The following is a 112,258-nucleotide window of genomic DNA, read 5'->3' on the forward strand; positions in this document are numbered from 1 at the left end:
CCCACCCGGCGACACGGGACCACCAAGCACGCCCACAACCCTCCCAGCCCAGTCCCAGCTCAGTTCCCACGCCCGAGTTCGCCCGCATCACCCTGGGCGAAAAATCGAGGCTAGCGCCAGGTCAAAGCGTCTGTACAGCTGTTCAGCCGTCAGTCGGACCGGGATCCGCTGTTAACGCACCGTCGCGCCGACCCGACATACACGTCGGGGGGTCAAGGTGTTGCTTGCCCATTGAACCGAGGGAGTCGTCCAAACCGAGGGCGTCGATCACCTATGACAGGTGATTTAAGCAATTTCCTAAACCGAACATCACACGATGCCATCGAGGAATCGGTGCGTGTCGCGATGACGCAAGGCGAAGGAGTTTTCGATGGACTTCAAGAAATTGGCAGTGACCACCACGATGACCGGTGCACTCGGACTCGGCGCGCTCGGTTTGAGCGCAGGTATCGCACAGGCCCAGCCGGACCTGCCGCAGCCGCCTCCGATCCCGGTGCCCGAGGTCCACATCCCCGATGTGAACGTTCCGGGTGTGAACGTGCCGGATGTGAACGTTCCGGGTGTGAATGTGCCGGATGTGAACGTTCCGGGCGTGAACGTTCCCGATGTGAACGTTCCGAACGTCGACGTCCCCGACGTCGACGTGCCGCGGGTGAACGTGCCCGATGTGGACCTGCCGCGGGTGAACGCGCCCGATGTGGACCTGCCCGAGGTGCAGTTCCCCGAGGTGGACAACTACTTCAAGCTGCCGAACGGGCACATCCCGCCGGGTCAGCTGAAGAACTCGCCGTTCATCAACGGGGTTCCGAACCCCTTCTACGGAATCCCTCCCGGCCAGCTGAAGAAGCTGCCGGAGGTGAACGGGATCGTCAACCCGTTCTTCGATGAGAAGCCGGGTCACTGGGTGATCCCGGATGACCTGATCGAGCCGGCGTCCTGAGCCACGCAGTAAGGGACACGATGGCCGTCCTGCCGCCAGGCAGGGCGGCCATCGCCGGTCCGGGTGCCGAGAGAGGCGGCCAGGGTTCACCGGCTACGGCGTCCACCGAGGTGTTGGTATAACCGAGGTCAGCGGTTCCGACAAAGCGCGTGAGGGGGTGTAGCCCGATGACCGTTGTCTTGGTCGACCCCCGGCGCCCGTCCTTGATCCCGATCGACGCGATCGATCTGTTGTCCGGCGACGTCCAGTACACCGAGGAGATGCCGATCAAGGTGCCCTGGTCGTTGCCCGCCGCGCGGCCCGCCTACGACGGTGAGGATGCGCCGGTGCTGCTGTCCTCGGATCCGCAACATCCCGCGGTCAAAGCCCGGTTGGCCGCCGGTGACAGGCTGATCTCGGCGCCCGAGGCCGCCCCCGGAGAACGTCTGGTCGACGCCGTGGCGATGATGGACAAGCTGCGCACCTCCGGGCCGTGGGAGAGCGAACAGACGCACGACTCGCTGCGCCGCTACCTGCTCGAGGAAACCTACGAGGTGTTCGACGCCGTGCACAGCGGTGACGCCGACGCGCTGCGCGATGAACTCGGAGACGTGTTGCTGCAGGTGCTTTTTCACGCCCGCATCGCCGAAGACGCACCGCAGAATTCGTTCGGTATCGATGACGTCGCCGACGCACTGGTACGTAAGTTGGGCAACCGCGTACCCGCGGTGCTCGCCGGGGAGCCGATCTCGCTGGACGATCAACTCGCCCAGTGGGAGGAGCGCAAGGCGCTGGAGAAGAAGGCGAAGCGGGCGCATTCCACGATGGACGACGTGCCCACCGCTCAGCCCGCTTTGGCCCTGGCGCAGAAGGTGATTGAGCGCGTCAGCGCGGCGGGGATGCCCGCCGACCTGATCCCCGGCGCCGTCACGTCGGTGACGGTGGCCGTGGGCAGCGATGCCGAGAACGCTTTGCGTTCGGCGGTTTTGGAGTTCATGGATACGGTGCGACGGGTGGAACGGGCGATCGCCGTCGATCGTCGCGGGGACGAAGTGCCCGAGGAACTCGACGACACGCCGCTGGGCACCGTGACCGAAGACGAGTGGCGCGCGCACTGGCCGTCCGCCGGCGCAGACGAAACGGACGGCGAGGACGATGCGATGGAACTTGACGAGACCGATGACGACGCCGACGAAACCAACGAGGCAGCGGTGGCCGATGAGGCTGCTGAGGCCGAAGTTGCCGATTCCGCGTCGTGATCCGGTGAAAATTTTGTGCATCCGAATCGCTCCCCACGCTGAGCCGCGACGTCCCGAACACGTGGGACCATGGGCAGCGACCGAAGTTGGTTGAGGGAGTTTGGTGTCGCCGGTGCGTTGGCTGCGTGCTGTCGCCGTTCTAGGAGCGACGGCGCTGCTCTTGGCTTCTAGCTGCTCGTGGCAGCTCGGGACGCCCATCCCTGAGGGCGTTCCGCCGCCACCGGGCGATCCGGTGCCCGCAATCGACACCTACGCCAAGGGCCGCCCGGCCGATCAACTTCACGAATGGGCCGCCGAACGCGCGCCCAAGCTGGGGATCCCGGTCGCCGCGCTGGAGGCGTACGCCTATGCCGCCCGGGTGGCCGAGGTGGAGAACCCCGACTGCAAGCTGGCCTGGACGACCCTGGCCGGGATCGGGCAGGTGGAAAGCCATCACGGGACCTACCGCGGCGCGGCGATCGGAGCGAACGGGGACGTCGAACCACCCATCCGGGGTGTCTGGCTCGACGGCACCAACGGCAACCTCGAGATCTTCGACGACTCCGCAATCAGCCATGACGGTGACTCCAAACACGCCCGCGCGATGGGCCCGATGCAGTTCATCCCCGAGACGTGGGGGCACTACGGCGTCGATGCCAACAACGACGGCGAGGTCAGCGCCGACAACATGGACGACGCCGCACTCTCCGCGGCGGGCTATCTGTGCTGGACCGGCAAGGATCTGGCCACGCCGCGCGGATGGATGAACGCGCTGCGCGCCTACAACCATTCCGACCAGTACGCCAGAACGGTCCGCGACTGGGCGACCGCCTACGCCAACGGGCACCCCCTCTAGACACGCCTGCCGAACTGGGAGGCTCTAGGCTCGTCGGTTGACGCGGAAACATCGCCCCCACCACCGAGGACACCAAGGAGACGCCAGTGCCCACTATCGATCAGGTCGGAGCCCGAGAGATCCTCGACTCCCGGGGAAACCCGACGGTCGAGGTCGAGGTTCTGCTGGGCGACGGGTCGTTCGCCCGCGCCGCCGTACCGTCGGGCGCCTCGACGGGCGAACACGAAGCGGTGGAACTCCGCGACGGCGGCTCACGCTACGGCGGTAAGGGCGTGGAGAAGGCGGTCGAGGCGGTGCTCGACGAGATCGCCCCGGCCATCATCGGCCTGCAGGCCGACGACCAGCGCCTCGTCGACCAGGCGCTGCTCGATCTCGACGGCACGCCCGACAAGTCGCGGCTCGGCGCCAACGCGATCCTGGGCGCCTCGTTGGCTGTGGCCAGGGCCGCGGCCCAGGCGGCCGATCTCGATCTGTTCCGGTACCTCGGTGGCCCGAACGCCCACATCCTCCCGGTGCCGATGATGAACATCCTCAACGGCGGCGCACACGCCGACACCGGTGTCGACGTGCAGGAGTTCATGGTCGCCCCGATCGGCGCGGCGTCGTTCAAGGAGGCGCTGCGCTGGGGCGCGGAGGTCTACCACTCGCTGAAGGCGGTGCTCAAGGCGCAGGGCCTGGCGACCGGGCTCGGCGACGAAGGCGGATTCGCCCCCGACGTCGCGGGCACCACGGCCGCACTCGACCTGATCCTGTCGGCCGTCGAGTCCGCCGGGTTCAAGGCCGGCTCGGATATCGCGCTCGCACTCGACGTCGCGGCGACCGAGTTCCACTCCGACGGGCAGGGCTACAAGTTCGAGAACGAGTTGCGCACCGCCGAACAAATGGGCACCTTCTACGCGGGTCTGCTCGACACGTATCCGTTGGTGTCGATCGAGGATCCGCTGTCGGAGGACGACTGGGACGGCTGGGTCGCGCTGACGTCGGCCATCGGGGACCGCGTGCAGCTCGTCGGCGACGACCTGTTCGTCACCAACCCGGAGCGACTCGAAGACGGCATCCAAAGGGGCGCCGCCAACGCGCTCTTGGTGAAGGTGAACCAGATCGGCACGCTGACCGAGACGCTCGACGCTGTGGCGCTCGCCCACAACAGCGGCTACCGCACGATGATGAGCCATCGCAGCGGCGAGACCGAGGACACCACGATCGCCGATCTCTCCGTTGCGGTGGGCAGCGGCCAGATCAAGACCGGTGCACCCGCCCGCAGTGAGCGCGTCGCCAAGTACAACCAGCTGCTGCGCATCGAAGAGAACCTCGGCGACGCCGCCCGCTACGCCGGCGACCTCGCTTTCCCGCGGTTCGCCATGGAAACGAGATAGTCCGGTAACGGCCCGTGCCCGAAGCGAAACGGCCCGACCCCAAGCGCCGGTCACCGACCTCCCGACCCGCAAAGTCGGGCAAGGCCGGTGGCGCCGGGAAGGGCCGTGCGCGAATCGCGGCACGCCGCGAGGCCCGCGCCACCGAATCGCGGCCGGCGACGGACGCGCCGACAGAGGCTCAGACCAAATCTGCAGAAACCGGCGTCATCATCCGCCGTGCCACAGAATCGGCCGAGCAACAATCCGAGCAGCGGTTCGGATCCGCAGCGCGGCGCGCGGCGATCCTCGCGGCGGTGGTGTGCGTGCTGACGCTGACGATCGCAGGGCCGGTCCGCACCTATTTCGCACAGCGCACCGAGATGAAGCAACTCAAAGCCACCGAACAGCAGTTGCGGGCACAGATCGCCGATCTCGAACAGCAGAAGGTGAAGCTGGCCGATCCGGTGTTCATCGCCGCGCAGGCCCGTGAGCGGCTCGGTTTCGTGATGCCGGGCGAGATCCCGTACCAGGTGCAGCTGCCTCCCGGCGCGGTGGTGCCGGGCACACCCGATCAGGAACCGGAGGCCGTCAACCGCGGCCAGCCGTGGTACACGGCGTTGTGGCACACGATCGCCGATGAGCCACATGGGATCACCCCCGGTCCCGTGCCCGGGGTGCCTCCGCCCGCACCCGATGTGCCGCCGGCCCCACCCGCTCCCGGTGGTTGACCCCGCGGATCTCGACGCCGTCGCGCGCCAGCTCGGGCGCACGCCGCGCGGTGTCCTGGAGATCGCTTACCGATGCCCCAACGGCGAACCCGGTGTCGTCAAGACCGCGCCGAAACTCCCTGACGGAACGCCGTTTCCGACGTTGTACTACCTCACCCATCCCGCGCTGACCGCCGCCGCCAGCAGGCTGGAATCCTCAGGCATGATGCGGGAGATGACCGAGCGGCTGCGCAGCGACCCCGACTTGGCTCGGGCGTACCGGGAGGCCCACGAGTCGTATCTCGCCGAGCGCGACGCCATCGAACCTCTCGGGACGACGTTCTCCGGCGGCGGCATGCCGGATCGGGTCAAGTGCCTGCACGTGCTGATCGCCCACTCGTTGGCGAAGGGGCCGGGCACCAATCCGTTCGGCGACGAGGCGCTGGCGGCACTGGCCGACGATCCCGCGATGGAAGGCATTCTCGATCCCGAAAGGTGGGCCCATGAGTAGGGTCGGCGCCATTGACTGCGGTACCAACTCGATCCGCCTGCTGATCGCCGACCGGGTCGCCGGCCCCGCCGGCCGAAAGCTGGCCGATGTGCACCGCGAGATGCGCATCGTCCGGCTGGGCCAAGGTGTCGACGCCACAGGGCAATTCACGCCGGAGGCGCTCTCGCGTACGGAGTCGGCCCTGGCCGACTATGCCGACCTGATGCGTCACCACGGCGTCGACAAGGTCCGGATGGTGGCGACGTCGGCGACCAGGGATGCCGCGAACCGTGACGTGTTCTTCGCGATGACGGCCGAGGTGCTGGGGACCGTGGTGCCCGGTGCCGTCGCCGAGGTGATCACCGGCGCCGAGGAGGCCGCGTTGTCGTTCAACGGCGCGGTCGGCGAACTGGACGCGGCCGCAGCGCCTTTCGTGGTTGTCGACTTGGGCGGCGGGTCGACCGAAGTGGTGCTCGGCAGCGACGAGATGACCGCCGGCTATTCGGCCGACATCGGGTGCGTCCGGCTCACCGAACGCTGCCTGCACTCCGATCCGCCTACCGCAGAGGAGATCGCCGCGGCGCGTGATGCGGTGCGGGAAGGGCTGCTCGAGGCGTTCCGGGCGGTGCCCGTCGAACAGGCCCGCACCTGGGTCGGCGTGGCGGGCACCATGACCACGCTGTCGGCGCTGGCGCACAAGATGCCGGTCTACGACTCGGATGCCATTCACCTGTCCCGTGTTCCGTTCGCCGAACTGCTGAGCGTGTGCGAGGGGCTGATCGCGATGCCGCGAGCCCAACGCGCACAGCTCGGGCCGATGCACGAGGGCCGCGTCGACGTCATCGGCGGCGGGGCGATCATCGTCGAGGAACTGGCCGACGCGTTGCGGCAGCGCGCGGGTATCGAAGAGTTGGTCGTCAGCGAGCACGACATCCTCGACGGCATCGCGCTGTCGATCGCCGGCTGAGCGTCGACCGCCCGGAAAACGCGCCGTTCGGCGGGCCAGGAGTACCTCGAGAAGGGGACTTCTTGCCCTGTTTCCTTCTCGGCTGTCGGCGCATCCTTTGTCATGTGACTGCTTTCTTCGAGACCACCGGGCCGCCGACAGCCGAATTTCCCGATGCCGAGACGCTACGGACGGTGTTGTCGTTGGCGACCCGAGCTCCTTCCGTGCACAACTCGCAGCCCTGGTACTGGAAAGTGGGCGACGAGAGTCTGCATCTCTACGCTGACCGGTCGCGCCATCTGGCCAAGACGGACGCCGACGAGCGTGACTTGATGGTCAGCTGCGGGATGGCGCTGCACCACGCCATCGTGGCGCTGGCGGCTGTGGGTTGGCGAGCCCGGGTCCACCGGTTTCCCAACCCCGCCGATCCCGATCACCTCGCCTCGTTCGAAGTGAGCCCCGCCGATCCCATCACCGCCGACATCGCCTTGGCGGCCGCCATTCCGCAACGCCGGACCGACCGCCGCCACTTCGGCCCTTGGCCGGTGTCGATGGTCGACATCGCGAAGATCGGAGCCAGGCTCGCCAGGACGGGAATCCTGATGCGACGCGTCGAGATGTCCATGGACATCAGGGCAATCGTTGCGCAGGCGGTGTGGCAACACACCCACGACGATGCGTATCTGGCCGAACTCGCCGCCTGGAGCGGAAGGCACGCCGCGACGTCGGGCATTCCGGCGCGCAGCATCCCCGAATCCGACCCCACGGCCTCCCTCCCGGGCCGACTCTTTCCCGGTGGGTCATTGGCGCAACCGCAGGGCGCCTCCGCGCACGAAGACCACGCGATCCTGTTGGCGCTGGGATCTGTGGCCGACGACGATCTATCCCGGTTGCGGGCGGGTGAGGCGTCGAGCCTGCTGCTGTTGACCGCCACCTCCATGGGCTTGGCCAGCTGCCCGGTATCCGAGCCGCTCGAGATTGCAGAAACGCGGCGAGCGCTCAGGGACGAGGTGTTCGACGGCCGGGAGTACCCGCAGATGATGTTCCGGATCGGTTGGGCGCCCGTCGGCGCCGATCCGCTGCTGTCGACACCGCGGCGCCCTCTCAGCGAGGTCGTCGGCCCCCTCGACAGTGTCCCCGCGAACCTGTGATCCTGTGCGCCCGGTAGAAGTTGGAGGACGTGATGAGCATCTCGATCGTCGCTACTCACCAGCGCGGCCCCGCTGCGATCATCGAATCACCTTGGGGCGCATAGCATGAACGCACACCACCCGAACGCCGAAACCATCCGCTCCGCACTGATGCTGGCGGTGAAGGCGCCGTCGGTGCACAACACCCAGCCGTGGCGTTGGCGGGCCGGCGAGCACAGCGTCCACCTCTACGTCGACCGCCGACTGCATCTGCCACACACCGACCCCGATTCCCGGGATCTCATGCTCAGCTGCGGTGCCTCACTGAACCACTGCCAGATCGGCTTCGCCGCGCTGGGCTGGCGCGCCGAGGTGCACCGTTTTCCCAACCCGGACGACCCGAATCACCTCGCGGCCCTCGAACTTCATCGGCACGACCCCACTGAAGCCGACATCGCGCTCGCCGCGGCCATTCCGCGACGGCGAACCGACCGCCGCCGGTACGGCTCATCGAAGGTTGCACCCGCAGACCTCGCCTTGATCGCGACCCGGGCAGCCGCGGCCGGTGCGACCGTGCGTCAGGTGGACGATCTTTCCTCACTGAGGAGTCTCGTGAGCGAGGCGGCTCGACGCCATGCTGCCGACCACGGCTATGCCGCCGAACTCGCCACGTGGAGCGGTAAATACGCGGCAACCGCGGGAGTACCGGCGCGCAGCGCGCCCAAAGCCGACGGCAGCATCTCGGCGCGGACGTTCGCGGGCGCGAGTCTTGCCCAACCGGTGGGCTCCGAAGCCGAGACCGACAACGCCGTGGTCCTCGCTCTCGGCACGGACGATGACAGCGACCTGTCACGATTGCGCGCCGGCGAGGCGGCCAGCCTGGTCCTCCTCACGGCCACCGCGCTGGGATTGTCGAGTTGTCCTATGACGGAGCCATTGGAGGTACCCGAGACCCGCGCTGTTGTCCGGGCGGAGGTCTTCGACGGTGGTCTGTACCCGCAGATGCTGTTGCGGATCGGTTGGGGACTTCTCGGTGCCGATCCGTTGCCGCCCACCCCGCGACGCGCCGTATCCGAAGTCGCCGCGCGACTCGACGGGTCGCCACTGGCGTAATCGTTCGAAGTCGAATGGATTCCGGACCTGGGCCCGGTCCAGGGACTTTCGACCACTTCACCGGTGACGAACGCCTCCGGAACCAGCGGCGCCGCGGCGATACCGTCATGGAGTGGGTTGACGTCCGGCGGTGAGAGGGGCGCGAAATGGCAGCGACGACATCCGATCACGGCATTCTGGTCGCGGTTGACGGATCGCCGGCCGCAAGGGTTGCCACCGACTGGGCTGCGCGAGAAGCCGTGTTACACCGGCTGCCGCTCAAGGTCGTGCACGTCGTCGAATCGCCCGCCGTGCGGATGTGGCCGGAGATGGCCATGCCGGCCGCAGTCACCGAAAGTCTGCGGCGAAGAGGTCACGAATACCTCTCGGCAGCAGTGGAAACCGCCCAACGGGCCACCGGCGTCGAGGATCTGGCGATCACTACCGAGCTGTTGACGGCCGCAGTCCAGCCCACACTCATCGACCTGTCTGGAGAGGCCCGCATGATCGTGGTGGGCTGTCGCGGTCTGGGCTCGATCGGCCGCCGTCTTCTCGGGTCGGTCAGCTGGACCCTCCTACACCACGCCAAGTGCCCTGTCGCAGTCATCCACGACGAGGATCCGCTGATGTCCGAACCGGTTTCGAAGGCACCGGTGGTCGTCGGGATCGACGGCTCACCGGCCTCGGAAGCCGCCACGGCGATCGCATTCGATGAGGCATCCCGCCGCGGAGTGGATCTCGTCGCCGTCCACGCATGGAGCGACATGAGCTACTACGAGTTGCCGGGGTGCGAAGCCGCGGCCCTGCTCCGGGAAGCCGAGGAAACGCTCGGCGAGCGCCTCGCCGGCTGGCAGGAGCAGTATCCCGATGTTCGGATCGAGCGCGTCCTGGTGATGGATCGGCCCGCACACCAGCTGCTCGAGCAATCGGATCGCGCGCAGCTGACGGTCCTGGGCAGCCATGGGCGTGGTGGTTTCGCCGGGATGCTGCTCGGATCCGTCAGCTCGACGGTCGCCGAGTCGGCGCGCATGCCGGTCCTGGTGGTACGACCGTCGTGAGGGGTCATCACATGTCGGGGTCGCGGTGGGACCGCTCCAATTTGGAGATGTAAACGGCAGCCTGGGTGCGTCGTTCCATACCGAGCTTGGCCAACAGCCGCGAAACGTAGTTCTTGACCGTCTTCTCCGCCAGGAACATCCTGGCGGCGATCTGCTTGTTGGTCAGGCCTTCCCCGAGCAGATCCAGCAGGACCCGCTCCTGGTCGCTGAGTTTCGCCAAGGGATCGGAATGTTCAGCTGCTCCACGCAATTTAGCCATCAACGCGGCCGCCGCGCGATTGTCCAGCAACGACCGCCCAGCGCCCACATCCTTGATCGCCTGGGCGAGTTCCATGCCCTTGATGTCTTTGACCACATAGCCGCTGGCGCCGGCCAGAATCGCGTCCAGCATCGCCTCGTCCGAGGTGAACGACGTCAACATCAGGCACCGCAGATCCGGCATGCGGGAGAGAAGGTCCCGACACAGTTCGATGCCGTTGCCGTCCGGGAGTCGTACGTCGAGGACCGCGACATCGGGTTGCAGGGCGGGAATGCGCGCCATTGCCTGCGACACGGAGCCCGCCTCACCGATCACGTCCAAATCCGGATCGGCGCTGAGGAGGTCGATGAGACCGCGCCGGACCACTTCGTGGTCGTCGACCAGAAAGACTTTCACCATGGGTGTCTCACTCCTGAGTTTGCGCCACGGTGTCTCACACTACGGTCTGCGCTTGGCAGATCAAGGCCGAACAGCACCCTTCGGTGGCGGCTGGCGCACTTCGAGCACCTCAGCGGTCGGGCGCCGGGGAGTCGCCGGGGGCCGGTCTTCGATCTCCGGTGCCGTACCGATGCGGATCAACACCTGCGGCGTCGTCTCAGCACCGATCAGCGACGCGACGATGTCCCGGCTCGCCCGCAGCTCGGTGATGTGGGTCAGCGTGCATGAAGCGAGACCGGCCATGGTGGCATCGAGCAGGACCGCCGACAGCATCTCCCCGCATCGAAGCACGCTTTCGCGCTCGTTGTCATAGGTGGACAAAACGACGATCTTCGCCCTGTCCTGCCCGTAGGCCCGGCGCCTGTCTCGTTCGTCGTGAGAAACGGGGAAACTGCGTCCCACGCCGACGTGATCGCTCTCGGCCGCCGTGGGAAGGGAACTCGGTGGGATGCCCTCGCTGACCGGGAAAGGAGCTGTCCACCACTGCAATTCCTCGTGGTAGTAGGGGTCGTAGAAGCGCAGGGACTCGGTCAGTCTGGAGGCCTGAACCAGTTCGGCGCGCAGCTCGTCGGCGATCACATCCAGTCTGACGGCATCTGCGGTGACGCTTCTGCGCAATTGCGCCTCGACGGCCACCCACTCCGGCGGGGCCGCGAAGGGAAGCCGGTCGGTGCGCCGCATCAAGATCGCATCGGCGCGACGACGGTGTCCTTCAGTGACGGATTCCATCGGGGAGAAGTCGACATTCGCCAGGTGCACCGGGCTGTTCGGATTCGGATAGCGTTCGATGCCGGCGTCCCAGCCGGCCGCGGCCATCGCCACCGTGAGGTGGTCGAGCACCGCGCCACAACTCAGCACCGCTTCCCGCCCGGAACGGTCTGTCGAGTACAGGACACGCGTCTTATCGAGGAACAGCTCCGCCGACGTACCGTCGGTCGTCCAATGCCACGGCTGGCTGTTGTGCAACGACGGGGCCCGACACGCCAAGCGTACGGCGTTGGTGATGACATCGGTGCCGACAAGGGTGTCTCGCATAGCTTGATCGTGGGCTCGATTCCCGGCCGAAACCAGGGCCAATGGTCCCATTCATCAGGGCTTCATACCCTGTTCGCCGGTGCCGGCGGGAGTGGACGATCGAGTCATGAGTGCATCGACAGTGGAGGCCGACAACGGCGGTATCGCGCTCCGCAGCCTGGAGTTCGACGACAGTCCCGCCTTCGTCGATGCAACCCCCGCCGTCGCGGCGGCCATCACGACGTGGCCCGGTGACCATCACGGAGGTCATCTGATCGACACCACACGTCCGCTGGCGGACTCGGTCGCCGAAGCGCAGCAGATATGTTGCACCGCAATATGATCGGCGATGGCTGCCACCGGTCAGCTGACCCCATGGCGCACTAAGGAGGGCAATTGTGCAACGCTTGACGACCCTTGACGCGGGCTTCTTGGAGGCAGAGGATTCCGATCGACACGTCAGCCTGGCGGTCGGAGGGCTGTCGATCCTCGAGGGCCCGATGCCGCAGTACGACACGATTGCAGCGGGTTTGTCCGCCAGATTGGCTGACCTGCCGAGGTTTCGGCAGGTGTTGCATACACACCTGCTCGACCTGCAGCCTCCTGAATGGGTCGACGACGATGATCTCGACATCACCCATCACCTGCACCGGGCGGCGCTGCCTGGACCGGGAGACGATCATGCACTGCACAGGTTCGTTGCCGACGTCATGGAGCGGCGCCTGGACCGCGATCGGCCGTTATGGGAGTGCTGGGTAGTCGAAGGTCTCGCCGACGGCAGGTGGGCGATCCTCATGAAGATCCACCACTGCATCGCCGACGGCATCGCCACGATGCACATGTTCTCGTCTCTCGCGGACGGGGGAGAGGGGGAGACATTCGCCACGGAGATTCGCGCGGCGAAAGCAGTCCCGCACCAACGAGTCGCATCGCGGAAATCGGTTCTCAATCCGATGACGTGGCCCGGGGGACTGATGCGGATGGCCACGACGGCGACCAATGCCGCGGTACTGGCCGCCGTGGGCGCTGCCGAAATCGTCAGCGGAATAGTCCGACCCGCCGCCGAGTCTTCACTGAACGGTCCCGTCACGGCGATGCGCAGGTACAGCGCTGCCCGGGTCAGTCGCACCGACGTCACCAAAGTGACCGAAGCCTATGGCGTCACCGTCAACGACGTCGCACTGGCCGCATTGACCGACAGCTACCGCGCCGCGCTCACCCGCCGTGGCGAGAAGCCGTTGCGCACCTCGCTGCGCACACTGGTACCGGTGTCGGTTCGGGCGAACGACGCGGTCGGTATCACCGACAACCGGGTCTCGGTCATGTTGCCGTTCCTGCCCGTGGAGAAGGAGGATCCGGTTGAGCAACTGCGGGCGGTGCACCGTCGTCTGACGAAGGCGAAAGCGAGCGGTCAGCGCGAAGCGGGAAGTATCGCGATGTCAGCGATGAACGCCGTCCCCTTCCCGTTGACCGCATGGTTCGTCCGGACGGTGACTCGCCTGCCCCAGCGCGGCGTCGTCGCCCTGGCGACCAACGTGCCCGGACCGCGCAAGCGGATGACGATACTGGGCCGGGAAGTCCTCCATGTGCTGCCGATTCCGCCGATCGCCCTTCAGTTGCGCACCGGGGTGGCCATCCTCAGTTACGCGGACGAATTGACCTTCGGTGTGACCGCCGACTACGACGCCACCCCCGACGTGGATGAGATCGCCCGCGGTGTGACGGTTGCCATGGCAAAACTCGTGGAGCGGTGTTGACATGGGTGACGTCGTCGTCGGAGTAGACGGGTCGGCGACGGCGGATGCGGCCGTCCGCTGGGCGGCCCACGATGCCGTTCTACGTAGGGTTCCGCTCACGATCGCGCACGCCGCAGAACCGGTGATGGGGACCTGGCTCGGCGTGCCGATTCCGCCGACGGTGTTGGAATCACTAAAGAGAAGCAGCCGTGAGATCCTGCAGCGAGCCGAGCAGCTGGCCATCGACACCGCCGGCCGGGACTTGAAGGTCGTCACGCGAGAGTTTCCGACGGCACCGGTCGCGACGCTCGTAGAAATTTCACGTGACGCCGAGTTGCTGGTGGTCGGTAGTCAGGGAGCCGGCAAGATAGAACGCGCATTGTTGGGCTCGGTCTCCATGGGCGTGCTCCATCGCTGCGAATGCCCTGTCGCGGTCATCCATGCGGTGAGCATGACCGGCGTGTCAGGCGATGACCCACAAGAGGATCCGACCGCGCCCGTGCTGCTCGGGATGGACGGATCCCAAGCCTCGGAGGAGGCCGCCGAAGTGGCTTTTGGCGAGGCGGTACGCCGCGGGGTCGGTCTCGTCGCGCTGCACGCCTGGTGGAGCCCGGGTTCGTTCGAGTTCATGGGTTCGGACTGGGAAACACTACGTGCAGAGGTCGAAGAAGAGTTCGGCACGCAGTTCGGCCGGTGGTGCGAACGTCATCCGGAAGTCGAAACGCACCGCGTTGTCGTGCGTGACCAGCCGGCGCGGGAAATCGTGGAACGATCACGCAGCGCGCAGCTCGTCGTGGTGGGCAGTCACGGTTACGGGGCGATCGCCGGCGCCTTGCTGGGCTCGGTGAGCACGGCGGTCGTGCAGGCGGTTCGGACGCCGGTGATCGTGGCCCGCTGATGAATGGCGATGGGGGTGATGGGATGCCGTACTCGATCCGCCGCGTGTCATTCGGCTCGGGCAGCACAATGGTCGCAGGCCGGCTGTATCTGCCGAGAACGGCTTTGGACGCATCCCCGGGTGTTGTACTGGCACATGGGTTCTCGGCGACGATGGATTGGATCGTGCCGGCATTCGCAGCAACCTTCGCCGAGGGAGGTCTGGCTGCGCTCATCTTCGACTATCGCCATCTGGGCCTCAGCGGAGGAGAGCCGCGGCAACTCATAGACTCGGGCAGGCAACGCGAAGACCTGCGCAACGCCGTGGCGTTCCTGCGTTCGCGGCCGGAAGTCGACGGTGGCCGGGTCGCACTGTGGGGAACGTCGCTCGGCGGAGCCCATGTCATCGAGGTCGCAGCCGCAGATCCCTCTGTCGCCGCTGTAGTCGCGAATGTCCCGGCCATCGATATGTTCCGCGGGATTCGGGGCCGTCATGTCCCTGCGCAAATGCGGGTCGGTGCTGCTCGCGTGTGCAAAGCCACGGCGAGCCTGATGTGGGCCGCCTCGGTCGACACGGTGAGAGGCGCGCTCCGGTTAGAACCGTCCTACATTCCGGTGTACGGCCGCATGGGCCACGCCGTGTTCTGGGATCCCTCGCTTGCCTCGCTGTTCAGCGACCTTGAATCGCATTCGCTCTCATGGCGTAACGAGATCACTCCGAGATTTCTCTTCAAGGCTCCGCGCTATCGTCGAAAGACGTTGCGGCGGCTCACCGCACCGCTGCTTGTCACCGTCGCCCGAGACGACGAGGTGATCTCCACGCGGTTCATCGAGAAGGCGGTCACGGACGCACCCCGATATGAGGTCCACCAATATCCCGTCCGCCATTTCGATATGTACCACGGGGCAATCCGGGACCAACTCGCGGCGGACCACCTCCGATTCATGCAGTGCCATCTGGCGGAATCGAACCCGGTTCGCCAGCATGGTGACCTTCGACCCTCGAATGTGGGCGGTGCCTCGGCTTCAATGAAATCATGACCAGCAGAGCCGAAATCGACACGATCAACCATGTCACGGTGTCGGCAGACCTTGAGTACCCAACCCGCTCCGTGCATCACCGTCGAGCAGGCAATCGAACGGATGGAACTGCGCGGCTTACCTTTTCTGATTTTCATCGATGCCGCACAGGGGCGCGCCGTGGTGCTCTATCACCGTTACGACGGACACTACGGACTCATCAGCCTGGCCGAGTGAGCGACGTGTCGAATAGTCGCCGAACCATGACTGCGAGAGGGGCCTTTCCATGGCTGACGATGAGATGAAGCGCCGCGGTGTCGTGGTCGGCGCCGACGGCTCCGCTTCGGCGAACGCGGCCATCAGATGGGCTGCCCGTGACGCGGCCATGCGCAAGCTTCCGCTCACCGTCGTTCACGCCAACTCGGTGTCCACGGTGGCCGCGGCCATGGTGGCGTGGCCTGCCGGTGAGATCCCCCAGCAAGTCCTCGAGCAAGAGGAAGCCGACGCGCGGGCGATACTCGCGGACGCCGTCGCGTTGGCAAGGGGAAGCCTCGACGACGCGACGGGATTGACCGTAATCGACGAGATGTTCTTCGGCTGGCCCGTCCCGACGCTGATCGACGTCTCCAAGGAGGCTCAGATGGTGGTCGTTGGGTGCCGAGGCCGGACCGGTCTGCGCCGCGCACTGTTGGGGTCCGTGAGCTCTGGACTGATTCATCACGCTCGGTGTCCAGTTGCGATAGTTCACGATGAGGATGCCCCGTCTCCTCGCCTGCCCGTGTTGGTCGGCATCGACGGGTCGCGAGCGTCTGAAGTCGCAACCGCCATAGCCTTCGACGAAGCTTCCCGGCGCGGCGTCGATCTCGTTGCACTGCATGTCTGGAGCGATACCGATATGCCGGCGTTCAGCATGGATTGGGCCGACGTTCTGGCGGCCGCGCGCAGGACGCTGGCGGAGCGCCTCGCAGGTTGGCAGGAACGTTACCCGGACGTGGAGGTCACCACGCTGGTGGAGTTCGAGGGGCCGGCCCGCCAACTGTTGAAGCAGTCGGATCATGCGCAGCTGGTCGTCGTCGGGAGTCACGGCCGCGGTGGTTTCGCGGGGATGCTACTTGGATCGGTGAGCACCGCTCTGGCCGCGGCGGCCCACGTTCCGGTCATCGTGGCCCGCGGGAAATGAGTTCGGGGGCACGTTGTGACACACCATCACGGGAATGGGACTGTGGTGCAGCATGTTCAAGCTTGTTGAGCCCAGCAGCGTGCCGGCCAGCGCGTTGCGGCGGCGGGTTCGAGGAACTAGGTTACTTCGAGTCGTCCGAACCGCCCCCGGTCATCGGGGTCGAACGACGATCACGGGTGCCGCGGCCGCGTGCGCCACCTTGCCCGCAACGGAGCCGAGTAGCAGGCCCGCGAATCCGCCGCGGCCGTGACTGCCGACAACTACGAGTTGCGCCTCCTGTGACGTGTCGACGAGCCAGCGCGCGGGCTGGTCGCAGACGATTCGGCGGTGAACGGGAACGTCTGGGTACTGCTCCTGCCATCCGGCTAAGCGTTCGGCCAGGATTTCGTGGCCTTGGTCCTCGTATCGGTGCCAGTCCATTCCGAGAGCCGGAAAGACCCCGACATCACTCCAGGCGTGCAGGGCCACGAGGTCGACACCGCGCCGTGAAGCCTCCTCGAAGGCCAGCGCCGTGGCGCCCTCCGATGCGGGTGATCCGTCGACACCCAACAGCACCGGCAGGCTCCGGTCGGCCGCCCTGCCGTACTCGGCGTGCACCACCGCCACCGGACCGTGCCCGTGGTGCAGCAGGCCGCTGCTGACCGAACCAACGACGGCCCGTCCGATCGCTCCGAGGCCCCGAGTGCCCACCACGGTCATAACGGCGTCGCGCGAGGCCTCCGCGAGCGCCCACGGCGGACTCGAATTGACAACGCGAGCCTCGATTTTCGGGGCAGGCGAGTCGCCTGCACCGGTGTGGACAGTCTTCTGGGCCTTCTCGAGCACGTCCCGGGCGTTCACCTCTTGCGCCTCGAGGTAACTGGCGTCGAGGAGTCCCCCCGGCCACGTCGTGATCACCGGGGGGATCGCGTGCACCAAGGTGATCGGCTGCTCACGCATTACCGCCTCCTTCGTCGCCCAACCGATGGCGGCGTCCGACTCCGCCGATCCGTCGACGCCGACAACGATTCCACTCTTCTCGGTCATGCCCCTTGGCTCCTCACTTCTTCGGAAAGCGGGCACTGATATAGGTGGTCGCGATCGCCATCACCGCGACGATGACGGCGATCAGCACTAGCCTCGATTTTTCGCCCAGGGTGATGCGGGCGAACTCGGGCGTGGGAACTGAGCTGGGACTGGGCTGGGAGGGTTGTGGGCGTGCTTGGTGGTCCCGTGTCGCCGGGTGGGCGGGCTTTCCCAGGGCCAGTGGGTCTTTCGTGGTTGGTCGGATGGGCTTTCGGTCAGTCGAAGGCAGTGCGGATGGTCTGCCAGGCGGTCGCGATGATCGCCGCCCAGCGCCAGGTGGCGTCGATGCGTAGTCGCAGTTGGCGGGCGCCGCGGGTGACGCGGGCGGCCACGTGCAGGACCCGGTAGCGGAAGGTGGCGATCTCGGCGCGGCCGAGTTCGGGATGGTTGATGAATCCGATCAGTCGGGCCCAGGTGACCAGGTCGACGGCGGCGAGGGTGATTTCGAGCCAGGCGGCGTTGGCGTCGAACGCGTGGCACGGCAGGTTGCGCAGGCCGGTGTTCTTGAGTTCGCGGATGCGGTCTTCGACGCGGGCGTGTTGGCGATGCCGTAGTTCCAGGCCGGCGACTTGTCCGGGCACCACCCCTGTGGGGGTGTCGGTGATGAACGCGGTCACTCGTAGACCGTCGGCATCGGTGAACCGTAACTGGGCTCCGGGGTGGGGTCTTTCTTTGCGCAGAATCAACCGGGTGCCCGGCGGCCAGGTGGACAGGTTGACCAGGTCGGTGGCTTCGGCCACCCAGGCGCCGTCACGGATACCGCCGTCGGTGTCGATCGCCGGATACCAGGCGTTACCGATGTTGAGGGTGTCCACGGCGTCTTGGACCCGCCAATCCACGGGGAACCCGAAGGAGAACCCGACCCCGGCGGTGCGGCAGGTCTGGGCGAAGTCGTGGGTGGCCCCGGCGGTGTCGCAGCGCACCAATACCTTCGGCGCATCCGAATCATCACCATCTCGCTTCGGGTCGGGGCGCCATGCCGCCGGCAGTGCTGCCAGCGCCTGGTCCAAGACGGTGATGTGGTCAGCAGCGGTGTTGGAGCCGGCACGCCCGGTGCGCAGGAGCCCGGCCAACGCTTCACCACCGGCGATCTCAGGGCGGTCCAGGAACGCCAGCAGCGGGTGCAGGCCGAACGACCTCTTCCACGTCGGCGTCGCCAGTTCCTTGGCATCGGAGTGATCGATTACCAGGGTCGCGTCGATGTCGATGTGCAACCACTGCCCGACAGTGGGCGCGGCTCCGGCGGCCCACGCCGCGGCTCTGGCGACACTGCGGGCGGCGCGGATCCCCGGCAGGTGGGCAGCATCGATGCGTTCATCGACCAGCCGCCACATCGTGGTCGTGGAAGCCTTCGCGCCGAACACGTGCTCACGGTCACCGCACAGCTGTCCGACCCCGTCGATGCAGTCCGCGCCGTCAGCGACCGCAGCCGCCAGATCAGCGAACACCTCACCGGGGGCATACACCCACGGGCCGCGGTAGGTGTCGGCCAACGTCGCGGTGACCTGCGCTGATAACCCGGTCCGGTCGGCGAGCTCGCGCAGCATGCCCATCCCGGCATGCGACACGACACCATGACCGTCGGCCGACACTTTCACCCGCGACCCGACCGCGATATTCTTCACCTGCGAGGTGCCTTCCCCTGGAACGATTGAACCGTAGACAAGTCCAATTATTCCTTGCAGGACAGGCACTTTCGCGTATCTACACCCCGAAACTCACAACATTGCGCGAAAAATCTGGGCTAGGGCGGTCGGCCAGTCCATGGGGATCTCCTTTGCATCAGAGGAAGGCTCACCTGACGGTAGGGCCGACGCTGTCCGGCTCACGAGGGCCGTTGGTCCTCAGCGGCGGGTGCCAGTGGTCCCCGCGCCGACGGGCTCGGTGACAGGCGTAGGGCTCTGGGTGCGTTCTCTGCGCGACCATCGGTGCCAGGAGTGTGCGTGTCGACGCGCCGTCAACTGGTCTGCGTTGCACGAGCCTCGACGTACTGCACCACATCATCGAGCGTCCGCAGGGACTGATAGTCCTTCTCCGGGATGTCGACGTTGAATCGTTTGTGGATGCGCTGCAGGAAGTTCAGCCAATCCATGGAATCGAGGTCGACCTGATCACGTAGCAGGACGGTGTCTTCGATCTCGTCGGCGTCCACTTCCGGTGCGATCGTGGTCAATTCGGACAACACCGTGGTACGGACATCGTCGGTAACAGGCATGGTGATCACTTCTCCAGGAGGTCGGGTTGTTGAAGCACTTCGTCGACAGCGGCGAGGAACAACGCGCCGCGGTGTCCGTCGCTGGCGCGGTGGTCGGCAGCCAGCGAAGCCTGCACGGTGGTGGCGATACGGATGGCGCCGTCCGCGGCGCATACGCGTTGCGCGGGTTTACCGAAGCCCACCATGGCGACCTGCTGCGGATAGATCACCCCGAACACCGAATCGACGCCTTGGTCGCCGAGGTTGGTGACCGTGATGGTCGGATCCGACATCTCCGAACTGCGCAATGAGAACGCCCTGGCGCGAGCGACCAGATCGGTGAGGTTGGCCATCAGCTCGTCGAGTTTCTTGTCGGGGACGTCGTGAATCGCCGGCGCCACCAGACCGCCGCCCCGCAGCGATATCGCCACGCCGACGTGCACCGCCGCTGCGGGTTCGAAACTGTCGTTGCGCCAGAACCCGTTGAACTCACCGAACCGCTGGGCGGCCAACGCGACCGCCTTGATTTGAAGGACCGCGGGAAGCACACGTTCGGTGATGGAGCGCTCGGCGTTACGCTCGGCCAGCCAGCCCAGGGCCTTGTCGAGGACGATCTCGTGAGCCAGGTAGTAGTGCGGTATCTCGCGTTTCGACCGGCTCATCGCCGCGGCGATCGAGCGGCGCATCTCCGCTCCCCGCTTGGCCGCCAGCTCCTTCGGCGACAACGCTTGCGCGGCAGGGGCCGTGGTCGCCGCGGGCGCCGGGGCTTGCGTCGTCCTCGTATGCGCCGCGGCGTGTTCGACGTCGTTGAGCGTTACGGCGCCCTGCGGTCCCGTGCCGGTCACCGCCTCGACGTCGACCCCCATCGACTGCGCGAGGCGGCGGGCAGCGGGGGAGACCCAGCGCCGGTGGTGCTCGGGCGCCGTGACGACGGGTGGGACCGGCGGGGATGCCACCGGCGCGGGCGCCACGACAGGCCGAACCTGCGCGACGGGTGGAACTTCCACGACGGGCGGAACTTCCGCGACGGCTGCCACCGGCTCGGCTACCGGTACCGGTTCGGCGGCTTCGCCCGGTTCGGCCAAGCGCGCCAACGGCGCTCCCACCTGAACCGTCGTACCGACCGGCACCAGGAGTTCGACGACGGTGCCCTCCTGCCAGCACTCCACCTCGACGGCGGCCTTGGTGGTCTCCACCACGGCCACGATCTGCCCGCGGGTCACCGCGTCGCCGGGCTTGACCAACCACTCGTCGAGCTTGCCCTCATCCATGTCGGCGCCCAGCGCGGGCATCGTGAACTCGATCATCGGCGGTCACCGAACATACTGCGAACCGCTTCGGCGATCTTCTCCGGTTGCGGCAGCGCCGCTTGCTCAAGGTGCTTGGCGTAGGGAATGGGTACTTCTTCTGTGCAGACGCGGGCGATCGGTGCGTCGAGGTCGTAGAACGCGTTCTCCACGATGCGCGCGCTGATCTCGCCGGCCAGGCTGCCGGTACGCCAGCCTTCGTCGACCACCACCGCCCGGTGTGTCTTGAGCACCGACTCGAGAAGCGTCGCGTCGTCGAGGGGCCGCAGCACCCGTAGATCGACGACCTCGCAGTCGATTCCGGACAGCGACAGCTCGTTGGCGGCGTCGAGAGCTTTGGGCAGGCTGCCACCGTAGGTGATCACCGTGACGTCCTTGCCTACGCGCCGCACCGCTGCCCGCTCGATGTCCGTCGGTACCAGCGCGTCGACGTCGGTCGAGGTGTTGTACAACTGCACGTGCTCGAAGATGACGACCGGATCCGGATCGGCCAGCGCGGTGGGCAGCATCCCGTAGGCGTCGGCCACCGTGGCCGGCGCCACCACCTTGATTCCGGGGATATGGGCATACCACCCCTCGAGGCTGTGCGAATGTTGGGCTGCCAGTTGGCGTCCGGCGCCGGTGGCCATGCGGACCACCAGCGGCACCGAGAACTGACCGCCGGACATGTGGCGCAGCGCCGCGGCGGTGTTGACGATCTGGTCGAGCGCCAGCAGGCTGAAGTTGACCGTCATCACCTCGACTATCGGTCGCAAACCGCCTAGCGCAGCGCCGATTCCCACACCGACGAAACCGAGTTCGGAGAGTGGAGTGTCGCGGATGCGGTCCGGCCCGAACTCCTCGAGCAATCCCTTGGACGCGGCGTAGGTGCCGCCGTAAGCGCCGACGTCCTCGCCCATCAGCAAGACGCGTGAGTCGGCGAGCATCGCGTCGCGGATCGAATCGTGCACCGCGGTGCGGTAGGCCGTCTTCATGGCCGACTCCCCGCAGGAGTGAGCACATCGCGGGTCAGGTCGGAGACGTCCTCCCACGTGCCGGCCTCGGCGTAGTCGACCGCTTCGGCCAGTTCGGTTTCGGCGGCGGCACGCATGGATGCGACGTCGTCATCGGTCAAGAGTCCCTCTGCCAGGCATCTTTCGGTGAAGGTGCGGACGGGGTCGCGTTCCTTCCAGTGTTCGACCTCGCTCTTCTCCCGGTACAGTTCGGGGTCGAACATCGAGTGCGGGCGGAACCGGTACGTGAGGAACTCTAGGAAGAACGGCCCCGCGCCACTGCGCACGTGGTAGGCCCCTTCCTGAGCGGCGGCGTGACAGGCCAGCACGTCCATCCCGTCCACCGCGAGTGCCGGTATCCGGTACGACGCCGCCTTCGCGGTCATGTCGGTCTGCGACTGCTCCACCGCGATTGACGTCCCCATCGCGTAGAGGTTGTTCTCGCAACAGAACAGCACCGGTAGCTGCCACAGCTCGGCGAGGTTCAGCGATTCGTGGAAGGCCCCCTCGGCGACGGCGCCCTCGCCGAAATAGCATGCGGTGACCCGATTTCGCCCCAGCTGCTTGTCTGCCAGCGCCAGACCCACGGCCAGCGGCAGACCACCGGCGACGATCGCATTCCCGCCGTAGAACCTCACGTCCGCATCGAACAGATGCATGGAGCCGCCTCGTCCGCGAGAGCAACCTTCCTGCTTGCCGAACATCTCGGCCATGATCTTCGGCATCGGCACGCCGCGCAGCAGTGCGTGAGCGTGGTCGCGATAGGTGGCCACCACGGCGTCCTCGGGTTCGAGCACCCGAAGCGAGCCCGCGGCCACCGCCTCCTCACCGACGTACAAGTGCAAGAAGCCACGAATCTTGGCCGCGCTGTACAGCTCTGCGCACTTCTCCTCCATCAGCCGCACCCGCACCATGTCGCTGAGCAGGGCGCGTGCCAATTCCTGGTCCGTCATGGTGAGACCTCCTGATGCTGGGGTGTTTCGACAGTGGAGGTGTCGCCCTCGGGTAATCCGAGTTCGCGCGCCTTGAGCAGTCGGCGCATGATCTTGCCGCTGCGTGTGTGCGGCAGGCTCTCGACGAATTCGATTTCCTTCGGTGCGACCGCGGCACCGAGGCGTCTGCGGGCCTGACCGGTCAGCTGTGCACGCAGCTCGTCGGTCGGCTCGAAGCCATCCTTGAGCGTGACGAAGGCTTTCACCAGTTCCCCGACCGTGGGGTCTGGCTTGCCGATCACTGCGGCCTCGGCGACGGCCGGGTGATCGGTCAGCGCGTTCTCCACCTCGAACGGGCCGATCAGGTGGCCCGCGGACTTGATCACGTCGTCGGCGCGGCCGACGAACCAGAAGTATCCGTCGCGGTCACGCTTGACCAGATCGCCCGACATGTACAGGCCGTTGGCAAAGCTCTTGTGATACCGCTCTTCTTGATGGAGGTACTCACGAAACATCGACGGCCAGCCGGGTTTGAGGGCGAGTTCCCCCTCGATGTCGGGTTGGTCGATAACCGACACCGAGCCGTCGTCGTTGCGACGCACCACAAAGGCGTCCACACCGGGCAGGGGGCGACCCATCGATCCAGGCTTGATGTCGAAGGCCGGCGTGTTGGCGATCATGATCCCACCGGTCTCCGTCTGCCACCAGTTGTCGTGGATGGGCAGACCCAACACGCGCTTGCCCCACCAGACCGCCTCGGCGTTCAGCGGTTCACCGACGCTGGCGATGAATCGCAGCCGGGGAAAGTGGTATTGCGCAGCGACTTCCGGGCCCGCCTTGATCAGCATGCGGATGGCCGTCGGCGCGGTGTACCAGACGGTGACGCCCTCATCTTGGAGGATGCGATACCAGCGCTGGGCGTCGAACTCGGCTTCGTCGATGATCGAGGTGATCCCGTGTAGCAGCGGTGCGATGATGCCGTAGGAGGTGCCGGTGACCCATCCCGGATCGGCTGTGCACCAATAGATGTCGTCGGGATGAAGGTCAAGGGCGTACAACCCGGTGACATAGTGCATTGTCACCGCGCCGTGCACGTGGCGCGCGCCCTTCGGGGTGCCGGTGGTGCCGCTGGTGAAGTGCAGCAGCGAGGTATCCTCCGCGGTGGTGGGTTCGATCGGGGCGTATTCGGAGGCTTCGTCCATAAGCGGCGCCAGACTGAGCGTGCCGGGTATGGGTTCGGTCTCGGACCCATCGACCAGCAGAATGTGGCGGACCGACGGCAGCTGGTCGCGGATCTTGGCGATCTTGCGCTTGTAGAGCGCCGTCGTCGTCACCAGGACGGCCGCCTCGCCGATGGTGACGCGGGTGGCGATGGGCTCCGGACCGAAGGCCGAGAACAGCGGCGAAACCACACTGCCGTTGCGCAGCGCGCCGAGCATCGTGACATACAGCTCCGGAATGCGGCCCATGATCAGAAATACGCGGTCGCCCTTGCCGACGCCCAGCCCCCGCAACACATTGGTGAACCTGCGGGTGCGACGGCCGAGTTCGGCGTAACTGAGGTCCTCGATGACAAGGTTCTCGCTGGGGCCGCTGTCACTGACGAACCGAAGGGCCGTGCGCGAAGCCAGCGGTCCGTCGGCGTGGCGGTCGACCGCTGCATAGGCGATATTGCAGCCGCCGCGCGCCATCCCCTCGCAGGGGTCGGGGACCGCCGACCAGCGGAACGCCGCCCGAGTCTGCTCGTAGTCGGCGTAGTTGGGGCGGACCTTCCAGTCCTCGATGGTCTTTTCGATGACGGTCATGGCAGGACTCACATATCCGGTAGGGAAAGAACACCACTGCGCCTGGCGGGCCCGATGTTCACCATCACCCGCTCCAGCAGTGCGGCGTAGGCCGATCCGTCGACGAGGAAGTCGGCCCCGCCGTGATGCAGAAGGTAGGCGTCGAGGCGGCGGTCGAGCGACCAATCGGAGTAGATCCGACCGGCGAACTCGGATCGAAGGAACCGCCAGGCGATGGTGTCGAGCTCCGCAGTGGTCATATCGGCGCGGTCAGTCGGCACCATCGGCATCCCCAATCCTCGCTGTCGGTTGTCGCATTCATGATCGGCGCGACTGACCGACGGAGATAGAGACGAAAGTCACAAGATCAGCCCCATCGGCCTCCGTCTATGGTTCGTGCCATTTGGCCCTCGGACGTCGGCCGGACGGCCCTATGCGACCAACGAGCCGGTCGTCGAGGATCGCGATATGCCTCCAAACCCAGTCGATCGGGTCAAGGACAAGGTGCGTACGTTCAACAAATACCTGCTGAATCCACTGATGATGCGGTTGGCAGGCCGCAAGCACTGGTATGCCTCCGTCATCCGGCATACCGGCCGCCGATCCGGGCGGCATTACGCCACTCCAGTCGTGGCCGATCAGGTGGACAACGCATTCATTCTTCCGCTGCGGTACGGCACCGACGTCGACTGGTTGCGCAACGTGCAGGCTTGCGGCGAAGCGATCGTGACAAGCGGCGGTCGCAATTACAACGTCGTCGCACCCCGAGTCATCGACGCGCAGACCGCGGGCCGGCTGCTCCCGACCCGGCGTGCACGGGCGTTCGAGCGGTTCGGGATTCACCAGTTCTTGATGTTGGACCGGGTCGGATGATCTCTATGGGCCGCCCACAAGGCGGAATGTCCGAGGAGGCTTGAGAAATGGTGACATGTCCGAACGGCCATCACAATCCGCCGGATTTCGATCTCTGTGGCGAGTGTGGGGCGCCTATAGAAGAGCGGTGGCCGGAGGCGACCGCGTGGTACCGGACGAAATGGGCCCTCTTCGGCGCGGGCGCTGTTGTCGCGCTGATGGTTCTGGCGGCAGTGGTGGCGATAGGTCGCGGAAGTGACCGAGCTCAGCCTGCAGCGACGACACCCACTGAGCGACAGTCGATCTCACAGTGGTGGGAACGTGCGCATACTCCTGTCATGAAGCTACAGGATTCCATCGCCGATGCCCGGCACTCCATGGAGAGCCTGACTCCGATAGGTCTGGAGCAGGCATGCCAACGAATGCACGATCTCGCCGGCGTCAATGTGCACACCTACCTGCCAGCGCCTACCCCCGAACTCACCAGCGAGTTGGCGGCAGCGGCGGAGGACGCTCACGCCGCCGCACACATGTGCCTGTCAGCGGCAGCAGGGTCGCGGAACGCTTATGACGGCGAGTTCAAATCGAGCATCGAACAAGCCGAACGTCAGCTGGTCCACGCACAGGAACTCGTCAATGTGGCATTGCTCCACGATCAGTGATCGACTTCCGGTCCCTGACCTCCGGTCCTGGCGTCCTGGCTCTCAGTCCCAGCCGGCGGTCACCGCCAGCGCAACCACACACATCAGCACGACGGCCGCGGTGACGCCGTAGGTCACCGTAGCCCTTGTGCTCAACTGAAATTCGCCCATCAAGTCAGCGTCACGCGCGACACCGATGATCACGCCCATCAAAGGGATGAGCAGAATCGCATTGAGAACCTGAGTGGCAACGAGGATCGTCACCAGCGGCGCACCAGGAACCATGACGACAACCGCGCCGAGCACCGTGACGAGGCCGAATGTGAGATAGAACGTTCTCGCCCTTCGGAAGGGGTCATTCAAGGCGGCCTCGGCCCCGGCGTACTCGCACACCGAATAGGCCGTCGACAACGGCAAAATGGATGCGGCCAGCACAGCGGCGCCGATCAGCCCGATCCCGAACAGGGTCGACGCCAACTCGCCGGCGAGCGGCTGCAATGCAAGGGCGGCATCTGCGGCGTCGGTAATGGAGCGACCATCGCGATACAGGGTTGCCGCGCAGGCCACCACGACGAAAAAGCCGATCACGCCAGTCAGCAGGGCACCGGTCACCACGTCGACGCGTTCTAAGCGCAGATCTTCGACCCGCAGCTTCTTGTCGACGGCATATGACTGGATGAACGACAGTCCCCATGGCGCGAGCGTCGTGCCGACGGTGGCGGTGACGATTGCCAAGGCGTCCCGGTCGGCGGGCATCGTCGGCACCAAGAGCCCGTGTGCCGCGGCCCCCCAGTCGGGATGAGCGAGTATTCCCGAAGCGATGTAGGCGAGAAACACTGTCGACAACAGCAGCAAGAAGTGCTCGACGCGTTGGAAGCTCCCGCGCAGCACCAGGGTCGAGACGAGCAGCGCCGCGACGGGGACACTGATGTATCGGCTGACACCGAATAGCTCGAAACCGGCTGCGATCCCGGCGAACTCGGCGCATGTTGTACCGACGTTGGCGACGACCAGCGTGACGAGTGCCGCGCCGCCGACGCGTACGCCGTAGCGTTGGCGCACCAGGCCGATCAACCCCTGCCCGGTGACCACGCCCATGCGGGCGGCAAGGACGTGGAACATCACCAAGGCGAGGGTGGACAGCAGCAGAACCCAGAGCAGTTGATAACCGTAGTCGGCGCCGAGCACCGAATACGTGGTGATACCGGCAGGGTCATCATCGGACAGACCGGCGAGCAGCCCGGGACCCACCACCGCCACCAGTGCCCCGATCGCCAACCGACGGCGGCGTTTGATCACCGTCACGATCACCGCGCCCCGTGTCGTCGACGTGGCCACACTCCGAAGCGAAGAAAGTGCCTGTTCCTCAACAGGGGCGAGGCAGACAACCGGTCCCTCCACCGGGTGGCGTGGTCGGTCGGCATGGCAGCGACGACGTCGGCGGCCTTACTTTCGGTCAACGCTCGCAAAATCCGTTCCGCGTCAGCCGGGTGGCTGGCTTGGAGGACGTCTGCGGCCACCGCGGCTTCCTTGGTACCGAGGACCTCGGCCGCGGATTCCGTGTCGAGTCGCGCGACGAGTGCCGCCAGCGCGCGCGGATCGAGTAGGTGAATCGCGGACCGGGGTGTTCCGAGCGCAATGGTATGCCCCCGCTCGGACGTCAGGTGTAAGTCCGTCCATGCGACGGCATCGGCAGGGAGGCGTTTCGCCAACCAGCCGAGGCCCAGGCGACGCAACACGGCATCGAATCCCACCTCGACGCCGACGACCTCCAGTCGGCCATCGTGGCGGCGGGCGAGCACCACGTCGGCCACGCGGGTGAGTCGCTGCCCGGTGATATCGACGATCTGTGTATCGAGGACGTCACGCACCAGCATTATCTCGTCATCCGCGAGGCAGCCGGCCGCGACAGACAGTGATTCACCCTCGGCGTTCAGCCGAATGTGTTGCGGGTGAACGAAGTTGACGGCGTGGCACGGGACCAGAACCTGATGCCCTCGCCGTCGGGACAACACGACGTGTTCAGCGAGGGGCAGACCGGCATCACCGTCGGGGCGGGCGGTCACATCGGCGACGCGGCCGATCGTGCGTCCGTCCTGGCCGACAACCTCGCGGCGCACGATTCTGCTGAGCAGCAGCACGTCAGTGGCGCGCCTCGGACAGCATCAAAGACAACGCCTCAGCCCGCGGCCCAGGCCTTGGCCTGCTCCAGTTCGTCGAGACCGAAGAGCGCGATCTCGCCGGGAACCATCCACGCGAGCGCGTGCAGCGTATGGGCCACCCACTCCTTGTCGGTGACCACGGCGATCCTCTTGAAGGCCGAGTGATGACTTATCAAGGCGCCGAATCCCATCTTGACGTCCTCGACCAGCCCGCCAGGGCCAAAACCCTCATAGGTGGGTGCGATGACCTCGACGATCCGCAGCTCGTCGGTCTGCAACTCCTGCTTCAGCGTGGGCTCGAAGGCTCGCAGATCTTCACCACTGAGCCGACCGGACACTTGGAAACCGATCACACCATCGGGCATGTCCGGTAGCACTTCAATCATCGACGATCTCCTCTCGGCGAAGGGACTCGGCACGCACAGATCACAACGCTACGACCAACTGCTGCCCGACGCGGGAATTGGTGGGTTCCGCCGCCACATCGATACCCGCCGACAGAGAAGCCTCGTTGATCGCTGAGAAGCGGCATTCACGCCCTGGCCACCAGCACCGACGATTCCGTGTGGGAAAACCGGTGGCGTCCGTGCGGGCCGAGGAGCCAGTGCACGACCGAGGGCACCTCCGCCATCACCCACCGATGTAATCCCCGCTGGCGGCCGAGTGGGCTGGAGTCGACGAGGGCGAGGCACTCTTCGAGCTCCCGCCGGGTGCGCACGAACGGGATCATCAGGTGCAGGTTCGGGGATTTGCTGAAGTCCGACGTCGACGACATCCAGGGCGGCACGACGTCCGAGGGCGTCCACCTCGCCGCGATGGCGGGCAGGGTGGATTTGATGCAGCGGTGCTTCACGGGCCTGGAATTGAGCGGTAACCGTCTCGTATTGTCGCCGCAGTGGCCGGAGTCGCTGGGGGCGTTAGGCTTTCGCCAGCGGCCGGCACTAGGGCCTATGGGCGTCGACGCGCGATTCACATGTGGTGATCGAGTTCGGCGAGCACCGCCTTCACGACGCCGGGAACGGCGGCCGCGACATCGGACGTCATGCCGACGCCATGGTCGGCGTCGATGATGTCCACGCTGAACCCGATCAGGCGATCGGGTAGCTGCTGCAATGCTTCTCCCAACGTAAACGCTTGAGGCAGCCCGATCGCATGTGAGCTGACGACGCCCGCCGCCCCGTCGTCGCCCGGAGTCCATCGCCGAATTCGACCGGGACTGGACCCGTCGCCCATCGCGGCATCGATGACGATCGCAAGTCCGGCGCCGCTCCACGCGTCGAGGAGGGCGCCAGGCTCACCCGTGCAGACGAGCACCCGCACACCCGGGAGGCTGCGACCGGCGATCTCCTCGGCGACGGCAGGGCCGACTCCATCGTCGCGGCGGAAGCTGTTGCCGATTCCGATCACCACATCGCCGCTCACAACCGGTCGACCGTCAGCGTCAGGAAGTGCGCGGAGCAGGATATGCAGGGGTCGTGGTTGCGAATCGCCCTCTCGCACAGCGTGGTGAGCGCGTCGTCGGCCAACGTGAGGTTTGCGCCGACGAGTTCGGCCATCTCATGTTCGATGGCCGCCTGGTTTTGAGCGGTGGGCGGGACGATCACGGCCGACCGCAGAAGACCGTCCGCACCGACGTCATAGCGGTGATACAGCAGCCCGCGTGGCGCCTCGCTGACACCATGGCCGATCCCATCCCGGGCGGGAACGTCTACGAAGGGGCGGTCGGGCACCCGATACTCGGCGATGATGCGCAGCGCTTCCTCGATCGCATAGACGATTTCGACAGCGCGAACGAGGATGCTGCGGAACGGATTCCGGCAGACCGCGCCCAGTCCTGCTCGGGCCGCCGCCTCACGTGCGAGGGGCGAAAGGGTTTGGGAATTCAACGCGTACCGGGCGAGCGGCCCGGTCAGGTAGCGTGCGCCGTCCAATGTGGCGTGCAGCGCCGTTGACCGCTGCACCTGCGACTCGACGACGTGGTCGCTGAAGTCGCTTATCGCAAACGGTTGCCCGGCGCTTCGTCGAATCGTGCCGTTCTCGATCGGGTAGCGGTCGGGCGCTGTCAGCGCCAGGAACTCGTGGTCGAACTCGGCCTCCGGGAAATCGAATTCACTCACTCGGTCCAGCAACCAGAGTGCGTCGTCCACGGCGCTACGAAGTTGCTCGGCCAGGGGGCCGAGCTCGGCCGGCTTCGGGACCGAGTAGAACCCTCCTAGCCGTACATTGATGGGGTGGATCGCGCGTCCGCCGATCTTCTCCATCAGCCGGTTCCCGACCTTTTTCAACGCCAGCCCGCGCTCGATGAACTCCGGATGGTCCCGAGCGAGGCTGATCCCGTCGGGATAGCCGAGGGAGTCCGGCGCGTGCAGCAGCACGATGTGCAGGGCGTGGCTGTGAATCCATTCCCCGCAGTAGAGAAGTCGTCGCAACGCCACCAGTTCCGGATCGACGGTCACCGCGCACGCGTCTTCGATGGCGTTGCAGGCGCTCACCTGGTAGGCGACCGGGCAGATGCCGCAGACCCTGGCTGTGATGTCGGGTGGTTCGGTATAGGCGCGACCGCGCAGGAACGCCTCGAAGAACCGGGGTGGTTCGTAGATGTTCAACTCGACGGTGTCGACGACCCCGTCACGCAGCGTGACGTGCAGGGCGCCTTCCCCCTCCACCCGCGTCAACGCCCCGACGCTCAACGTTCGGATCTCTTCGCTCACCGGTCGTTCCGTTCGTGGTCGAAGTTGACCGCGTTGAACGTCGCGAAGACGCGGTCGACACCGCCGGCGGACATTCCATCCCGGCGCAGCACCGGAATGAGCGCGGCGGTGTTGGGAGTGGTGGCGGGCCCGAAGCATCCGTAGCAGCCGCGCCGATACGTGGGACACAGTGCACCGCAACCCGCGTGGGTGACCGGTCCCAGGCACGGGGTTCCGTCGGCAACCACGACGCACGTCACGCCGCGGTTCTTGCACTCCGTACAAACCGTTTTCGCCGGCAACCGCGGTTTGCGTCCCACCAGGAGTGCCGCCAGGGTGTCGAGCAGTTGCCCGCGGTCGATCGGGCAGCCCTGAATCTGGTAGTCGACCGCGACGTGCGCCGAGGCCGGCGTCGAGGTCGCGAGAGTGTCGATGTATTCCGGTTTGGCGTAGACGACCGAGGCGAACTCCCTGACGTCAGCGAAGTTTCGCAGGGCCTGCACCCCGCCTGCCGTGGCACACGCGCCGATCGTGACGAGCACTCCTGATTGCTCCCGGATCTCCTTGATACGACGCTCATCGGCCGCCGTCGTGATCGAGCCCTCCACCAGCGATACGTCGTACGGGCCGGCGACGGTGGCGCTCGATGCCTCGAGGAACGTGGCGATCTGCACCTGGTCGGCCAGCGCCAGCAGTTCGTCCTCACAGTCCAACAGGGTCAGTTGGCAGCCATCGCAGGACGCGAACTTCCACACGGCTAGTTTCGGTGTTCGCACCTACAACTCCTTCACGCTGAGCAGGGCCTCGGCGACGTCGTAGCCCACCACCGGTCCGTCCCGACACAACAGCAGGGGACCGAGCTGGCAGTGTCCGCACCATCCGACTCCGCATTGCATGTTCCGTTCCAGCGATACCTGGATCTTGTTTGCAGGCAGGCCTTTTCGAAGCAGCTCGACGGCGCTGTTGTGCATCATTCCCTCTGGGCCGCACAGGAACGCGGTGGTGCGATCGGGCCGCATCGGTGTCCGCCGCAACGGCTCGGTGACGAAGCCGACCTCCCCGGGCCACCCCTGTATCGGTACGTCGACGGTCATGTGCACCTCGATCACGCCGCTGCGCGACCAGTCGGCGAGCTCGTGAGCGAAGAGAAAGTCTTCGCGCGAACGAGCGCCCGCGATGAGGGTCACTCGACCGTATGAGTCGCGATCGGCCAGAGCGGCCAGGACGACGGGCCGAAGCGGCGCCAGGCCGACGCCGCCCGCGACGATCACCACGTCGTCTCCTATCGCGTCGGGCAGCGTCCAGCCGGTGCCGAACGGCCCGCGCATGCCGATCACGCCGCCGGGCGCGGTGCCGTGAAGTGCGCGGCTCACGGCGCCGACCGACCGAATGGTGTGGTGGATGGCCTCGCCGCCGGGTTCTGGCACGCCGCTCACGGATATCGCGATTTCGCCGATGCCGAAGGCGTACATCATCATGAACTCGCCGGGTCGGGGCGTCGGTAGCGGTTCGTGCACCGGTTGCAGGCACAGCGTCGCCGAATCGCGATTCTCCTCGGTTCGGCGGTGTACCCGGTACGGCACCGGTGTCATCGCCGACGACGGCGCCTGTGGCGCTGCGGTTTCAGTCATCACCGGCGTCGGACTGCCGGGCGGCCAGGTTGTGCATCTCCTCGGTGATGTCGATCCCGGTGGGGCACCAGGCGATGCATCGCCCGCAACCGACGCAACCAGAACTGCCGAACTGGTCATGCCAGGTGCCGAGCTTGTGGGTAATCCAATGGCGGTATCGCGAGGCGCCCGATTGCCGAATGCTCCCTTCATGAATGAACGTGAAGTCGAACTCGAAGCACGACGCCCACTGCATCCATCGTTCGGCGTGCTGCCCCGTGAGATCGGTGGTGTCCTCGACGGTGGTGCAGAAACACGTGGGGCAGACCATCGTGCAGTTCCCACACGTCAGGCAGCGACTGGCCACCTCATCCCACTGCGGCGATTCGCGTGAGTCGATCAGCAGCTCGCGCAGATCGGCGGTAGGCATCTGACGGCGCATCTTGCCGGCCGCGTCGGCGACATCGCCGCGAGCGGAGTCGATCTCGTCGGGGGTGGCGTCGCGGTGCGGTAGCGCTGCCAGCACGTCGGCGCCGGCGTCGCTTCCGACGTCGACCAGGTAGCTGTGTTGGCTGCCGTCGATGCGTTCGGTGAGTGCGAGATCGTAGCCGGGCCCGACTTCGGGTCCGGTGCCCATCGACGCGCAGAAGCACAGGTCGCCGGGTTCGGTGCAGTTGACGGCCACGACGAAGATCCGCGCCAATCGACCGACGAACCCCTGGTCCGGATGACTACCGGCGCCGAGTACGCCGTTGAGGATGGCGATGGCCGACAGATCGCAGGCCCGCACACCGAGGAACGCGTACCTCGGATTCTCTTCGGACGTCATGCCTTCGGAGGACCACAGCTGCTGCCGAGGTGGATGAAGGAACTGCTTCCAGGATTGCGGTCCGGCCGAATGGCCGAACAATGCGCCGTCGTCGCGTCTGCGCAACCTGTAATGGCCGGGTCCGGTGTCCACGCCCCAGCCCCGGGGCAGATCGTCGGCGGAGGCCAATTCGGCCAGGACGATCGCATTCTCGGACCGAGTGGGTCCGACGACCCGGTAACCACGCTGCTGGAGCGTGGTGATCAGTTCCCCCATGGCGGCGGCCTCGATCACGGCGCTGCTCATGGGGTCTATCGTCCTGCTAAGCGCCGCCGAATGCAGGGCCTTTAGGGCACGAGTTGGAGGGACTTTCGGCAGCGTTGCCGGCCACGTCGTTTCCGTACCGTCGTAGCCATGTCCACACCGACGCAACCGATCGAGATCCTTTCCGAGAGCGAATGCTGGAAACTGATGTCGGCCGCCTCCCTCGGGCGCCTCGTCACCAGCGTCGGCGGCGAGCCGGAGATCTTTCCGGTCAACTTCGTCGTCCAGAACCGAACCGTGCTGTTCCGCACGGCCGAGGGTACGAAGTTGAGCAGCGCGGTGATCAACAAGAACGTGCTGTTCGAGGCCGACGGCCACAACGCCGTCGAGGGTTGGAGCGTGGTGATCAGGGGTTTGGCCCGGACCCTTCGCACCGATGAGGAGACCGATGAGGCCGAACGGGCGCAGCTGCTTCCGTGGACGGCCACGGTGAAACCCCATTACGTGCGCATCCGTCCGCTGCGTGTGACGGGCCGTCGGTTTTTCTTCGGCTCGGAGCCCGATCGCGAGTTCACGATCGCCTGAGGTCCGATTTTGACATGCGAGGTCGACTGCGGAACGGAGAAGCGCAATGCAACCTGCACGGGAAGCGGCCGGCAACGCCCCGCGCCGGGTCAGTGTGTAGCCCAGAACCGTCGACTACATCCGATACAGCGCCGCCCCAGCCGTCACGCCCGCGCCCGCGGCGATGATCATCACCAAGCTGTCGGGCGGGGTGGTGTCGGCGGCCTTACCGAGCGCGGCCGCCAGGGCCGCCGTGTGCATGTGTTGGTCGTCGCCGACCGTGATGTGTTCGAGCGGGACGTTCAGCTGCGAAGCCAGCTCTGCGCGAAAAGCGGGACTGGCCGGCGCCGCGACTATCGATGCGATCTCATCGATTCCGGTGTCGGATTCGGTGAGGCACCGCTGCGCCGCACGCGCCGCGGTACGTGCGAAACCACGTTCGGCAGGGACTGATTCGCGGATCCTCAAGAGATTGCGTTGTTCCACCATGGCGATCGTGGCCGACACCGTGTCGTCGTCGTCTTCCGACCGCTCCCACCAGACCGGCCCGAGCCCGCGTCCGTCTTCGGACCAGCCGCACAGCAGCGAGGCGCCTGCGGGGCTGTAGGGGAATGCCTCGCTCGAACCACGTCCCGGATCGGCGTCGCCGGCGACCACCAACGCGCAGTCGATCACTCGCGACTTGAGGAAGCCGTCGACGATGTGCAGGGCGGTGAGCATTCCGCACGAGCCGTTGGCGACGTCGAACGAGAAGGTGCCGTGCCCGCCGGTGTGCGGCTCCTCGTCATTGGCTCCGATGTCGTCCTGGATCATCGAGGCGAGGGCGGGCTCGCCGAGGTTGCGGTCGCGGTAAATGCCCGCGTTGACGAGGAGGTCCACATCGTCGGCGTTGCGCCGACCCTTGCGGAGGCACTTCTTCGCCGCCCTGTCGATCAGCCGCAAAGCACTGTGACGGTTGCGCCAGCCGCCGTTGACAACGGCGATCTGGTCAATGACGGTTCCCATAGTGGCTCACCAACTCTCGGTCCAGCGTCAGAAGGACGAAGCCGATCTCCAAACCGGATGCCAACGCGATCAAAGCGATGGTCTCCCCGGGCGAGATGCGCCGAGCCTCGAGCTCTTCGATGAGCGCGACGGTGTGCGTCGTCGACGCGGTGTTGCCGTAACGGTCGACGGTGATGACCGCCTCGTGTTTCGGAGTGGCGCCGAACTTGGCGGACACTTCGGCCATGCCCTTTCGGATCGCGCGCGCCGACGTCTGATGGGTGATGACGTGGTCGATTTCGTCGATGGATCGTCCCGCCTCCCGAAGTACCTCGCGCAGCAGGGTAGGTGTGTTCGCCATCGCGGCCCTGTGGATGCCCCGTGCGTCGGTGAACATCCGCGCGCCCGGGTCGTTGCCCTTGGGATAACCGAGGCAGAGCCGGCTGTACTCGGCCAGCGTTGTGAAACCGGCCAGGATGATGCTGCCTAAACCGACTTGAGCTCTTTCGAGTAGGAGCGCCGCCCCTGCATCGCCAAGGGTCAGGGACGCCAGTTCCTTGCTCATGATGTTGTGCACGTGGCGCGCGGCGTTGCGGCCCAGCTGGGAGATGTACTCGCCACTGACGATCAAGGCCCGCTTCACGGCGCCCTGCCGGATCATGTTGTTGGCAATGGTGACTCCGGTGAGCATCCCGGCACACGCGTTGTTGAGATCGAAGGTCATCGCCGAATGGGCGCCGATGGCGTGTGCCACCGCCGAACTCATCGTCGGCTCCAACCTCTGTGTGAGACCGCCGCGAAACTTCGTGATGCTGCAGTTGATGAGCAGGTCGATCGACGCCGGATCCCGTTCGGCCTTCTCGAGGCAATCGATGGCCGCGGCTGTCGCCAGGGTGTAGGAGTCCTCGTCGCCGACCGAAACCCGTCGCTCACGAATTCCGGTCAGCCGCTCAAGATCGATGTGGGTGTGGTGGCGTGTGGTCGACATCAGGTCGTCGGTCGCCAGGTGCGTTGGTGGCAGGTGCCGCCCCGCACCTGCCACCCGGGCCTCGAACATCGGGGACGGCCCGTGCGACGGCGGCTCCATCACCAGCCAATGCGTGCCTGCCATGCGCTCAGCATCCAATGTCGACGACGCGCGAAACAGAGCGTTTCGGCCGTGCGCCACAGGGACCTTCGGCCCTTAGTCGGTCGCCCGCGTGGACGTGGCGTCGGACCATGGCAAGGGAGAACGGATGGCTGGCGACGGCGATGGCGTACTCCCTGCTGGAACGAGCAGTGGGCGCGACTATCCACAATGCGAAGTGCGTCCATCCGCAATGGCAGGACCTGTCCGTGGGCGACACCGTGGGGCTGCACGCCGGTACGGCGACATGGGCCGGCAAGTGGTGGCCGCGATCGACCCGCAGGCTTACCTCGCGCTGGTGTCACCCGAGGATTTCGTGCGATTGCAGCGTGGGAAGAAGGCGAAAGGGGCGTGGACCTCTCACCTTCGCCGCACGGGCAGCTGGACGCGCCTGCTGGTCAGGGGCAGTGGGGGCGCGGCCGGACACGCCCTGTTCGACATCGTCCACTTCGTCATGGAGCAGAAGATGCTGCGCGGTATTCGCGATCGGGCGCAGCAAAAGGCGGCGAACGATCGAGCCGGAGCCACGATGTACGAGTTGCCGAACGAGCGAATAGCAGCACCCCGCTAGCGCGTAAACGGCATCGTCAAATACCACCAATTACTCGCATAGTGGCTTGACAGGTGGCAGCATGGCGGCATGGCTGACGTGGCACAGCCGGCCAAAGCGTGGGGCGAGGCCGCCAGGCCGCCGGTGCGAGAGACCCTGTCGCAGTTGCGCCTCCGCGAGCTGCTCATGGAGGTCCAGGACCGCGTTGAGCAGATCGTCCAGGGCCGGGATCGACTCGACGGCCTCGTCGACGCGATGCTGGTCGTAACGTCGGGGCTCGAGCTCGATCAGACGCTGCGGACGATCGTGCACACCGCGATCGAACTGGTCGACGCCCAGTATGGCGCGCTGGGTGTTCGTGGCCACGACCACGAACTGGTCGAATTCATCTACGAGGGCATCGACGAATCGATGCGGGAGCGTATCGGTCACCTACCCGAAGGACGCGGCGTACTCGGAGTGCTGATCGACGATCCGAAACCCATCCGACTGGACAACATCTCACACCATGCGGCGTCGGTCGGATTTCCACCCCATCACCCACCGATGCGGACCTTCCTGGGCGTGCCGGTGCGGATTCGCAACGAGGTGTTCGGAAACCTGTACCTCACCGAGAAGGCGGGTGGCCAGCCTTTCAGCGAAGACGATGAAGTCCTCGTACAGGCGCTTGCGGCTGCCGCGGGCATCGCGATCGACAACGCCCGGTTGTATGAGCAGTCGAAGACCAGGCAGTCGTGGATCGAGGCCACGCGGGACATCGGGACCGAGTTGCTGGCAGGAACCGATCCCGCAACTGTGTTCAGGCTCGTGGCCGACGAATCGCGCCACCTGAGCGGCGCCAAGATGACGCTTGTGGCCGTGCCCGCCGACCCGGACGAGCCGGCCGAGGAGGTCGATGAACTCGTCGTCGCGGCCACCGCCGGCGATGAACCGACTGAAACCTTTCGGTTCATGACGACCTCGGGGACCGCGATCGGGAAGGCGTTCTTGCAGCGCACTCCCGGCAGGTTCGACAGCCTCGAGCTGGCGCCGAACAGGCCCGCGACCGGGCCGGCCCTGGTGCTGCCGCTTCGTACGTCCGACTCCGTCGCGGGTGTGCTGGTGGCCGCGCGACCGCCGGGCTCGTCTCCGTTCAGCGCCGACGAACTCGACATGATGTCGGCTTTCGCCGATCAAGCCGCGCTCGCCTGGCAGCTTGCCACCACACAACGCCGGATGCGCGAACTCGATGTGCTCAGCGATCGTGACCGCATTGCCCGCGATCTGCATGACCATGTGATACAGCGGCTGTTCGCGGTCGGGCTGGCATTGCAGGGCACCATTCCGCGCTCGCACAAACCGGAGGTCAGGCAGCGGTTGAGTGAATGCGTCGACGATCTTCAAAATGTCATCCAGGAGATCCGCACCGCAATCTTCGACCTCCACGGTGCAGATGCCGGAATAACCAGGCTGCGGCAACGCATCGACGAAGCGGTCGCTCAATTCGCGGATTCCGGAGTTCGGACGACGGTGCAGTTTTCCGGCCCGCTGTCGGTGGTCGATGCCAACCTGGCAGATCATGCCGAAGCGGTCGTGCGCGAGGCCGTCAGCAACGTTGTGCGCCACGCGAAGGCCTCGATTCTGACCGTCAATGTCGTTGTCGGAGACGATCTTTGCATCGAGGTGGTCGACGATGGATGCGGAGTCGCCGGCAGCATCACGGGCAGCGGGTTGACGAACCTCAAACGACGCGCTGAAGAAGTCTGGGGAAAGTTCGCGATCGAGGCTGCGCCCACGGGTGGTACCAGGCTGAGGTGGCGCGCCCCGCTGCCCTGACGGGGTGGTTCAGGACGAGGTCGCGCTCGTGTTCTCTGCCCGATACCTCGGCAGGCCGCGTTCCCGGAATCGGCGGCCGGTCATCTTCTCGGTGCGGATGCGCACGAAGTGATCCCGACGACCGTCGACCCACGGCTGGATGAATGTGCCTGCCACTTCCAGCAATTCGTCGACATCGGTGATCGGCTCGGCGTGCCCGACGACGGTGACGCTCCAACCGGTCCGCAGATCGGCGTCGAGCTCGTCGGCCTGGAAGGCCACGACCTGATTGTCGGTGGCCGCGGCGAGCTTCGGCCCGCCGGCGACTCGTATCACCACGTCGTCGTGCCACAGCCGGAAGTTGACCGGCTGCACCGCGGGTAAGGCATCCTCGGTGAAGACCAGCCGACCCACCCGCACGCCTTGCAGCAAGTCCAGGCACTGCCTGCGGTTGAGGTCCTCCAGTTCGTGTCCTTTGGTCATCGTCCTCATCCTCCTTGAACCAGAGCGAGAGTGCCGACGGGGGTGCACCGCCAGTGGCCGACGCTCAAGTCGGCCAGCCGGGTCACGGCTCGCTCGATCCCTTCGGCGAGTTCTTCGACGTCGGGTGCGGCGTCGTAATCGCCGATGATCCCGAACGCGAGGTGGTCGGCGTAGCTCAGGATCGCGATGCCGGTGCGCAGTCGCAGGGCCAGCGGCGGGATCGGGAGCAACCGGATGACCTCGCGGCCTTTGAGGTGCAACCGTTTACGGGGACCGGGCACGTTTGTCGCCAGCGTGACGACGCCGCGCTGAGGGAGTCGGGTCAACGTGCGCACCGTCCACGCTGTCAGCGGGAAGGGGATCACGTTCGCCGCGGAGACCAGGAGATTGCCGGCCTCGCGCTGTCCGCTCGCCTTCGACCTGCAGAGACGGGCGTGCACGGTCTGCAGCTGCTGAATCGGGTCGGCCTTGTCGACGGGAAGATAGGGCAGCATCACCGACACGCGGTTGTCGGGTTCGTCGGCCGCATCCGGGGACCGCACCGAAACCGGCACCAGGGTGCGTAGCGCGGTGCGGCGGGGCTTCTCACCGCGACGCATCAGAAGGCTGCGGTAGCTGTCGGTGATCGCCGCCAGCGCGACGTCGTTGACCGTGACGTCGAACCGCTCGCAGATGCGGTGCACGTCCGGCAGTGACACCTCGACTGCGGCGTAGCGGCGCATGTCGGTCACCGGACCGGTCAGCGACGACGAGGGGGTCGGCCGCAGAAGTCCGCCCGCTATCTCGACGGCGCCGTGCAGAGCCTGCGTCGCGGCACAACTCACACCTACAGACGTCCGCCACGCCGCGGTCATCCAGTCGATCGGGTTGAGCGACAGGGCGGGCAGCCGCGGGCCTTTCGGCGCCGGCCGCGCAGCACGAAGCGCCCTCGCGGGTGCCTCGCCGTCGTGCCCGTCGCATAGGCGCGCGAGCAGATGGGTCGCCGCGACCCCGTCGGCGATGCAGTGGTGGATCTTCATCAGCATCGCCCACCGGTTGTGCGCCAGACCGTCGACGATCCAGCACTCCCACAACGGCCTGTCGCGGTCCAGGCGGCGTTCCATGACTTCGGCGGCCCAGCGGAACAGGGCCGCGTCGTCGCCGGGCCGGGGCAGCGCCGCCCGACGGATGTGGTGGGTGATGTCGACCTGCGCATCGTCGACCCAGTCGGGGGCCTCGAGGTCCAGCGGATGGGTGCGCAATACCTGCCGGAAGCGGGGGACCGTCAGAACTCGCTCGCTGAGATCGGCGACCAGCGAATCGAATTCGGGCATCGGCCCGGCGAGGACGGCGATGGCGCCGATCGCGAGGCTCACGTGGGGGTCGGAGTCTTCGGCGTGCAGGAATCCGGCGTCCAGTGTCGTGAGCTGCTCCATTCCTCCACTCTCGGCGAGCGGCGGACGCGTTAGTAGAGCCTTAGGTCCCTACTTCACGCGGCGGCATTACCGCGACCAGAGGCGCGTCGACGCCGACGGGGCCGAGCTTGGCGAAACCGCCCGGGATACCGAGGGGAGTGTCGCGGCCGGGCAGGACCTGGGAGAAGAACGCGGCATTGTCGGCGAGGTGGCCTTGCTCGTCGTCGGGCAGGTCCGTCTCGAAGTAGATCGCGTCTTCTTCGCACGCCAGCTTGCATGCTCCGCAGTCCACGCATTCGTCGGGGTTGATGTACATCGATCTTGCGCCCTCGTAGATGCAGTCGACCGGGCACTCCGGCACACACGACTTGTGCATCACGTCCACGCACGCACTGCTGATCACGTAGGTCATGGCCGCAGTGTAGGAACGGCCGGGCTTCGCCGTCGCGGGTCGAAGGCCGGTAGCTTCGAGGACCAAAGTCCCTGGCGCGGTGGGCCCGAATAGCTCCGCAGGCAGGTCGGTGGAGGGATACTCAACCACTGTGGCGGCTGAACGGGCCGAGGCTGCTCGACCGTCTGGATACCGGACGACCCGGATGGAAGCGTTCAGCGATGGTGTGTTCGCCATAGCGATCACCCTGTTGGTCCTCGAGATCGGTGTGCCCGACGGTTCCGAGGATGACCTGCTGGCTGCCGTGGTGCGCCAGTGGCCGTCGTATCTGACGTATCTTGTGAGCTTCTCGACGATCGGCGCGGTGTGGCTCGAACACACGGTGATCACCGAATTCCTCGACCGCGCCACCCCCGCGCTCATCCGGCTCAACCTGCTGCTGTTGATGCTGGTCTCATTCCTGCCGTTCCCCACTCGGCTGTTGGGGGACTACATCGCCGAGAGTGATGCCCAACGTGTCGCGGTGACCGTTTACGGCATCAACCTGCTCTTGGTGTCGGTGGTGGTCTCGTTGATGTGGCGTTATGCCGTGTGGCAACGCTTGATCAGGGCCGGCGTGGCCGACGCGGATGTCAGACTCATCAGCAAGAGGCTCACTCCGGGCCTGGCCGGCTACGCCGTGTTCATTGCGGCGGGGCTGTTCGCCCCGATCATCGCCGTCTTCGGCTACCTGATGATCGCCGTGTACTTCATCGTGCCCTTCGCTGCGCTGCGGGCTGCCGGACGAGCGCGCTGACCGGTGGAGTCGAGCGTTGGCACGAGCTCGACGGACATTCGAGCTCGTGCCCACGGTCGGCATCTAGCTCATCGCGTGGCCCGGGTGTGCAACGGTGCGTCGTACACCGAGGCCAGCCGGCCGAGTGTCAACGCGCCCAGCAGCAGACCGAAGTCGCGCAAGGCGACGTCGTAGAACCCGGGGTAGGTCACCAGGTTGACGATGATGCCCGCGAGCCAGAGGGCGACGACGTACGCGGCGTATCGCGGTTTCACCGCGACCGCGATTCCGGCCACGATCTCGACCACGCCGACGATCAACATCGTCTGATGTGCGGTGAACGGGCTGAGGTCGACGATCCACGGTGCGAGGTAACCCTCCCAGTCGGTCAGCACGTTGGTGAACTTGTCGAGGCCCATCACGATCGGCAGCACCGTGAACCCGATCCTCAGGATCAGGTAGGCCGCGTAGACGGGATCGGTGCGGGCACGCAGCAGGGGGCTCGTCGGGTGGTCGACCGAAGAATTCGAGGTGGTCATGATGACGTTCCTTTCTAGAAATAAACTTTATGTCTTTTAGAGCACACCCATTGGCGAGTTTTGTCAAGAGTTTTTAGTGATAGAATTTCGGGGTGGCTGCGCAGTTCACCGACCCCGCCTCCGTGGCGGCACTGACCAGCCTGGACGATCCGATTCGCCGTCGGCTCTACGAGTTCGTCGTGGAGCGTGACGAGCCGGTCTCCAGGGAGGCGGCCGCAGCGGCGGTCGGGATCGGTCGCACCCTGGCCGCCTATCACTTGGACAAACTCGCCGACGGTGGCCTGCTGGCCGTCAGCTATCAGCGGCCGGCCGGTCGTGGCGGCCCCGGCGCCGGGCGCCCGGCCAAGCTCTACACCAGGACCGCGGACGAGATCGTCGTCAGCATCCCGCCGCGCGACTATCTGTTGCTCGCCCGGTTGCTGGTCTCCTCGATCGAGCAGGACGCCGGGGGAGCGGTGCGATCGGCCCTGGGCGCGGCCGCCCGCGAAACCGGACGGCGGGCCGCGATCGACGCCGAGGGTGACATGGTGGCCGCGTTGCGCGACTGCGGATATCTACCTCAGTCGGATGCCGAGGGCGGTATCACCCTGCGCAACTGCCCGTTTCACTCGGTGGCGAAGGACCATTTGGAGGTCGTCTGCGGTCTCAACCTGCAGCTGGTCGAGGGTGTGATCGACGGCAGTTCAGCGCCCGGCGCGCGTGCGGAGCTCAGCCCTCGGCAGGGCCGATGCTGTGTTCTGGTGCACGGCGCCTGATTCACCAACCGCGGCGATGCGGGCGCGATCCGACCAGCTCGCCCGTGTCGACGACGTCGCGGCTGCGGTAGACGATGTAGGGCCGGAACAGGTAGCCGATGGGCGCGCTGAACACGTGCACCAGCCGCGTGAACGGCCACAGACAGAACAGCACCAGGGCGATGATGACGTGGATGTGGAACCACAGCGGCGCCTGGGCCATCAGGTCACCGCGCGGTTGCAGGATCCAGATTGACCGGAACCACGGCGACACCGTCTGCCGGTAGTCGTGCTCGGCGCCGACGGGGGTCGCGCCGATCAGCGTGCACGCGAGGCCTGCGACGATGGCCATCACCAGGACCAGGTACATCACTTTGTCGTTGGCGGTCGTGGCGAGGAAGACCGGCCCCGTGGTGCGACGGCGGAAGACCAGCAACGCGATACCCGTCAGCGTGGTGACGCCGGCGATCGCACCGAGCACCATCGCCTGGATGTGGTACGCGTGATCGCTGAGTCCGATTGCGTCGGTCCATGATTCGGGAATCACCAGCCCGATGATGTGTCCGACGATCACGACCAGGATGCCGAAGTGGAACATCGGGCTGCCGATGCGCAGCAGCCGTGATTCGTACAGCTGCGACGAGCGGGTGGTCCAGCCGAACTTGTCGTAGCGGTACCGCCACCAGATGCCGACCGCCACGATCGCCAGCGTCACGTACGGCACCACGTCCCAGAAGATCTCCCAGCCCGACATGTCAAACTCCTTGTGCGCGTCGTGGCGGCACGGTCAACGTAAACGGTTGTAGACCAACCGATTCAGTGGGCGGGCCGGCGGCGGCCAGTCGCTGTGCCCGTTGGATGTCCTGCTCGGTACGCGCCGGAAGTGTTTGGCAGACGGCGGCGACGGCGGGTGCGTACGGGGATGCGGACTGCTGCAACGCCTCGCACAGCAGGTCGATGGGGGCCCGGTGCTCGACGAGCAGGCGCCGCCCCGCCGCCGGGTCGACGGTGGCGGCGAACTCGAGCACCACGGGCAGGTAGTCGGGGGCCTCACGCTCCGGCGGGTTGACGCCCGCCTCCCGGTAGGTGCGGGTGAATGCCAGCATGTGGTTGCCTCGGTTGCGGGTGTCTCCGGCCGTCCAGTACGTCAGGTACATCGTGGTGCGCCTTCGCATGTCGAACGTGTCGACATAGTCGACCTGCGCCTGCATCGGGTCCTTGGCGCGCAACGCCGCCACGGTGTCGGCGAGCAGATCTGCGGGTGCGGTGTAAAGATGCGCCAACAGCTCCTCGACGGTGGCCAGCCGCTCGGCGTGCTGGTCGTCCGGATAGGTCAACAGCAAGGCGGCCGCCTGCCACACGAGGCGATGCTCGAGGGTGGATTCGCGTCTGCTCCTGAGCAGTTTCATCGATCCGCTCTCCGCTCGGGAAAGATGCCACTGGGCTCACCGCGGCCGTCCCAGTTGAGCAGGTTTACCCGCGACGGGCGCGACTCGGTGACCGCGATGCCCTCACTGGTCTGCCGGTGGTGCAGCGCATGGAAGCTCTCCACCGCGACGGGCACCGGGGCACCGCTGGCCTCACCGAACGGACCCGACTCGTACATGCCCGGGCCGCCCTCGAACGACAGTGAGCAGCCGGGCTCTTCGAGCGCCTGAGCCTCCAGGGCGTGGGCATCGGCGACGTATGCGGTCGGAATGACGTAGCGCTCTTCGTATTTCGCGAGCGCAAGCAGCCGGTACATCTCGTACATCTGCTCCTCGGACATGCCGACCGCCTGGGGGATGTGCGGCTGGGTCTCGCGGCCCAGGTTGATGTCGCGCATGTAGGACCGCATCGCGGCAAGCCGTCGCAGCACACCTTCGACCACCGCGGTGTCCCCGGCCGTGAACAGCCCGGCGAGGTACTCGATCGGAATGCGCAGCGCCTCCAGCGCACCGAACAGGTTCCCGAGGGCCTCACCGTCATGGCCGTCGCGGGCGACCGCGTCGACCACCGGGGACAGCGGCGGGATGTACCAGACCATGGGCATCGTCCGGTATTCGGGATGCAGTGGCAGCGCAACCTGATAGCGGTGGATCAGCGCGTACACCGGCGAGCGCTGGGCGGCCTCGATCCACTCCTCGGAAATGCCCTCCGCGCGGGCGCCGGCGATGACGTCGGGATCGTGCGGGTCCAAGATGATCGACTTCTGCGCTTCGTAGAGGTCGGTGTCCTTCTCCGTCGCCGCCGCCTCGAGCACCCGATCCACGTCGTAGAACACCAGGCCCAGGTACCGCAACCTGCCCACACACGTCTCCGAGCACACCGTCGGCAACCCCACCTCGACGCGCGGGTAGCAGAACGTGCACTTCTCGGCCTTGCCGGTCTTGTGGTTGAAATACACCTTCTTGTAGGGACATCCGGACACACACATCCGCCAGCCGCGGCAGCGGTCCTGGTCGACGAGCACGATGCCGTCCTCGGAGCGCTTGTAGAGCGCCCCGGACGGGCACGACGCGACGCACGAGGGGTTCAGGCAGTGCTCGCAGATCCGCGGCAGGTAGAACATGTACGTCTGCTCGAGTTCGAGGCGGACCTGTTCGTTGACCTTCTGCAGCACCGGATCTCCGGACAGGATCTCCGGTGAGCCGCCGAGGTTGTCGTCCCAGTTCGCCGACCACTCAACCTTCATCGGTTCGCCACTGATCAAGCTCCGGGGTGGCGCCACCGGCATGTGCTCGCCCAGTGGCGCATTCGTCAGGTTCTCGTAGTCGTAGGTCCACGGCTCGTAGTAGTCGTTGATGCTGGGCATCTTGGGGTTGGCGAAGATCCGCAACAGCTTGCTCAGCCGCCCGCCGTCGCGCAGCCTCAACCGACCTCTGCGGTCGCGTATCCATCCGCCACGCCACCGCTCCTGATCCTCGTAGGTTCGCGGATAGCCTTGGCCGGGACGGGTTTCGACGTTGTTGAACCAGACGTACTCGGTACCGGGCCGATTGGTCCAGGCCTGTTTGCAGGTCACCGAGCAGGTATGGCAGCCGATGCATTTGTCGAGGTTCATCACCATCGCCATCTGCGCCATGACTTTCATTGGTAGACCACCTTCTGGTTACGCCGCCGGACGACGGTCACCTCGTCGCGTTGGTTACCGGTCGGCCCGAGATAGTTGAACGCGAAGGCCATCTGGGCGTATCCGCCTGCCAGATGGCTCGGCTTGATCAGCAGCCGGGTCAACGAATTGTGGATACCGCCGCGCTTCCCGGTGGTCTCGCTGAGCGGCACGTCGATCACCCGCTCCTGCACGTGGTAGACGAACACCACACCCTCGGGCATCCGGTGCGACACGATCGCGCGGCACACCAGCACGCCGTTGCGGTTCACCGCCTCGACCCAGTCGTTGTCGCGCACCGAGATCTTCGCCGCATCGGCCGGGCTCATCCACATCGTCGGCCCGCCGCGTGACAACGACAACATGAACAGGTTGTCCTGGTATTCGGAGTGGATTGACCACTTGGAGTGCGGCGTCAGATACCGCACCGTCAGCGCCACACCGTCGCTCTCACCCACCGCGGACTCGCCGAACAATCGCGACATGTCCAGCGGCGGACGGTAAATCGGCAGCTGCTCACCGAGCTCTTCGAGCCAGTCGTGATCCAGATAGAAGTGCATCCGGCCGGTCAGCGTGTGAAACGGTTTGAGTTCCTCGATGTTGACGGTGAACGGCGCGTAGCGGCGCCCACCGGTTTCGCTGCCCGACCACTCCGGGCTGGTGATCACCGGAACCGGCCGCGCCTGGGTGTCGGCGAACGTGATGCGGCGCTCCTCGCTGCCGCCGGCCAGATGGACCAGTCGGCGCCCGGTCCGCCGCTCCAACTCGCGGAACCCCTCGACGGCCAACCGCCCGTTGCTGGTGCCCGAGAGCGTCAGGATCGCCTCGGCCATCCGTTCTGCGGTGTTGATCGCCGGTCGGCCTTCTGCGCGACCGGAGTTCATCACCCCGAACTTGGCCGCCAGTTCGTCGACCTCCTTGTCGGGTCGGACGGTCACACCCTTGGTGGTCAGCCCCAGCTTCTCGACGAGGGGCCCCAACGCCGCCCACTTCTCGGCGATCGCCGGATAGTCACGCTCGACGACGGCGATCGGGCCCATCGTCTTACCGGGTACCGGGGTGCTCCCGTCGGCGCGCCAATCTTTCTCGATGCCACCGGGATACGCCATCGCACCGGGAGTGTCGTGTTGCATCGCGCCGAGCACCACGTCGGACCGCACACCCAGATGCTTGGCCGCCAGCGCGCTGAACACCCGCGCGATCGCGCCGAAGGCCTCGAAGTCGGAATGGGTCTCCCACGGCGGGTCGACGGCGGGGTTGAACGCGTGAATGTACGGGTGCATGTCGGTGCTGGACAGGTCGTGCTTCTCGTACCACGTGGCCGCGGGCAGCACCACGTCGGACAGCAACGTCGTCGAGGTCATTCGGAAGTCGATCGACATCAACATGTCGAGTTTGCCCTCGGGGATGTCGTCGGTCCACGTTATGTCGTTGGGCCGCACGGCTTCCGGCGTCGGCTGGGCCTGGAGGTTCGAGTCGGTTCCCAGCAGATGACGCAGGAAGTACTCGTTGCCCTTACTCGACGACCCCAGCAGGTTGGCCCGCCAGACCGACAGCACCCGAGGCCAGTTCGCCGGGTTGTCCGGGTCGGTGACGGCCAGTTTGAGCTCACCTTGCGCGAGCTTCTCGGTGACATAGGTGGAGATGTCCTGACCGGCGGCGCGGGCCTCGTCGGCGACGTCGAGGCTCGAACGGTCGAACTGCGGATAGAACGGGCTCCAGCCCATCGCGGTCGACGCGGCGAGCACATCCATGGTGTGCCGGTCCCGGAACCGGCCGCGACCCAGCGGGCTCGACAGCGCATCGGCACGATAGCCGTCGTAACGCCACTGATCGGTGTGGACGTACCAGTACGACGTGCCCGGCATCTGTCGCGGCGGCCGCGCCCAGTCGGTACCCATGGCCAGCGCCGACCATCCCGTCACCGGGCGGCACTTCTCCTGTCCGACATAGTGCGCCCAGCCGCCGCCGTTGCGCCCCATCGCGCCGGTGAGCAACACCAGCGCCAGCACCGCCCGGTAGGTGGCGTCGCCGTGGAACCACTGGCATATGCCGGCACCCATGATGATCATCGACCGGCCACCGGATTCCTCGGCGTTGCGGGCGAATTCGGTGGCGATCCGAATGGCCTGTGAGGCAGCCACGCCGGTGATCGACTCCTGCCAGGCAGGGGTGTAGGGCTTGGGATCGTCGTAGCCGGTAGGCCAGTCGCCGGGTAGGTCAGGCCGGGCCACGCCGTAGTGCGCCAGCATGAGGTCGAACACCGTGCACACCAGGTGTTCGCCGACCCGCCGCACCGGCACGCCGCGGCTCAGCGTCTCGCCGTGGCCGTCGAACGTGTCGAATCGCGGCAACACCACCTCGGCCATCTCACCGCCCTCGGTGAACAGCACCGTCAACGCCGGGACGAGATCGCCCAGTTCGAGGTTCCACTTGGTGACGCCGTCGTCGCCAAAACGGAATCCCAACGAGCCGTGCGGTACGGCGACGGAGTCGGTCGCCGCGTCGAGGAACACCGGTTTGAAGGCCGCGTTCTCCTGTGCCGCGGATTGGCCGCCGAGGTCGGCCGCGGTCAGGTTCTTACCGGGCACGAGCCTGCCGTCGCGCTCCTCGAGCTTGACCAGGAACGGCAGATCGGTGAACTTGCGGACATAGTCGACGAAGAACGGAACACGCTGTTTGACAAAGAATTCCGAGAGCACCACGTGGCCCATCGCCATGGCCAACGCACCGTCGGTGCCCGCCGCGCACGGCATCCACTCGTCGGCGAACTTGGTGTTGTCGGCGTAGTCGGGGCTGACGCTTACGACCTTCGTGCCGCGGTATCGCACCTCGGTCATCCAGTGCGCGTCCGGCGTGCGGGTGACCGGCACGTTGGAACCCCACATCATCAGATATGAGGCATCCCACCAGTCACCGGATTCCGGTACGTCGGTCTGATCACCGAAGACCTGCGGTGAGGCCACCGGAAGGTCGGCGTACCAGTCGTAGAAGGACGTCATCACGCCACCGAGCAGCTCGATGAACCGCGACCCTGCCGCGAAGGAGACCATCGACATCGCGGGGATGGGGGAGAACCCCGCAATCCGGTCGGGCCCGTACTGCTTGATCGCGTGCACGTGGGCCGCGGCGATCATCTCGGTCGCCTCGGCCCAACTGACCCGCACCAGACCGCCTTTGCCCCTTGCCTGTTGGTAGCGTCGGCGCCGTTCGGGGTCGTTCTGGATGTCGGCCCACGCGAAGACCGGATCCGATACACGCGACTTCGCCTCGCGGTACATCGCGACGAGTTCGCCGCGCGCGTACGGGTAGCGCACCCGCGTCGGCGAATAGGTGTACCAGGAGAACGCCGCGCCGCGCGGACAGCCACGCGGCTCGTACTCCGGCCGGTCCGGCCCAACCGAGGGGTAATCGGTCTCCTGGGTTTCCCAGGTGATGATGCCGTCCTTGACGTAGATCTTCCACGAGCACGAGCCGGTGCAGTTCACGCCGTGCGTCGAGCGGACCACCTTGTCGTGGCTCCACCGATCGCGATAGAAGATGTCGCCTTCGCGGCCACCGCGACGGTGGATGGTCCGCCCGTCGTCGGAAGCCTCACCGGGAGTGAAGAACCGGCCGCTGCGCTCGAGCAGTTCTTCGATCGGGCCGCCGATGTGGGGCGGAGTGATCGTCACCGTGTGGCCTCCTTCGGATGCGGCTCATGGGCGTGCAGCCGCAGTGCGGTGTAAGCGAACGCGATCAACGCGGTCACCACGAGCAGGATCAGTCCGACCGAGTAGTCGTTCTCGACCGCGTCGTAGGTCGAGCCCATTACCAGCGGCGGGAAGTAACCACCCAAACCCCCTGCGGCCGAGACGATTCCGGTGATCGAACCCACTGACTTGGCGGGTGATCGGCGAGCCACCCAGGCGAACACGCCGCCGGTGCCGACACCGAGGAACACCGCCAGCGCGATGAAGGTGGCTGCCGACCACACATCCGGCGGCGGTTGCAGCATGGCGATCAATGCCATCAGCGCGGTGCCGGCGAAGGAGCTCAGTACGACGTACTTCGGCGCGATGCGGTCGGCCAGCGCCCCGCCGACCGGACGTGCGAGGACGGCGGCCAGCGCGAACCCCGCCGTTCGCGCGCCGGCGTCGACGGCCGAGAAGTGGTAGATCGTCTTGATGTAGGTGGGCAGATAGTTGCTGAACGCCACGAACCCGCCGAACACGATCGCGTAGAGGAATGACATCTCCCAGGTGACGCGAAGTTTGGCCGCTGCCTTCAGCTTCGGCATCACCCGGTCCGTGTTGGGCGTGAAGGTCGGTGAATCACGCATCAACAGCAGGCACAGCGCCGCGGTGATCGCCAACGCGACCGCGATGATCACATGGGTGGGGAAGAGCCCGAACCAGCCCACGAACCGGGGTGTGAAGAACGCCGAGAGCGCGGTGCCCACCATCCCCATCCCGAAGACCCCGGTCGCGAATCCGCGCCGCGACGGGTCGTACCAGTTGTTGGCGAACGGAATCCCGACAGCGAAGATCGTGCCCGCGATGCCCAGAAAGAAGCCGCACACCAGCAGCATCGGATACGACCCTGCCGAACCCGCAGCGCCGACCGCCAGCACCGGCACGATCGAGATCAGGGAGATCGCGATGAACAAGGCCCGCCCACCGAACCGGTCGGTCAGCGAACCCACGACGATCCGCCCCAGCGCGCCCACCAGAATCGGTGTGGCCACCAGCATCGAGGCCTCGGAACTGCTCAGCGACAAATCGCCCGCGTACGTGGTCGACAGCGGGCCGATCATGTTCCAAGCCCAGAAGTTGATGGCCGAGACCCAGGTGGCCAGCGCTAAGTTGATGCCCCGCCGCGCGCCGGTGTGCGGCGTAGTCGCCGTACTCACTCGTCCAGACAACCACGTGTCAAAGGCATCCGCGTGGCTTTCGAGTAAAGCGCTGCTACACGATGTAGTACAGACCGCGCCGTTGTCGGTCTAGGCGCGAATTCTCCTGCGGCGCTTGGTCGGGTCGTGCTGTCCGGCGAGCGTCAACCCGAGGATCGACATGACGACACCAAAACCGAACCACATCCAGTCGAACACGCTGGCCACGGCGTATCCGTAGACGAACAGCGCGAAGTAGGCCAGCCCGGCGCCCAGAAAGTAGGCCCGGGAGGCCGCGTATGTTCGCGCCATCACCAGGCCCAGTGCGCCGATCACCAGGTTGACGACGTTGCCCAGTCCGGACACCGAGATCATGCCGAGCAGGGTGGCCCCGGATCGGTGGTCGGCCCAAGCCAGCCTGTCGTAATCCTGGGTCACGCCCGGGATGAAGCCGAGGGCGCCGAGAAGAATCAGGGCGACGCCGGCGATCACCGCGGCCCCCTGCACGGCCATGTACTTCGGTGTCCTTGCCATGCCTCGCCTCCGTCCGAACCCTTATTGACGGACTCGCAGGTGATACCCGCCGGGCGCGGACGCTAACCGGCGCAAGCGGCGCGGACGCTTACCGGGCGTTGCGATTGCGGTTCAACGGGGTGTTGGCGTCGATGACCCGCCGCGACAACAGCACACCCAGCGCGATCATGCCGACCCCGAGTAGCAGATGAAGCCAGTTGTCGGCAGTGTTCAACGGCACGAAGTTCGCCGCGCTGTCATGGTCGATGACCAGGCCGTACACGAAGAGCAACAGGTAGATGACGCCGCCGCCGATCAGGTAGATGCGGGCCGCGTCGAACGTGCGCGCCATCAAGACGCCGGCCACACCGAACAGCAGGTGCACGAGGTTGTGCAGGATCGAGACGTTGAAGATCCCGAGCAACATGGCTCCGGAGTGATGGCCGGCGAACGTCATGGTGTCGTAGTTCGTCGTGATCCCCGGGATGAAGCCCAGGATGCCCACCAGCAAGAACGTTGCGCCGACGGCGAGTGCTGCTTTCTGCACGGGGGTGCCGTAACGCGTCGCGGCCGTTCGGCCCGGCGGATGACTGCTGACCATCGTCGTTTCCTTTCGTCGAGGTCAGCGATGGCTACCCGGCGAAAGTCGATGCAAACGTGGTTTGGCGATCCCGTCGCAACAGGACATGCGACTCAGGTCTGTGAGCGAACCTGAGCCGATTCCGTGCGGCCCGAGCTTTACTGCTTGACGGCCTATTTCTTGATGTAGCAGTTCGGCGCGTTGCCGCAGTGATGACCTTGATCGCACTTGTGGCAGTGGCAGGTACAGCCGCTCTTGGCCTTGATCGCAGATGTACGCATCGCGAATCAACTCCTTCGTCGTGAGCCGGCCCGCGTGGGGCGGGCACGGACTCAACACCGAATATAGGCCGATACGAGCGGCGTCGGAGCGGCTCAGTTCTCCAGAATCGGCTTGAGCGCTTCGATCACTGTCGGGTCGTCGATCGTGGACGGCAACGGCTCCTCACGGCCGTGGGCGATGCCCCGCATCGTCTTGCGCAGGATCTTCCCCGAGCGGGTCTTCGGCAACGCGGGTACGACGTCGACGAGTTTGAAACACGCTACGGCGCCGATGTCTTCGCGCACCAGTCGGATCAGTTCCTCGGCGAGCGCGTCGGCCGAGGCGCCCGACTTGAGCACCACGAAGCCGCGCGGCACCTGCCCTTTGATCTCGTCGCGGACACCGATCACGGCGCACTCCGCGACCGCCGGGTGAGTGGCCAGCACGGCCTCGATGGATCCCGTCGACAACCGGTGTCCTGCGACGTTGATGACGTCGTCGATACGGCCCATCACGAACAGGTAGCCGTCTTCGTCGAGATAGCCGCCGTCACCGGTGAGGTAGTAGCCGGGATGCTCCGACAGGTAGGCGGCCTTGTACCGGTCGTCATCGCCCCACAGGGTGGGCAGGGTGCCCGGCGGCAGCGGTAGCCGGATACAGATGTCACCTTCCTCGTTGGCCGCGCAGGGTGAGCCGTCGACGTGCAGGATCTCCACGTCGTAGCCGGGCATGGGAACGGTCGGGGATCCGGGTTTGATCGGCATGGGTTCAAAACCCATCGGATTGGCGGCGATCGCCCACCCGGTTTCCGTCTGCCACCAGTGGTCGACCACGGGGATGCCGAGTTTGCGCGCCGACCACTCGTAGGTGTCCGGGTCGAGTCGCTCGCCGGCCTGGAAGAGGTACTTCATCTTCGACAGGTCGTAGCGGCCGATGTACTCGCCGTCGGGGTCCTCCTTGCGAATCGCGCGCACCGCCGTCGGCGCAGTGAACAATGCCTTGACCCCGTGTTCGGACGCGACCCGCCAGAACGCACCGGGGTCCGGTGTGCCGATCGGCTTGCCCTCGTAGAGCACCGTCGTGGCGCCCAGCAGCAGCGGTCCGTACACGATGTAGGAGTGCCCGACCACCCAGCCGACATCGGATGCGGCCCAGAACACTTCGCCCGGCGCGATGTCGTAGATGTTGCGCATGCTCCAGAGCAGCGCCACCGCATGCCCGCCGTTGTCGCGCACGATGCCTTTGGGCTTACCCGTGGTCCCCGATGTGTACAGCACGTACAGCGGATCGGTTGCGGCGACCGGCACGGGGTCGACGGGCGCCGCGACCGCGACGTCCTCCCAATCGAGGTCGCGGTCGGGAGCCAGTTCACAGCGCTGTCGGTCGCGTTGCACGATGACGCAGTTGCGCGGCGGGTGCTCGGACATCTCGAGTGCGGCGTCCAGCATCGGTTTGTAGGCGACGGTGCGGGACGGTTCGATACCGCAGGACGCGGAGACGACGACCTTGGGTTGCGCGTCGTCGATGCGGGCCGCGAGCTCATGTGCGGCGAACCCGCCGAACACGACCGAGTGGATCGCCCCCAGGCGCGCACACGCCAGCATGGCGATCACCGCCTCCGGGATCATCGGCATGTAGATCACCACACGGTCGCCCTTTTCGACTCCGAGACCGCGCAGCCCACCGGCGAATTTCGCTGTCGCATCGCGTAATTCACCGAAGGTGTACGTGCGTTGTGTCCCGGTGACCGGTGAGTCGTAGATCAGCGCCGGTTGATCGCCTCGGCCGTCGTCGACTTGCCTGTCGAGCGCGTTGAAGCAGGTGTTCAGCTCGCCGTCGGCGAACCACCGGTAGAACGGCGGGTTGGAGTCGTCGAGGATCTTCTTCGGTTCGCGGGTCCACGTCACCGCGCGTGCGGCCTGGGCCCAGAAGCCTTGTGGATCAGCGATGCTGGCGTCGAACAGCGCTCGGTAACCGGCCATACCGGCACGGTAGCGCGACGGCAGTTCCTATAGTCGCGTTATGGCTTCTGCTCCTCCACCGATCGAAGGGGCGCGTCGTTCTCATGTCACCGCCCGCGGTGTGCGCTTCCACGTCACCGAGGCCGGCCCCACCGATGGGCGCCCGGTATTGGCCCTGCACGGCTGGCCGCAGCATCACTGGGAATACCGTGACCTGCTCGCCGATCCGCCGGCGGGGTTCCGGATCATCGCGCCCGACCTGCCGGGTTACGGCTGGTCCGGGCCGCCGCCGCACCGGTGGGCCAAGGAGGATGTCGCCTCGGACGTGCTCGCGCTCATGGATGAGCTGGGCCTCGATCGCGTGCTGCTGCTGGCTCACGACTGGGGCGCCTTCGTCGGGTATCTGATGATCTTGCGAGCACCGGAGCGATTCGACGGCCTCCTGGCCTGCAATATGGCCTACCCGTGGTTGTCGACGCGCCACGTGTTGCCCCGGTTGTGGCGCTTCGCCTACCAGATCCCGATCGCGACGGCCGGTGTGCTGGTGCAGCGCCGCACGCCGTTCATCGAGTCGATGATCTTCGGCATCGGCTCGAAAATGTCGGCGGCCGACGTCCGCGTCTTCGCGGATCGGTTCCGTGACCCGGTGTGCGCCAGGGCCGCGCGTGACACATACCGGACCTTCCTCACCAAAGAACTACTGGGCAGCGCGCGAAACCCTGAGACGCGACGGGCGACGGTACCGATCCGCGCGCTGTTCGGACTCGGCGATGCGGCGGTGCACCCGTCGTGGGTGGCAGCCGAAACCGCCAACGCCGACGACTATCGACTGGAGACGGTCGACGCCAGTCACTTCATCGTCGACGAGCGACCCGATCTCGTGCGAGCGGCGCTGATCGCCCTGGCCGAGGAGACCGCCTAGTTCGGCGCGGCGGACAGGTCGATCTCGACGGTCAAACCACCGCCGGGGGTGTCGGACGCCGAGATCGTGCCGCCCATCGCCTCGACGAATCCCGAGGCGACCGACAGGCCGAGCCCGATGCCGATCGAGTCGTCGTCGCCGAGCCGCTGGAACGGGGCGAACGCCTGCTGTTCGCTGCCGCGCGGGATCCCTGGGCCCTCGTCGACGACGGCGATGAGCACCCGGTCGCCCACCTGGCCCGCGGTCACCCGCACCAGGCTGCCGTCGGCGTAGCGCAGCGAGTTGTCGATCAGGTTGGCCAGCACGCGCTCGAGCAGTTCACTGTCGGCCAGGGCCGCGTCACAGTCGATCTCGACCTTCACCCGTTCAGTGCCCGGTCGGGTGATTTCGTCTGTGTCGGCGCGGATCCCGAGCAGCGCACGTTGGACGACCTGTTCCAGTTCGACGCGAGCCATCTGCGGTCGGACCGCGCCGGCGGCCAGGCGCGCCGAGTCCAGCAGGTTGGCCACCAGCGTGGTCAGCTGATCGACCGACTCCTCCACCGTGGCCAGGAGTTCTGCGGTGTCGTCGCCGGAGAAGTCGACATCGCTGTCGCGGATCCGGGAGGTGGCCGCCCTGGCGGCGGCCAGCGGGGTGCGCAGGTCGTGGCTGACCGCCGTGAGCAGCGCGTGCTGCAGTTTGTCGGCTTGACCGACGACTTCGGCCTTGTTCGCCTCGGCCAGTTCACGTTGCCTGACCAGGTTGACGGCCTGTTTACCCACGCCGCTGAGGACGCGGCGGTCACGCGTCGTCAGCGCCGGCCCGGACAGCAGCATCCAGTACTCGTCGTCTCCGATCTCGACCGGAGTGTCGGCGTCGTCGACGTCGGCGCACGGGTCGGTGCCGGCGTGGGCGAGCACTTCGCCGGTCTGGCTTCGAACGATGCTCACCGCGCGCTGGGAGTACGTTTCGCGGACCCGCTCCAGCAGGCTGTCGAGGTCCGTGTCGTTGAGCACACCGTCGGCGAACAGCGCCAGCAGCGTGGCTTCCTGATTGGCTCGCCGCGCTTCTCTTGCCCGTCTCGAGGTCCGATCGACGAGCGTGGCGACGGCGACGGAGACCACCAGCATCACCACCGTCGCCATGAAGCCGTCGCTGTCGTGAACGGAGAACGCGTTCGCCGGAGCCACCAGGAAGTAGGTGATCAGCGCTCCGGACAGGACGGCGGCCGTGACGGCCGGGGCGAGCCCGCCGAGCAGTGCCGTACCGAGCACCCCGATGAAGAACAGCGCGCCCGGACCACCGATGCGTAGGAACCGCTCGGGCAGCAGCAATGTCAGCGCGCAGACCGCGATCGGAATCGCGACAGCGGCAAGCCAGGACGTGAGCCGGCGCTGTCGTGGCGAGAGCCCGGACCACGAGATGCCGGTGTTGGCCTGGTCGTGGCTGACCATGTGCACGTCCAGACCACCGGCCTGCTGGATGACGGCCTCGCTGATGCCCTCGTCGAACATGCGCGAGAGCCGCGAACGTCGCGATGTTCCGACCACCAACTGCGTCGCGTTGATGTCGTGCGCGTAGGCGATCAAAGTGGAGGCGACGTCGTCGCCGACCACGGTGTGCATGGTGGCGCCCAAGCTGGCCGCCAGGTCACGCACGGCCTTCTTCTGCTGATCGGAGATGGCCGTCAGACCACCGCCGTCGACGATGTGCACCACTCGCAGGTCGGCCCCCGAACGGGAGGCGATTCGCGACGCCCGTCGCACCAGGACCTCGGACTCGGGGCCGCCCGTCACCCCGACCACCACGCGTTCGCGGGGCGCCCACCGGTCGCTGATCTTCTTGTCGGAGCGGTACTTGGCCAGCGCCGCGTCAACCTGGTCGGCGAGCCACAGTAGGGTCAATTGCCTTAGGGCCGTGAGGTTTTCGGGACGGAAGTAATTCGACAACGCGGCGTCGACTCGCTCCGGCGGATACACGTTCCCGTGAGCGAGGCGGCGCCGCAACGCTTCCGGTGTGATGTCGACCAACTCGATCTGGTCGGCGGCGCGCACCACCTCGTCGGGAATGCGGTCGGGTTCCTCGACTCCGGTGATTTGGGTGGCGAGGTCGGAGACGCTCTCGAGGTTTTGAATGTTGACGGTCGTGATCACCGTGATGCCGGCGTTGAGCAGTTCCTCCACGTCCTGCCAACGCTTCTTGTTCTTGCTTCCCGGGGCGTTGGTGTGGGCGAAGTCGTCGACGAGCACGACCTTGGGCCGCCGCTGCATGATCGCGGGGACGTCGATCTCCTGGTATTGGACGCCTGGTCGGCCCTGGTTCTCGACGACGCGCGCAGGTATCACCTCGATGCCCGCCAGCTGCTGTCCGACCTTGCGTCGACCGTGTGTGTCGACCACGGCGGCAACCACGTCGGTTCCTCGCTCGAGGCGGCGATGCGCCTCGGCGAGCATCGAGTAGGTCTTGCCGACACCGGGCGCCGCGCCGAGGTAGACGCGCAGGTCCCCGGTCTTTCGTCCCAGTATGCCCATCCCCACTTAATTTACGTTGTGTAGGGCGTGGCTCAAACCCTTCTCGGCACTCCTGCTTTGCCGCCTCTCTGCACTTGCCGGCTCCGTGGCTCACGGTGTCGCGCGAAATCACTTGTGTCTCTTTGGTTTCAGCGGTCACAAATGGGCCTGGTTTGTCGGTGGGTGGAGTTAGCGTTGCAATGTGGGATTCGAACGTATGAGCGAAGTGATCGCGGGGATGGCCGAGCAGCTGTCCGCGCTGGTCGCCGAGTCGTTCGACACCTTGACCACCTCTGAGCAGTTGGCGCTGACCGCGCAGTGGGAGAGCTTCACGCGCGGGTCGGCGACGGTGGGCCATCGCCTGGTGGCCGGACTCCAGCAGGCCCCGCTCGCGGAGTTGGGTGAAAACAGCGTGGCCGGCGCGCTGACGGTGTTGCTGCGCCTCTCCAAGGCCGAGGCGAGCCGCCGGGTGGCCGAGGCAAAAGAGTTGGCGCCGCGGCGGGCGATGACAGGCGAGACACTCGAACCGGTGCTGGTGCAGACGGCGGCCGCCGTCGAGAAGGGCCTGGTGGGCGCGGAGCATGTGCGGGTGATCCGGCGGTTCTTCGCCAAGCAGGTCCCGGTCTCGATGCCCTATGACGTGCGTGAGGCCGCCGAAGCGCAGCTGGCCGAGCTGGCCATCAAGCACACGCCCGAGGAGTTGCGCGCGGCGTCGGAGCGGTTGGCGGCGTACTTGAACCCGGATGGGGATTTCTCCGATGAAGTGCGCGCGGCGCACCGTTGGCTGCGGCTGGGCCGGCAGCGCCTCGATGGGATGAGTGAGCTGCGCGGACTGATTGATCCCGCCACGCGGGCGGCGTTGGAGGCGGTGCTGGCGGTGTGGGCCGCCCCCGGCAAGAACAACCCGGCCGATGACGCCCCGTCTGTGGACGGCGAGCCGCCGCCCGAAGCGGTGTCGGCTGACACCCGTACGACCGGACAGCGCAACCACGATGCGCTGAATGCCATGTGTCGGGCGCTGCTGGCCTCGGGACAGTTGGGCAGCCATAACGGGTTGCCGGCCACCATGCTCATCACCGCCAGGCTCAAGGAACTCGAAGCGGGGACCGGGCATGGGTTCACCGGGGGCGGGTCATTGCTGCCGATGAGCGAGGTGATCCGCCAGGCCTCGTCAGCGCACCACTATCTGGCGATCTTCGATGACCACACCGAAGAGATTCTGTACCTGGGTCGGGCTAAACGCTTGGCGTCCAAAGCCCAGCGGCTGGCCCTGTTCGCCCGCGATCACGGCTGCACCCGACCCGGCTGCACCGCCTCGGCTTACCAGTGCCAGGTGCATCACGGGGACAACGATTGGGCCGCTGGCGGTCAGACCAACATCGATGAGCTGACCCTGGCGTGTAGCCCCGACAATCGGCGGGTCAAACCCGGCGGCTGGCGCACCTACATACGCAAAGACGGGCGCACCGCGTGGCTTCCTCCGCCGCAGCTCGACAACGGCCAAGCCCGCGTCAACAACTATCACCACCCCAACCGCTACCTCGTCCCCGACGAGGGAGACGACGAGGACGGCGGAGAGTGTGCCGACGACGGCGGTGATGACGACGACGGCGGCTGACGCCGCGGTGTGCAGCGTGCGTTTGGTGAAGGCACCGTCGGGTAGCCCGCCACCATGGCTCAAGGACGACCACTCGCGCTTGTGACGGGCGCTTCGAGCGGCATCGGTTTCGAGTTGGCGAAGCTGTTCGCCGACGACGGCTATGACCTCATCGTGGCCGCCGATGATGACGGCATTCACGCCAGCGCCGACAAACTCGCGGCCGGCGGGACACAGGTCCGCGCGGTTCAGGTCGATCTCCGCCAAGAGGACGAAGTCGATCGGCTCTACGGCAGCGCCACCGAGAACGGCCGCCGCTTGGACGCCGTCGCCCTCAACGCCGGTACGGGAGGCGGCGGCCGATTCGTCGACCGCGGGCTCGAAGAGGATTTCAACATCATCGACCTCAACGTCCGGGGAACGACGCATTTGGCCAAGCTGGTGCTCGCCGACATGGTGAGCGCCAACTCGGGCAAGCTGCTGTTCACATCGTCGATCGTGGCGATGATGCCCGGCTCGTATCAGACCGTCTACAACGCCTCAAAATCGTTTGTGCAGTCGCTCGCCGAGGCCCTGCAGGACGAACTGCGCGATACCGACGTCACCATCTCCTCGCTGATGCCCGGGCCGACGGACACCAACTTCTTCAATCGCGCGGGCATGCTCGACACCCTGGTGGGACGCATGCCGAAGGACGATGCCGGAAAGGTCGCCAAGCAGGGTTACGACGCGCTGATGGAGGGAAGGAAGAAAATCGTTGCTTCATCGCCACTTTCGAAAGGGCTCGGCCTGATGAACCGGATCCTGCCCGACTCGGTGAAGGCCGCCTCCAACCGGCTGATCTCGAGGTGAGCGTGTCAGGCTCCGCCGACGCCGTGGTGATCGGCGCCGGCCACAACGGTTTGGTCGCCGCAGCCATGCTCGCCGACGAGGGTTGGGATGTGCTGGTTCTGGAGGCGCAGGAACAACCCGGCGGCGCGGTCAAGAGCGCCGAACTGTTCCCCGGCTATGTCAGCGACCTCTACAGCGCGTTCTATCCGCTTTCGGTCACCTCACCGGCCCTCAAAGCGCTGCACCTCGAGGATCACGGCCTGCGCTGGTCGCACTCGCCGGCGGTCGTGGGTCATGCGAGTTCTGCCGATGACGATGACGCACCGCTGATCTGGCGCGAACTCGACCGCACCGCCGAGGATCTCGAGCGCCGCACGCCCGGCGACGGAGCCCGCTGGCGCGACTTGTTCGCCCAGTGGCAGCGCATCAAGGAACCGCTGCTGGAGACGTTGTTCGCGCCGTTCCCGCCGATGCGTGGAGCGGTCGGACTGCTGCGTGAGCTGGGTACCGCCGAGGCGCTTCGGCTGGCGCATCTTCTTCTACTACCGGCTGGGGTGATGGCCGAGCAGTTGTTCGAGGGCGAGGCCGCGCGACTCCTATTGTTGGGCAACGCGATGCACGCCGACGTTCCCATCGACGCACCCGGCAGCGGCGTCATGGGTTACATGCTGATCATGATGGCCCAGGACGGCGGCTTTCCCGTGCCCGTCGGCGGTGCGGGCCAACTGACGGCGGCGCTGGTGAACCGGGCGACGTCGGCGGGGGCGCGCATCCAGTGCGGGCAGCAGGTCGATCGGATCGACGTCCGAGGCCGACGCGCGGTGTCCGTGCACACCACCGGCGGTGAGACCGTAAAGGTGCGCCGCGCGGTGATCGCCGATACCTCGGCGCCGATGCTGTACCGCGACCTGCTCCCGGCCGATGCCCTGCCCGAGTCGGTGGTCCAGAGCATCGACCGGTTCGTCTGGGACACACCGGTGTTGAAGATCAACTACGCGCTCGACGCCCCGATCCCGTGGCGATCCAAGAGCCTGAGCGATGCGGGGACGGTCCACCTCGGCGCCGACCACGACGGCCTGATCCGGTGGATGGCCGACCTCAACACCGGCACCGTGCCGCTGCATCCGTTCCTGCTGTTCGGCCAGATGACCACCTCCGATCCCACCCGATCGCCCGCCGGCGCCGAAAGTGCCTGGGCGTACACGCATCTGCCCCGCGGCGTAGCCGATGACGCCTCCGCCGATCAGCTGTCGGCGGCGGTAGACGTGGTGTTGGAGAAGCACGCGCCGGGGTTCAGCGACCACATCGTCGGCAAGTCCATTCAGCGGCCGTCGGACCTGGAGGCCAGCGACGCGAACCTGCATGCGGGTGCGGTCAACGGCGGGACATCACAATTGTTCCAGCAGTTGATCTTCCGGCCGTTCCCGGGTTTCGGCGGCGCGGAGACGCCGGTCGAGAACGTCTTCCTCGGTAGCGCCGGCGCGTCACCGGGCGGGGGAGTGCACGGTGTCTGCGGCCGCAACGCGGCGCGTGCCGCACTGTCCAATGCCGGTCGACTGGGCTGGCCGCGTCGACAGTTCAACCGCGCGATCCTGTCGCTGATGACGCGATGAGCCGGTGAGCGGCTCCAAACGGTTGCGCGACGTCGCCAAGAAGGTCTTCGGGTGGCAGACGGCCAGAACAACTCGAGGCGATGACCGCGATCTTGGATGGTCGCGACGCGCTGGCGGTGATGCCGACGGGCTCGGGCAAGTCGGCGATCTATCAGGTGCCGGCGGTGTTACTGCCGCGGACGGTGATCGTCATATCGCCGTTGATTGCGTTGCAGCACGACCAGATCGCCGCGCTCGAGGAGTCCGACGCTCCCGATGCGGTGGCGATCAACTCACGCCAGAGTGCAACGTCCCTCGACCGGGCGTGGCAGGCCGTCGAGCGCGGTCAGGCACGGTACGTGTTCCTGGGTCCGGAGCAGCTCATCAAGGACGACGTCATGAAACGACTGGCCGCGGTGAGGCCGTCGCTCATCGTCGTCGACGAGGCGCACTGTGTGTCGGCGTGGGGACACGAGTTTCGTCCCACGTACCTTCGGGTCGGCGACGCGATCGAGCGGTTGGGCAGGCCGCCGGTCGTCGCGCTGACCGCGACGGCGTCGGCGGTGGTCCGCCGCGAGATCGTCGACATCCTCGGCCTGCGCGAGCCGACGGTGATCTCCGGCGGGTTCGACCGGCCGAACATCTCACTCGAAGTCCGTCACCACGCCGACGACGGCCACAAACGCCAGGACGTCGTCGATCTGGTGCAGCAGCTTGCAACGCCGGGGCTGCTGTACTGCGCCACCCGCAGGGACACCGAGTTCTATGCCGAGCAGCTCACACAGCGAGGCGTATCGGCCGTCGGGTACCACGCGGGGCTGAACACCAAGCAGCGCACCGAAGTTCATGATCGGTTCCGGGACGACGAGGTCGGCGTCGTCGTGGCCACTTCGGCGTTCGGCATGGGCATCGACAAACCCAACGTCCGGTTCGTGGTGCACGCATCCGTGCCGGACTCCGTCGACGCGTATTACCAGCAGCTGGGGCGCGCCGGCCGAGACGACGCTCCCGCCGAGGCGATCCTGTTCTACCGGGCAGAGGACCTCACCCTCGGGAACTTCTTCGCAACCCGCAATCCGGACGAGGAATTGCTGCGGCGGGTTTTCAGTGCTCTGGACGCCCGGAAGCCGAAGCGGCTCAAGGGCCTTCGTGAAGAACTCGGTGAGCGAGGCCGCCGGCTCACATCGTCGATCAACCTGCTCGAGCAGGCGGGTGCGGTGGAATCGGCCAGGTCGGGCTTCACGAGCACCGGTATGCCCGCCGACGACGCGGTCCGCAAGGCCGTGGAGATGGCCGAGATCGGGGAGCGGGTCGACCGGACGCGCGTCGAGATGATGCGTTCATACGCCGAGACACCGGACTGCCGCAGGCAGTTCTTGTTGGCCTACTTCGGCGACTACCTCCCCGAGCCCTGCGGCAACTGCGACCGCTGCCGCGACCACACGGCCACCGACCGCGGTGTGCCGGCCATCGCCATGGGCACGGCCGTCGAACATCGCGAATGGGGCGCGGGCACCGTGCTCGGCGGAGACGCCGACCGGATCACCGTGCTGTTCGACCTCTACGGATACCGGACTCTGGACGTCGACGCCGTGCGCGACAACGACCTGCTGGACGTGCGGGCGGCTAGTAGCCCGGCGTGACGACGTCTTCCAGTTCCTGCAACTCGGGCGACGGTCCGGGGGGTGCGTGCGGTGGCACTTGATTGCCGGTCGACCCGGTGCATTCGGCGCCGCTGACCCCGGGCGGGCAGGCGTTGTTGACTGCTGAGGCGGTGTTGGGCACCAGGTACGGCACACAGTGTCCGCTGTAGAGGTCGCTGTCCTCGCCGGGTGGGCAGGCTGCGAGTTGGCTAGGCGGGCTAGGGGAGGTGGCGACGAAGGCGGCAGTCAGCGGCGCCGCCGCCACCGCGATCGCAAACGCACCGGCGATCGTCAGCCGGCCTCCGATACGAATCTTCCTCACCGTTGACATCCTTGCGCTTTCGTCAGTGGGATCCTGAACATCGACACTATCGCGCGTCGGCGCGCTCGGGGCATCGGTCACGTCCAAGAATTGTTACGGTCCGGCGGGTCGTCGTAATCCTCATCTCACTGTCGGTTCGGCTGGTTGATCAGTGACTGCGGGATGCCGACATGCCATGCCCGCGGGCAGGTTGACCTCCAGACTTGGCATGGTCTTCGGCCCGATGGAACTGGCGTCCTGCGAGAAACAATGGCAGCAGTAGTCTTTCAGACCGCGGATCGGCAAGCTTCCTAGGAAACCCACCCGTCACCGGAACTGTCTGGTTTTCCGCCGCAGGGGGACTCAAAAACCTACGGTAATCTGGCAGGGTTATGGGGGTGACATGGCAAAAGTCCTGAATGTCGACGCGAGCGGGTTGAAGTCGGCTGCCGCTGACAGCATCGCTGTCGCCGCTGATGTGCTCGCTAATGGCTTTGATGGCTCTCTTAGTGCCCGCCCGAGTGGTTCGGGAATGGCGGCGTTTGATGCGGCAAGTGCCATCGTGCGGACGCGCATATCTAATCGCATTGCTGGTCAGGCCGGTGATGTCGCTGCAGCAGGTGACCGCTACGACGCCACGGACGGGGGCATTGCGGACGCTATCGCGGTGACCATGTGAGCGCTGCCGCTGCGCCTAGCGCGGTACCTAGCCGCTCGGACATTGAGTCGTGGGACAGCTCGGACCTGGAGTCTGCCGCCACCCGCTGGCGGGCAGCAGCGGGTGCATTGGAATCCGCGTTCGAGCAGCACAGGCAGAACATTTTGACTCCTGGCGGTACGACTTGGGAAGGTGACGCCAAGGACGCTGCATTAGACCGAGTAACTGCGGATACTTCCGTAGTACGTCTACAGGGCGATGTGCATCGTGAGGCCGCCGATGTCGCCGCCCGCGGCAGTGAGGACATCCAGGGCGCGCGCACCCGTGTGCTCGAAGCCATCGCCGAAGCCGAACAGAATGACTTCAGCGTCGGTGATGATCTCTCGGTGACTGACAACCTCGCCTACGATGTGGAAACCGCTGCTGCCCGCGCGATTACTGCGACCGAGCACGCTGAGTTCATCCGTTGGCGCGCCGAACAGCTTGTCGCCACCGATGCCCTGGTCGGGCGCCAGCTTCAGGCAAGAGGCCTTGAACTGCAAGGTATTCAGTTTGAAGGTGCGAGCGACGAGAATGAAACCCATCCGTCGATTCGGCTCGTGGACAACAAGACTCAGGACAACGATCCCCATGCCGACTCGCAAGAGGGTGTGAAACCAGGTTCACCGCCCGAGGAATCTGCGGGAAGCTGGCAGGACATGCTCCTGCCTCAGGGGACCGCTGACGGCGCTGATGATGCTGAGTCGCCATTGGAAACACGGTCGGGTGATCCCATTACCGCCGAAGGCCAACAACCCTCGAGCCTGGATGAGGCGCTGTCCGAAGTCGGAGGGCGACCTGTCACGGCACCGCTTACGTCATTGGAGCGCATCCGAGACCAGCACGCCGGGAACGGCAAGAGCGAGCACCGGCGATACACACAGCATCCGTTGGAGGCTCCGGTCGTCGGCGCCGATTCGTCGGTAGTTGGTCAGCAGCAGGCGAGGGTGGATGCTGCGCACGAGAGCGTTGCGTCTGCCCAAGCTGCACTCGATGACGCCCTGGCCCAGTCCGCGGTCGCGGGGCCGGGTGCCGGTCCCAGCCGTGACCAGCTCGATGCTTTGGGACAGGCTTTGTTCGATACCCGTGGTGACGTATCTAGTCAGACCGAAGTTCTGCAGAACCTGAACGCGGCGGCGGGCGAAATTGGTGGGGGCCGAGTGCCAATCCCTTCTCTTCCCGAGAATGCTGACGTTCAGGCCTTCCCGCAGGAGCCGTCGGCATTCGCCGAAGGTAGTCGCGCTTTGAGCGAAGGCACTCTCGGATTCATTCCCGATATCGCCCACGACATCGACGTTTTTCGAAATTGGAGCGAACACTCAGTCGAGGATCGGGTTGGTGCCGTGCTCGACGTGGCCGGCGCAGCACCCATCCCTGGTGGCAAGTTCGTCACAGAGGGTCTCGAACATGCTGTTGATGCCTTCAACGCCGGGCGCCACATTGAGGAGGCCGTCGATGCCGGCAGTGCGGGAGCGCATGACTTCCCCGATGCGCCGTCAACTCCACATGTTGACCACACGCCAGAGGTGTCTGATTCGCGCGGTGGAGGCGATGCCGACGTAGCTTCGGCGCCGACGTTTGCGCTAGAGGACGCGACAGCGATCTTGCACAGCAGTGAAGCGAACGGCGGGCATCTTATCGAGCGCCACGTGGGTCGAACGTTTGATGACCTCTCCGCACGCTTGGCGGATTCGCCTCGACTCGGACAAGTTTCAACGTTCGCATCTGTCGATGAGGCGTCCTCAGCGCTCAGCATTGCACTTCAGCAGAACAAGCAGTTGTTCGATGATTGGATGGCTAACGGCGCGAGAGGAAGACTCGAATTGGTTGCACCATTCGAAGGTGGATCGGTGCTGGTGCGTGGGTCAGACATCATGGTGCCGGGGTCAAGCGTCAAGATGGTCCTTAAAACGGACGGGTCTGGAGGGTGGTTTCTGTTGACTGGGATGATTAACCCATGAGCGCACAATCTCTTTCACGTTCTTTATCGCATTTCTTTGGGGCGTACTTCCATGAGGATTGGGACCTGGAAGCCGATGATTGGCAGGGGATCGTCGAAAGTTACGTCGAGGATGAACAGCCCACTGCCGAGCTGCTTCGCGCGTTGGCCAAAGAGATCGATGATCTGACTGCCGAATGTACGGAAGCTGACTCGGAACAACTTGTGAAACGCACTATGGGCGCTAATTACTATCCACTGCCCGAATTTACGTACATAGAGTGGCTTGGGCAGGTCGCCGCGCGGTTGCGGAAACACGCCGCTGCCATTGACGGTGGTGCTAAACCTCCCACCGCTTGAGAACGACTCGAACGGCTCCGATCCCCCGGGTGTCGCAGGATCGAACTAAATTAGGCTCTGAGCCGCAAGCCCCCATAGCCCAATTGGCAGAGGCAGCGGACTTAAAATCCGCACAGTGTCGGTTCGAGTCCGACTGGGGGCACTTAAAGGGCACGGGTTAGATGGCATCTTGCGGCTTGCGGGCGGTGTCGCCGACGGTGTCCGTTCGGAATCACCATTCACTTGTGACTGCTACCGTGCATCGCAAACCGTGGTGAGGAGGCCCGATGGCTGACGTGCTGGCCGGAGTTCGGCAGAAGTTGCAGCATGCCACCGAGGCGGCGCGCGCTGCCAAGCGACTCGTCGACACCGGAATCATCGACCTCAAGGACCTCGGTTCGGGTGTTCAGACCGCGAAGCTTGCGCGCACCTACGGCCCGCAGGCCACGATGGCGATTCAGGGTGGTCGCAAGTACGCGGACCTACCTGCGGTCGTCGACGAGCGCGGGACGTTGACCTACAAACAGGTCGATGACCAGTCGTGGGCATTGGCGCACGGCTTGCAGAGCCTCGGCGTGTCCGCAGGCTCGGTCGTCGGCGTGCTGTGCCGCGACCACCGCGGTCTGGTCATCACCATGGCCGCCTGCGGCAAGGCGGGCGCCCGAATGGTGTTGATGAACACCGGTTTCGCCAAACCTCAGTTCGCCGAGGTCTGCGAGCGCGAGAAGGTGACCGTGGTGCTCCACGACAGCGAGTTCCTCGGTCTGCTCGACGCGCTGCCCGCCGACCTGCCGCGGGTGCTGACATGGGTCGACGAGGGTGCAGAATTGCCCGCCGGCGCACAGACTCTCGACGACATCCTCGCGACCAACTCAACCGAGCCGTTGCCCCCGCCGGCTAAAGCCGGTGGTTCGGTGATCCTCACCAGCGGCACGACCGGGCTGCCCAAGGGGGCGCCGCGGGAAACGGTATCTCCGCTCGCGACGGCGCAGATCGTCGACCGAATACCGTTCCCGCGCAAGGGAACCATGGTCATCGTATCGCCCATCTTCCACAGCACCGGCTGGGCCACTTACACCGTCGGCGCAGCGTTCGGCAACAAAATCGTGACGACCAGGCGGTTCAAGGCGGAGGGCACGTTGAAGCTGATCGCCGACCACAAGGCCGACATGCTGGTAGCGGTCCCGACAATGCTGCACCGGATGGTCGAGCTTGCGCCCGACGTCATCGCCAGGTACGACACGTCGTCGCTGAAGGTCATTTTGATCGCCGGGTCGGCCCTGAGCCCTGAGCTGTCCAACCGGGTGCAGGACACCTTCGGCGATGTTCTGTACAACATGTACGGCTCCACCGAATGCGCGATCGCCAGCGTCGCCACCCCCGCCGAGTTACGTGCCGCACCCGGCACCGCGGGGCGTGCTCCGGTGACCTGCGAGGTGGTGCTGTACGACGAGAACGATCGACGGATTGAGGGCGCGAACCGTCGCGGCAGGATCTTTATCCGCAACGGTGCGCCGTTCTCCGGATACACCGATGGTCGCAACAAGCAGATCATCGACGGCTACATGTCCAGCGGTGACATGGGTCATTTCGACGAGAACGGACTGCTGTTCGTAGACGGCCGCGACGACGACATGATCGTGTCCGGCGGCGAGAACGTCTTTCCGCAGGAAGTCGAGAATCTGCTCGAGGCGCGGGCCGATATCGCGGAGGTGGCAGTAGTCGGGGTCGATGACGTTGAGTTCGGAAAGCGGTTGCGCGCCTTCATTGTTTCCGAGCCCGGCGCCGAGCAAGACGCAGCAGAGATCAAGCAGTACGTGAAAGACAACCTGGCGCGGCACAAGGTTCCGCGCGATGTGGTGTTCATCGACGAACTACCTCGGAACACCACCGGAAAGCTACTGCGTCGGGTGTTGGTCGAAATGGACATCGAGGCCTGAGGCCGCGACCAGATACCTGATCGAACAGCCCTAGCGGACTCAAAGTTGTCGGTTCGAGTCCGACTGGAGGCATCGGAGTTCTTGCCGGAAGGGGCCGATTGCGGCTCTAACATTCGAGCGGTCGCTGTCGTCGGCGGCTCCCTGCATCAGCACCGCGTCAGCGAGGAACCGCGATCAATACCTAGACTCCGAGAATGCGCGTGCCTCGTCGAATCGCAGAGTTCAACAAGCGAGTCACCAATCCGGCGGCTCGCGCGATCACACCGTGGCTTCCAAACCTCGGGACGCTCGAGCACGTCGGGCGGAAGTCGGGTAAGCGGTATCGAACGCCCCTTCTGGTATTCAAGACCCAGGATGGCTACGCCATCCTCATCGGCTACGGCCTACAGACGGACTGGTTGAAGAACGTGCTGGCCGGCGGACCGACGGTGCTACGCAAGCGTGGACGGGCTGTCGCGCTCGTCAACCCACGGGTGGTCAGCAAGGCCGAGGCCGCGACCCTCGTCATACCGCGTTCTCGCCTGCTCTACCGAGCTTTTCCATACGACGAGGCCGCCGTGCTGCTGACGAATGCGGGCTCGGCGACTGCGTGACCGCAACGCAACGCTGCTTTTCAATCACTGCCGGCGGTATAGGCGGCCGTGCATGCGTAACCAGGCCACGTCGACGGCTCAACGGTGCCGCTCGGCGCGCTCGCGGATACCGAGCAGCATCTTGCGGTACATCGGGAAGTCGGCGAGTTCGAGGATCGGGGCGAAGGCCAGCCCGCCTGGATAGGCGTAGGAAACCCGCAGCCTCGTGACGAGCCGAGTACCACCCGAGGGCAGCGGGCGAAGGACCCACGCCCACGTCCCGGACTTCGGGTGCCGCCACACCAGCACGTGGGGCGCGGCGACCTGCGCGACCCGCCACGGCGACTTGTCCACGCCCTGAAGCGGATTCATGGGTGCCGCGGCATCACCCACGGCGACCTGCTGCCACTGCGGTAACACACTGCGCGCGCTCGGGCGGCCGAGATTGTCCAAGAGCTCGTAGGAGTACCAGCCGGCCTTGCCGAACCCCAGCTGGACGATCCACGGCCACACCCGTTCGGGGGAGGCGGCGATCGTCAGGGCGCGTGTCGCGCGCATCCCGAAGCGCGACAACGGATATTCGTCACCCGGGAGCCGCTCGGTCTTCTCTGATTCGGTCGCGCCCCATCCGGTGTGCCAGTGCCGTGCGACCGCCGCGACGACGACTCCCGCCACCACCCACACCGCACGCCCACGTATCACCCCCGCATCGTCGCACCGATGACCGCCGACGGCACGAGCGGAGCTCGGGTCGCCGCTCACAGGCCACGGGGCTATCGCCGAAAATCGGGCGAGATACCCGTCCCGGCGCACGGCGAGAGAGTAGACAGGCAGCATGGTGAGTCCGCGGTGGTGAACTGATGTGTCGCCTGTTCGGACTGCACGCCGGGGACGCGGTGACCGCGACGTTCTGGTTGCTGGACGCCCCCGACAGCCTGGCCGAGCAGAGCCGGCGCAACCCGGACGGCACCGGCCTGGGGGTGTTCGAGGCCGACGGCAGCCCGGTGGTGCTCAAGCAGCCGATCGCGGCGTGGCAGGACCGCGACTTCGCGACCGAGGCCCGCGAGCTGACGGGCACGACGTTCATCGGTCATGTCCGGTACGCGACCACCGGCGCCGCGGACGACGACAACACTCATCCGTTCCTGCAGGACCGGCGGATCTTCGCGCACAACGGAGTGGTGGGTGATCTCGACGCGCTCGACGAGCGGCTCGGCGAACTCGGCGTCGAGGACCTGGTGCGCGGCGACACCGATTCTGAACGGGTCTTCGCGTTGATCACCGGATCCATCCGCGGCCGCGGCGGCGACGTCGAAGCCGGGTTGGTGGAGGCGATGCGATGGTTGCGCGCCAACGTGCCGATCTACGCGGTGAACGTGCTGCTGGCCACCGCCACCGACCTGTGGGCATTGCGCTACCCCGACACGCACGAGCTCTGGCTGCTGGACCGCACCGATCCCAGCCGCGGCCGTTTCAGCTTGCGCAGCAAGCGGATCAGCGCGTCCAGCGCGCACTTGGACGCCGCGCCCTCGGTGGTGTTCGCCAGCGAGGTGATGGACCACGAGAAGTGGCACCCACTGGCCTCGGGTGAGCTGGTCCACGTGAACGCCGAGCTGAAGATCACCCGGCGCACGGTGCTGCCCGACCCGCCCGCGCACCCCCTCGCGCGTGCGGACCTCAGCCCGCCGGTGGCCTCGGCTCAGCACCCGTTGAACTGACGGCGCGCGGGTTGCTCAGGCTGGCATCGAACTCATGCGCTGGCGAGCCACGGCATCGCGGCAACTACCAGTGCCTTGGTGGCGACGTCGAGCGTGGGTTGGATGACGGGCGCGAAGTGCGGTGAATGGTTGACGGCGATGTCCTGGTCCACCCGGCCGGCTTCGGCGGCGTGCCGGTAGACGGCCGGATCGATGCCGCCGACTCCCCAGTACGTGTACGGCGCGCCGAGTGCCGTGGGGATGGCGCTGAAGTCCTCGCTGGCCGCGCCCGGCGGCAGGTCCAGACACTTATCACCGAACTCCGCGGTGAACGAGTCGCGAACCCGGTCGGTAGTAGGAATATCGTTGTCGGTCAACGGGAATCGGTCGAACAGCTCGAACTCGGGTTCTTTGGGGGACCGCGAGGCGGCGCATTCGGCATTGACGATCCGGCGCACCGCGTCGATGACGGCGCTGCGCGTGCGGTCGTTGTAGGTGCGGATGTTGAGCTGCAGTACGGCGCGGTCCGGGATCACGTTGCTCTTGCTGCCGGCGGTGATGCTGCCGACGGTCAGCACCGCGGATTCGACGGGGCTGATCTCCCGGGAGATCACGGTCTGCAACCGCACCACGATCATGGCGGCGAGCACCACAGGATCGACCGATGATTGCGGCATCGAACCGTGACTGCCGCGGCCGAAGACGGTGATCCGCATGCTGTCGGCAGACGCCAGGAACGGGCCCGCGTGAATGCCGACCGTGCCGGCGGGTATGGGCAGCACATGCTGGCCCAGGCACACGTCGACGCGGGGAAGTAGCTGCGCGAGGCCGTCGTCGATCATGGTCTGCGCCCCGTCGCCGGTTTCTTCGGCGGGCTGGAACAGCGCCACGGCCGTGCCGTGCCAGTGTTCGCGCCCGTCGGCCAGCAGGCGCGCGGCCCCGAGCAGCGCAGTGACGTGCATATCGTGGCCGCAGGCGTGCATCACCGGGACCTCATGTCCGTCCCTGTCGGTGTCATGGACTGTGGAGGCGTAGTCCAGCCCGGTTTCCTCGTGCACTGGTAAGGCGTCCATGTCGGCGCGCAGCAACACCGTTGGGCCGGCGCCGTTTTCCAGGAGCCCGACCACGCCGGTGCCCCCGACGCCCTCGTGCACGCGGTAACCGGATTCGGCGAGTACCTCGGTGACCCGCTGGGCGGTCCGGTGCTCGCGGTGGGACAGTTCGGGATGACGGTGCAGGTCGCGGTAGCAGTCCTCCTGCCACGAACGAATACCGCTCAGTCCGCCGAGGACGGCCTTGGCTGCACTTAACGAGGCGGTCATCGTCTTCTCCCTGTTGCCGGCGGCCGATGCATCAGGTTTGCCGCCGCACCACACATGTAAACCGTGTGCGCCCGCTGGTCGAGGCCCAGTATCGTGACCTGGTGCGGTTAGTCGGGCCGGTCCGACGCCGACGGCTCGTCGGAGGATTGCGACGAATCGCGATAGCCCTGGTGCTGTTGGTAGCAGGTGTCCTGAGCCTTGCCATCGATATCAGTGCCTTCAGCGTACGGTCGGACTCAGCGGCGGCGGATGCGGCCATCGTCCTCGGCGCGGCCGTCGACGACGACAGACCGTCGCCGGTACTCGAGGAGAGACTGCGGCACGCGGCCGCGCTGTACGAATCGGGACAGATCGATCGGATCATCCTGACGGGCGGTGTCGGACAAGGAGACACACTTTCGGAATCCGAGGCGGGCCGCGCCTGGCTGATCGCCTCCGGGGTCCCGGCGGACCGTCTGCTCATCGAGAACAGATCGCGCACCACCAAGCAGAACTCCGCCTTCGCCATGCCGCTGCTTGCCGAGCACGATGTCGACCGAATGCTCATCGTCGGCGATCCGCTGCACATGCGCCGTGCCACCCGTATCGCCACCGACCTGGGGCTCGACGCGCACCCGTCGCCCACGCCCAGCAGCCGCTTCAGAACCCTGCACACGCAGATCCCGATGCTGCTGCGCGAGGTGTACCACAGCCTGCACTACGTCATGACGCGCCAATGAAACCGTCCGGCACCGGCATCGGTTCCGACAGGCGGTGCGCCTTGTTTACGCCGAGGCAGCCAAAGCCTTTTCGTCCTCGTCCGCGAAGGTGTCCTCCAGCGTCAGCGGCGAGTAGTCCAGGTCGATCTCACCGACCGGGCGGCCCCTGGCACTGCTGATGGTGCCGAATCGCCGCATTCCCTTGTCGCTCGCGTACTGCTGGAACTCGTCCATCGTCAGATCGAACGGGATCTCTTCGTACAGTGCGAATGCGTCTTCGGTGTTCTTCAGCGCCAGCGGAATCAGCTCATTCATCCGCTCCTCGAACACCTGCCAGTTCGAGTCGTCGGCCGCGACGTGACGGCGGCAGGTGAACGTGCCCCAGGCCATGTGGCGGCGTTCGTCGTCGCCGATACGCCGCACCAACTCCTGCATGCCGGGCAGAATGCCGCGGTCCACGCAAATACGGTGCCACGCATAGTATCCCGTCAACGCCATCATGCCCTCGATGACGTGGTTGTACGTCACCGATGCGCGCACCTGTGCGGCCGGGGAGGGGTCGGCGGTCAACGCATCCAGTGAACTGGGCAGCTCCTCGTAGAACATCTGGCGGTAGGCCCGAAGTTCGTCGAGGTAGTGGTGAAGGTCTTCGGTCAGCCCGACGGCGTCGAGCCACATCCGAAACACCTGGGTGTGTTTGGCTTCCTCGAACGCGAACTGGGTCAAATACATCTCGTCACCGAGGCGTCCTTCAGCCCGCATCGCCGCCATGAACGGCTGGATGTCTTGGGTGACCGCTTCCTCGCCCGCGATGAACTGGGCGCACAGCCGAGCGGCCCAGTCCCGTTCGAGTTCGGTCAGCGACTCCCAGTCCTCCCGGTCGCGGGAGAAGTCAATGTCGGCGGGATTCCAGAACTTCGCATTGCCCCCGGCGAACAACTTCAACGGCAGGCTGTCCCAGTTGAGGCCACCGGCATCGAGTGTCGCGGAATTCTTACGTGTCATTGTTGGACCTCCTTGGTCGTCGTTCGGGCTGGGTTGCGGCTGGAGAAAGCGTCGGCCAACACGGATACGAGCCTGCGCACCGCGAGTGCGGGCTGATCCGGCGTCGGGTCGTCGAGACCGAGAACCGGATCCATGCCGCGCACATAGGGCGCCAGCGCCATGTGCGGGAAGATCATCAGCAGCAACGACAACAGCGCGTCGGTGTCGCAATCGGGCCGCAGGTCGCCGCGCGCGTGCGCATCGCGCACCAGCGGCCGCAGGACCTCCAGATAGTGGCGGTGGATCACGGTGTGGACGGAAACCCTTGCCTCGGTGTCGATTTCGAAGGTCGACGCGGCGTGCAGGGCACGGTCTTGCGGATGGTCGGCGAAGTAGGCCACCCAGGTGTCGAGCAGATCGGTGAGGAACTCGAAGAAGGGCCGACCCGGGTCGAGCTCCCGGATGCGGTCTTCGATGTATGAGCGCACCCGCTGGCTGCCGAGGTCGGCGATGTAGGCGTAGAGGTCGCGCTTGTCGGCGAAATACTGGAACAGGCTGCCCTTCGCGACACCCGCCCGACGCGCGATGACGTTCAAGCTGCCCTGCGAGTAGCCGTGCGCCCCGAACTCCGCTTCTGCCGCTTCGATCACAGCGGCACGCCGGCTCGGATCGACCCGCGCCCACGTCACAGTCGGCATCAACACCTCCAGCAATGACCACTGGTCATATTACTGTGATCGGCATCACAGTCAAGGTGAGGGGATCGTCGATCAACCCTCGTTCAGGTGGGCGGTCATGAACGAGAAGCGCGGTGGTGTGGGGGTGCGGGTTCCGGAAGGTCCCAGGTCGAATACGTGTAGCGCTGTTCGGGACGATCCGCCGCGCCGAGCATGAACGCGCGGTGATAGCGACCTGCGCGCGCGATCGAAGCCAGCCAGGTCGCGACTGTGCTGACGCGGTTGCGCACGCCGGTGAGGAACGCGATGTGGATCAGCCCCCACGCCACCCAGCCGAGATAACCCGACACGCGGATTCGCCCCACTTGAAGCAGCGCATTGCCATGGCTGATGTAGGCCGCCGATCCGAGGTCGCGGTAACGGTACGGGCGGCGCGGGCGCCCGGCGAGATCACGGCGAATGCAGGCTGCCGCGTGCAGGCCGCCCTGCATGGCGTTCTCCGCGACGCCGGGCAGCTTGGCACGCCCAGCGAGATCACCGATGACGAAGATCTCGGGGTGCCCCGCGACGCTCAGATCCGGCTCGACCTGTATCCGACCGGCGCGATCGGTTGGCGCTCCGAGGATTTCGGCAACATGGCGGGCGAACGGCACAGCTTCGACGCCTGCGGTCCACAGCACGGTCCGCGCTGCGAACTGCCGGTCGGGCCCGCCGTTCTTCGGGGTGACAGTGACGCCGTCGCGCCCGACATCGGTCACGTGCACACCGAAATGCATCTCGACGCCGAGTTCCGCCAAAGCCTGGGTGGCTTTCGCCGACAGGTCCGGCGCGAACTTCTTCAAGACGCGCTGGCCACCGTCGAACAGCAGCACCCGCGCCTCTTGCGGCTGGATGCTGTGGAATTCGTTGGTCAGGGTGCGGGTGGCCATCTCCCGGATCTGGCCGGCCAGTTCCACTCCGGTGGGCCCGCCTCCGGCCACGGCGAAGGTCAGCCAGTCCTTGCGCTCCGGTCCGGGTGGCAGAGTTTCGGCGATCTCGAATGCGGTGAAGATGCGCTGCCTGATCTCCAACGCGTCGTCGAGGGTTTTCATACCCGGCGCCCAGTGCGCGAACTGCTCATTGCCCATGTACGACTGCCGCATGCCTGCCGCCAGGATGAGGATGTCGTACTCGACGACGAACGTCGTTTCGTCAGGCCGGAGCGCGGTGACGGTGCGCGCCGACGGGTCGAGCTCGATCGCCTCACCCAGCAAGGTCTTGATGTTGTCGTATCGGGCGAACTCCTCGCGCAACGGACGGCTGATGTGGCCGATGCTCAGCTTCCCGGTTGCGCACTGGTAGAGCAGCGGTTGGAACAGGTGGTCGGCGGAGCGGTCGAGCAGGGTGACCTCGACATCTGCCTTCGCCAAACGACGCGCACAGAACAAGCCGCCGAAGCCACCGCCGATGATCAGGACTTTGGGTCGTTGCGAGCTCATCATCGCAACCGTATTACCCAGCTCCGCGCCCATGAAGCGTGCCGGGCGGTGACATCAGGCCGAATCTCACACAAGCGGCCCTGCAGTTGTGCGCATTCGGCAACACGGACGCATACGCGAAGTCGCGTTTTCGCAACCGTCGTGCGAAAACGTTGACGCACGACCGTACACCAGAAGGGTTTGTACCGATGTCCTACGTCAGCCCGTCCGAGTTCGTCGCAAAGATGATCGATGCCGGAGAGTCCAAGGCGCACATGTCCACACGCGACACCCTGATCCGGGCCTACATGGCCGGCGCGATCCTGGCGATCGCAGCCGCTTTCGCCGTCACGATCACCGTGCAGACGGGTAACGCGCTGCTCGGAGCGGTGCTGTTCCCGGTGGGCTTCTGCCTGCTCTACCTTCTCGGTTTCGACCTCCTCACCGGCGTCTTCACCCTGGTTCCGCTGGCGCTGCTGGACAAACGCCGCGGCGTCAACGTGCGTACGATGCTGCGCAACTGGGGCTGGGTGTTCGTCGGTAACTTCGCCGGTGCGCTCACCGTCGCCTTCATGATGGCCATCGTCTTCACGTATGGCTTCAGCGTCGACCCCAACGAAGTCGGACAACGGCTGGGCGAGATCGGACACAGCCGCACCGTCGGCTACGCCGAACACGGCGCCCCCGGCATGCTCACGCTGTTCATCCGTGGCGTGCTGTGCAACTGGATGGTCTCCACGGGTGTGGTCGCCGCGATGATGTCCACAAGCGTGTCGGGCAAGGTCATCGCCATGTGGATGCCCATCATGCTGTTCTTCTACATGGGATTCGAGCACTCGGTGGTCAACATGTTCCTGTTCCCCTCCGGGCTGATGCTCGGCGGTGACTTCTCGATCGCCGACTATTTCATCTGGAACGAAATCCCCACGGTAGTAGGCAATCTCGTTGGGGGCCTGACCTTCGTCGGGCTCACGTTGTTCGCGACCCACGCGCGTACCGGGGCGCCGAGGCTCTCGTTGCCCGCCCTCACGCCGACGGCCGACGTCGAGGCGAATAAGGTCAGCGCATGACCCCGATCATGTCCAAGTCCGATGCCGCCGCGCTGGTGATCGCCGCCAAGACCCGAAAGGGGCTGAGCTGGACCGAGATCGCCGACGCTTTGGACGCGCCGCGCGTCTGGTGTGTCGCCGCGCTGCTGGGACAACACCCGATGTCGGAAGCACAGGCCGAACGAGCCTGTGCCCTACTCGATCTCGATGCCGCGGTGGGCGAGAGCTTGCGGCTCCAACCCGCCCGCGGAATCGATCCGGCGTTGCTGTCCGATCCGACCATCTATCGCTTCCAGGAAGCGCTCGCCGTGTACGGCCCGGCGATCAAGGAGCTCATTCACGAGGAGTTCGGCGACGGCATCATGAGCGCGATCAACTTCAAAGTCGACGTCCGGCGCCGAGAGGATCCCGACGGAGACCGCGTCGTCGTCACGTTCGACGGGAAGTTCCTCGACTATCGCTGGTGACGCCGCTATGCCACCTCGAGAAGCAACCCGGAATCAGGACTGGAAATCCGGTGCGAACCGGGTTCGGACGCAGTCGTGTTCGGCTGCTTGAGCTGCGCGATCATCGTCTCGTAGTTGTCGGTCTGCCACGCCCTCATGAAGGCGTCCAGCGGAACCTTTAGTTTCTTCCCCTGCTCGGGGAATCCGCTGTCGTTTAGGTAGACGACTCGCTCGTCGAAATCGATTCCGGTGACGACCACCTGATGGTCTGCGGAGGAGATGCCGGGTAGCGGGTCGCCTTCGACAGCGTTCCAGATGGTTCCGCCCTGAACGCCGACCGACACGGCCTTGCTGCTGTCCTCCAGTGCGAACGCCAAGGCTCTCAGCGCGAGGTTGCCCTCCGTTTTCTCATATTTCGTGAGGGTGGCCGTGATGCCGTAATCGGACTCCAGCAGAGCAATCGCGTCTCTGATGTCGACGCGATCCTGGGTGTGTAGGCCCTCGTACATCTTCTCACCCGGGTTGGCAACGCTATCGGCCTCCATTGCCTTCTGGGCGATGTCCGCTTCCTCCGGCGTGGTTCCGGTCAGTTGACCGACGATCATCGCCGCCGACTGCAACACGCAGTTCTCGGCCGTCTGCACCCGCCAGTACTGCGCGCTGTCGTCCGGGTCGCCGTAGAGGCCGGTGAACACGGCCGGTGCCCTGAACCAGTCCGTCAGTCCGTGGATGAACTCTGTCACGGCGAACGAGAGGTAATTGACGAATTCGGTCACCACGACCGCCGCGGTGTTGGCGAGTTCGGAGACCACAAACGCTGCACTGGCGACGAGCGCCCCCAGCGGATTCTCCGCGTGCTGCGCGAGTTGCTCGTTGAAGGCTTCTGTGCGGGCAGCCTGCGCTTGATTGAATGCGTCGAGTCGTTGGGTTTGCGCCTTCTGGTACGCCGTGGCCCGTTCGGCTGAGGTCGGCTCCACGGTCAGCTGGTCAGGCACCGACCACGACGGGTGTTCGGGGTCAGTCCCGGAGTCGGAGTCCGCCGTCGTGGTGACGGGAACCCACTCCTCCGAAGGGGTTCCGGCGGTCAGAGTGTTTGCGACCTGCTGCGTGTCGACGGCCAACTGGTCATCGTTCATCCGCTCCAGATCGCGGCGCATCAGGTCCAGCGAGCCCACCAGGATGACGCCCGGCAGCGGCTCCACCGGACCGTCGACTGTGGACAGCGGCGAGCCGAGGCCGACCGCCGACAGCAGTCCCGACACGACACCGACCGATGCGGTAGACGTGACCGGATCGGGTGCTTGGGCGACGACGGTGCTGTCGTTGTCCGCATCCGAGCTCTCCGAGGGCACCAGGGGCGCGTCGATCACCAGCGTGCCCGTGCTCGCTTCGCTTATGGTATCGACGCCGGCGGTTTCGCCTGAAGTCGTGAGATCGGCTGCGCCGGAGTCGGTTACGTGTGCGAGGGATCGAGCGCTGATCTCGCTGTCCGGTCGGCTCACGCCCGTCACGCTGACAGCGCTCGCGGTGGGCTTCTGCGCGATCACCGAGGACTCGGTGGGCACTCGGTCCGATCGATTCTTCTTTTGCTCCCGCTCGATCAGGTCGGCCGGTGGCGCCGAAGTGTCAACCAGCTCAGGGGGACTGGTCGATGGGCCGTCGACTACGCCGTCGACTGGCGTCGAGGCGGTCTCAGCCGTGGTGGCCCCGCTCGACGACTCGGCCGCCGACTGCGTGGCGGACGAATCCGAGGACTGCCGCTCGGTTGTCGATTTTTTCGTGGACCGTGTCTCGGAGGCGTCGGGGCTGGACTTGACGGTCGACCGTCCGGCGCCGACGGACGTTCTCGGCTTTGTGCCCGAGACAGTCGACGTCGACGAACCGCTCGACGACTCCGAACCCGGGTCTGTGGGCGAGGACGAATTCGTCGCCCCCGACGATGTGCCCGTCGATCCCGACGATGTGCCCGTCGATCCCGTCGACCCAGATGACGAGCTCGCCGACCCCGACGAGCTCGAGGACCCGGATGAAGACCCCGCCGATGAACTCGAGGACGACTGCCCTCCGTCGTCGGCGAACGCCGACCCCATGCCGCAGGTGCCGACCAAACCCGCTACCCCGAGCGAGAAGGCGACGGCCCCGACCCGTAACGCCACCCTTGCCGAATTCATCAGCGGTCCGACACCTCCGCCGGACCGCTGATCTGAGAGGGCATCAGCTGCTCAGCCAGACGTACCAGAGGCCGTCGCCGCCCTGACGGCAATCCCAGTGCCCGTAGTTGGCGTCGCCCTGGGCGATCTCGACGTTCGGACCGTCCACATTGCAGGCTTCGAGCGTCGAGTAGCCGCCCTCCACCTGTACTTCGTCGGCGTGCGCCACGCCGACACCGAGGGCCAGCAGCCCTCCCAGCGCCAACGTTCCCGCCGCGATCATCCTCTTCATGCTCGTGCCTTCCGTAGCTGGTTTGGACCACCCCGCCCTGATTGCCGACGTAAACGTCGCGCGCGCGGATTGAGAATTATTAACGCAACTGTTAGCGAGCTGGCAGCACAAAGTTAGTTAGTTCATCTGTTCAGATGACATTTGCGAGGGTACGACTCAGAGATCGTCGACGGACAGGATGTCGTCCTGGATCGCTCGGGCGACTAGAGCCGCCTTGGTCGGCGCCGGCCGGCCGACCGCCGCATATTTCGCCCGCACCCGCTGCAGGTGGGTCGCGACGGTGGAGGGCTCGATGTACAGCCGCTCGGCCACCGCATTCTTGTTCTCGGTCTGAAACCAGGCGATCAGCACCTGTTGTTCTCGGCGAGTCAGCTGCGGGCGGGCCTTGCGGCGGCCGCCGTGCAGCGTCGGGGGCACGTGCGGGCGGCCGTGGTGGGCGGCGTCGATGGCGGCCGCCAGCACGTGTTCGGGTTCGTGTTTGGCGATACAGCCGACCGCCCCCGCATCCAGTGTGGCGGCGACGACGTCGTCGTTGACCGAACAGGTGTAGACGACGACACGATGGCCGGCGTTGCAGATCTCGCGCAGCGCAGCGAGGTCCGGACCACCGCCGTCGCAGGGCAGGTCGAACAACACGACGAGTCCCGGGGTGGCCTTCCGATATGCCGCGGCGAACTCCGCTGGACTGGTGAAATGGCCGATGATCTCGGTGTGTGGGTGGCTGCGCCTCAACCACGACAGGATGCCCGCGTACACGACTCGCTGATTGCCGACGACCACGACCGACGTCGAACGCTCCTCGTCGTCCGGCGGTGGCATGCCGCAGACCCCCTATGTCGTGCAGACGCCGCTGCAGTTGTTTGCTTATGAAAGCATCGCTACGCGGCCCACGAGTTCGCTTTGAGCTAAATCGATCTCGTGGCGCGGCGAGTGTTCGCGCATCATGCGGATGGTTGCCCATAACTCTACTGATTGAAACGCGAACGAACGCCAAGGCGCCGAGCAGCCAGGGGTCCCAGCGGGACTGCTACGGCCGAGCCGGCTCAGCAGAACTGGTACTCGACGTCCCAGAAGCCGGGTGAGGGGATCCAGCGGGCCGAGAACTGTCCGCCGAGGGCGGGATCGGCATCGTGGATCATTCCCGTCCCGCCGACGGCCGGAACGAAGCCCGGCGGATCGCATGAGATCGAGACCGGCTCTCCCGGCGTATCGGGCGTGCACCCGATCTGCTTCACGAGGTAGCCATCGGTGATCGTCCACTCCGCACTGGCTTGATCGGGGCTCGGCAGAGGGGGTGAGGCGTGCACGACGGCCGACGCCCCGATGGTCGCGGCGGTGATCACGCCCGCCACCGAGAGGATGAAACGCTGACCGCGCATCCGACACCTCCTTGCACACCCGACCTCTGTGACGTTAGTCGGCTCGGGATCGGGCGGTTTCGTTTCGGCTCAGTCGGGATCGGCGCCCGACCGGCGCCGCGCGTGGACGTCAACGGCTTCGAACCTGACGGCAACATCCCGGCAACACCGCATGGATAGCTTCGGGCGACCGACAACCCGGAGGTCATCTAAATGAATGAGTCGTTCGCCGCAGCCGCTGCCGAAACCCTCACCAGGGGGATCGGACGACGCGATTTCGTGCGCGCGGTGGCAGCGGTCGGGGCCGGGGCGGGCATCACCGCCGTCGCGGCCGCCTGTGCGACGGACGACACCCCTGCGGCGACCGGCGCGACGCCCGGCCGCTTCGAGATCCTCCAACCCGACCACGGCGACATCGCCGGCGACCACTATCTGCAGTCGGCGCCCGATCAAGTGCTGTGGGGTTACGTGCCCACCGTGCATGCCGCGCCGGTGATTCGGATGCGCTCGGAGCAGACCATCACCGTGGACACCGTCTCCCACGAAGGCATCCTCGAGGATCAGGGCCGCAATCCCGTCGAGTACTTCGGCGGCAAGGGAGTCAAGGAATCCGATGTCCTGCAGGACGCCATAGCGGTCGCATCCGAATACAACCGCACACCGCGCGACTTTGACAAGGACGGTCCGCATGTGGTGACCGGCCCAGTATTCGTCGAAGGCGCTCAACCCGGTGATGTGCTGAAAATTGAGACGCTGCAGGCCATCCCGCGGGTGCCGTATGGAGTGGTTTCGAGTCGGCACGGTAAAGGCGCGCTTGCTCGCAAGGCCGACGGAACTGCGCCGGATGGCATCAGCATCGAAGAAGTGATGCCGCCCGTCGCCACCGACCGCAGGCCCAACGCAAACCCGCTCGAGTACGGCAATGTCTCCACCTTCACCGCCGTGGAGGACGGTCACGGCGTCATGTCTTACGGTGACGCGCGGGTGCGGTTCCCCTGTCACCGTTCATGGACCTGATGGGTGTCGCCTTCTCACAGGACCGGGATATGACTGCGCCGACGGCGAATTCGATCCCACCCACCGTCGCCGGCGGCAACATCGACATCCGGCTGCTGGGCGAGGGTTCCACGCTGTACCTTCCGGTCTTCGCAGAGGGTGCCCTGTTCTACGTCGGCGATCCGCACATGGCGATGGGGGACGGCGAAGTGGCGCTCACCGCAATGGAAGGCTCACTGCGCGGCACCTACCGCCTGACGGTCTGTAAGCCCGGATCCGGTGATGCGCCCTCGGTCGCATACCACTATCCGTTCGCCGAGACCGAATCCGCCTGGCTGCCAATAGGATTGTCGGATCCCGACGGGGCGACCGGAGGTAACAGCAGCGATCTGAACATCGCGATGCGGCGGGCCGTTGTCAACGCGCTGGACTTCCTGCAGAACGACAAGGGGATGGACCGTGCGACCGCGTACGCCTACCTGTCGGCTGCATCGGATTTCGTTGTCTCCCAGGTCGTCGACCGCACCGTCGGCGTGCACGGCCAGATCTACAAATCACACTTCACCGTGTGAGCGGGCGCGTGGCGGCGTCGTCACCGCCCTGACAGGTACTTCTCGAGCTTGTCCAGCGCAGCCTTGTAGCCCCACTTCATCCCGAACGCGGCCATCTTGGCCTTCGTGCCGATGTTGGTGATCGTGACGTTGAGTTGGACGACTGTCATCCCGTCTCTCTCGGTGAGGATGACATCGTTGACGTGCTTAATCGTCGATCCTTCCTCCTCGCCCTCGGTCCACGACCGCGCGTCATAGGTCAGGCGCGAGGGTTCCTCGACGCGGGTGAACGTGCCGCTCATCGGCCAGCGGGTGCCCTGGTACTTGCCCATGGCCTCACCGGCCTCCATGACGATGTGGATCCTCCCGCCGACCACCAAATCGATCTCACATTCCGGCACGAACGTCTTCTCCGGGCCCCACCACTCCCGCACCATGTCGGGATTCGTCCAAGCCTGCCAAACGGTTTCGATCGGGGCGCGGTACGAGCGTTCGAGGTTCAGCTTCTTGGTCTTCTTGAACATCTGCATCAGCATGGTGAGTCCTCCTGGTGTCGATCGGGCGGTCAGGCGGTGCAGCGGTCAGTCGTCAGTGCGTTCACTGATGGACTCGAGATACCTGCCCAGCGAATCGAGGCGGGTCTCCCAGAGTTGTGCGAAGGACTCGGCCCAGCGGCCGATGTCCTCGAACGGTGCGGCCTCCAGGTGGTAGATCCGCCGCCGAGCCAGGGCCTGGCCGGCGACGATCCCCGAATCACCCAGCACCCGAAGGTGCTTACTGACCTGCGGCTGGCGGATTTCGAGTGCCTCGGCGATCTCGCCGACCGAAAGCGGCCCAGCGCGCAACAATTCGACGATCTTCAGGCGGCTTGGTTCGGCGAGAGCTCCGAAGACCGTCGACTGCACGGTTCGACGCTAGGACCCATGACATATTCCTGTCAAGGAATATGTCCGGAGAGGCTACGTTGGAGGTATGGCTCGCGTCCTGATCTTCGGTGGCCACGGCAAGGTGGCCCTGCACCTGTCCCGGATCCTCAGTGAGCGTGGAGACGAGGTGACCTCGGTGTTCCGCAACCCGGATCACTCCGAAGAGGTGATGGTGACCGGGGCCCAGCCACTGGTGGGCGATATCGAGGCCCTGGACGTCGAAGCCCTGACCGAAATCATCGCGGGACACGACGCGGTGGTGTTCGCCGCCGGCGCGGGCGGCGGCAACCCGACGCGTACCTACGCGGTGGACCGCGACGCCGCCATCCGCATCATCGATGCCGCCGAACGTGCGGGGGTTGGCCGATTCATCATGGTGTCGTACTTCGGTGCGAGTCCCGATCACGGTGTGCCCAAGGATAATTCGTTTTTTCACTATGCCGAGGCCAAGGCCGCTGCCGATGCGCATCTGCGGGCCAATGGTCTGCAATGGACGATACTGGGGCCGGGCCGCCTCACCCTGCAGCCGTCCACCGGACGGATCGCCGTCGGTCCCGATGCCGTCGGAGGCGAAGTCTCCCGTGAAGACGTCGCGCTCGTGGCCGCTGCCTGCTTGGCCGACGACAGCACTGTCGGACGCACCGTCGAGTTCAACAACGGCGATATCCCGATCGCCGAAGCATTCTCCACACTTGCGTGATTCGGCTAATCGCACCGGAAGTCGAGCAGGCACGAAGCAATTGAAATTCCGGAAGTTCCCGACTAATTGCGACGCTGACACGTAGGTCATCGAATGGGGGTTACCTCCATTCCATCCGGTATGGTTTGGCCAGCTCAAGCGCCCGGCATAGCACCGGTATCCACTGCTCACCGGATTGGGCGGAACCCGGGAAGGGTCGGCTACGTGTGAAATCCGCATTTCGTATGTAGCCATTTCGCGAAATCACTCCGTGATCTATCCGGCCGTGCCACGATTCGCCGTATCCATTTCGACGACCGAAAGAAACGCCATGAAAGCAATATCCGCCGGCACCATTTTCGCCGGTTTAGCAGCCTCCGCCTTTTTCCTCGCACCGCTGGCGGCCGCCAGCCCCGAGGACGCCTACCTGAATGTGCTCGGCGAGGCGGGCGTGACCTGGCCGGGTGCCACTCCCGACAACATGATCGCCGCAGGCAAGGGCGTGTGTACGGACTGGGCCAACGGCGCGACTCTGGAGGGCGAGATCGCCGGGCTCGCAGAGCATCTCGATCCACATGACGCGGGTGTGCTCGTCGGTGCGGCGACGGCAGCGTTCTGCCCCGAGTACGAGGCCAAGGTCACCGAGGGCTGACCTGCCCGGGCCGACTGGCCCCCATTCTGCGAGCGCCGGTCATACGATCAGCGCAGCCGTCCCGCGCTCGCCGGCCGAGGAAAGGAAAGCCGTTCATGACGACATACGAGTCATCACGAGAGCCCGTGCGTGGGGTGACGCCGTCGCGAGTCCTGCCTCTGGTCGCCGCGGGATTGCTGGTGGTGGGATGCGGAGGCTCTGGAGGGGAGGCGGCGGAGGCCCACAACGCGTCGAAATCGCCTACCTCCCAAGCATCGTCGGCTGACCAGAATCCCGATCCCGCACCGGACCCCAACGCACCCGCCGACGGCGAGATGATCGTCTTCTATGACATGGCCACCACGCCCGAAGCGACCAACGGGCGCAACATCATGCAGAACGGTCAACTGCTCGAAGAACTCGCGAACGATATCAACGAGACGCTCAGGCTGCCCCACAACATTTCCCTGCGCGGTTCGCAGTGCGATCAGCCCAATGCCTTTTGGAGCGCGGACGACAACACGATCACCCTTTGTTACGAGGATGCCGACTGGGCGCAGCGGGTGTTCACCGAAGCCGGTGATGCCGATCCCACGGCGTCGGCGCTCAATTCCGAGTACGCGACGTTTTATCACGAAGTCGGGCACATGGCGATCAGCATCTACGACCTTCCCGTCACCGGGCGTGAGGAGGATGTGGCAGACCAGCTTGCCGCGTTCGTGCTCTTGGCGCCGGGCGAGGACGGCCGGGCCGATCCCGAGTCGGTCCAGGCAGTGAAGGACTTCGCGCGGGCGTTCGGCGCCTCGGGTGCGCAGAACACGGTACTGAGCGCGGACGATTTCGCCGACGAACACTCATTGGACGAGACCCGCATGTACAACCTCGAGTGCTGGATCTACGGCTCAGACCCCAAGGCCAACGCGGACCTCGTCACCAGCGGTGAACTGCCCGAGGATCGGGCGTCGGGATGCCAAGCGGAGTGGGAACAACTCGACCAAGCCTGGTCGACGTTGCTCGACCCCTATTTCAAATAGCGTTCAATCGTCGGCGGGGCACAACAGGGAGTGCACGACACCTGCCTCCTCGTAACGGAGTTCGTGCGCAGGGTGGCGCAGTGGCTCGACGGTGGCGTCGTCGTGCACGATGATTCCGCCCCCGGAGGGGATACCGATTCCGGTAGCGGCTCCCTGCAGCGCATCGATTGCTCCCGACAACCGGGACCAGCCGGAATGTTCGTCGTGTGTGTCGATGATCGCGGGGACGAGCCCGAACACGTCGAGCAGCTCCGGTGCGACCGACTCCGCTCTTTCGACGATGCCGTAGCGGCCGAGTTGGATCGCGCCGGCGGAAATGCCGACCAGGACGGCTCCTTGGGTAAAGCGAGTCCGGATCACATCCGCCATGCCGGTGCTCTCGAAGACGTTCCAGCCGATGCGCACATCACCGCCCGCGAGGACGATCACGCGGGCTCGCTCGAGAAAGGCGCGGTCGTCCTGGCCGAAAGACGAGTCGACCATGTGGAGGTCGGCGATTCCGACGGCGTCCATGGCGGCTTCGAAGATGTCGTAGAACTCGGGGCGATCACCGTTGGACGCGCCGATGTATGCGGCGCTCAGCGGTGCTTCTCGGGCGATATCGTCGACCGCCGGCTCGAGCAGCAGACGCTCGTGTTGCCTCCAGAACAGCAGCTGACTGTCCGCCAGAAGATAGAGCGGCCTCAGGTTGGGGTGGGGAGCCGACGTCAACTGGCGTCCCGGGACCGGGACCGGCCCAGGCGCCACTTGTTCTTCTTGGGTGTCTGGTACGCATCATGGGTCCAGGCGTCCCACATGGCCTCGGCTTCCTCCTGAACCGGGCTGTTGGTCACCTGCCATCCGAGGTTGACGACTTCTGTTGTGCACCAACGGATCAGCGACCCGTCGGCGCCGATCTCCTGGGCGAGCAGGACCCGCTCGTCGGGGCTGAGCTGGTCGCTGAACGCCTGCATGGTGGTTTTCAGCCGCCAGTAGGGCACGACCCCGTCGCATTGCCGGCAGAGTCCCAGAAGTTCCACCCGCGCGCGCCCCAGCAGCGACGCCGGCTCTTCTTCGGTGGTTGGGCTCTCCGTTGTCTGCGTACGTGGGGGGCTGGGCTCCTGCGTTTCCTCGGCATGTCCGGTCAGCTGGCCGTACTTGATGCGGAGCTCTTCGAGCTCGGCCTCGACGGCCAGGGCCCGCTCACGCCACCAAGCGGCGTGGTATTGCGCCAGTTTGGCTTCGCACTCAGGGCAGATCACCGCGTCGCCCGCGGCATCGCCAAGCAACGTAGCGCTGGTGAGCGCGAGACCGCAGAGCGGCCGGCGGTCGTCGCGATTGAGGTAGTCCCCGTGGTGCACCACCGACGCCGAAGTGTCCCGTACGTAGCTGTGGGGTGGTTCCACATCAGCCAAAGTAATTGAGCGGGAGCACCGTTTCCGTTGGTTCAGTGAAAACGGTCGACAGCCCGGGCGCGTCATCGCCCCGGGGCTGCCGATTGGGTGAAGTGTTACTTGTTGTTGTCCGAGTTCGGCTTGTTTCCGCCGTCGTTGCCGCCGGCGCCGTTGTCACCGGGTGTGGTGCCCTGTGTCGTGCCAGTCGGCGCGGCGCCCGCCGCATCGGTCTTCTTCGAAACGTCGATGTCCACGTCCACTTTCGCGCCTTCACCCGTCGCGGCCTGCGTACCGGTCTTGGCGCCAGGGGAGAAGTTCAACGAATTCCTCACCAGGTCGCGAGCCGACGGCTGCCTCTTTGGGAGCAAGTTCTTGGGCAGCAGGCCGGTGAGACGCCGGTTCTCCTGCTTGACGGGCTTCGGCTGTTCGGAGGCCGGCTTCGGGCCGGTTTCGTTCTTCGCGGCCGGCTCTTCCTGCAGCGAGGCTTCCGGTGCGTCCGCTGCAAGGCGGGCGACACGTGGGTTGCCCGTCACCAAGGTGGTGACCTCCGGGCCTGCCGGGGCATCGGCGCGAACGACGACGTCTTCAATCGCGCCGTTGATCCGCTCGGTCGCGCTCCACAGTCCATTGCGGAAGTTCTCGACCAGGTTGCCCGGTCCGCCGATCGGCGCCGGCAGCGCATCGCGCAGTCCGTAGAGCGCCGGGTCGGCCACCCACAGCGGGCCGTCGACGATGTTCTCCACCGCGTCGAGCGCTGCTTCGGTGTCGCCCTGGGCGACCGCGGCCGCCACCTGAACCACGCCCACCGGACCGAGCACGGTGGCGGCGGCGAGCCGCAGTGTCGAGGCGATCACACCCTCGGTGACGCGCGAGAACCCTTCGATCGGTCCCTCGACCGCGTCGTACTCGACGGGACCGGGCTGCTCGAACGCCTCGATGGTCCCGTTGACGAAGCGCTGCACCAGCGCCCCCGGGTCCTGCAAACCCTCGTTGATCTCGAGGGTGAGCCTGTACAGCTGGTTACGAATCGTTGCGACGAGTCCGTCCGGCCCGCCGAGCGGTGCCGGCAGCGCGTCACGCAAGGCGAACAGCGCGGGGTCGATCGCCCACAGCGGCGCGTCGACGATGTTCTTCACGAATGCCTCGAAGGCCTCGGTGCCGTCGCCCTCGCTGATGGCCTGCGCGAGTTCGATCAGGCGTAGAGGCGCGAGCGCGGTGGACCCGATCCGCAGCGCGGATGCGGCGAATCCCTGACCGATGCGTCCCACGCTGTCGAAGCCGGTGACCGGGTCGTAGTCGTTGACGGCTTCCCCACCGGGCCGGTTGAACGCGGCGAGGGTGCCCTCGATGAAGTCCTCCAGCGCAGCACCGGGTGCGAATGTTTCCAGCAAAGCCCGTTGCGCTTCGAACTGTCGTTGGATCTCGCTGGTGTTCGCGGCCATCAGTGCCACGTCGTGCGATCTGCCCTCCGCCGGGATATTCGCTGGTGCCGGTGCGATCGGACCGGCGGCGATGACACCTGCCCCCACAAGTGCCACCCCGGTCGTCACATACTTCTTGGCGCTGCCCCTTATGAGCCCCTCCCTGGTTTGCGCGCATGTTACGGATAGCAACCTACGCCCGCGTCGATACCGAAGGCAAGTCGCCCCAAGTGTTCTACCCAGATGGATTGCTGCTATCGGTCGGCTGGGCCGCCAATGCCAGGCAACTACCTGCTAAGACGGCTTTGAAAGGCTTGAAAGAGATCGTGAAAGCGTTGCGAGGCCTTCGCTGACGCGTACGCGTCCTTCAGGTCAGCACGGGTGAAGCAAGCGATTTGGCAAATAGATCCCGCGTGGGCTGTGGGTTGCTGACACTTTCCGCTGATGAGTCGTGAGGAGCGCGCGCGCCGCTTCGGTCGGATGGACGATGGAGGAGCGTCGCGCCGCTGTCCAGTTTGCGAAGAGCGGCGGGCGGCCGGCGCCCCGAGCCGGAGGCTTGCGCGACCAGCGGAGGCGGGCCGAGGTACCAAGAGGTAGGTGAGCAAACGGGTGACGCCGGATGCGTTGGGCCGCCATCGAGGAGGCGACGCGCGGCCACCGCTACCGGGCGGCCAGCGTCACGCTCACTGCACCAGTGACGGAATGTTGAACGGTTGGCTGTCCCTGGCCGCCAGGTATTCGGGCCTGGGAGTCTCGGCTCGGTAGGGCGCCACGAGCTGGTTCTCGACGGAGTTGAAGACCAGAAAGACATTCGAGCGGGGGAACGGGGTGATGTTCGAGCCCGACCCGTGCATCACGTTCGAGTCGAACCACAGCGCGGTGCCGGCAGGCCCGGTGATCTGGTCGATGCCGTAGCGGGCGGCGGCCTCGGTGAGCGTGGCCTGGCTCGGGACGCCGATCTCCTGCTTGACCAGGGAAGAGGTGTGGTTGTTGCGCGGGGTCGCCCCGACGCAGGGGTAGAACGTCTTGTGTGAACCCGGCATCACCATCAGGGAGCCGTTGTAGGGGAAGTTGTCGGTCAGCGAGATCGAACACGACACGGCGCGCATGGCCGGCATGCCGTCCTCGGCGTGCCAGGTCTCGAAATCGGAATGCCAGTAGAACCCGGTCCCGGTGAATCCCGGCATCAGGTTGATCCGGGCCTGGTGCAGGTAGACGTCACTGCCCAACAGTTGACGGGCCACGGGCAACACGGTGTCGAGGGTGACCACCTCGGCGATGACATCGCTGAAGAGGTGAGGCTGGAACACCGACCGGATGCTGCCCCCGGGCTCGCGGATGATCCGCGGATCTTCCGGGTCGGCCTTGGCGCCGATGTTGTTGAGCTCGCCGCGCAGTGTCGACAGCCAGTTGTCGTCCACTGCCGAACGCTGCACCAGGTATCCGTTCGCCTCGATCGACTGCAGGTCGGTCTCGAACAGCGGACCGGCCGACTCCTGGCCCCACACCGTGGGCTCCTCGCGCGGAATCGGATCGCTCGGTTCCGTCAGCCGCGTGGGATATCGGTCCCTGGTGTCGGTAAATCTGTTGTCGCTCAACTTGCTTGCACCGCCGGAGGAGGGTAGGCACCGGTCTCGTCGTGGACCTCTTGGCCGGTCACGGGAGGGTTGAATACACACAGCATCCGCAGCTGAGTATCGCATGTGACGCGGTGGCGTTCATGGCCGTCGAGCAGATACATGGTGCCGGGCGCAAGCGGGTGTTCCTCACCGGTCTCGTGGTTGGTGAGCGTGCCGGTGCCCTCGACCACCCACACCGCTTCGACATGGTGGCGGTAGTGGAACTCGTTGACGGAGTTCGCGTTGATCGTGGTCTCGTGGAAGGAGAAACCGACGCCGTCACCCGCCAGGATGATTCGCTTGGATCTCCAGTCCTTGGCCGACACGTCGCGGTCGGTCCCGGTGATCTCGTCAGTGGTGCGCACGATCACGGCGTGCTCCTTTCGGCGTGAGGTGGTCAGGAAAGCGTGGCGGCCACCGAATCGGCCAGGATGTCGATGCCCGCATCGAGATCCGACTCGGAAGTGGTCAGCGGCGGGAGCAGTTTGACGACCTCGTCCGAGGGCCCGCTGGTCTCCATGAGCACCCCGCGTTCGAATGCCGCGCGGCACACGGCCGACGCTATCGGCGCATCTTCGAACTTGAGTCCCTGCGCCATGCCCCGTCCGCGCGCGGTGACGCCCGGGTACTTGTCGGCGATGGTTTCCAGCCGGTCCCGGATCTGCTGCCCCTTGGCGGTCGTGTCGTCACTGAATGTCTCGGTTTGCCAGAAGATCTCGAGCGCCTTGCTGGCGGTGACGAATGCCGGGTTGTGGCCCCGGAAGGTGCCGTTGTGCTCGCCGGGCGTCCACACGTCCAGGTCCCTGCGGAACAAGGTCAGTGCCATCGGAAGACCGTACCCACTGATCGACTTGGACAGCGTGACGATGTCGGGGACGATGCCGGCCTCCTCGAAGCTGAAGAACCGGCCGGTTCGCCCGCAGCCCATCTGCACATCGTCGACGATCAACAGGATTTCGCGGCGGCTGCACAACTCGGCGAGCGCCTGCAACCACTCCATCCGCGCGACGTTGAGACCGCCCTCGCCCTGCACGGTTTCGACGATCACCGCGGCCGGATGGTTGAGCCCACCGCCCGAGTCGTCGAGCACCCGCTCGAACCAGTGGAAGTCCTCGGTGACGCCGCCGAAGTAGTTGTCGTAGGGCATCGGTGTGGCGTGCACCAGCGGAATACCGGCGCCGGCCCGCTTCATCGAGTTACCGGTGACCGACAACGCGCCCAGGGTCATGCCGTGAAATGCGTTGGTGAAGTTGATGATCGATTCCCGACCGGTGACTTTGCGGGCCAGCTTGAGCGCTGATTCGACGGCGTTCGCGCCGGTCGGCCCGGGGAACTGCACCTTGTAGTCGAGATTGCGGGGCTTGAGGATGAGCTGCTCGAAGTTCTGCAGGAACTCCGTCTTGGCCGCCGTCGCCATATCGAGCGAATGCACGATGTTGTCGTTGGTCAGGTATTCGATCAACGGCCGTTTCAGTTCCGGGTTGTTGTGGCCGTAGTTCAGTGCGCCGGCTCCCGCGAAGAAGTCGAGGTAGCGCCGACCGGAGGTGTCGGTCAACCACGATCCCTGGGCCACGGCCATGGTGGTCGGCCACCCGCGGCAGTAACTGCGCACTTCCGATTCGACGGAGTTATAGACCTCGGGGAGGTCGGATTCGTCGGGACGGGGGAGTGTTGCTGGCGTAGACATGTGTCCTTTCTGAGGGGTCAGTCGGCCAAAGGTGTGGTGATGGGTCCGATTCGCACAGTCGGCTCGTCCTCGTGGGACTGATCGGCCGCCAGGTGTGCGGCGGTGAAGCGGGGCTCCTCGATGAGGGGCACCCCGTGTCGCCGAGCGAAAGCGCCGAAGAACGCACGCGAAGCCGAGTTGCTCGGCGCCACTGTGGCTTCCACGGTGACCGGATGACCTCGGCGGTTCGCGCGAACACGGTCAACGAGGCCGTCGAGCATGGCGCTTGCCAGGCCCGTGCCCCGCGCAGACGTCGAGACGGCCACCTGCCAGACGAAGAGGACCTCGGGGCGTGCCGGCGGATGGTAGCCGGTGATCAGCCCGCAGATGTCGCCGTCCTTCTCCGCGACGATGGACGTACTAGCAAAGTCCGTGGCCATCAACAGGTAGGTGTACGTGGAGTTCAGATCGAGCACTTCGGTCTCGGCCACCAGACGATGCATTGCGATGGCATCGCCCTCATTCGGCGAGCGGAGATGATTCGTCCACGAATCTGGTTGCACTGCTGACTCTTTCAAGCCAGCTGTCCGCTCCTCCGGGACTGCGTCCCGGTCGCGAATGGTCACCTGCGTTGTCACCACCGAACAAAATCATCGAATCACATCAGTTACGTCATCGGCGTTATGACCGTATGCCAGCAAAAAATGACAGGCAAGTATCGACTGCTCACGCACACGCCCGGGGCGCCGCCATGCACGGGAGTTACCTGCGCGGATGCCGAGGTCTGAGACGGCGATCACTTGATCAAGCCGTTATCGAAACGTGATCTATCGATGGCGTAAATGATTCGTCCGCCTAACAACGGGTACGTTATGACGCATCCGTCAATGTGGATGGGGTGCCATCCAGACGGCGCGCATGTCGGGGTTTCGCGCTTGTGGGCGCTCGGCCGATTCCCGGTGCGCCGCGGACACTGCTGACCTTTCGGAGGGGATTTTTGTGCGACGCATTATCGGACTGCTCATCGGTACTACCGCCACCGCGGTCGCCTTCGCCGCACCCGCGGCGGCCGATCAGGCGGAGTTCGTGCGCAAGCTTCAGCAGCAGTACGTCTTCCTCTCGGCGGACCAGTTGATCGCCACGGGGAACAAGGTCTGCGCCAATGCGGCGCGTGGTGTGCCCGCCGCCGACTCGATGTTGATGGTGCGCGAGGAACTCGGCGTGTCGATTCAAGCCGCAGTGGACATCGTCAGCCTCAGCGTCAGCGAACTCGGCTGTTGATCCCCCGCGGCACTGGCTGAGTTTGGTAACAAGCTGGTCAAGTGCTGCGTGGCACGCTGAGCATGCCGGCTGGGAGTTGCTAGCTTGCCCGCGTGGAATCGTCTGTGCGCAGACTCGGGGCTGTGTTGTTCGCGCTGGTGGTGTGCGTTGGAATCCAAGCGCCGGCGGCCGATGCGTATTCACGTGACGGGCTGCCGGTCGAGACGCTCGAGGTGCCGTCTGCGTCGATGGGCCGAAACATCCGGGTGCAGTTCCAGGGCGGTGGTCCGCACTCGGTGTATCTGCTCGACGGACTGCGCGCGCAAGAGGATGCCAACGGTTGGGACATCAACACCGGTGCGTTCGAGTGGTTCTACGAGTCCGGGATCTCGGTCGTCATGCCCGTGGGCGGACAGGCCAGCTTCTACACCGACTGGTATCAGCCTGCGGTCGGAAGCGCGGGCACCGTGACCTACAAATGGGAGACATTCCTGACTCAGGAACTGCCCGCGTGGTTGGCGGCCAACCGGGGGCAGGCGCCGATCGGCAACGCCGTTGTGGGGCTTTCGATGTCGGGTAGCGCGGCGCTGACCCTTGCTGTATGGCACCCGCGGCAGTTCATCTTCGCCGGATCACTGTCGGGCTACCTGAACCCGTCGAGCGGTCTGTGGCCCACGCTGATCGGCTTCTCGATGAAGGATGCGGGCGGTTACAGCGCGGCCCATATGTGGGGCCCGACGTCGGACCCGGCATGGCGCCGCAACGACCCGATGGTCAACGTCAACACGCTGGTGGCCAACAACACCGCGCTGTGGGTTTACTGCGGAAACGGCGCGACCTCCGAACTCGACGACGGGGCGAATTTCGGTGCGCAGTACAGCGCGCAGTTCCTCGAGAACATCACGCTGTCGACGAATAAAGAGTTCCAGCGCAAGTACCTCGCGGCCGGTGGACGAAATGCGGTGTTCAACTTCCCGACCGACGGGACGCACACCTGGGCCTATTGGGGTTCGCAGCTTCAGGCGATGAAGCCCGACCTGGTGCGCATCCTCGGAGGCGCCCGCCCCTGACAGGGTTCGGTCATACGATGGCCGGGGAACCATTGTGTGGGGTGAGACATGACGGACACGCGCGGGGGTCTCCACGACGAGATCGCACGCCTGGCACGAAGCCTGCACAGCCAGAAGAGCGCGGACATGGACGTCGACAATCTCGTCGACGAGGTGACGGCGACGGCGGTGCGCATCCTGCCGAATGTGCACCACGCGGGGATTTCGCTGGTGGACCCGAAAAGCCGGCGGGTGCGCTCGGTCGCTGCCACGGGTCCGGCGCCCAAGAACCTCGACACCCTGCAGGAGGAGCTTCAGCAGGGCCCCTGCATCGACGCCATCCACGACGGTGCGGATCAGCGATTTCCGGAACGAGGACCGGTGGGTCGAGTTCATCGGACGCGCCCTCGAGATCACCCCGGTGCGTTCCAGCCTGGCCATCCTGCGCGTTCACCCCGCAGCTCGAGGACCTGGCGCTGGCGGTGGCGGCGCACGCGGCGATCGGTTTGGCGACCGCGCGCCGTGACGACCAGTTCCAGACCGCTCTGGCATCGCGCGACATCATCGGTCAGGCCAAAGGCATGATCATGGAGCGCTTCGGCGTCGACGCGCCCGCCGCCTTCAACCTCCTGGTCAGCCTCTCTCAGGAGAAGAACACTCCGTTGCATCTGATCGCGGCGCAGCTGGTGGACGCGGCGCGCCCGCCCGGGTAGCCACATCGGGTTTTGACCTGCTGACCGGCGCGGATGGGTCCCCGTTTAGGTATCGGTACCGTGGAGTCGATACCCTATTGCGGGTTAAGACTGCAGCCTCGTTGATCGGAATGACCGCTACGGTGGTTGCCAAACAAGAGGTGAGGCTTGGACGGACAACTTTGTACCGAGAACTGGGTGGGACGCGTCGCTGTCGTCGCCGCCTCCGGTGATCTCGACATGCTCACGGCGCCGCAGCTGCGGGACGCCGTTCAGGCGGCGTTGGGCAAGGATCCGGTGGGCTTGATCGTCGACTTGACCAGCGTGGAGTTCCTGGGGTCCGCGGGCATGCAGGTGCTGATGGAGACCCACAACCAGACCGATGGCACCGCGACGCGGTTCGCCGTCGTCGCGGACGGTTCCGCCACCAGCCGGCCCTTGAAAATCACGGGGATCGCCGATCTGATCGACCTGTTCTCCTCGTTGGACGCGGCGCTCGACAACCTCACTGCGTGAGCTCGGACCGGACGGGGTAACCACACAGGACCATGAATGCTCCGTCAGAACTCGGCTTCTCGAGCAACGGCCCCGCGGACGCGCACACCGTTGCGGAGTTCCGCGGTGCCTTCAAGCATTGGCTCGGGACGAATTTCGATCTCGACGCCGATCGCCTCAGCGACATATTGCTGGCTGTGAATGAAGCCTTGACCAACGCCGCTGAATTCGCGTATGTCCAGGCTGGACAAGCCGGAACCATGTCGGTGACGGCCCGTTACGACGCCGGAGACCGGCGTCTGGTCGCGACCATCTCCGACCACGGAGCCTGGCTGGAGAAAGAGCCCGACGGCAAGCCGAACACCCGCGGCCGCGGCATCGAGCTGATGCGCGCCCTGTCCGATCGGGCCACGATCGAGCGCTCGGCGTCCGGTACCCGAGTGCAGCTCGAATTCGACGATTGCCCGCTCGCCTCGCAGGAGCCTTTCGCGACTTCTGCCTGATTCGTGTTTGACCGGCCGCACAGGCGGGTAAAGGACGCATCGCTGACTTCCACCGCAGAAAGCGAGTGCAGGCATGGGCGGAACCTTCCCGGGCGTCGACAGCACGCAACCCGGTATCTGCGCCGAGCGCGGAACCAGGCAGCCGTAGCGGACGCGGTCGGGAACCGGAAATGTCCGTCGCGGCGATCTCGCGCCCGTCGTTGCAGCCCAGGCACACGCTGTCCGTCGCCGCCGGTATGAGTGCAATCGGGGCGCCGGGGCACATCGTCGTGTCGGTGACCGGTGAAGTCGATGCCGCCAACGCCAAGGAGTTCGCGTCCGTCGTCACCGAGACGATCGCGGACGCGCGGCACGTCACGCTGGATCTCTCCTGTCTGGACTTCTTTGCGTTCGACGGGGTCGCCGCCCTTCACGCCCTCAACGCCCGGCTGCTGCGGGCCGGCGTGCCGTGGCGCGTGCTGCCCGGCAACGCCGTGTCCCGGGTTCTCGCGCTGTGTGATCCCGAGGCGCTGATTCCCCTGGTCCGCGTGGAACCGCCGTCGCCGCCCCGCAGACCCAGGCTGCGGCTGGTGGGCTAGACACACCGCTTTGTGACGGTCGTGGCGCCTGTTGTCTGTTTGCTGTCGTGTCGGCCTGTGATCTACCGCTCACTTTGACGACGAAAGGTAAGAAACCTTTATACGTGCGATCGGCCACAATATTCCGAAGGCCTTGCGGCAGCGGTATTCACACAGGTCAATAGCCTTCCTCCGGTCGCGGGAATTTGGTAACAATCGGGTAACGCGCGTTTTTCTAAGCGGTGTCTGAGAGGTTCGCAGGTTGATTCAGGTGTCGCTTTTCGCGCCGCCATGGGATGTCGGATTTCGTCGCTAAACTCGGTTCAGACCGCGCCGTTTTGGCGCGTTACGACTTGGAATCTAGGGCCGGTGCACGCCATGCCGGCGGAGGTACCGAATAACGATGGTTGACTTTTTGATGCCTGAACATGCGCCCACCCCGTTGGGTGCGGTGAAGCTGAGCCGGGGGCCGATCGGTGATATCGCCACAACCGGCATTGGTACGACCGTGGTGACGCATCCGGGCGACGACAGCGTGGCGGTGCTCAATGCCCGCACCCTCGCCGCCGAGGCCATCGTCGCGGTTCACGGCGAGCCGTTCTCGGTGGCAGTCCACGACGACCGGGCCTACGTGAGCACGTCGTCCTGGACCCACAAGGACGAGGTCAGCGTCGTGGACACCGCCACGAAATCGGTGATCGCGTCGTACCCGCTGGCCGACAACATCACGGCGCTGGTCGTGAGCCCCGACGGCAAGCGCGTCTATGCTGGCCGAACCGGTGACGGGCACATCGACGTCGCGGTGATCGACATCCCCGCCGACCGCATGGGCACCATCGACATCGCGACCGGCGCCGGCATCGGCATCGATGCCCTCGCGATCGACCCGAGCGGAACGCGGCTCTACGTCGCCACCACCGATGCGCGTGGCAGCGCGGTCCTGACCGTCGAACTCGAGACCGGGCGGGTCGGCGGCGCGGTGCGGATCGGTGCGCCGATTCGCGACATCGCCCTCGCCGACGGCGCCGCGTTCGTCCTCAGCTCGGACCGAACCCGCGGCGGCGTCGTGCACCTGATCGAGTTCTCCTCGGGACGCGTCACCGACGTCATCGAGATCGGCGGCGCCCCAACCCAACTGGTGATGGGTGAAGACAAGAGCAGGGCCTACATCGTCGATTATGACCACGTCGCGGTGCTGTGCACGCTCACCCTGCAGATCGTCGACACCATCACCGTCGACGGCCGGCCGTCCTGTGTGGCCGTCGACTCGCACGGTGGCCGGCTGTATGTGGCCGACTACGCGGGCGGGGTGTCGACGTTCGCCATAAACGCATCGATGCCGCTGTTGTATTCGGAGTTCGTCGCGACGGATCCGATCGTGGCTCCCGAGGCGCGCGAGCTGGAGCCGGTCACCGCTTAAGTCGCGGGCCGCACATCGCGCCTCCGCAGATTGCGTTGAACCTTCGTCGCGGCTTTCCCGTCGTACCACCTGACGGCCACCGGGGCCTTCAGGTCACGAAGGGAGCGCGAGATGCGCGCAATACTGTTGACAATGGTCGGGCTCGCCGCAGTGGCATGCGGTGCGATCCTGACGCCGGCCGCCATCGCGTCGGCGGCCGAATCGGCTGAACTGACCATCGCCACACTCGAGGCACAAGGCTTCGACGTCAAGGTCAACCGCATCGGGAGTGCACCCCTCGACGAGTGCGTCATCACCGATGTCCGAAATGCCCGTGAGCGAACCGAATTGGTGCGACGCGGCGACGATCTGATCCAGGTGGTGGCCCAGCGCACGATCACCGTCACCGCGGATTGCTCGCGCTGATGGGGCGGTTTCGGTGTGGTCGGTCGCGGGTATCGCAACCGGCCGCACCGAAATGTCTAGCGACCGCTGCAGTCCAGCGACACCGAGATCGGCTTGCTGATGGTCACGGGGAACAGCACACCGTCCTGATTACCGCCGAGCAGCGGCACCAACTGGGTGAACTCCTGGGGATTGCGCACGCTGGTGACCACGCAGTCGGACAGCGGGGCCGTGCCGATCTTGTCGATGGTCACGTTGTACCCCTGGTCCTGCAGCTTGCTGATGACCTCCTGCGCCGATTCCTGGTCATCGGCCCATGCGACACCCGCAGGCAGGGCGATCGTCGCACACGTGACGGCGGCGACTCCGGCGAGGATTCCTGTGGTCCGCATGCGGTCCATGATCCCCTATCAGCGCTCGGCGCGCTGGTAAGCGGTCACAACCGCGGCACCGCCCAGCCCGATGTTGTGCTGCAGGGCGGCGGTGACGTCATCGACCTGGCGCTTGTCGGCCATGCCGCGCAACTGCCACGTCAGCTCCGCACACTGCGCGAGACCCGTCGCTCCGAGCGGGTGCCCCTTGGAGATCAGCCCACCCGAGGGGTTGACCACCCAACGGCCGCCGTAGGTGGTCTCGTTGTTGTCGATGAGCTTGGGCGCCTCGCCCTCACCGCACAGCCCGAGCGCCTCGTAGAGCAGTAGCTCGTTGGCCGAGAAGCAGTCGTGCAGCTCGATCACCTGGAAGTCGGCCGGCCCAAGCCCCGACTGGTCGTAAACCTGCTGCGCGGCTTTGACATTCATGTCGTAGCCGATGAGGTTCTTGGCGCTGCCGTCGAAGCTGGACTGGAAATCGGTGGTCATCGCCTGGCCGACGATCTCCACCGCTTGGCCCGCCAGGCCGTGCTTGTCGACGAAGTCCTCGCTCACCACGATCGCCGCACCGGACCCGTCCGACGTGGGCGAGCACTGCAGCTTGGTCAGCGGATCGGAGATCATTTTCGCGGCCAGGACGTCGTCCAGGCTGTATTCCTCCTGGAACTGCGCATACGGATTGTTCACCGAATGCTTGTGGTTCTTGTACCCGATCTTCGCGAAATGCTCTGCGGTGCTTCCATGCTGGCGCATGTGCTCGCGACCCGCGGCGCCGAACATCCACGGCGCGACGGGGAAGCCGAACTCGTCGATCTCGGCCATCGCCGCGACGTGCTTGGCCATCGGGGATTCACGATCGTCGTGGCCGCCCTTGAGGGAGCCGGGCTGCATCTTCTCGAAACCGAGAGCGATGACGCAGTCGGCGAGCCCGCCGCGGATCGTCTGCGCGGCAAGGAACAGCGCGGTGGAACCGGTCGAGCAGTTGTTGTTGACGTTGGCGATCGGAATGCCCGTCAGGCCGAGTTCATAGAGCGCCCGGTTGCCCGACGTGGAGTCGCCGGCGACGTAGCCGACGAACCCCTGCTGTACTTCGGAGTAGTCGATGCCGGCATCGTCGAGCGCCTTGGTGCCCGACTCCTTGGCCATCTGGGGGTAGTCCCAACCTTCACGGCGGCCCGGCTTCTCGAACTTCGTCATACCGACACCTACGACGAAGACCCTGTTGCTTCTGGTGGTCGACATTCTTCAGTCCTTTCGCAGCGCTGCGGGTTACAGAAACATACAGCGCGCGACCTGTCTAGGCCGACGACGGCGGGGCGCCGCCGCAGCGGGCCCCGCCTTGTCGAGGGATCACCCGAAGAGCACGACGTGCCGGGGGCAGTAGTGGTCGACGGAGGCGACCACGAACGTCGCGACCTGGTCGACGGTCAGGTCGGTGTCGTCGAGGATCTCCAGACCGAGGTCGACGGGATCCGCGCCCCCGTCCAGCCTCGAGCAGACGTCGTGTGCGGTGCCGATCGCGGCCTTGGGGGTGTCGTAGGCGATGCCGTCGGCGCTGATCTCGGACAGGAACATGTCATCTTCGGAGCTGAGCGCGGCGGCGGTGCCCGAACCCGCGACGGCGGCCACTCCGAGCGCACCTGCGGCGAGCACGGTGCCGGTCCACCGGTGCAGGCGAGAGACGGTGCCGGACTTGGCGAAACGGTGTGAAGCGATCATCGTGACTCCTGTGAATGTCGGTTCCGGGTGGCCCCGGGCTGACATCAGAGTCGGACAGCGCCCTTGAAGGATTCTTGAAGCGGCCCTGGTGGACGGTTCAGGCGTACTTCAACCACCAGTTGTGCAGGTCGACGAGGTTGTCGCTTTGGGCATCGCCCAGCAGGAGATTGTCGTTGATGGTCCACGACAGGTCCTGGTTGCCGTTGAAGACACCGCAGGCGATGCGACCTTCGACCTCGTCCGGTGTTTCGGTGTAGTGCCAGGTGGTCGGCGAATCCGCGCCGCTGTTCGGGCATCGCACCAGCTCCTGGTTGGCGGCGACGGAGTCGTCGAAGGCCTTGTCCAGAGCCGGCTGGTCGGCGAACAGCGAGTAACGCGCGTTCGCGGGGCCGCCCTGGGGTGCTGCCGCGCCGCAATCGACCGTCGCCAGTGCGCCGGGGGCGGGTGGACGTACGGGTTGGCAGACGCCGTCGTCGTACCCGCGCGGCAGCAGCCCGAGCAGTTTGGCGTCGGCCGAGTCCGGAGTCGGTGAAGGCGTCGTCGTGCGCGGGGGCCGCCTCGTGGTGCGCTCGGTGGTCGGTGACGGCGCGGTCGTCGTGGTTGTCGACGCTGACGGCGTGTCATCGGGTTTGACCAGGAACCAAATCCCCACCGCGCCGAGCGCCACGACGAACACGGCGATCGCCGCGGCGATCGGCAGCCACGGCGTGCCTTTGCGCGGGGCACCCGCAGGCCGAGGCCCCGTCGGCGCGGGTGCGGCCCACATGGGCCCGCTCGGGGGTCCGCTCGGCTGGCCGGGCGCGCCCATCGGACCGCTCGGCGGACCGCCCCCGGGCGGCGGTGGCGTGTGGAAAGCGGCCGGATGGGCACCCGGCGGTGTGGGCGGCGGGGTCGGCGGCGGCGTCTGGTACCACGCGGGCGGCGGCGGCGGAGCCGTACCCGCGGCCTCGCTGCGCTGCAGGATGGTAGCGGCTTGGTCCTGATCTCGCTGTGTCAGTGCGTCATTCGCCGCCGCCGCCAGATCGCCTGCGCTCGCATACCGGTCCTCGGGTTTCTTGGCCATACCGCGGGCGATCACCGCGTCGAACGCCGTCGGGATACCGGGCCGTTGCTGGCTGGGTTTCGGGACAGGTTGCATCAGGTGCGCGGTGATGACGACGGTGACGCTGTCGCCCGGAAACGGCTGCGAGCCGGTAAGGCATTCGTGCAGAACACAAGTCAACGCATAGATGTCCGCGCGGTAGGTCACCTCGTCGTTGGTGAAGCGTTCCGGCGCCATGTACGCGTACGTGCCGACCGCGGTGCCCAGTTCGGTGAGCTTCTCGTCGGTGGCGGCGTTGGCGATGCCGAAGTCGACGAGATAGGCGAAGTCATCGCGGGTCAGAATGATGTTCTCGGGCTTGACGTCTCGGTGCATGATGCCGCTCTCGTGCGCGGCGTCCAGAGCCGATGCGATCTGTTTGATGATGGCCACCGCACGCGCGGGTGTCATCGGGCCGTAGTTCTTGAGCACCTTGCGCAGATCGGTACCGTCGATCATCCGCATGTCGACATAGAGCATGCCGTCGACTTCGCCGTAGTCGTGGATCGGCACCACGTGGGGTTCCTGCAGCCGGCCCGCTGAGTGTGCTTCGCGCCGTAGCCGCTTGCGGAAGACGGGATCGTTGGAGGCCGATTCGGGTAACAGCTTCAGCGCGACGATTCGGTCCTTGACGGTGTCCTCGGCTTCGTATACCTCACCCATCCCGCCCTTGCCCAGTAACCGGCGCAGCCGATAGGGGCCGATCTGGGAACCCACACGGGATTCCCCCCGTTCGGGGTCGGTCATCGGATGCTCCTCGGGCGGTTCGGTAGCCGGCGAAAACACCCTAATCCGGCATCAGGCCGGATGCGGCTCTATCCGGAACGTGAACTCGTGGTCGCAGATGCGGACGGAGTCGCCGTCGCCGAGCATCGCGGTGCCCCGGATCCGCTCACCGCGGACGTCGACCCCGTTCGCCGAGCGCAGGTCGGTGATCACGAAGCTGGTTCCGGTGTCGATGATCACGGCGTGGTGGCGGCTCACGCTGCTGCCGGCGAGCACGAGGTCGTTGTCGGCCAACCGTCCGATCCGCGTCGCCGTGGCCGTGAGCCGATGAATCTGGCCGCTCGCCGAGTGCAGAGCCGCCATCGCGGACGATGGGGCGATCGAAGTCCTCGCCGCGATCTCGCCGATGGTGTGGACGGCGGTGGTCTGCGCGGCCTTTCGAACATCGAGGGGCTGCTGGCGCAGGATCCGCTCGTGCAGCGCACGCACTGTCGGGCCCGGGTCTATGCCCAGATCGTCGGCGAGCGTGGCCTTCAGCCGCTGATAGGCATCGAGGGCGTCGGACTGCCGCTCGGCAAGGTAGTAGGCGGTGATCAGCTGGGCCCACAGCGGCTCGCGGTACGGATGTGCGCTGACCAGGCCCTCGAGTTCCGCAATGACGGAATACGCCCGCCCACAGGCGATCTCGGCCTCAGCGTGTGCGGTGTGGGCGGTCAGTTTGTCTTCGGTGAGAGCGGTGGCGTATGCATCGACGAACTGGAAATCGCGTAGATCGTCGAGTACGGGTCCGCGCCACTCGACGAGTGCAGTGCGCAGATGGTGGCTCGCCTGCTCGAACTGGCCCGCTGCGGCGGCCTGCACACCGGCGGCTTTCTCGGCGACGAAACGACCGAGGTCGCACGCGGCGTCGTCGACGTCGAGCCGGTACCCCGGTGGCGCGTTGACCAAGACCGACCTCGGATCGGCGCCCGAGTTGCTCAGCAGCTTGCGCAGGTTCGAGATGTAGGAATGCAGGCTGGCCCTGGCTTCGGCCGGGGGCCACTGCTCCCACGCCGCGGTGATCAACGCGTCGGTGGAGACCGCCCGATTGCGATTCATCACGAGTACGGCCAGCACCGCCCGTTGTTTGGGGGTGCCCAGCGCGACCGGTGCGCTGTCGACTGTCATCTGCAGCGGTCCCAGCACACCGAACCCGATCTTGATCGCGGTCATCGCGGCCATTGTGACCCGCGCGGGAGGGGATGTGGTGTAGACCTGCAAGAGTAGAACGTGTTCTAGTTTCGTGGTGAAGGAGTCGGTATGGGCCTGCGGGTGGTGCAGTGGGCGACCGGTGGCGTCGGCGTCGCAGCGATCAAGGGTGTGCTCGAACATCCCGACCTCGAGCTCGTCGGATGCTGGGTGCACTCGCCGGGGAAGGCAGGCAAAGACGTCGGCGAGATCATCGGCACCGCGCCGGTGGGGGTGACCGCGACCAACAGCCTCGACGACATCCTCGCCCTCGACGCCGATGCGGTGATCTACTCACCGCTGTTGCCCAATCCGGATGAGGTGGCGGCGCTGTTGCGCTCCGGTAAGAACGTCGTCACCCCGGTCGGATGGGTGTATCCCTCCGGCCGGCAGGGCGCCCCTCTTCAAGAGGCGGCGATCGCGGGGAATGCCACGCTGCACGGTACCGGCATCGCGCCGGGGGGGATCAGCGAGAAGTTTCCGCTTCTGTTCTCCGCCTTCTCGACCGGCGTGACATTCGTTCGGGCCGAGGAGTATTCCGACCTTCGCACCTACGAAGCCCCCGACGTCGTGCGGCATGTGATGGGCTTCGGTGAGGTTCCGGAGAAGGCGCTCAGCGGCCCGATGCAGAAGCTGCTCGACGGCGGCTTCATCCAGGCGGTGAAGATGATCGTCGACAAGGTGGGTTTCCGTGCCGACCCGAAAGTCCGTTCCGCTCAGGAGATCGCGGTCGCCACGGCGCCGATCGAATCACCGATCGGCGTCATCGAGCCGGGACAGGTCGCGGGCCGAAAGTTCCACTGGGAGGCCCTCGTCGACGAAGAACCGGTCGTGCGAGTCACTGTGAACTGGCTGATGGGCGAGGAAAACCTCGATCCCGCTTGGACGTTCGGCCCCGAAGGTCAGCGGTACGAGATGGAGGTCCGCGGCAACCCGGATGTCAACATCGTCGTCAAGGGCTTCCAGTCGGCCGTTGGCGGAGAGGGCCCGGAGTACGGCATCGTCGGCACCGCTGCGCACTGCGTGAACTCGGTGCCCGCGGTGTGCGCCGCCGAGCCCGGCATCGCAACGTATCTCGACCTGCCGTTGATCAGCGGCCGGGCGGCGCAGGGACTCGCGTAGCGTCGGGGGCCGCACGAGCGTCGCCGGTCGCCTGGCACACTCACGGGGTGTGACGAGACGTGCACTGGTACTGGCCGGCGGGGGCGTGGCGGGGATCGCGTGGGAGACCGGCATCCTGACCGGTATTGCCGACGAGTCGCCCGCCACCGCCGATGCGTTGTTGGCCTCCGACGTTCTGGTCGGCACATCTGCGGGTTCCACCGTCGCAGCGCAATTGGTGAGCGGGCTGGGCCTGCCCGCGTTGTTCGACCGGCAGACCGAGGCGACATCGTCGGAGATCAACCCCGGCGCGGGGATCGAGACGATCACCCAGATGTTCCTCGACGCGATGACCGCTCCCGGCTCGAAAACCGAGAAACTGCAGCGGATCGGTGCGATCGCGCTGGCCGCCGACACCGTCACCGAAGAGGTGCGCCGAAAGGTGATCGAGCAGCGACTGCCGTCGCACGACTGGCCCGACCGCGACCTGCGCATCACCGCCATCGACACCGAGACCGGGGAACTGGTCGCGTTCGACCGCACCTCGGGCGTCCCGCTGGTCGACGCGGTCGCGGCCAGTTGCGCGGTACCCGGCGTCTGGCCGCCGGTCACCATCGGCTCGCGCCGCTTCATGGACGGCGGTGTCGGTAGCACCGTCAACCTGGCCGTGGCCGACGACTGCGATGTCGTGGTCGCCCTGATCCCCCAGGGCCTGTCGTCGCCGTCACCGTTCGGGGCGGGCGCCAGGGACGAGGTCGCCGCGCGCAACGCTTCCGGCGTGTTCGCCGACGACGAGTCGTTGGCGGCGTTCGGCGCCAACCCGCTCGATCCCGCGTGCCGGACCCCTTCGGCGCACGCGGGACGAAGGCAGGGCCGCAGCGTCGCCGCCCAGATAGCCGCGCACCTCGGCCGCTAATCTTCGGCGGCTATGGGCGTTTCGGGCAAGGTGTCGAATGCGTCCAGCGCGGCCGCCGCCAACTCGATACCGATGTCGATCACTTCGGCGGCACGGTGGAACTCGAGGCTCCGGCACGCCGAACGGGGTACCTCGATGAGCATGTCGGGCGGGTAGCCGGCCAGCTGGTGGCGCGCGAGGGCGGCCTGCGCGATGTCGATCGTGCGGTTCATCACCTCGAAGCTGCCGAGCTTGGGTACCACGGACGCTTCTTTCGTCGCGTCGACGAGTTCCTGCTCGCTGTCCCCGCTCACCGGGAGGTCCTCCGGTCCGGCGCCGAAACGGTTCAGCATCGCATTCGACTCGAACAGCGACGTGGTGCTGCGCCACACCCGGGCCAGCCACTCGGTGGTCGCGCGCGGACCTTGTCCTGCGGGTTCTTCCACGCCGCCGGCCTCGCTGCCGGCCAGCGACACCGCGATGGTGAGGTCGGCGTTGACGGCCGCGATCGGCGCCATGGGCAGCGGTTCGAGGATGCCGCCGTCGGCCAGCAGTCGGCCGTCGAGCACGTGCGGTGCGATCACCCCCGGGATCGCGATCGACGCGCGGATGGCGGCGTCCACCGGGCCCCGCTGCAGCCATACCGACTTGCCGGCGATGAGATCGGTCGAGACGGCCGTATAGGGAATCGGGAGGTCCTCGATCCGCGCCTCACCGAGGATGTCGCGAACCGCGTCGAGGATCTTGGTCGCGCGCAGCACCCCCGCGGCGGTGATCGAGGGATCGAGAAGCCGGAGCACGGCGCCCTGGGTCAGCGACTTCGCCCAGTCGGAGAACTCGTCGAGCTTGCCCGCGGCGTACAGCCCACCGACGAGAGCGCCCATGGACGATCCGGCGACGCCGACGATCTCGTAGCCGCGGTCCTGTAGTTCCTCGATCACCCCGATGTGGGCGTAGCCGCGGGCGCCACCGCTGCCCAGCGCCAGCGCGACCCGCTTGCCAGCCATACCGCCATTGTCGCGCGCCCGCGCCGGTTCTGGCCGCCGGTTTCAGCCACAGAGGCCGTCGGCCGCCGCCTGCACGGCGACGATGACCGCGGCCTGACGCGGCGGCGGCAACTGCGTCCACGGTGTGTCGTACGTACCGGGCCCGGCCGAATCCGAGGTCTGCAACATGCCGAGGTAGGGCTCGATCTGTGACTTCGGGTCGCCGCCCTGTTCGCCCATCCACTGCCGGGCCGAGGTGCAGGCCTTGAAGTACTCGTCCTCCGTCGAATCCGCGGGAGCGCCGACCGCGGTGGTGACACCGCCAGGGGAGACGGCGACCGAACCCGGTGCCACGGTTGGTGTTTCCTCCGAGCTGGTTTCCGCGGAGGTCTTGTCGGCCGGTGGTTCGGAGGTGTCTTCGGTACCCGAGGAGCATCCCGCGACGACACCCGCCATCACTGCGGCCGCCGCGACACCGTGACGTATGCGCATGCCCGCCAATCTAGGCAACGGCTCACCCGTGGCGGACACCGGCCGCACCGATCGCCGAGGTTGCGCTCACGGTGAATCTATCCGCCGACCCGGCGAACACGCGTCTGGCCTGCGACGACGGACCGCGCACTCGCGGGCGGCCGTATCGGACAGGGTTGTCCCGGCAGGGCCATGCCAGACTTGCCCTCGTGACGACCGGACGCCAGGAGTGTTGTTGGGCTTAGCGCCCCGCCCTGCCCGTTTCCGGTTTTCTTGGAGCTTTCATGGCCTCCCCTGCAGTATTGCCCCCACCCGTGCCCGCAGTGTCCGCACCGACCCGGCTGCGGCTGCCCGATCTGTTGCTCGCCACCGACCGCTGCGCCGACGACGTGCTCACCGGTCGCTACGACCACCTGCTACCTGCCGGGGGACCACCACGTGACGAACGGTGGTTCACCCGCCTAACCGGTGACGACGAGCTCGACATCTGGTTGATCAGCTGGGTGCCCGAGCGGTCGACCGAGATGCACGACCACGGCGGGTCCCTCGGCGCGCTGACCGTGGTCTCCGGTGCGCTGCGCGAGACCCGCTGGGACGGTGGGGCATTGCGGCGTCGCCGGTTGCGCGCCGGGGATCAGGCCGCCTTCCCGCTGGGGTGGGTGCATGACGTGGTGTGGGCACCCGAAAGTGACACCTCGGCCCCCGTCACGCCGACGTTGAGCGTGCACGCCTATTCGCCGCCGCTGACCGCGATGTCGTATTACGAGGTGACGCAGCGCAATACCTTGCGCCGCAACCGGACCGAGCTGACCGACGCACCGGAGGGGTGATATGGCGAGTCGCATCGACCGAATCCTGACCGACGCCCGCGCCCGCCTGGACAGGTTGCCGGCGGCCGATGTACCCGCGGCATTGGACCGCGGCGCGGTCCTGGTCGACATCCGTCCGCAAGCCCAGCGCGCCCGCGAGGGGGAGGTGGCCGAGGCGTTGGTGATCGAACGCAACGTGCTCGAGTGGCGTTGCGACCCGACCAGCGAGGCGCGGCTGCCCCAGGCCGTCGACGACGACGTCGAGTGGGTGGTGCTGTGTTCGGAGGGCTACACCTCCAGCCTGGCGGCGGCGTCACTGCTCGATCTGGGGCTGCATCGTTCCACCGACGTCATCGGTGGCTATCACGCGTTGAAAAGCGTTCTGGCCTAGTCTTTCTCGTCGCTGCTCAGCAGCGGCCGCAGCCGTTGGGTCTTCTCCGGTGTCCAGCCCGGCGGCTGCAGGATCGCCGCCCACGCGTTGGCCACGTCCTTGACGTAGACGTGGCCGTGCCCGTCGGGCACGTCGACGGCCACGGCCATGTCCGCCGACACCTGGAGGAACGTCACCACCGGGATCCACTGCATCCGGCCGGAGACGTCGTATCCGCGTGGCTCCTTGAGCCAATCCGGTTCGGCGAACAGTAGATCGGGGTTGAACCACGCGATCGGGTCCGACGCGTGCTGCAGGTACACCACCCGCGGGTAGCCCCACGGGTCGTCCGGCCTGGCCAGGTTTTCCGGTCGGGCGGCGAAGTGCACGTTCTCGCCCTTGTCGTAGATCGGCAGCCACATCGGCGAATCCGGGTCGCGGTCGCGGGTCAGCTGGGTCCAGATCGTGTTGTTGAACGTGGGACCGCTGAACAGTGCGCCGTCCGTGCGGGCGATGAGGTTGTTGAGCGCGAGGAACGGCGCTTCACCGCCGAACGATCCGAGGCTCTCCCCGAAGACGACCAACCGTGGCCGCTGCGCTTCGGGCATCTCCCGGATCAGCCCGTCGACGGCCTCGAACAACGCCTGGCCCGCCTGCCGCGCGTTTTCCTTGTCCACGAGAAACGACAGCCAGCTCGGCAGGAACGAGTACTGCATCGACACGATCGCGGTGTCGCCGTTGTACATGTATTCCAACGCCGAGGCTTCCGCTTCGTTGATCCAGCCGGTGCCGGTGGTGGTGGCCACAGCGACGACTTCGCGGTCCAAGCCGCCGGTGCGCAACAACTCCTGGGCCGCCAGTGCGGCGGTCGCCTTGATGCCGTCCGCGGAATGCAGACCTGCGTAGACGCGGATGGGTTCGACAGCCGGCCGGCCGTTGAACTCCGTCAGCTCCTCGACCGTCGGACCCGCCGCCACGAAGATACGGCCTTGGTGGCCAAGGGATTCCCAGCTGGCCAGCGACTGGGGACCGCCGGACCGCAGCGGTGATGTGGGCGCGGCGAAATCTGGGTCGGTCTCGTCGTTGACTGCCGCGAACGTGCTGTTGATCGTGGTCATCGCGAAGCGCACCACGATGCCGTTTAGGAGCGCGATGGTGAGCGCGATGAGCAGTATCACCACCACGACCGCCGAAACCCTCGGCGGTGCAACGCGTTCGAGTTGCCGGACCAGGAAGCGCACGAGCCTGCCGATCAGCTGCCCGATCTCCACGAGCACGAACAGCGTCACGATGGACAGCACGGCGGTCAGTGGGTGATCCCAGAATCCCATGCGCGGAACACCGTTGAGATCGCGGACCTCGTCCTGCCAGATGTGGAAGTAGACGATCATCAGGATCTGGCCGATGACGCCGATGACCACCAGCGCGATCCAGGCCTGTCGCGGGGCCGGCGGGCTGGTGTCCTTGGACCGCATGTAGCGCACGAGCCACACCACGAAGACCCCGAGGCCGTAACCGAAAGCGCCCGCGCCGCCGCTGACCAGCCCCTGGAACAGCGGACCTCGCGGGAGCAACGACGGCGTCATCGACAGCCACAGGAAGATCAGGCCCAGCGCGGTGCCGGTGAAGGTGTAGTGGCGCACCCACCACGGGGTGTCCTTGGATGTCTCGACCGGCTCTTCCGTCGGTTCGTCGACCGTGGTGTCGGTGTCGTCGCGGGTGTCGGTCACCCCCGCAGATTAACGGTGGCGGAACGCCGGTGGGCGCTTCTCGGTGAACGCGTTCATGCCCTCGGTCTGGTCCTCGGTCGCGAACGCCGAGTGGAACAGCCTGCGCTCGTAGAGAAGGCCCTCGGCCAGTGTCGATTCAAAAGCACGGTTGACGGCCTCCTTGGCCATCCGCGACGCCGACAGCGACATTCCGGCGATGGTCTTGGCGACCGCGTTCGCCTCGTCGAGCAGAGAGTCGGCGGGCACCACCCGCGACACCAGGCCCGCACGTTCGGCCTCCTCGGCGTCCATGTTGCGTCCGGTGAGGATCAGGTCCATCGCCTTGGCTTTGCCGATGGCGCGGGTGAGCCGCTGCGAGCCGCCCATCCCGGGCAGCACGCCGAGCTTGATCTCGGGCTGGCCGAATTTCGCGGTGTCGGCGGCGATCAGCAGATCGCACATCATCGCCAACTCGCAGCCGCCGCCGAGCGCGTAGCCGGCGACTGCCGCGATCGTGGGGGTGCGGGTGGCTGCGAATGAGCCCCAGGCTGCGAAGAAGTCGGTTGCGAAGACGTCGGCGAACGACAGGCTCGCCATCTCCTTGATGTCGGCTCCGGCGGCGAACGCCTTATCGTTGCCGGTGATGATGATGGCGCCGATCGCCGGGTCGTTGTCCAATTCTGCTGCCGCGGAGGTGACTTCGGCCATCACCTGGCTGTTGAGCGCATTGAGCGCCTTCGGCCGGTTCAGCGTGATGGTCGCGACACGGTCGTCACGCGTGACAACGATGGTGGAGAAGCTGGTTTCGTCGCTCATTTCTTGAACTCCAGTTCGCGATCGGCCGGCGCGAAGTAGTCCTCGACGTCGGCTGTGGTGACCGCCGCCAACGAGGCGGGCGACCATTTCGGATTGCGGTCCTTGTCGACAACCTGGGCGCGGATGCCCTCGACGAAGTCGTGGGAGCGCAGCGCCCCGCACGACGTCCGGTACTCCTGGCGCAGCACGTCTTCGAGTGTGTCGAGTTTCGCGGCGCGGCGCAGCGCTTCGAGGGTGACGGAAACCGAGACGGGGGAGCGGCTCTCGATGAGGTCGGCCGCCGCGCCGGCAGCGGCGTCGTCATCAGCGCGCAGGGCCGCGACGATGTCGAGGGCGGTTTCACCGGCATAACAGCGGTCGATCCATTCGCGTTGCTGCAGAAGGTTACTCGGCGGGGGCTCGATGGCATGGGCCGCGAGTGCACCGTCGATACCGTCGGTCAGGATCGCGGCCTTGAAGTCTTCGAGCTTGTCGTGCGGAACGAAGTGGTCGGCGAAGCCCATCGCGATCGCGTCGGCGCCGTCGAAGTTCGCGCCGGTGAGCGCGGCGTGGTAGCCGAGCAGTCCGGGTGCGCGCGAAAGGATCAGGGTGCCGCCGACGTCGGGGACGAAGCCGATGCCGACCTCGGGCATCGCCATCTTGGTGGTGTCGGTGACGACGCGCACGCTGCCATGGGCGCTCACCCCGACGCCGCCACCCATCACGATGCCGTCCATCAGGGCGACATACGGTTTGCCGAACCGGCCGATCTGGGCGTTGAGCAGATATTCGTCGTACCAGAAGTCGCGCGCCTCACGCCCTTTGGCAGGCCCCTCGGCCCTGGCGCTGTGATAGAGCGCGACGATGTCGCCGCCCGCGCACAGCCCGCGCTCGCCCGCGCCGTCGACCACGACGGCGGTGACGGCGTCGTCGTGCGCCCATTCGGCCAGCGCGTGCGCCATGGCGGTGACCATGGAGTGGTTCAGCGAGTTGATGGCCTTGGGCCGGTTGAGGGTGATCAGGCCGAACCCGCGGTCAACGGTTACTAGGACATCCTCGTTTTCGCCCACGAGTATGCAATGTAGAACGTTGCCCGACCTGCGATTGCTTTGGGTAGGGTTTCTTGTGAAACAGCTGGGAAAGTTGATCGGCGCAGCCGGGAACCGACCAGGGACATGATTCGTTGTCGGTGTGTTCGCCGATTGACGATCGACATCATCAGGAGAGGAACCCACGGTGCGGGAATCCAGCAACCCCGTATTTCGATCCCTGCCAAAGTCGCAGGGCGGATATGCGCAGTTCGGTACAGGGGCCGCCGGCTACGGTACGCAGGCGGTTCACGCCGACCCCTATGTGACGCAGTACCCGGAGCAGCGCCAGGCAGGCGTTGCCCGCCCGATGACCATCGACGATGTCGTCACCAAGACCGGCGTCACGCTGGCGCTGTTGACCGCGGTCGGCGTCATCTCGTACTTCATCGCATCGGTCAACCTCGGCTTGGCAATGCCGCTGGCGATGGTCGGCG

115 protein-coding genes, 1 tRNA gene and 4 pseudogenes (1 of these 120 cut by a window edge) are annotated in these 112,258 nt (G+C 66.0%); 57 read left to right on the plus strand and 63 right to left on the minus strand.

Translation table 11 applies throughout. The annotated features are described in order from the left end of the window. Positions 1-370 precede the first annotated feature (370 nt). The 10 genes from RMCN_RS06130 (at position 371) to RMCN_RS06175 (ending at position 9,791) form a co-directional block, all read left to right on the plus strand. Complete coding sequence (locus tag RMCN_RS06130) at positions 371-940, plus strand: hypothetical protein (protein ID WP_067387859.1); 570 nt, start codon at positions 371-373, stop codon at positions 938-940. A 167-nt stretch (positions 941-1,107) separates the two neighbouring features. Continuing rightward, positions 1,108-2,178: a nucleoside triphosphate pyrophosphohydrolase gene (locus RMCN_RS06135; protein ID WP_064412045.1), complete on the plus strand. Its 1,071-nt coding sequence runs from the start codon at positions 1,108-1,110 to the stop codon at positions 2,176-2,178. Between the two features lie 103 nt (positions 2,179-2,281). Further along, positions 2,282-3,013, plus strand: a complete 732-nt coding sequence (locus RMCN_RS06140) for a lytic transglycosylase domain-containing protein (RefSeq protein ID WP_064350552.1) — start codon at positions 2,282-2,284, stop codon at positions 3,011-3,013. A gap of 86 nt (positions 3,014-3,099) precedes the next feature. Beyond that, complete coding sequence (gene eno / locus RMCN_RS06145; RefSeq protein ID WP_067387860.1) at positions 3,100-4,389, plus strand: phosphopyruvate hydratase; 1,290 nt, start codon at positions 3,100-3,102, stop codon at positions 4,387-4,389. A 14-nt stretch (positions 4,390-4,403) separates the two neighbouring features. After that, positions 4,404-5,096, plus strand: a complete 693-nt coding sequence (locus tag RMCN_RS06150; protein ID WP_067387861.1) for an FtsB family cell division protein — start codon at positions 4,404-4,406, stop codon at positions 5,094-5,096. Continuing rightward, positions 5,089-5,586 (plus strand): DUF501 domain-containing protein, encoded by a 498-nt coding sequence (locus tag RMCN_RS06155; RefSeq protein ID WP_067387862.1) that lies wholly within the window; start codon positions 5,089-5,091, stop codon positions 5,584-5,586. Before RMCN_RS06150 ends, RMCN_RS06155 begins: the two co-directional genes overlap by 8 nt. Next, positions 5,579-6,532 carry a Ppx/GppA phosphatase family protein gene (locus RMCN_RS06160; protein WP_067387863.1) on the plus strand — a complete coding sequence of 318 codons (954 nt, stop codon included), beginning with the start codon at positions 5,579-5,581 and terminating at the stop codon, positions 6,530-6,532. The genes RMCN_RS06155 and RMCN_RS06160 overlap by 8 nt, the downstream gene beginning before the upstream one ends. 104 nt (positions 6,533-6,636) lie before the next feature. Beyond that, positions 6,637-7,662, plus strand: coding sequence for an Acg family FMN-binding oxidoreductase (locus RMCN_RS06165; protein ID WP_067387864.1), 1,026 nt, complete (start codon positions 6,637-6,639; stop codon positions 7,660-7,662). A gap of 105 nt (positions 7,663-7,767) precedes the next feature. Next, positions 7,768-8,754: an Acg family FMN-binding oxidoreductase gene (locus RMCN_RS06170; RefSeq protein WP_067387865.1), complete on the plus strand. Its 987-nt coding sequence runs from the start codon at positions 7,768-7,770 to the stop codon at positions 8,752-8,754. Between the two features lie 146 nt (positions 8,755-8,900). Beyond that, positions 8,901-9,791 (plus strand): universal stress protein, encoded by an 891-nt coding sequence (locus RMCN_RS06175; protein WP_067387866.1) that lies wholly within the window; start codon positions 8,901-8,903, stop codon positions 9,789-9,791. 7 nt (positions 9,792-9,798) lie between these two features. On the opposite strand, the gene dosR is transcribed toward RMCN_RS06175, so the two are convergent. Together dosR and RMCN_RS06185 are read right to left on the minus strand one after the other, a co-directional pair. Then, positions 9,799-10,449, minus strand: a complete 651-nt coding sequence (dosR, locus tag RMCN_RS06180) for a hypoxia response regulator transcription factor DosR/DevR (RefSeq protein ID WP_064401539.1) — start codon at positions 10,447-10,449, stop codon at positions 9,799-9,801. A gap of 60 nt (positions 10,450-10,509) precedes the next feature. Continuing rightward, entirely contained in the window at positions 10,510-11,523 is a 1,014-nt protein-coding gene (locus RMCN_RS06185) for an Acg family FMN-binding oxidoreductase (protein ID WP_067387867.1), read from the minus strand. A 106-nt stretch (positions 11,524-11,629) separates the two neighbouring features. Here RMCN_RS06185 and RMCN_RS06190 point away from each other — a divergent pair, with 106 nt between their 5' ends. The 6 genes and pseudogenes from RMCN_RS06190 to RMCN_RS06215 all read left to right on the plus strand — a co-directional run bounded on the left by RMCN_RS06190 (position 11,630) and on the right by RMCN_RS06215 (position 16,314). After that, the gene (locus RMCN_RS06190) at positions 11,630-11,845 is read left to right on the plus strand and encodes a hypothetical protein (protein ID WP_131808533.1); all 216 of its coding nucleotides are present in this window, start codon (positions 11,630-11,632) and stop codon (positions 11,843-11,845) included. A gap of 55 nt (positions 11,846-11,900) precedes the next feature. Beyond that, positions 11,901-13,259, plus strand: coding sequence for a WS/DGAT/MGAT family O-acyltransferase (locus tag RMCN_RS06195; RefSeq protein ID WP_067387869.1), 1,359 nt, complete (start codon positions 11,901-11,903; stop codon positions 13,257-13,259). Between the two features lies 1 nt (position 13,260). Further along, positions 13,261-14,136, plus strand: a complete 876-nt coding sequence (locus RMCN_RS06200; RefSeq protein WP_067387870.1) for a universal stress protein — start codon at positions 13,261-13,263, stop codon at positions 14,134-14,136. Between the two features lie 68 nt (positions 14,137-14,204). After that, positions 14,205-15,155 (plus strand): alpha/beta hydrolase, encoded by a 951-nt coding sequence (locus RMCN_RS06205; RefSeq protein WP_267886968.1) that lies wholly within the window; start codon positions 14,205-14,207, stop codon positions 15,153-15,155. Positions 15,156-15,203: 48 nt separating this feature from the next. Continuing rightward, positions 15,204-15,371, plus strand: a pseudogene (locus RMCN_RS06210) (sigma 54 modulation/S30EA ribosomal C-terminal domain-containing protein); the annotation flags it as partial. Positions 15,372-15,420: 49 nt separating this feature from the next. Beyond that, entirely contained in the window at positions 15,421-16,314 is an 894-nt protein-coding gene (locus tag RMCN_RS06215; protein ID WP_084377210.1) for a universal stress protein, read from the plus strand. On the opposite strand, the pseudogene RMCN_RS06220 reads toward RMCN_RS06215, so the two are convergent. The 9 genes and pseudogenes from RMCN_RS06220 to RMCN_RS06260 all read right to left on the minus strand — a co-directional run. Beyond that, a pseudogene (locus RMCN_RS06220) lies at positions 16,243-16,422 on the minus strand (universal stress protein); the annotation flags it as partial. The gene RMCN_RS06215 and the pseudogene RMCN_RS06220 overlap by 72 nt on opposite strands. Positions 16,423-16,464: 42 nt before the next feature. Further along, positions 16,465-17,340 carry a universal stress protein gene (locus tag RMCN_RS06225; protein WP_067387872.1) on the minus strand — a complete coding sequence of 292 codons (876 nt, stop codon included), beginning with the start codon at positions 17,338-17,340 and terminating at the stop codon, positions 16,465-16,467. A gap of 254 nt (positions 17,341-17,594) precedes the next feature. Then, positions 17,595-19,004, minus strand: a complete 1,410-nt coding sequence (locus RMCN_RS06230) for an IS1380 family transposase (RefSeq protein WP_067387873.1) — start codon at positions 19,002-19,004, stop codon at positions 17,595-17,597. 332 nt (positions 19,005-19,336) lie between these two features. Beyond that, positions 19,337-19,594 carry an acyl carrier protein gene (locus RMCN_RS06235; RefSeq protein ID WP_064350704.1) on the minus strand — a complete coding sequence of 86 codons (258 nt, stop codon included), beginning with the start codon at positions 19,592-19,594 and terminating at the stop codon, positions 19,337-19,339. A 5-nt stretch (positions 19,595-19,599) separates the two neighbouring features. Continuing rightward, positions 19,600-20,880, minus strand: coding sequence for a dihydrolipoamide acetyltransferase family protein (locus RMCN_RS06240; RefSeq protein ID WP_067387874.1), 1,281 nt, complete (start codon positions 20,878-20,880; stop codon positions 19,600-19,602). After that, on the minus strand, positions 20,877-21,854 hold the full coding sequence (locus RMCN_RS06245) for an alpha-ketoacid dehydrogenase subunit beta (protein ID WP_064350541.1): 978 nt from the start codon (positions 21,852-21,854) through the stop codon (positions 20,877-20,879). Before RMCN_RS06245 ends, RMCN_RS06240 begins: the two co-directional genes overlap by 4 nt. Further along, positions 21,851-22,825 carry a pyruvate dehydrogenase (acetyl-transferring) E1 component subunit alpha gene (pdhA, locus tag RMCN_RS06250; protein ID WP_067387875.1) on the minus strand — a complete coding sequence of 325 codons (975 nt, stop codon included), beginning with the start codon at positions 22,823-22,825 and terminating at the stop codon, positions 21,851-21,853. The genes RMCN_RS06245 and pdhA overlap by 4 nt, the downstream gene beginning before the upstream one ends. Then, the gene (gene acsA, locus RMCN_RS06255) at positions 22,822-24,609 is read right to left on the minus strand and encodes an acetate--CoA ligase (protein ID WP_067387876.1); all 1,788 of its coding nucleotides are present in this window, start codon (positions 24,607-24,609) and stop codon (positions 22,822-22,824) included. The genes pdhA and acsA overlap by 4 nt, the downstream gene beginning before the upstream one ends. Positions 24,610-24,617: 8 nt before the next feature. After that, positions 24,618-24,872, minus strand: coding sequence for a hypothetical protein (locus RMCN_RS06260; protein WP_082691153.1), 255 nt, complete (start codon positions 24,870-24,872; stop codon positions 24,618-24,620). A gap of 184 nt (positions 24,873-25,056) precedes the next feature. On the opposite strand from RMCN_RS06260, the gene RMCN_RS06265 reads away from it, so the two are divergent. Beyond that, entirely contained in the window at positions 25,057-25,461 is a 405-nt protein-coding gene (locus RMCN_RS06265) for a nitroreductase family deazaflavin-dependent oxidoreductase (protein WP_067387877.1), read from the plus strand. 317 nt (positions 25,462-25,778) lie between these two features. Further along, on the plus strand, positions 25,779-26,102 hold the full coding sequence (locus RMCN_RS06270; protein ID WP_084377214.1) for a hypothetical protein: 324 nt from the start codon (positions 25,779-25,781) through the stop codon (positions 26,100-26,102). Positions 26,103-26,144: 42 nt separating this feature from the next. Here RMCN_RS06270 and RMCN_RS06275 read toward each other — a convergent pair whose 3' ends face one another. From RMCN_RS06275 to RMCN_RS06285, 3 genes are read right to left on the minus strand one after another with little or no spacing between them, the layout of a single operon-like run. Next, a complete protein-coding gene (locus RMCN_RS06275; RefSeq protein WP_234787591.1) occupies positions 26,145-27,419 on the minus strand; it encodes an NRAMP family divalent metal transporter in 1,275 nt (424 codons plus the stop codon). Continuing rightward, on the minus strand, positions 27,389-28,222 hold the full coding sequence (locus tag RMCN_RS06280; RefSeq protein ID WP_067387879.1) for a magnesium transporter MgtE N-terminal domain-containing protein: 834 nt from the start codon (positions 28,220-28,222) through the stop codon (positions 27,389-27,391). Before RMCN_RS06280 ends, RMCN_RS06275 begins: the two co-directional genes overlap by 31 nt. 38 nt (positions 28,223-28,260) lie before the next feature. Continuing rightward, a complete protein-coding gene (locus RMCN_RS06285) occupies positions 28,261-28,629 on the minus strand; it encodes a SpoIIAA family protein (RefSeq protein WP_067387880.1) in 369 nt (122 codons plus the stop codon). 354 nt (positions 28,630-28,983) lie between these two features. Between RMCN_RS06285 and RMCN_RS31390 the strand changes: the two are divergent. Next, positions 28,984-29,169: pseudogene (locus RMCN_RS31390) on the plus strand (hypothetical protein); the annotation flags it as partial. A 43-nt stretch (positions 29,170-29,212) separates the two neighbouring features. Here the strand turns inward: RMCN_RS31390 and RMCN_RS06295 are convergent. Genes RMCN_RS06295 through RMCN_RS06315 form a run of 5 tightly spaced genes read right to left on the minus strand, consistent with a single transcriptional unit; the run spans position 29,213 to position 33,657 of the window. Further along, entirely contained in the window at positions 29,213-29,665 is a 453-nt protein-coding gene (locus tag RMCN_RS06295) for a hydrogenase maturation protease (RefSeq protein ID WP_067387882.1), read from the minus strand. Further along, complete coding sequence (locus RMCN_RS06300) at positions 29,662-30,954, minus strand: Ni/Fe hydrogenase subunit alpha (RefSeq protein WP_067387883.1); 1,293 nt, start codon at positions 30,952-30,954, stop codon at positions 29,662-29,664. Before RMCN_RS06300 ends, RMCN_RS06295 begins: the two co-directional genes overlap by 4 nt. Then, positions 30,951-31,709, minus strand: a complete 759-nt coding sequence (locus RMCN_RS06305) for an NADH-quinone oxidoreductase subunit B family protein (protein ID WP_067387884.1) — start codon at positions 31,707-31,709, stop codon at positions 30,951-30,953. The genes RMCN_RS06300 and RMCN_RS06305 overlap by 4 nt, the downstream gene beginning before the upstream one ends. After that, complete coding sequence (locus RMCN_RS06310) at positions 31,710-32,564, minus strand: FAD/NAD(P)-binding protein (protein WP_067387885.1); 855 nt, start codon at positions 32,562-32,564, stop codon at positions 31,710-31,712. Further along, a complete protein-coding gene (locus RMCN_RS06315; protein ID WP_067387886.1) occupies positions 32,557-33,657 on the minus strand; it encodes a 4Fe-4S dicluster domain-containing protein in 1,101 nt (366 codons plus the stop codon). Before RMCN_RS06315 ends, RMCN_RS06310 begins: the two co-directional genes overlap by 8 nt. A 108-nt stretch (positions 33,658-33,765) precedes the next feature. Here RMCN_RS06315 and RMCN_RS06320 point away from each other — a divergent pair, with 108 nt between their 5' ends. Then, complete coding sequence (locus RMCN_RS06320; protein ID WP_067387887.1) at positions 33,766-34,200, plus strand: pyridoxamine 5'-phosphate oxidase family protein; 435 nt, start codon at positions 33,766-33,768, stop codon at positions 34,198-34,200. Between the two features lie 114 nt (positions 34,201-34,314). Here the strand turns inward: RMCN_RS06320 and RMCN_RS06325 are convergent, their stop codons facing one another. Both RMCN_RS06325 and RMCN_RS06330 read right to left on the minus strand, forming a co-directional pair. Next, positions 34,315-35,184, minus strand: a complete 870-nt coding sequence (locus RMCN_RS06325) for a beta-ketoacyl-[acyl-carrier-protein] synthase family protein (protein WP_067387888.1) — start codon at positions 35,182-35,184, stop codon at positions 34,315-34,317. Next, entirely contained in the window at positions 35,168-36,274 is a 1,107-nt protein-coding gene (locus RMCN_RS06330) for a 3-oxoacyl-ACP synthase III family protein (RefSeq protein ID WP_067387889.1), read from the minus strand. Before RMCN_RS06330 ends, RMCN_RS06325 begins: the two co-directional genes overlap by 17 nt. Positions 36,275-36,536: 262 nt before the next feature. Between RMCN_RS06330 and RMCN_RS06335 the strand changes: the two genes are divergently transcribed. Then, entirely contained in the window at positions 36,537-36,860 is a 324-nt protein-coding gene (locus RMCN_RS06335) for a hypothetical protein (protein WP_067387890.1), read from the plus strand. Positions 36,861-36,929: 69 nt separating this feature from the next. Further along, positions 36,930-38,654, plus strand: a complete 1,725-nt coding sequence (locus RMCN_RS06340) for a sensor histidine kinase (RefSeq protein WP_201028795.1) — start codon at positions 36,930-36,932, stop codon at positions 38,652-38,654. A 9-nt stretch (positions 38,655-38,663) separates the two neighbouring features. Here RMCN_RS06340 and RMCN_RS06345 read toward each other — a convergent pair whose 3' ends face one another. Genes RMCN_RS06345 through fdxA form a run of 3 tightly spaced genes read right to left on the minus strand, consistent with a single transcriptional unit; the run spans position 38,664 to position 40,922 of the window. After that, positions 38,664-39,116 (minus strand): pyridoxamine 5'-phosphate oxidase family protein, encoded by a 453-nt coding sequence (locus tag RMCN_RS06345; protein WP_067387891.1) that lies wholly within the window; start codon positions 39,114-39,116, stop codon positions 38,664-38,666. A 5-nt stretch (positions 39,117-39,121) separates the two neighbouring features. Continuing rightward, positions 39,122-40,531, minus strand: a complete 1,410-nt coding sequence (locus RMCN_RS06350) for a WS/DGAT/MGAT family O-acyltransferase (RefSeq protein ID WP_067387892.1) — start codon at positions 40,529-40,531, stop codon at positions 39,122-39,124. A 40-nt stretch (positions 40,532-40,571) separates the two neighbouring features. Beyond that, entirely contained in the window at positions 40,572-40,922 is a 351-nt protein-coding gene (fdxA, locus tag RMCN_RS06355) for a ferredoxin (RefSeq protein ID WP_067387893.1), read from the minus strand. A gap of 130 nt (positions 40,923-41,052) precedes the next feature. Between fdxA and RMCN_RS06360 the strand changes: the two genes are divergently transcribed. Beyond that, a complete protein-coding gene (locus RMCN_RS06360) occupies positions 41,053-41,697 on the plus strand; it encodes a TMEM175 family protein (RefSeq protein ID WP_131808534.1) in 645 nt (214 codons plus the stop codon). A gap of 68 nt (positions 41,698-41,765) precedes the next feature. Here RMCN_RS06360 and RMCN_RS06365 read toward each other — a convergent pair whose 3' ends face one another. Then, positions 41,766-42,215: a DoxX family protein gene (locus tag RMCN_RS06365; RefSeq protein ID WP_067387895.1), complete on the minus strand. Its 450-nt coding sequence runs from the start codon at positions 42,213-42,215 to the stop codon at positions 41,766-41,768. A 92-nt stretch (positions 42,216-42,307) separates the two neighbouring features. Between RMCN_RS06365 and RMCN_RS06370 the strand changes: the two genes are divergently transcribed. After that, positions 42,308-42,970 (plus strand): helix-turn-helix transcriptional regulator, encoded by a 663-nt coding sequence (locus RMCN_RS06370; protein WP_064412034.1) that lies wholly within the window; start codon positions 42,308-42,310, stop codon positions 42,968-42,970. Between the two features lies 1 nt (position 42,971). On the opposite strand, the gene narI is transcribed toward RMCN_RS06370, so the two are convergent. The 8 genes from narI to RMCN_RS06410 all read right to left on the minus strand — a co-directional run bounded on the left by narI (position 42,972) and on the right by RMCN_RS06410 (position 54,246). Next, the gene (gene narI, locus RMCN_RS06375) at positions 42,972-43,703 is read right to left on the minus strand and encodes a respiratory nitrate reductase subunit gamma (protein WP_064412033.1); all 732 of its coding nucleotides are present in this window, start codon (positions 43,701-43,703) and stop codon (positions 42,972-42,974) included. Position 43,704: 1 nt separating this feature from the next. Further along, complete coding sequence (gene narJ / locus RMCN_RS06380) at positions 43,705-44,358, minus strand: nitrate reductase molybdenum cofactor assembly chaperone (protein ID WP_067387896.1); 654 nt, start codon at positions 44,356-44,358, stop codon at positions 43,705-43,707. Further along, positions 44,355-46,022 (minus strand): nitrate reductase subunit beta, encoded by a 1,668-nt coding sequence (narH, locus tag RMCN_RS06385; RefSeq protein ID WP_064412031.1) that lies wholly within the window; start codon positions 46,020-46,022, stop codon positions 44,355-44,357. Before narH ends, narJ begins: the two co-directional genes overlap by 4 nt. Further along, positions 46,019-49,708, minus strand: coding sequence for a nitrate reductase subunit alpha (locus RMCN_RS06390; protein WP_110765781.1), 3,690 nt, complete (start codon positions 49,706-49,708; stop codon positions 46,019-46,021). Before RMCN_RS06390 ends, narH begins: the two co-directional genes overlap by 4 nt. Before the next feature lie 2 nt (positions 49,709-49,710). Continuing rightward, positions 49,711-50,931 (minus strand): nitrate/nitrite transporter, encoded by a 1,221-nt coding sequence (locus RMCN_RS06395; protein WP_067387898.1) that lies wholly within the window; start codon positions 50,929-50,931, stop codon positions 49,711-49,713. 90 nt (positions 50,932-51,021) lie between these two features. Then, a complete protein-coding gene (locus RMCN_RS06400) occupies positions 51,022-51,444 on the minus strand; it encodes a DUF4383 domain-containing protein (protein ID WP_067387899.1) in 423 nt (140 codons plus the stop codon). Positions 51,445-51,532: 88 nt separating this feature from the next. Next, complete coding sequence (locus RMCN_RS06405) at positions 51,533-52,024, minus strand: DUF4383 domain-containing protein (RefSeq protein WP_067387900.1); 492 nt, start codon at positions 52,022-52,024, stop codon at positions 51,533-51,535. Between the two features lie 353 nt (positions 52,025-52,377). Continuing rightward, positions 52,378-54,246 (minus strand): propionyl-CoA synthetase, encoded by a 1,869-nt coding sequence (locus RMCN_RS06410; protein ID WP_067387901.1) that lies wholly within the window; start codon positions 54,244-54,246, stop codon positions 52,378-52,380. A 40-nt stretch (positions 54,247-54,286) separates the two neighbouring features. Here RMCN_RS06410 and RMCN_RS06415 point away from each other — a divergent pair, with 40 nt between their 5' ends. Then, complete coding sequence (locus tag RMCN_RS06415) at positions 54,287-55,147, plus strand: alpha/beta fold hydrolase (protein WP_064412025.1); 861 nt, start codon at positions 54,287-54,289, stop codon at positions 55,145-55,147. Here the strand turns inward: RMCN_RS06415 and RMCN_RS06420 are convergent. Next, a complete protein-coding gene (locus tag RMCN_RS06420) occupies positions 55,144-57,657 on the minus strand; it encodes a sensor histidine kinase (protein ID WP_064412024.1) in 2,514 nt (837 codons plus the stop codon). The two genes, RMCN_RS06415 and RMCN_RS06420, sit on opposite strands and share 4 nt — an antisense overlap. Before the next feature lie 181 nt (positions 57,658-57,838). Here RMCN_RS06420 and RMCN_RS06425 point away from each other — a divergent pair, with 181 nt between their 5' ends. From RMCN_RS06425 to RMCN_RS06440, 4 genes are all read left to right on the plus strand, one after another. After that, positions 57,839-59,254, plus strand: coding sequence for an HNH endonuclease signature motif containing protein (locus tag RMCN_RS06425; RefSeq protein ID WP_234787592.1), 1,416 nt, complete (start codon positions 57,839-57,841; stop codon positions 59,252-59,254). Between the two features lie 54 nt (positions 59,255-59,308). Continuing rightward, on the plus strand, positions 59,309-60,085 hold the full coding sequence (locus RMCN_RS06430; protein WP_067387903.1) for an SDR family NAD(P)-dependent oxidoreductase: 777 nt from the start codon (positions 59,309-59,311) through the stop codon (positions 60,083-60,085). Further along, entirely contained in the window at positions 60,082-61,677 is a 1,596-nt protein-coding gene (locus RMCN_RS06435) for a phytoene desaturase family protein (protein WP_067387904.1), read from the plus strand. The genes RMCN_RS06430 and RMCN_RS06435 overlap by 4 nt, the downstream gene beginning before the upstream one ends. Positions 61,678-61,757: 80 nt before the next feature. Continuing rightward, positions 61,758-63,299, plus strand: coding sequence for a RecQ family ATP-dependent DNA helicase (locus RMCN_RS06440; RefSeq protein WP_110765770.1), 1,542 nt, complete (start codon positions 61,758-61,760; stop codon positions 63,297-63,299). On the opposite strand, the gene RMCN_RS06445 is transcribed toward RMCN_RS06440, so the two are convergent. Beyond that, a complete protein-coding gene (locus tag RMCN_RS06445; RefSeq protein WP_234787593.1) occupies positions 63,283-63,621 on the minus strand; it encodes a hypothetical protein in 339 nt (112 codons plus the stop codon). The two genes, RMCN_RS06440 and RMCN_RS06445, sit on opposite strands and share 17 nt — an antisense overlap. Before the next feature lie 382 nt (positions 63,622-64,003). Between RMCN_RS06445 and RMCN_RS30820 the strand changes: the two genes are divergently transcribed. The 6 genes from RMCN_RS30820 to RMCN_RS06470 all read left to right on the plus strand — a co-directional run bounded on the left by RMCN_RS30820 (position 64,004) and on the right by RMCN_RS06470 (position 69,108). Continuing rightward, on the plus strand, positions 64,004-64,279 hold the full coding sequence (locus RMCN_RS30820; protein ID WP_131808535.1) for a hypothetical protein: 276 nt from the start codon (positions 64,004-64,006) through the stop codon (positions 64,277-64,279). Then, positions 64,276-66,258 (plus strand): RNase A-like domain-containing protein, encoded by a 1,983-nt coding sequence (locus RMCN_RS06450; protein WP_084377216.1) that lies wholly within the window; start codon positions 64,276-64,278, stop codon positions 66,256-66,258. Before RMCN_RS30820 ends, RMCN_RS06450 begins: the two co-directional genes overlap by 4 nt. Continuing rightward, positions 66,255-66,596 carry a contact-dependent growth inhibition system immunity protein gene (locus RMCN_RS06455; RefSeq protein WP_082680888.1) on the plus strand — a complete coding sequence of 114 codons (342 nt, stop codon included), beginning with the start codon at positions 66,255-66,257 and terminating at the stop codon, positions 66,594-66,596. The genes RMCN_RS06450 and RMCN_RS06455 overlap by 4 nt, the downstream gene beginning before the upstream one ends. Positions 66,597-66,664: 68 nt before the next feature. Continuing rightward, positions 66,665-66,738: transfer RNA gene (locus RMCN_RS06460), tRNA-Leu, on the plus strand. A 124-nt stretch (positions 66,739-66,862) separates the two neighbouring features. Beyond that, positions 66,863-68,515: an acyl-CoA synthetase gene (locus tag RMCN_RS06465; protein ID WP_067387907.1), complete on the plus strand. Its 1,653-nt coding sequence runs from the start codon at positions 66,863-66,865 to the stop codon at positions 68,513-68,515. A 194-nt stretch (positions 68,516-68,709) separates the two neighbouring features. Next, positions 68,710-69,108 carry a nitroreductase family deazaflavin-dependent oxidoreductase gene (locus RMCN_RS06470; RefSeq protein ID WP_064412015.1) on the plus strand — a complete coding sequence of 133 codons (399 nt, stop codon included), beginning with the start codon at positions 68,710-68,712 and terminating at the stop codon, positions 69,106-69,108. A gap of 78 nt (positions 69,109-69,186) precedes the next feature. Here the strand turns inward: RMCN_RS06470 and RMCN_RS06475 are convergent, their stop codons facing one another. Next, on the minus strand, positions 69,187-69,789 hold the full coding sequence (locus RMCN_RS06475; protein ID WP_067387996.1) for a hypothetical protein: 603 nt from the start codon (positions 69,787-69,789) through the stop codon (positions 69,187-69,189). A 158-nt stretch (positions 69,790-69,947) separates the two neighbouring features. Here RMCN_RS06475 and RMCN_RS06480 point away from each other — a divergent pair, with 158 nt between their 5' ends. Continuing rightward, the gene (locus RMCN_RS06480; RefSeq protein ID WP_067387908.1) at positions 69,948-70,805 is read left to right on the plus strand and encodes a class II glutamine amidotransferase; all 858 of its coding nucleotides are present in this window, start codon (positions 69,948-69,950) and stop codon (positions 70,803-70,805) included. A 32-nt stretch (positions 70,806-70,837) separates the two neighbouring features. On the opposite strand, the gene RMCN_RS06485 is transcribed toward RMCN_RS06480, so the two are convergent. Then, entirely contained in the window at positions 70,838-72,106 is a 1,269-nt protein-coding gene (locus RMCN_RS06485) for an amidohydrolase (protein ID WP_067387998.1), read from the minus strand. Positions 72,107-72,207: 101 nt separating this feature from the next. On the opposite strand from RMCN_RS06485, the gene RMCN_RS06490 reads away from it, so the two are divergent. Next, the gene (locus tag RMCN_RS06490) at positions 72,208-72,825 is read left to right on the plus strand and encodes a YdcF family protein (protein ID WP_067388001.1); all 618 of its coding nucleotides are present in this window, start codon (positions 72,208-72,210) and stop codon (positions 72,823-72,825) included. Between the two features lie 45 nt (positions 72,826-72,870). Here RMCN_RS06490 and RMCN_RS06495 read toward each other — a convergent pair whose 3' ends face one another. From RMCN_RS06495 to RMCN_RS06505, 3 genes are all read right to left on the minus strand, one after another. Next, positions 72,871-73,809 carry a R2-like ligand-binding oxidase gene (locus tag RMCN_RS06495; RefSeq protein WP_067387909.1) on the minus strand — a complete coding sequence of 313 codons (939 nt, stop codon included), beginning with the start codon at positions 73,807-73,809 and terminating at the stop codon, positions 72,871-72,873. After that, on the minus strand, positions 73,806-74,486 hold the full coding sequence (locus RMCN_RS06500; protein WP_067388003.1) for a TetR/AcrR family transcriptional regulator: 681 nt from the start codon (positions 74,484-74,486) through the stop codon (positions 73,806-73,808). The genes RMCN_RS06495 and RMCN_RS06500 overlap by 4 nt, the downstream gene beginning before the upstream one ends. Before the next feature lie 95 nt (positions 74,487-74,581). Beyond that, on the minus strand, positions 74,582-75,943 hold the full coding sequence (locus tag RMCN_RS06505; protein ID WP_064412310.1) for an NAD(P)/FAD-dependent oxidoreductase: 1,362 nt from the start codon (positions 75,941-75,943) through the stop codon (positions 74,582-74,584). 188 nt (positions 75,944-76,131) lie between these two features. On the opposite strand from RMCN_RS06505, the gene RMCN_RS06510 reads away from it, so the two are divergent. Together RMCN_RS06510 and cynS are read left to right on the plus strand one after the other, a co-directional pair. Continuing rightward, positions 76,132-76,992 (plus strand): formate/nitrite transporter family protein, encoded by an 861-nt coding sequence (locus RMCN_RS06510; RefSeq protein WP_064412309.1) that lies wholly within the window; start codon positions 76,132-76,134, stop codon positions 76,990-76,992. Next, complete coding sequence (gene cynS / locus RMCN_RS06515; protein WP_064412011.1) at positions 76,989-77,438, plus strand: cyanase; 450 nt, start codon at positions 76,989-76,991, stop codon at positions 77,436-77,438. The genes RMCN_RS06510 and cynS overlap by 4 nt, the downstream gene beginning before the upstream one ends. Before the next feature lie 5 nt (positions 77,439-77,443). Here the strand turns inward: cynS and RMCN_RS06520 are convergent, their stop codons facing one another. After that, positions 77,444-78,919 carry a C39 family peptidase gene (locus tag RMCN_RS06520; RefSeq protein WP_131808536.1) on the minus strand — a complete coding sequence of 492 codons (1,476 nt, stop codon included), beginning with the start codon at positions 78,917-78,919 and terminating at the stop codon, positions 77,444-77,446. Positions 78,920-79,115: 196 nt separating this feature from the next. Here RMCN_RS06520 and RMCN_RS06525 point away from each other — a divergent pair, with 196 nt between their 5' ends. Beyond that, the gene (locus tag RMCN_RS06525) at positions 79,116-79,619 is read left to right on the plus strand and encodes a hypothetical protein (RefSeq protein ID WP_064412009.1); all 504 of its coding nucleotides are present in this window, start codon (positions 79,116-79,118) and stop codon (positions 79,617-79,619) included. Between the two features lie 12 nt (positions 79,620-79,631). Here the strand turns inward: RMCN_RS06525 and RMCN_RS06530 are convergent, their stop codons facing one another. The 3 genes from RMCN_RS06530 to RMCN_RS06540 form a co-directional block, all read right to left on the minus strand. Then, complete coding sequence (locus tag RMCN_RS06530; protein WP_064412008.1) at positions 79,632-79,859, minus strand: hypothetical protein; 228 nt, start codon at positions 79,857-79,859, stop codon at positions 79,632-79,634. A gap of 156 nt (positions 79,860-80,015) precedes the next feature. Continuing rightward, positions 80,016-80,678, minus strand: a complete 663-nt coding sequence (locus RMCN_RS06535) for a LuxR C-terminal-related transcriptional regulator (protein WP_067387911.1) — start codon at positions 80,676-80,678, stop codon at positions 80,016-80,018. Between the two features lie 224 nt (positions 80,679-80,902). After that, positions 80,903-81,238, minus strand: coding sequence for a hypothetical protein (locus RMCN_RS06540; protein ID WP_067387912.1), 336 nt, complete (start codon positions 81,236-81,238; stop codon positions 80,903-80,905). Between the two features lie 192 nt (positions 81,239-81,430). Between RMCN_RS06540 and RMCN_RS06545 the strand changes: the two are divergent. After that, positions 81,431-82,785, plus strand: a pseudogene (locus RMCN_RS06545) (acetamidase/formamidase family protein). A gap of 20 nt (positions 82,786-82,805) precedes the next feature. On the opposite strand, the gene RMCN_RS06550 reads toward RMCN_RS06545, so the two are convergent. Both RMCN_RS06550 and RMCN_RS06555 read right to left on the minus strand, forming a co-directional pair. After that, complete coding sequence (locus RMCN_RS06550; protein ID WP_067387913.1) at positions 82,806-83,300, minus strand: SRPBCC family protein; 495 nt, start codon at positions 83,298-83,300, stop codon at positions 82,806-82,808. Between the two features lie 45 nt (positions 83,301-83,345). Continuing rightward, positions 83,346-83,669 (minus strand): ArsR/SmtB family transcription factor, encoded by a 324-nt coding sequence (locus tag RMCN_RS06555; RefSeq protein WP_064412003.1) that lies wholly within the window; start codon positions 83,667-83,669, stop codon positions 83,346-83,348. Between the two features lie 67 nt (positions 83,670-83,736). Between RMCN_RS06555 and RMCN_RS06560 the strand changes: the two genes are divergently transcribed. The 3 genes from RMCN_RS06560 to RMCN_RS06570 all read left to right on the plus strand — a co-directional run bounded on the left by RMCN_RS06560 (position 83,737) and on the right by RMCN_RS06570 (position 86,034). Then, positions 83,737-84,390 (plus strand): SDR family oxidoreductase, encoded by a 654-nt coding sequence (locus RMCN_RS06560; RefSeq protein WP_067387914.1) that lies wholly within the window; start codon positions 83,737-83,739, stop codon positions 84,388-84,390. A 250-nt stretch (positions 84,391-84,640) separates the two neighbouring features. Continuing rightward, entirely contained in the window at positions 84,641-85,021 is a 381-nt protein-coding gene (locus RMCN_RS06565) for a DUF732 domain-containing protein (protein ID WP_234787594.1), read from the plus strand. Between the two features lie 95 nt (positions 85,022-85,116). Further along, complete coding sequence (locus tag RMCN_RS06570; protein WP_067387915.1) at positions 85,117-86,034, plus strand: DUF4344 domain-containing metallopeptidase; 918 nt, start codon at positions 85,117-85,119, stop codon at positions 86,032-86,034. A 3-nt stretch (positions 86,035-86,037) separates the two neighbouring features. Here RMCN_RS06570 and RMCN_RS06575 read toward each other — a convergent pair whose 3' ends face one another. The 7 genes from RMCN_RS06575 to ectA form a co-directional block, all read right to left on the minus strand. Continuing rightward, on the minus strand, positions 86,038-86,745 hold the full coding sequence (locus RMCN_RS06575; RefSeq protein ID WP_067388005.1) for a Type 1 glutamine amidotransferase-like domain-containing protein: 708 nt from the start codon (positions 86,743-86,745) through the stop codon (positions 86,038-86,040). Beyond that, positions 86,742-87,419 (minus strand): hypothetical protein, encoded by a 678-nt coding sequence (locus RMCN_RS06580; protein ID WP_234787595.1) that lies wholly within the window; start codon positions 87,417-87,419, stop codon positions 86,742-86,744. Before RMCN_RS06580 ends, RMCN_RS06575 begins: the two co-directional genes overlap by 4 nt. A 104-nt stretch (positions 87,420-87,523) precedes the next feature. Further along, the gene (locus tag RMCN_RS06585) at positions 87,524-88,849 is read right to left on the minus strand and encodes a hypothetical protein (RefSeq protein WP_131808538.1); all 1,326 of its coding nucleotides are present in this window, start codon (positions 88,847-88,849) and stop codon (positions 87,524-87,526) included. A gap of 662 nt (positions 88,850-89,511) precedes the next feature. Further along, positions 89,512-90,426 carry an ectoine hydroxylase gene (gene thpD / locus RMCN_RS06590; protein ID WP_067387917.1) on the minus strand — a complete coding sequence of 305 codons (915 nt, stop codon included), beginning with the start codon at positions 90,424-90,426 and terminating at the stop codon, positions 89,512-89,514. Then, positions 90,423-90,818 (minus strand): ectoine synthase, encoded by a 396-nt coding sequence (locus RMCN_RS06595; protein WP_064411997.1) that lies wholly within the window; start codon positions 90,816-90,818, stop codon positions 90,423-90,425. Before RMCN_RS06595 ends, thpD begins: the two co-directional genes overlap by 4 nt. 26 nt (positions 90,819-90,844) lie before the next feature. Further along, positions 90,845-92,134 (minus strand): diaminobutyrate--2-oxoglutarate transaminase, encoded by a 1,290-nt coding sequence (gene ectB, locus RMCN_RS06600; protein ID WP_067387918.1) that lies wholly within the window; start codon positions 92,132-92,134, stop codon positions 90,845-90,847. Positions 92,135-92,151: 17 nt separating this feature from the next. Continuing rightward, positions 92,152-92,691, minus strand: coding sequence for a diaminobutyrate acetyltransferase (ectA, locus tag RMCN_RS06605; protein ID WP_276018851.1), 540 nt, complete (start codon positions 92,689-92,691; stop codon positions 92,152-92,154). A 421-nt stretch (positions 92,692-93,112) separates the two neighbouring features. Here ectA and RMCN_RS06610 point away from each other — a divergent pair, with 421 nt between their 5' ends. From RMCN_RS06610 to RMCN_RS06645, 8 genes are all read left to right on the plus strand, one after another. After that, positions 93,113-93,394, plus strand: coding sequence for a DUF732 domain-containing protein (locus RMCN_RS06610; protein ID WP_064411994.1), 282 nt, complete (start codon positions 93,113-93,115; stop codon positions 93,392-93,394). 104 nt (positions 93,395-93,498) lie between these two features. Further along, the gene (locus RMCN_RS06615) at positions 93,499-94,443 is read left to right on the plus strand and encodes an esterase family protein (RefSeq protein WP_409366039.1); all 945 of its coding nucleotides are present in this window, start codon (positions 93,499-93,501) and stop codon (positions 94,441-94,443) included. Between the two features lie 461 nt (positions 94,444-94,904). Then, positions 94,905-95,135 carry an ANTAR domain-containing protein gene (locus tag RMCN_RS31395; RefSeq protein ID WP_234787596.1) on the plus strand — a complete coding sequence of 77 codons (231 nt, stop codon included), beginning with the start codon at positions 94,905-94,907 and terminating at the stop codon, positions 95,133-95,135. Positions 95,136-95,282: 147 nt separating this feature from the next. After that, a complete protein-coding gene (locus RMCN_RS06625; RefSeq protein ID WP_064411992.1) occupies positions 95,283-95,630 on the plus strand; it encodes an STAS domain-containing protein in 348 nt (115 codons plus the stop codon). 32 nt (positions 95,631-95,662) lie between these two features. Then, positions 95,663-96,112, plus strand: a complete 450-nt coding sequence (locus RMCN_RS06630; protein WP_067387920.1) for an ATP-binding protein — start codon at positions 95,663-95,665, stop codon at positions 96,110-96,112. A 170-nt stretch (positions 96,113-96,282) separates the two neighbouring features. After that, on the plus strand, positions 96,283-96,690 hold the full coding sequence (locus tag RMCN_RS06635) for an STAS domain-containing protein (protein WP_067387921.1): 408 nt from the start codon (positions 96,283-96,285) through the stop codon (positions 96,688-96,690). Positions 96,691-97,072: 382 nt separating this feature from the next. After that, positions 97,073-98,089 (plus strand): MmpL3/TtfA transport complex stabilizer, encoded by a 1,017-nt coding sequence (locus RMCN_RS06640; protein ID WP_067387922.1) that lies wholly within the window; start codon positions 97,073-97,075, stop codon positions 98,087-98,089. Positions 98,090-98,200: 111 nt separating this feature from the next. Continuing rightward, positions 98,201-98,494, plus strand: coding sequence for a hypothetical protein (locus RMCN_RS06645; protein ID WP_067387923.1), 294 nt, complete (start codon positions 98,201-98,203; stop codon positions 98,492-98,494). A gap of 56 nt (positions 98,495-98,550) precedes the next feature. Here the strand turns inward: RMCN_RS06645 and RMCN_RS06650 are convergent, their stop codons facing one another. From RMCN_RS06650 to RMCN_RS06670, 5 genes are all read right to left on the minus strand, one after another. Continuing rightward, positions 98,551-98,865, minus strand: coding sequence for a hypothetical protein (locus RMCN_RS06650; protein ID WP_201028796.1), 315 nt, complete (start codon positions 98,863-98,865; stop codon positions 98,551-98,553). A gap of 18 nt (positions 98,866-98,883) precedes the next feature. Next, positions 98,884-100,086, minus strand: a complete 1,203-nt coding sequence (locus tag RMCN_RS06655) for a lipid-transfer protein (RefSeq protein ID WP_067387924.1) — start codon at positions 100,084-100,086, stop codon at positions 98,884-98,886. A 108-nt stretch (positions 100,087-100,194) separates the two neighbouring features. After that, positions 100,195-100,563 carry a DUF732 domain-containing protein gene (locus RMCN_RS06660; protein ID WP_064411986.1) on the minus strand — a complete coding sequence of 123 codons (369 nt, stop codon included), beginning with the start codon at positions 100,561-100,563 and terminating at the stop codon, positions 100,195-100,197. A 97-nt stretch (positions 100,564-100,660) separates the two neighbouring features. After that, complete coding sequence (locus RMCN_RS06665) at positions 100,661-102,391, minus strand: serine/threonine-protein kinase (RefSeq protein ID WP_067387925.1); 1,731 nt, start codon at positions 102,389-102,391, stop codon at positions 100,661-100,663. A 51-nt stretch (positions 102,392-102,442) separates the two neighbouring features. Next, complete coding sequence (locus tag RMCN_RS06670; protein ID WP_110765783.1) at positions 102,443-103,582, minus strand: BTAD domain-containing putative transcriptional regulator; 1,140 nt, start codon at positions 103,580-103,582, stop codon at positions 102,443-102,445. A gap of 87 nt (positions 103,583-103,669) precedes the next feature. On the opposite strand from RMCN_RS06670, the gene RMCN_RS06675 reads away from it, so the two are divergent. Beyond that, complete coding sequence (locus tag RMCN_RS06675; protein WP_067387927.1) at positions 103,670-104,719, plus strand: NAD(P)H-dependent amine dehydrogenase family protein; 1,050 nt, start codon at positions 103,670-103,672, stop codon at positions 104,717-104,719. A 49-nt stretch (positions 104,720-104,768) separates the two neighbouring features. Continuing rightward, the gene (locus tag RMCN_RS06680) at positions 104,769-105,614 is read left to right on the plus strand and encodes a patatin-like phospholipase family protein (RefSeq protein ID WP_067387928.1); all 846 of its coding nucleotides are present in this window, start codon (positions 104,769-104,771) and stop codon (positions 105,612-105,614) included. Here RMCN_RS06680 and RMCN_RS06685 read toward each other — a convergent pair. After that, the gene (locus tag RMCN_RS06685; protein ID WP_067387929.1) at positions 105,611-106,600 is read right to left on the minus strand and encodes a patatin-like phospholipase family protein; all 990 of its coding nucleotides are present in this window, start codon (positions 106,598-106,600) and stop codon (positions 105,611-105,613) included. The genes RMCN_RS06680 and RMCN_RS06685 overlap by 4 nt on opposite strands. A 42-nt stretch (positions 106,601-106,642) precedes the next feature. Then, positions 106,643-107,071 (minus strand): lipoprotein LpqV, encoded by a 429-nt coding sequence (locus tag RMCN_RS06690; RefSeq protein WP_067387930.1) that lies wholly within the window; start codon positions 107,069-107,071, stop codon positions 106,643-106,645. 263 nt (positions 107,072-107,334) lie between these two features. Here RMCN_RS06690 and RMCN_RS06695 point away from each other — a divergent pair, with 263 nt between their 5' ends. After that, the gene (locus RMCN_RS06695) at positions 107,335-107,880 is read left to right on the plus strand and encodes a cupin domain-containing protein (protein ID WP_067387931.1); all 546 of its coding nucleotides are present in this window, start codon (positions 107,335-107,337) and stop codon (positions 107,878-107,880) included. A gap of 1 nt (position 107,881) precedes the next feature. Continuing rightward, positions 107,882-108,250 (plus strand): rhodanese-like domain-containing protein, encoded by a 369-nt coding sequence (locus RMCN_RS06700; protein WP_067387932.1) that lies wholly within the window; start codon positions 107,882-107,884, stop codon positions 108,248-108,250. Here RMCN_RS06700 and RMCN_RS06705 read toward each other — a convergent pair. From RMCN_RS06705 to RMCN_RS06715, 3 genes are read right to left on the minus strand one after another with little or no spacing between them, the layout of a single operon-like run. Continuing rightward, positions 108,247-109,959, minus strand: coding sequence for an alpha/beta hydrolase (locus tag RMCN_RS06705; protein ID WP_067387933.1), 1,713 nt, complete (start codon positions 109,957-109,959; stop codon positions 108,247-108,249). The two genes, RMCN_RS06700 and RMCN_RS06705, sit on opposite strands and share 4 nt — an antisense overlap. Positions 109,960-109,968: 9 nt before the next feature. After that, a complete protein-coding gene (locus tag RMCN_RS06710) occupies positions 109,969-110,754 on the minus strand; it encodes an enoyl-CoA hydratase (protein WP_067387934.1) in 786 nt (261 codons plus the stop codon). Next, entirely contained in the window at positions 110,751-111,803 is a 1,053-nt protein-coding gene (locus tag RMCN_RS06715; protein WP_067387935.1) for an enoyl-CoA hydratase/isomerase family protein, read from the minus strand. Before RMCN_RS06715 ends, RMCN_RS06710 begins: the two co-directional genes overlap by 4 nt. Before the next feature lie 166 nt (positions 111,804-111,969). Between RMCN_RS06715 and RMCN_RS06720 the strand changes: the two genes are divergently transcribed. Continuing rightward, positions 111,970-112,258, plus strand: partial view of a Bax inhibitor-1/YccA family protein gene (locus RMCN_RS06720; RefSeq protein ID WP_064411974.1) — the 5' portion only. 560 nt of this gene lie beyond the right edge of the window; only the first 289 of its 849 coding nucleotides appear in the window; its start codon is at positions 111,970-111,972; its stop codon lies beyond the right edge, outside the window.

Source organism: Mycolicibacterium novocastrense (assembly GCF_001570485.1).
GTDB classification, from domain to species: Bacteria; Actinomycetota; Actinomycetes; order Mycobacteriales; family Mycobacteriaceae; genus Mycobacterium; species Mycobacterium novocastrense.

Excerpts from the sequence above, each read along its gene's own strand:
- RMCN_RS06130 (WP_067387859.1), top strand. The coding sequence starts at position 371 with ATGGACTTCAAGAAATTGGCAGTGACCACCACGATGACCGGTGCACTC.
- RMCN_RS06135 (WP_064412045.1), top strand. The coding sequence starts at position 1,108 with ATGACCGTTGTCTTGGTCGACCCCCGGCGCCCGTCCTTGATCCCGATC.
- RMCN_RS06160 (WP_067387863.1), top strand. The coding sequence starts at position 5,579 with ATGAGTAGGGTCGGCGCCATTGACTGCGGTACCAACTCGATCCGCCTG.
- RMCN_RS06170 (WP_067387865.1), top strand. The coding sequence starts at position 7,768 with ATGAACGCACACCACCCGAACGCCGAAACCATCCGCTCCGCACTGATG.
- RMCN_RS06175 (WP_067387866.1), top strand. The coding sequence starts at position 8,901 with ATGGCAGCGACGACATCCGATCACGGCATTCTGGTCGCGGTTGACGGA.
- dosR (WP_064401539.1), bottom strand. The coding sequence starts at position 10,449 with ATGGTGAAAGTCTTTCTGGTCGACGACCACGAAGTGGTCCGGCGCGGT.
- RMCN_RS06185 (WP_067387867.1), bottom strand. The coding sequence starts at position 11,523 with ATGCGAGACACCCTTGTCGGCACCGATGTCATCACCAACGCCGTACGC.
- RMCN_RS06190 (WP_131808533.1), top strand. The coding sequence starts at position 11,630 with ATGAGTGCATCGACAGTGGAGGCCGACAACGGCGGTATCGCGCTCCGC.
- RMCN_RS06200 (WP_067387870.1), top strand. The coding sequence starts at position 13,261 with ATGGGTGACGTCGTCGTCGGAGTAGACGGGTCGGCGACGGCGGATGCG.
- RMCN_RS06205 (WP_267886968.1), top strand. The coding sequence starts at position 14,205 with ATGGTCGCAGGCCGGCTGTATCTGCCGAGAACGGCTTTGGACGCATCC.
- RMCN_RS06215 (WP_084377210.1), top strand. The coding sequence starts at position 15,421 with ATGGCTGACGATGAGATGAAGCGCCGCGGTGTCGTGGTCGGCGCCGAC.
- RMCN_RS06225 (WP_067387872.1), bottom strand. The coding sequence starts at position 17,340 with ATGACCGAGAAGAGTGGAATCGTTGTCGGCGTCGACGGATCGGCGGAG.
- RMCN_RS06235 (WP_064350704.1), bottom strand. The coding sequence starts at position 19,594 with ATGCCTGTTACCGACGATGTCCGTACCACGGTGTTGTCCGAATTGACC.
- RMCN_RS06240 (WP_067387874.1), bottom strand. The coding sequence starts at position 20,880 with ATGATCGAGTTCACGATGCCCGCGCTGGGCGCCGACATGGATGAGGGC.
- RMCN_RS06245 (WP_064350541.1), bottom strand. The coding sequence starts at position 21,854 with ATGAAGACGGCCTACCGCACCGCGGTGCACGATTCGATCCGCGACGCG.
- pdhA (WP_067387875.1), bottom strand. The coding sequence starts at position 22,825 with ATGACGGACCAGGAATTGGCACGCGCCCTGCTCAGCGACATGGTGCGG.
- acsA (WP_067387876.1), bottom strand. The coding sequence starts at position 24,609 with ATGACCGTCATCGAAAAGACCATCGAGGACTGGAAGGTCCGCCCCAAC.
- RMCN_RS06260 (WP_082691153.1), bottom strand. The coding sequence starts at position 24,872 with ATGGTGCCGACTGACCGCGCCGATATGACCACTGCGGAGCTCGACACC.
- RMCN_RS06265 (WP_067387877.1), top strand. The coding sequence starts at position 25,057 with ATGCCTCCAAACCCAGTCGATCGGGTCAAGGACAAGGTGCGTACGTTC.
- RMCN_RS06270 (WP_084377214.1), top strand. The coding sequence starts at position 25,779 with ATGAAGCTACAGGATTCCATCGCCGATGCCCGGCACTCCATGGAGAGC.
- RMCN_RS06285 (WP_067387880.1), bottom strand. The coding sequence starts at position 28,629 with ATGATTGAAGTGCTACCGGACATGCCCGATGGTGTGATCGGTTTCCAA.
- RMCN_RS06310 (WP_067387885.1), bottom strand. The coding sequence starts at position 32,564 with ATGACTGAAACCGCAGCGCCACAGGCGCCGTCGTCGGCGATGACACCG.
- RMCN_RS06315 (WP_067387886.1), bottom strand. The coding sequence starts at position 33,657 with ATGAGCAGCGCCGTGATCGAGGCCGCCGCCATGGGGGAACTGATCACC.
- RMCN_RS06320 (WP_067387887.1), top strand. The coding sequence starts at position 33,766 with ATGTCCACACCGACGCAACCGATCGAGATCCTTTCCGAGAGCGAATGC.
- RMCN_RS06325 (WP_067387888.1), bottom strand. The coding sequence starts at position 35,184 with ATGGGAACCGTCATTGACCAGATCGCCGTTGTCAACGGCGGCTGGCGC.
- RMCN_RS06330 (WP_067387889.1), bottom strand. The coding sequence starts at position 36,274 with ATGGCAGGCACGCATTGGCTGGTGATGGAGCCGCCGTCGCACGGGCCG.
- RMCN_RS06335 (WP_067387890.1), top strand. The coding sequence starts at position 36,537 with ATGGGCCGGCAAGTGGTGGCCGCGATCGACCCGCAGGCTTACCTCGCG.
- RMCN_RS06340 (WP_201028795.1), top strand. The coding sequence starts at position 36,930 with ATGGCTGACGTGGCACAGCCGGCCAAAGCGTGGGGCGAGGCCGCCAGG.
- RMCN_RS06345 (WP_067387891.1), bottom strand. The coding sequence starts at position 39,116 with ATGACCAAAGGACACGAACTGGAGGACCTCAACCGCAGGCAGTGCCTG.
- RMCN_RS06350 (WP_067387892.1), bottom strand. The coding sequence starts at position 40,531 with ATGGAGCAGCTCACGACACTGGACGCCGGATTCCTGCACGCCGAAGAC.
- fdxA (WP_067387893.1), bottom strand. The coding sequence starts at position 40,922 with ATGACCTACGTGATCAGCAGTGCGTGCGTGGACGTGATGCACAAGTCG.
- RMCN_RS06365 (WP_067387895.1), bottom strand. The coding sequence starts at position 42,215 with ATGACCACCTCGAATTCTTCGGTCGACCACCCGACGAGCCCCCTGCTG.
- narI (WP_064412033.1), bottom strand. The coding sequence starts at position 43,703 with ATGTCGGGCTGGGAGATCTTCTGGGACGTGGTGCCGTACGTGACGCTG.
- narJ (WP_067387896.1), bottom strand. The coding sequence starts at position 44,358 with ATGAAACTGCTCAGGAGCAGACGCGAATCCACCCTCGAGCATCGCCTC.
- narH (WP_064412031.1), bottom strand. The coding sequence starts at position 46,022 with ATGAAAGTCATGGCGCAGATGGCGATGGTGATGAACCTCGACAAATGC.
- RMCN_RS06400 (WP_067387899.1), bottom strand. The coding sequence starts at position 51,444 with ATGGCAAGGACACCGAAGTACATGGCCGTGCAGGGGGCCGCGGTGATC.
- RMCN_RS06405 (WP_067387900.1), bottom strand. The coding sequence starts at position 52,024 with ATGGTCAGCAGTCATCCGCCGGGCCGAACGGCCGCGACGCGTTACGGC.
- RMCN_RS06410 (WP_067387901.1), bottom strand. The coding sequence starts at position 54,246 with ATGGCCGGTTACCGAGCGCTGTTCGACGCCAGCATCGCTGATCCACAA.
- RMCN_RS06415 (WP_064412025.1), top strand. The coding sequence starts at position 54,287 with ATGGCTTCTGCTCCTCCACCGATCGAAGGGGCGCGTCGTTCTCATGTC.
- RMCN_RS06420 (WP_064412024.1), bottom strand. The coding sequence starts at position 57,657 with ATGGGCATACTGGGACGAAAGACCGGGGACCTGCGCGTCTACCTCGGC.
- RMCN_RS06430 (WP_067387903.1), top strand. The coding sequence starts at position 59,309 with ATGGCTCAAGGACGACCACTCGCGCTTGTGACGGGCGCTTCGAGCGGC.
- RMCN_RS06440 (WP_110765770.1), top strand. The coding sequence starts at position 61,758 with ATGACCGCGATCTTGGATGGTCGCGACGCGCTGGCGGTGATGCCGACG.
- RMCN_RS30820 (WP_131808535.1), top strand. The coding sequence starts at position 64,004 with ATGGCAAAAGTCCTGAATGTCGACGCGAGCGGGTTGAAGTCGGCTGCC.
- RMCN_RS06455 (WP_082680888.1), top strand. The coding sequence starts at position 66,255 with ATGAGCGCACAATCTCTTTCACGTTCTTTATCGCATTTCTTTGGGGCG.
- RMCN_RS06465 (WP_067387907.1), top strand. The coding sequence starts at position 66,863 with ATGGCTGACGTGCTGGCCGGAGTTCGGCAGAAGTTGCAGCATGCCACC.
- RMCN_RS06470 (WP_064412015.1), top strand. The coding sequence starts at position 68,710 with ATGCGCGTGCCTCGTCGAATCGCAGAGTTCAACAAGCGAGTCACCAAT.
- RMCN_RS06480 (WP_067387908.1), top strand. The coding sequence starts at position 69,948 with ATGTGTCGCCTGTTCGGACTGCACGCCGGGGACGCGGTGACCGCGACG.
- RMCN_RS06485 (WP_067387998.1), bottom strand. The coding sequence starts at position 72,106 with ATGACCGCCTCGTTAAGTGCAGCCAAGGCCGTCCTCGGCGGACTGAGC.
- RMCN_RS06495 (WP_067387909.1), bottom strand. The coding sequence starts at position 73,809 with ATGACACGTAAGAATTCCGCGACACTCGATGCCGGTGGCCTCAACTGG.
- RMCN_RS06500 (WP_067388003.1), bottom strand. The coding sequence starts at position 74,486 with ATGCCGACTGTGACGTGGGCGCGGGTCGATCCGAGCCGGCGTGCCGCT.
- RMCN_RS06505 (WP_064412310.1), bottom strand. The coding sequence starts at position 75,943 with ATGAGCTCGCAACGACCCAAAGTCCTGATCATCGGCGGTGGCTTCGGC.
- RMCN_RS06510 (WP_064412309.1), top strand. The coding sequence starts at position 76,132 with ATGTCCTACGTCAGCCCGTCCGAGTTCGTCGCAAAGATGATCGATGCC.
- cynS (WP_064412011.1), top strand. The coding sequence starts at position 76,989 with ATGACCCCGATCATGTCCAAGTCCGATGCCGCCGCGCTGGTGATCGCC.
- RMCN_RS06530 (WP_064412008.1), bottom strand. The coding sequence starts at position 79,859 with ATGAAGAGGATGATCGCGGCGGGAACGTTGGCGCTGGGAGGGCTGCTG.
- RMCN_RS06535 (WP_067387911.1), bottom strand. The coding sequence starts at position 80,678 with ATGCCACCGCCGGACGACGAGGAGCGTTCGACGTCGGTCGTGGTCGTC.
- RMCN_RS06540 (WP_067387912.1), bottom strand. The coding sequence starts at position 81,238 with ATGCGCGGTCAGCGTTTCATCCTCTCGGTGGCGGGCGTGATCACCGCC.
- RMCN_RS06550 (WP_067387913.1), bottom strand. The coding sequence starts at position 83,300 with ATGCTGATGCAGATGTTCAAGAAGACCAAGAAGCTGAACCTCGAACGC.
- RMCN_RS06560 (WP_067387914.1), top strand. The coding sequence starts at position 83,737 with ATGGCTCGCGTCCTGATCTTCGGTGGCCACGGCAAGGTGGCCCTGCAC.
- RMCN_RS06570 (WP_067387915.1), top strand. The coding sequence starts at position 85,117 with ATGACGACATACGAGTCATCACGAGAGCCCGTGCGTGGGGTGACGCCG.
- RMCN_RS06585 (WP_131808538.1), bottom strand. The coding sequence starts at position 88,849 with ATGGCCGCGAACACCAGCGAGATCCAACGACAGTTCGAAGCGCAACGG.
- ectB (WP_067387918.1), bottom strand. The coding sequence starts at position 92,134 with ATGTCTACGCCAGCAACACTCCCCCGTCCCGACGAATCCGACCTCCCC.
- RMCN_RS06630 (WP_067387920.1), top strand. The coding sequence starts at position 95,663 with ATGAATGCTCCGTCAGAACTCGGCTTCTCGAGCAACGGCCCCGCGGAC.
- RMCN_RS06635 (WP_067387921.1), top strand. The coding sequence starts at position 96,283 with ATGTCCGTCGCGGCGATCTCGCGCCCGTCGTTGCAGCCCAGGCACACG.
- RMCN_RS06640 (WP_067387922.1), top strand. The coding sequence starts at position 97,073 with ATGGTTGACTTTTTGATGCCTGAACATGCGCCCACCCCGTTGGGTGCG.
- RMCN_RS06645 (WP_067387923.1), top strand. The coding sequence starts at position 98,201 with ATGCGCGCAATACTGTTGACAATGGTCGGGCTCGCCGCAGTGGCATGC.
- RMCN_RS06650 (WP_201028796.1), bottom strand. The coding sequence starts at position 98,865 with ATGCGGACCACAGGAATCCTCGCCGGAGTCGCCGCCGTCACGTGTGCG.
- RMCN_RS06655 (WP_067387924.1), bottom strand. The coding sequence starts at position 100,086 with ATGTCGACCACCAGAAGCAACAGGGTCTTCGTCGTAGGTGTCGGTATG.
- RMCN_RS06660 (WP_064411986.1), bottom strand. The coding sequence starts at position 100,563 with ATGATCGCTTCACACCGTTTCGCCAAGTCCGGCACCGTCTCTCGCCTG.
- RMCN_RS06665 (WP_067387925.1), bottom strand. The coding sequence starts at position 102,391 with ATGACCGACCCCGAACGGGGGGAATCCCGTGTGGGTTCCCAGATCGGC.
- RMCN_RS06670 (WP_110765783.1), bottom strand. The coding sequence starts at position 103,582 with ATGACCGCGATCAAGATCGGGTTCGGTGTGCTGGGACCGCTGCAGATG.
- RMCN_RS06675 (WP_067387927.1), top strand. The coding sequence starts at position 103,670 with ATGGGCCTGCGGGTGGTGCAGTGGGCGACCGGTGGCGTCGGCGTCGCA.
- RMCN_RS06685 (WP_067387929.1), bottom strand. The coding sequence starts at position 106,600 with ATGGCTGGCAAGCGGGTCGCGCTGGCGCTGGGCAGCGGTGGCGCCCGC.
- RMCN_RS06690 (WP_067387930.1), bottom strand. The coding sequence starts at position 107,071 with ATGCGCATACGTCACGGTGTCGCGGCGGCCGCAGTGATGGCGGGTGTC.
- RMCN_RS06695 (WP_067387931.1), top strand. The coding sequence starts at position 107,335 with ATGGCCTCCCCTGCAGTATTGCCCCCACCCGTGCCCGCAGTGTCCGCA.
- RMCN_RS06700 (WP_067387932.1), top strand. The coding sequence starts at position 107,882 with ATGGCGAGTCGCATCGACCGAATCCTGACCGACGCCCGCGCCCGCCTG.
- RMCN_RS06710 (WP_067387934.1), bottom strand. The coding sequence starts at position 110,754 with ATGAGCGACGAAACCAGCTTCTCCACCATCGTTGTCACGCGTGACGAC.